The 115,343-nt window shown below is 39.5% G+C and carries 120 protein-coding genes, 8 tRNA genes, 2 pseudogenes and 1 riboswitch (1 of these 131 running past the window's edge); of the genes and pseudogenes, 84 read left to right on the forward strand and 46 right to left on the reverse strand.

Annotated elements, in window-relative coordinates:
• From MK805_RS00005 to MK805_RS00035, 7 genes are all read left to right on the forward strand, one after another.
• The coding region (locus MK805_RS00005; RefSeq protein WP_240874218.1) for an IS3 family transposase at positions 1-92 on the forward strand (92 nt) is incomplete at its 5' end.
• Between the two features lie 320 nt (positions 93-412).
• Positions 413-916: a glycerol-3-phosphate acyltransferase gene (locus MK805_RS00010; protein ID WP_240873150.1), complete on the forward strand. Its 504-nt coding sequence runs from the start codon at positions 413-415 to the stop codon at positions 914-916.
• Positions 917-984: 68 nt separating this feature from the next.
• A riboswitch (cobalamin riboswitch) is annotated at positions 985-1,191 on the forward strand.
• 77 nt (positions 1,192-1,268) lie between these two features.
• On the forward strand, positions 1,269-2,189 hold the full coding sequence (locus MK805_RS00015) for an ABC transporter substrate-binding protein (protein WP_240873151.1): 921 nt from the start codon (positions 1,269-1,271) through the stop codon (positions 2,187-2,189).
• A gap of 60 nt (positions 2,190-2,249) precedes the next feature.
• Entirely contained in the window at positions 2,250-3,200 is a 951-nt protein-coding gene (locus tag MK805_RS00020) for a FecCD family ABC transporter permease (RefSeq protein WP_240873152.1), read from the forward strand.
• Between the two features lie 5 nt (positions 3,201-3,205).
• Positions 3,206-3,991, forward strand: coding sequence for an ABC transporter ATP-binding protein (locus MK805_RS00025; RefSeq protein ID WP_240873153.1), 786 nt, complete (start codon positions 3,206-3,208; stop codon positions 3,989-3,991).
• Positions 3,988-4,542, forward strand: coding sequence for a cob(I)yrinic acid a,c-diamide adenosyltransferase (locus tag MK805_RS00030; protein WP_240873154.1), 555 nt, complete (start codon positions 3,988-3,990; stop codon positions 4,540-4,542). Before MK805_RS00025 ends, MK805_RS00030 begins: the two co-directional genes overlap by 4 nt.
• A gap of 16 nt (positions 4,543-4,558) precedes the next feature.
• Positions 4,559-4,912, forward strand: coding sequence for an arsenate reductase family protein (locus MK805_RS00035; RefSeq protein ID WP_240873155.1), 354 nt, complete (start codon positions 4,559-4,561; stop codon positions 4,910-4,912).
• A gap of 37 nt (positions 4,913-4,949) precedes the next feature.
• Here the strand turns inward: MK805_RS00035 and MK805_RS00040 are convergent, their stop codons facing one another.
• A complete protein-coding gene (locus tag MK805_RS00040) occupies positions 4,950-5,822 on the reverse strand; it encodes an LPXTG cell wall anchor domain-containing protein (RefSeq protein WP_240873156.1) in 873 nt (290 codons plus the stop codon).
• A 364-nt stretch (positions 5,823-6,186) separates the two neighbouring features.
• Positions 6,187-6,954, reverse strand: a complete 768-nt coding sequence (locus MK805_RS00045; protein ID WP_240873157.1) for an AIM24 family protein — start codon at positions 6,952-6,954, stop codon at positions 6,187-6,189.
• A gap of 420 nt (positions 6,955-7,374) precedes the next feature.
• On the opposite strand from MK805_RS00045, the gene MK805_RS00050 reads away from it, so the two are divergent.
• From MK805_RS00050 to MK805_RS00075, 6 genes are all read left to right on the forward strand, one after another.
• A complete protein-coding gene (locus MK805_RS00050; RefSeq protein WP_240873158.1) occupies positions 7,375-7,914 on the forward strand; it encodes a peroxiredoxin in 540 nt (179 codons plus the stop codon).
• A 75-nt stretch (positions 7,915-7,989) separates the two neighbouring features.
• On the forward strand, positions 7,990-8,439 hold the full coding sequence (locus tag MK805_RS00055; RefSeq protein ID WP_240874219.1) for a TlpA family protein disulfide reductase: 450 nt from the start codon (positions 7,990-7,992) through the stop codon (positions 8,437-8,439).
• Positions 8,436-8,816 (forward strand): glycine cleavage system protein GcvH, encoded by a 381-nt coding sequence (gcvH, locus tag MK805_RS00060; protein ID WP_240873159.1) that lies wholly within the window; start codon positions 8,436-8,438, stop codon positions 8,814-8,816. The genes MK805_RS00055 and gcvH overlap by 4 nt, the downstream gene beginning before the upstream one ends.
• An 18-nt stretch (positions 8,817-8,834) precedes the next feature.
• Entirely contained in the window at positions 8,835-9,059 is a 225-nt protein-coding gene (locus MK805_RS00065) for a DUF2553 family protein (protein WP_240873160.1), read from the forward strand.
• Positions 9,060-9,245: 186 nt separating this feature from the next.
• The gene (locus MK805_RS00070; protein WP_240873161.1) at positions 9,246-9,662 is read left to right on the forward strand and encodes a hypothetical protein; all 417 of its coding nucleotides are present in this window, start codon (positions 9,246-9,248) and stop codon (positions 9,660-9,662) included.
• 126 nt (positions 9,663-9,788) lie between these two features.
• Positions 9,789-10,067 (forward strand): hypothetical protein, encoded by a 279-nt coding sequence (locus tag MK805_RS00075; protein WP_240873162.1) that lies wholly within the window; start codon positions 9,789-9,791, stop codon positions 10,065-10,067.
• 153 nt (positions 10,068-10,220) lie between these two features.
• On the opposite strand, the gene pckA is transcribed toward MK805_RS00075, so the two are convergent.
• A complete protein-coding gene (pckA, locus tag MK805_RS00080; RefSeq protein WP_420833033.1) occupies positions 10,221-11,792 on the reverse strand; it encodes a phosphoenolpyruvate carboxykinase (ATP) in 1,572 nt (523 codons plus the stop codon).
• A 270-nt stretch (positions 11,793-12,062) separates the two neighbouring features.
• On the opposite strand from pckA, the gene MK805_RS00085 reads away from it, so the two are divergent.
• Positions 12,063-12,467, forward strand: a complete 405-nt coding sequence (locus MK805_RS00085) for a S1 RNA-binding domain-containing protein (RefSeq protein ID WP_160801283.1) — start codon at positions 12,063-12,065, stop codon at positions 12,465-12,467.
• Between the two features lie 169 nt (positions 12,468-12,636).
• Positions 12,637-13,725 (forward strand): MFS transporter, encoded by a 1,089-nt coding sequence (locus MK805_RS00090; protein ID WP_240873163.1) that lies wholly within the window; start codon positions 12,637-12,639, stop codon positions 13,723-13,725.
• A 193-nt stretch (positions 13,726-13,918) separates the two neighbouring features.
• Here the strand turns inward: MK805_RS00090 and mnmL are convergent, their stop codons facing one another.
• Complete coding sequence (mnmL, locus tag MK805_RS00095) at positions 13,919-14,899, reverse strand: tRNA modification radical SAM protein MnmL/YtqA (protein ID WP_240873164.1); 981 nt, start codon at positions 14,897-14,899, stop codon at positions 13,919-13,921.
• A gap of 728 nt (positions 14,900-15,627) precedes the next feature.
• Between mnmL and pdhA the strand changes: the two genes are divergently transcribed.
• The 7 genes from pdhA to MK805_RS00130 all read left to right on the forward strand — a co-directional run bounded on the left by pdhA (position 15,628) and on the right by MK805_RS00130 (position 22,607).
• Positions 15,628-16,725, forward strand: a complete 1,098-nt coding sequence (pdhA, locus tag MK805_RS00100; RefSeq protein ID WP_240873165.1) for a pyruvate dehydrogenase (acetyl-transferring) E1 component subunit alpha — start codon at positions 15,628-15,630, stop codon at positions 16,723-16,725.
• Between the two features lie 12 nt (positions 16,726-16,737).
• Entirely contained in the window at positions 16,738-17,715 is a 978-nt protein-coding gene (locus MK805_RS00105; protein ID WP_240873166.1) for an alpha-ketoacid dehydrogenase subunit beta, read from the forward strand.
• A 62-nt stretch (positions 17,716-17,777) separates the two neighbouring features.
• Positions 17,778-19,064 carry a dihydrolipoamide acetyltransferase family protein gene (locus tag MK805_RS00110; protein WP_240873167.1) on the forward strand — a complete coding sequence of 429 codons (1,287 nt, stop codon included), beginning with the start codon at positions 17,778-17,780 and terminating at the stop codon, positions 19,062-19,064.
• Complete coding sequence (gene lpdA, locus MK805_RS00115; protein WP_240873168.1) at positions 19,065-20,471, forward strand: dihydrolipoyl dehydrogenase; 1,407 nt, start codon at positions 19,065-19,067, stop codon at positions 20,469-20,471.
• 128 nt (positions 20,472-20,599) lie between these two features.
• Positions 20,600-20,800, forward strand: coding sequence for a transposase (locus MK805_RS00120; RefSeq protein ID WP_240873169.1), 201 nt, complete (start codon positions 20,600-20,602; stop codon positions 20,798-20,800).
• A gap of 47 nt (positions 20,801-20,847) precedes the next feature.
• Positions 20,848-21,294 carry a MarR family winged helix-turn-helix transcriptional regulator gene (locus tag MK805_RS00125; RefSeq protein ID WP_240873170.1) on the forward strand — a complete coding sequence of 149 codons (447 nt, stop codon included), beginning with the start codon at positions 20,848-20,850 and terminating at the stop codon, positions 21,292-21,294.
• A gap of 86 nt (positions 21,295-21,380) precedes the next feature.
• Positions 21,381-22,607 (forward strand): epoxide hydrolase family protein, encoded by a 1,227-nt coding sequence (locus MK805_RS00130; protein ID WP_240873171.1) that lies wholly within the window; start codon positions 21,381-21,383, stop codon positions 22,605-22,607.
• Positions 22,608-22,901: 294 nt separating this feature from the next.
• On the opposite strand, the gene MK805_RS00135 is transcribed toward MK805_RS00130, so the two are convergent.
• Together MK805_RS00135 and MK805_RS00140 are read right to left on the reverse strand one after the other, a co-directional pair.
• Positions 22,902-23,612 carry a creatininase family protein gene (locus tag MK805_RS00135; RefSeq protein ID WP_240873172.1) on the reverse strand — a complete coding sequence of 237 codons (711 nt, stop codon included), beginning with the start codon at positions 23,610-23,612 and terminating at the stop codon, positions 22,902-22,904.
• Positions 23,613-24,048: 436 nt separating this feature from the next.
• Complete coding sequence (locus MK805_RS00140; RefSeq protein ID WP_240873173.1) at positions 24,049-25,110, reverse strand: tetratricopeptide repeat protein; 1,062 nt, start codon at positions 25,108-25,110, stop codon at positions 24,049-24,051.
• Between MK805_RS00140 and MK805_RS00145 the strand changes: the two genes are divergently transcribed.
• Positions 25,084-25,686 carry a DNA glycosylase AlkZ-like family protein gene (locus tag MK805_RS00145; protein ID WP_338057477.1) on the forward strand — a complete coding sequence of 201 codons (603 nt, stop codon included), beginning with the start codon at positions 25,084-25,086 and terminating at the stop codon, positions 25,684-25,686. The two genes, MK805_RS00140 and MK805_RS00145, sit on opposite strands and share 27 nt — an antisense overlap.
• A 134-nt stretch (positions 25,687-25,820) precedes the next feature.
• Here MK805_RS00145 and MK805_RS00150 read toward each other — a convergent pair whose 3' ends face one another.
• Entirely contained in the window at positions 25,821-26,669 is an 849-nt protein-coding gene (locus MK805_RS00150; RefSeq protein ID WP_240873175.1) for a PIG-L family deacetylase, read from the reverse strand.
• Between the two features lie 24 nt (positions 26,670-26,693).
• The gene (gene asnB / locus MK805_RS00155) at positions 26,694-28,628 is read right to left on the reverse strand and encodes an asparagine synthase (glutamine-hydrolyzing) (protein ID WP_240873176.1); all 1,935 of its coding nucleotides are present in this window, start codon (positions 28,626-28,628) and stop codon (positions 26,694-26,696) included.
• Between the two features lie 598 nt (positions 28,629-29,226).
• On the opposite strand from asnB, the gene MK805_RS00160 reads away from it, so the two are divergent.
• A complete protein-coding gene (locus MK805_RS00160) occupies positions 29,227-30,816 on the forward strand; it encodes an ATP-binding protein (RefSeq protein ID WP_240874222.1) in 1,590 nt (529 codons plus the stop codon).
• A gap of 2 nt (positions 30,817-30,818) precedes the next feature.
• On the forward strand, positions 30,819-31,514 hold the full coding sequence (locus MK805_RS00165; protein ID WP_240873177.1) for a response regulator: 696 nt from the start codon (positions 30,819-30,821) through the stop codon (positions 31,512-31,514).
• A gap of 39 nt (positions 31,515-31,553) precedes the next feature.
• Here MK805_RS00165 and MK805_RS00170 read toward each other — a convergent pair whose 3' ends face one another.
• The 3 genes from MK805_RS00170 to MK805_RS00180 are packed head-to-tail and all read right to left on the reverse strand — an operon-like array spanning position 31,554 to position 34,327.
• Positions 31,554-32,594 (reverse strand): ABC transporter substrate-binding protein, encoded by a 1,041-nt coding sequence (locus MK805_RS00170; protein WP_240873178.1) that lies wholly within the window; start codon positions 32,592-32,594, stop codon positions 31,554-31,556.
• A 49-nt stretch (positions 32,595-32,643) separates the two neighbouring features.
• A complete protein-coding gene (locus MK805_RS00175) occupies positions 32,644-33,501 on the reverse strand; it encodes an ABC transporter permease (protein ID WP_240873179.1) in 858 nt (285 codons plus the stop codon).
• Entirely contained in the window at positions 33,479-34,327 is an 849-nt protein-coding gene (locus MK805_RS00180) for an ABC transporter ATP-binding protein (RefSeq protein WP_240873180.1), read from the reverse strand. Before MK805_RS00180 ends, MK805_RS00175 begins: the two co-directional genes overlap by 23 nt.
• Positions 34,328-34,653: 326 nt before the next feature.
• Between MK805_RS00180 and MK805_RS00185 the strand changes: the two genes are divergently transcribed.
• From MK805_RS00185 to MK805_RS00200, 4 genes are all read left to right on the forward strand, one after another.
• Positions 34,654-35,196: a DUF4309 domain-containing protein gene (locus MK805_RS00185; protein ID WP_240873181.1), complete on the forward strand. Its 543-nt coding sequence runs from the start codon at positions 34,654-34,656 to the stop codon at positions 35,194-35,196.
• A gap of 246 nt (positions 35,197-35,442) precedes the next feature.
• Positions 35,443-37,284, forward strand: coding sequence for a HEAT repeat domain-containing protein (locus MK805_RS00190; RefSeq protein ID WP_240873182.1), 1,842 nt, complete (start codon positions 35,443-35,445; stop codon positions 37,282-37,284).
• Between the two features lie 212 nt (positions 37,285-37,496).
• A complete protein-coding gene (locus tag MK805_RS00195) occupies positions 37,497-37,841 on the forward strand; it encodes a hypothetical protein (RefSeq protein ID WP_240873183.1) in 345 nt (114 codons plus the stop codon).
• Between the two features lie 370 nt (positions 37,842-38,211).
• The gene (locus MK805_RS00200; RefSeq protein WP_240873184.1) at positions 38,212-38,436 is read left to right on the forward strand and encodes a hypothetical protein; all 225 of its coding nucleotides are present in this window, start codon (positions 38,212-38,214) and stop codon (positions 38,434-38,436) included.
• A gap of 145 nt (positions 38,437-38,581) precedes the next feature.
• On the opposite strand, the gene MK805_RS00205 is transcribed toward MK805_RS00200, so the two are convergent.
• Positions 38,582-38,956, reverse strand: coding sequence for a hypothetical protein (locus MK805_RS00205; protein WP_240873185.1), 375 nt, complete (start codon positions 38,954-38,956; stop codon positions 38,582-38,584).
• Positions 38,957-39,455: 499 nt separating this feature from the next.
• On the opposite strand from MK805_RS00205, the gene MK805_RS00210 reads away from it, so the two are divergent.
• Positions 39,456-40,019, forward strand: coding sequence for a carbohydrate-binding protein (locus MK805_RS00210; RefSeq protein WP_240873186.1), 564 nt, complete (start codon positions 39,456-39,458; stop codon positions 40,017-40,019).
• Positions 40,020-40,021: 2 nt separating this feature from the next.
• On the opposite strand, the gene MK805_RS00215 is transcribed toward MK805_RS00210, so the two are convergent.
• Positions 40,022-40,294 carry a hypothetical protein gene (locus MK805_RS00215; RefSeq protein WP_240873187.1) on the reverse strand — a complete coding sequence of 91 codons (273 nt, stop codon included), beginning with the start codon at positions 40,292-40,294 and terminating at the stop codon, positions 40,022-40,024.
• A gap of 199 nt (positions 40,295-40,493) precedes the next feature.
• On the opposite strand from MK805_RS00215, the gene MK805_RS00220 reads away from it, so the two are divergent.
• Positions 40,494-40,886 (forward strand): acyl-CoA thioesterase, encoded by a 393-nt coding sequence (locus tag MK805_RS00220; RefSeq protein ID WP_240874224.1) that lies wholly within the window; start codon positions 40,494-40,496, stop codon positions 40,884-40,886.
• Here the strand turns inward: MK805_RS00220 and MK805_RS00225 are convergent.
• Entirely contained in the window at positions 40,874-41,092 is a 219-nt protein-coding gene (locus MK805_RS00225) for a DUF1128 family protein (protein WP_240873188.1), read from the reverse strand. The genes MK805_RS00220 and MK805_RS00225 overlap by 13 nt on opposite strands.
• Positions 41,093-41,125: 33 nt before the next feature.
• Between MK805_RS00225 and MK805_RS00230 the strand changes: the two genes are divergently transcribed.
• Positions 41,126-41,509 carry a DUF309 domain-containing protein gene (locus MK805_RS00230; protein WP_240873189.1) on the forward strand — a complete coding sequence of 128 codons (384 nt, stop codon included), beginning with the start codon at positions 41,126-41,128 and terminating at the stop codon, positions 41,507-41,509.
• On the opposite strand, the gene MK805_RS00235 is transcribed toward MK805_RS00230, so the two are convergent.
• Entirely contained in the window at positions 41,483-42,055 is a 573-nt protein-coding gene (locus MK805_RS00235) for a YdcF family protein (protein WP_240873190.1), read from the reverse strand. The two genes, MK805_RS00230 and MK805_RS00235, sit on opposite strands and share 27 nt — an antisense overlap.
• Positions 42,048-42,392 carry a hypothetical protein gene (locus MK805_RS00240; protein ID WP_240873191.1) on the reverse strand — a complete coding sequence of 115 codons (345 nt, stop codon included), beginning with the start codon at positions 42,390-42,392 and terminating at the stop codon, positions 42,048-42,050. The genes MK805_RS00235 and MK805_RS00240 overlap by 8 nt, the downstream gene beginning before the upstream one ends.
• Before the next feature lie 119 nt (positions 42,393-42,511).
• On the opposite strand from MK805_RS00240, the gene tpx reads away from it, so the two are divergent.
• Positions 42,512-43,039: a thiol peroxidase gene (gene tpx, locus MK805_RS00245; RefSeq protein WP_240873192.1), complete on the forward strand. Its 528-nt coding sequence runs from the start codon at positions 42,512-42,514 to the stop codon at positions 43,037-43,039.
• 325 nt (positions 43,040-43,364) lie between these two features.
• Positions 43,365-44,171, forward strand: coding sequence for an ATP-binding cassette domain-containing protein (locus tag MK805_RS00250; RefSeq protein WP_240873193.1), 807 nt, complete (start codon positions 43,365-43,367; stop codon positions 44,169-44,171).
• A gap of 337 nt (positions 44,172-44,508) precedes the next feature.
• Here MK805_RS00250 and MK805_RS00255 read toward each other — a convergent pair whose 3' ends face one another.
• A complete protein-coding gene (locus MK805_RS00255; protein WP_240873194.1) occupies positions 44,509-45,306 on the reverse strand; it encodes a CPBP family glutamic-type intramembrane protease in 798 nt (265 codons plus the stop codon).
• A gap of 219 nt (positions 45,307-45,525) precedes the next feature.
• Between MK805_RS00255 and MK805_RS00260 the strand changes: the two genes are divergently transcribed.
• Entirely contained in the window at positions 45,526-45,813 is a 288-nt protein-coding gene (locus MK805_RS00260) for a hypothetical protein (protein WP_240873195.1), read from the forward strand.
• Positions 45,814-45,940: 127 nt separating this feature from the next.
• Here the strand turns inward: MK805_RS00260 and acnA are convergent, their stop codons facing one another.
• On the reverse strand, positions 45,941-48,652 hold the full coding sequence (gene acnA, locus MK805_RS00265; protein WP_240873196.1) for an aconitate hydratase AcnA: 2,712 nt from the start codon (positions 48,650-48,652) through the stop codon (positions 45,941-45,943).
• A 194-nt stretch (positions 48,653-48,846) separates the two neighbouring features.
• Between acnA and MK805_RS00270 the strand changes: the two genes are divergently transcribed.
• The 4 genes from MK805_RS00270 to MK805_RS00285 all read left to right on the forward strand — a co-directional run bounded on the left by MK805_RS00270 (position 48,847) and on the right by MK805_RS00285 (position 51,782).
• Positions 48,847-49,398, forward strand: coding sequence for a class I SAM-dependent methyltransferase (locus tag MK805_RS00270; protein ID WP_240873197.1), 552 nt, complete (start codon positions 48,847-48,849; stop codon positions 49,396-49,398).
• 17 nt (positions 49,399-49,415) lie between these two features.
• Positions 49,416-50,027 (forward strand): DedA family protein, encoded by a 612-nt coding sequence (locus tag MK805_RS00275; RefSeq protein ID WP_240873198.1) that lies wholly within the window; start codon positions 49,416-49,418, stop codon positions 50,025-50,027.
• Between the two features lie 563 nt (positions 50,028-50,590).
• Positions 50,591-51,331 carry an IclR family transcriptional regulator gene (locus MK805_RS00280; RefSeq protein ID WP_240873199.1) on the forward strand — a complete coding sequence of 247 codons (741 nt, stop codon included), beginning with the start codon at positions 50,591-50,593 and terminating at the stop codon, positions 51,329-51,331.
• Between the two features lie 19 nt (positions 51,332-51,350).
• Positions 51,351-51,782 carry a hypothetical protein gene (locus MK805_RS00285; RefSeq protein WP_240873200.1) on the forward strand — a complete coding sequence of 144 codons (432 nt, stop codon included), beginning with the start codon at positions 51,351-51,353 and terminating at the stop codon, positions 51,780-51,782.
• A gap of 25 nt (positions 51,783-51,807) precedes the next feature.
• Here the strand turns inward: MK805_RS00285 and MK805_RS00290 are convergent, their stop codons facing one another.
• Entirely contained in the window at positions 51,808-52,587 is a 780-nt protein-coding gene (locus MK805_RS00290) for a hypothetical protein (RefSeq protein WP_240873201.1), read from the reverse strand.
• A gap of 164 nt (positions 52,588-52,751) precedes the next feature.
• The gene (locus MK805_RS00295; protein ID WP_240873202.1) at positions 52,752-54,131 is read right to left on the reverse strand and encodes a TcaA 3rd/4th domain-containing protein; all 1,380 of its coding nucleotides are present in this window, start codon (positions 54,129-54,131) and stop codon (positions 52,752-52,754) included.
• A gap of 139 nt (positions 54,132-54,270) precedes the next feature.
• On the opposite strand from MK805_RS00295, the gene MK805_RS00300 reads away from it, so the two are divergent.
• From MK805_RS00300 to MK805_RS00335, 8 genes are all read left to right on the forward strand, one after another.
• Positions 54,271-54,999, forward strand: coding sequence for a 7-carboxy-7-deazaguanine synthase QueE (locus MK805_RS00300; RefSeq protein ID WP_240873203.1), 729 nt, complete (start codon positions 54,271-54,273; stop codon positions 54,997-54,999).
• 2 nt (positions 55,000-55,001) lie between these two features.
• The gene (gene queC, locus MK805_RS00305) at positions 55,002-55,673 is read left to right on the forward strand and encodes a 7-cyano-7-deazaguanine synthase QueC (RefSeq protein ID WP_240873204.1); all 672 of its coding nucleotides are present in this window, start codon (positions 55,002-55,004) and stop codon (positions 55,671-55,673) included.
• A 47-nt stretch (positions 55,674-55,720) separates the two neighbouring features.
• Entirely contained in the window at positions 55,721-56,113 is a 393-nt protein-coding gene (locus MK805_RS00310; protein WP_240873205.1) for a 6-pyruvoyl trahydropterin synthase family protein, read from the forward strand.
• On the forward strand, positions 56,114-56,590 hold the full coding sequence (queF, locus tag MK805_RS00315; protein ID WP_240873206.1) for a preQ(1) synthase: 477 nt from the start codon (positions 56,114-56,116) through the stop codon (positions 56,588-56,590).
• 418 nt (positions 56,591-57,008) lie between these two features.
• Entirely contained in the window at positions 57,009-57,425 is a 417-nt protein-coding gene (locus MK805_RS00320) for a BrxA/BrxB family bacilliredoxin (protein WP_275092323.1), read from the forward strand.
• A 139-nt stretch (positions 57,426-57,564) separates the two neighbouring features.
• Positions 57,565-58,473, forward strand: a complete 909-nt coding sequence (locus MK805_RS00325) for a glycine-rich domain-containing protein (RefSeq protein ID WP_240873208.1) — start codon at positions 57,565-57,567, stop codon at positions 58,471-58,473.
• Positions 58,474-59,090: 617 nt separating this feature from the next.
• Positions 59,091-59,447, forward strand: a complete 357-nt coding sequence (locus MK805_RS00330; protein ID WP_240873209.1) for a YflT domain-containing protein — start codon at positions 59,091-59,093, stop codon at positions 59,445-59,447.
• A 167-nt stretch (positions 59,448-59,614) separates the two neighbouring features.
• Positions 59,615-59,749, forward strand: coding sequence for a lmo0937 family membrane protein (locus MK805_RS00335; protein WP_240873210.1), 135 nt, complete (start codon positions 59,615-59,617; stop codon positions 59,747-59,749).
• 78 nt (positions 59,750-59,827) lie between these two features.
• On the opposite strand, the gene MK805_RS00340 is transcribed toward MK805_RS00335, so the two are convergent.
• Entirely contained in the window at positions 59,828-60,547 is a 720-nt protein-coding gene (locus MK805_RS00340; RefSeq protein ID WP_240873211.1) for an alpha/beta hydrolase, read from the reverse strand.
• Positions 60,548-60,746: 199 nt separating this feature from the next.
• Here MK805_RS00340 and MK805_RS00345 point away from each other — a divergent pair, with 199 nt between their 5' ends.
• The 6 genes from MK805_RS00345 (at position 60,747) to MK805_RS00370 (ending at position 67,777) form a co-directional block, all read left to right on the forward strand.
• Positions 60,747-62,687 (forward strand): AMP-binding protein, encoded by a 1,941-nt coding sequence (locus tag MK805_RS00345; RefSeq protein ID WP_240873212.1) that lies wholly within the window; start codon positions 60,747-60,749, stop codon positions 62,685-62,687.
• 184 nt (positions 62,688-62,871) lie between these two features.
• Positions 62,872-63,132: an AbrB/MazE/SpoVT family DNA-binding domain-containing protein gene (locus MK805_RS00350; RefSeq protein ID WP_028777806.1), complete on the forward strand. Its 261-nt coding sequence runs from the start codon at positions 62,872-62,874 to the stop codon at positions 63,130-63,132.
• 183 nt (positions 63,133-63,315) lie between these two features.
• Positions 63,316-64,368, forward strand: a complete 1,053-nt coding sequence (locus MK805_RS00355) for a thiamine pyrophosphate-dependent enzyme (RefSeq protein ID WP_240873213.1) — start codon at positions 63,316-63,318, stop codon at positions 64,366-64,368.
• A complete protein-coding gene (locus MK805_RS00360; RefSeq protein ID WP_240873214.1) occupies positions 64,340-65,314 on the forward strand; it encodes an alpha-ketoacid dehydrogenase subunit beta in 975 nt (324 codons plus the stop codon). Before MK805_RS00355 ends, MK805_RS00360 begins: the two co-directional genes overlap by 29 nt.
• Before the next feature lie 86 nt (positions 65,315-65,400).
• Entirely contained in the window at positions 65,401-66,759 is a 1,359-nt protein-coding gene (locus tag MK805_RS00365; RefSeq protein ID WP_240873215.1) for a cytochrome ubiquinol oxidase subunit I, read from the forward strand.
• Positions 66,749-67,777: a cytochrome d ubiquinol oxidase subunit II gene (locus MK805_RS00370; protein ID WP_240873216.1), complete on the forward strand. Its 1,029-nt coding sequence runs from the start codon at positions 66,749-66,751 to the stop codon at positions 67,775-67,777. The genes MK805_RS00365 and MK805_RS00370 overlap by 11 nt, the downstream gene beginning before the upstream one ends.
• Before the next feature lie 104 nt (positions 67,778-67,881).
• On the opposite strand, the gene MK805_RS00375 is transcribed toward MK805_RS00370, so the two are convergent.
• Complete coding sequence (locus MK805_RS00375) at positions 67,882-68,976, reverse strand: NADH:flavin oxidoreductase (RefSeq protein WP_240873217.1); 1,095 nt, start codon at positions 68,974-68,976, stop codon at positions 67,882-67,884.
• A gap of 29 nt (positions 68,977-69,005) precedes the next feature.
• Positions 69,006-69,920: an NmrA/HSCARG family protein gene (locus tag MK805_RS00380; RefSeq protein WP_240873218.1), complete on the reverse strand. Its 915-nt coding sequence runs from the start codon at positions 69,918-69,920 to the stop codon at positions 69,006-69,008.
• A 109-nt stretch (positions 69,921-70,029) separates the two neighbouring features.
• Here MK805_RS00380 and MK805_RS00385 point away from each other — a divergent pair, with 109 nt between their 5' ends.
• Positions 70,030-70,383, forward strand: a complete 354-nt coding sequence (locus tag MK805_RS00385) for a winged helix-turn-helix transcriptional regulator (RefSeq protein WP_338057469.1) — start codon at positions 70,030-70,032, stop codon at positions 70,381-70,383.
• 63 nt (positions 70,384-70,446) lie between these two features.
• Here the strand turns inward: MK805_RS00385 and MK805_RS00390 are convergent, their stop codons facing one another.
• Entirely contained in the window at positions 70,447-70,809 is a 363-nt protein-coding gene (locus MK805_RS00390) for a winged helix-turn-helix transcriptional regulator (protein WP_240873219.1), read from the reverse strand.
• 200 nt (positions 70,810-71,009) lie between these two features.
• On the opposite strand from MK805_RS00390, the gene MK805_RS00395 reads away from it, so the two are divergent.
• From MK805_RS00395 to MK805_RS00420, 6 genes and pseudogenes are all read left to right on the forward strand, one after another.
• Positions 71,010-72,215, forward strand: coding sequence for an MFS transporter (locus MK805_RS00395; protein WP_240873220.1), 1,206 nt, complete (start codon positions 71,010-71,012; stop codon positions 72,213-72,215).
• Positions 72,208-73,050: an aldo/keto reductase gene (locus MK805_RS00400; protein WP_420833034.1), complete on the forward strand. Its 843-nt coding sequence runs from the start codon at positions 72,208-72,210 to the stop codon at positions 73,048-73,050. Before MK805_RS00395 ends, MK805_RS00400 begins: the two co-directional genes overlap by 8 nt.
• A gap of 236 nt (positions 73,051-73,286) precedes the next feature.
• Positions 73,287-73,910 (forward strand): RtcB family protein, encoded by a 624-nt coding sequence (locus tag MK805_RS00405; protein WP_338057470.1) that lies wholly within the window; start codon positions 73,287-73,289, stop codon positions 73,908-73,910.
• Between the two features lie 250 nt (positions 73,911-74,160).
• Complete coding sequence (locus MK805_RS00410) at positions 74,161-74,946, forward strand: LAGLIDADG family homing endonuclease (protein WP_240873221.1); 786 nt, start codon at positions 74,161-74,163, stop codon at positions 74,944-74,946.
• Positions 74,946-75,776: pseudogene (locus MK805_RS00415) on the forward strand (RtcB family protein); the annotation flags it as partial. The gene MK805_RS00410 and the pseudogene MK805_RS00415, both read left to right, overlap by 1 nt.
• A gap of 125 nt (positions 75,777-75,901) precedes the next feature.
• Positions 75,902-76,816, forward strand: coding sequence for a PhzF family phenazine biosynthesis protein (locus tag MK805_RS00420; protein WP_240873222.1), 915 nt, complete (start codon positions 75,902-75,904; stop codon positions 76,814-76,816).
• Positions 76,817-77,183: 367 nt separating this feature from the next.
• Here the strand turns inward: MK805_RS00420 and MK805_RS00425 are convergent, their stop codons facing one another.
• The 3 genes from MK805_RS00425 to MK805_RS00435 all read right to left on the reverse strand — a co-directional run bounded on the left by MK805_RS00425 (position 77,184) and on the right by MK805_RS00435 (position 79,799).
• Positions 77,184-77,627 carry a hypothetical protein gene (locus tag MK805_RS00425; protein WP_240873223.1) on the reverse strand — a complete coding sequence of 148 codons (444 nt, stop codon included), beginning with the start codon at positions 77,625-77,627 and terminating at the stop codon, positions 77,184-77,186.
• A 115-nt stretch (positions 77,628-77,742) separates the two neighbouring features.
• Positions 77,743-78,738, reverse strand: coding sequence for a quinone oxidoreductase family protein (locus MK805_RS00430; RefSeq protein WP_240873224.1), 996 nt, complete (start codon positions 78,736-78,738; stop codon positions 77,743-77,745).
• A gap of 50 nt (positions 78,739-78,788) precedes the next feature.
• Positions 78,789-79,799, reverse strand: a complete 1,011-nt coding sequence (locus tag MK805_RS00435; protein ID WP_240873225.1) for an alpha/beta fold hydrolase — start codon at positions 79,797-79,799, stop codon at positions 78,789-78,791.
• Positions 79,800-79,915: 116 nt separating this feature from the next.
• Between MK805_RS00435 and MK805_RS00440 the strand changes: the two genes are divergently transcribed.
• Both MK805_RS00440 and MK805_RS00445 read left to right on the forward strand, forming a co-directional pair.
• Positions 79,916-80,806 carry a LysR family transcriptional regulator gene (locus MK805_RS00440; protein WP_240873226.1) on the forward strand — a complete coding sequence of 297 codons (891 nt, stop codon included), beginning with the start codon at positions 79,916-79,918 and terminating at the stop codon, positions 80,804-80,806.
• Positions 80,803-81,102, forward strand: coding sequence for a hypothetical protein (locus MK805_RS00445; RefSeq protein WP_240873227.1), 300 nt, complete (start codon positions 80,803-80,805; stop codon positions 81,100-81,102). Before MK805_RS00440 ends, MK805_RS00445 begins: the two co-directional genes overlap by 4 nt.
• Before the next feature lie 76 nt (positions 81,103-81,178).
• Here MK805_RS00445 and MK805_RS00450 read toward each other — a convergent pair whose 3' ends face one another.
• From MK805_RS00450 to MK805_RS00465, 4 genes are all read right to left on the reverse strand, one after another.
• Entirely contained in the window at positions 81,179-81,505 is a 327-nt protein-coding gene (locus tag MK805_RS00450; RefSeq protein WP_240873228.1) for a hypothetical protein, read from the reverse strand.
• A gap of 86 nt (positions 81,506-81,591) precedes the next feature.
• Positions 81,592-83,040, reverse strand: a complete 1,449-nt coding sequence (locus MK805_RS00455) for a reverse transcriptase family protein (RefSeq protein ID WP_240873229.1) — start codon at positions 83,038-83,040, stop codon at positions 81,592-81,594.
• A 16-nt stretch (positions 83,041-83,056) separates the two neighbouring features.
• Positions 83,057-84,682, reverse strand: coding sequence for an SWIM zinc finger family protein (locus MK805_RS00460; protein WP_240873230.1), 1,626 nt, complete (start codon positions 84,680-84,682; stop codon positions 83,057-83,059).
• 11 nt (positions 84,683-84,693) lie between these two features.
• The gene (locus MK805_RS00465; protein WP_240873231.1) at positions 84,694-87,225 is read right to left on the reverse strand and encodes a hypothetical protein; all 2,532 of its coding nucleotides are present in this window, start codon (positions 87,223-87,225) and stop codon (positions 84,694-84,696) included.
• Positions 87,226-87,769: 544 nt separating this feature from the next.
• On the opposite strand from MK805_RS00465, the gene MK805_RS00470 reads away from it, so the two are divergent.
• Positions 87,770-88,909: an ATP-grasp domain-containing protein gene (locus tag MK805_RS00470; protein ID WP_240873232.1), complete on the forward strand. Its 1,140-nt coding sequence runs from the start codon at positions 87,770-87,772 to the stop codon at positions 88,907-88,909.
• The gene (locus MK805_RS00475; RefSeq protein WP_240873233.1) at positions 88,906-90,111 is read left to right on the forward strand and encodes an ATP-grasp domain-containing protein; all 1,206 of its coding nucleotides are present in this window, start codon (positions 88,906-88,908) and stop codon (positions 90,109-90,111) included. Before MK805_RS00470 ends, MK805_RS00475 begins: the two co-directional genes overlap by 4 nt.
• A 631-nt stretch (positions 90,112-90,742) precedes the next feature.
• On the opposite strand, the gene MK805_RS00480 is transcribed toward MK805_RS00475, so the two are convergent.
• Complete coding sequence (locus MK805_RS00480; RefSeq protein WP_240873234.1) at positions 90,743-91,327, reverse strand: hypothetical protein; 585 nt, start codon at positions 91,325-91,327, stop codon at positions 90,743-90,745.
• A gap of 224 nt (positions 91,328-91,551) precedes the next feature.
• Here MK805_RS00480 and MK805_RS00485 point away from each other — a divergent pair.
• The 4 genes from MK805_RS00485 (at position 91,552) to MK805_RS00500 (ending at position 91,946) form a co-directional block, all read left to right on the forward strand.
• Positions 91,552-91,643, forward strand: a tRNA-Ser gene (locus MK805_RS00485).
• A gap of 15 nt (positions 91,644-91,658) precedes the next feature.
• Positions 91,659-91,734 (forward strand) — tRNA-Phe (locus MK805_RS00490).
• 19 nt (positions 91,735-91,753) lie between these two features.
• A tRNA-Thr gene (locus tag MK805_RS00495) sits at positions 91,754-91,829 on the forward strand.
• Between the two features lie 43 nt (positions 91,830-91,872).
• A tRNA-Trp gene (locus MK805_RS00500) sits at positions 91,873-91,946 on the forward strand.
• Between the two features lie 182 nt (positions 91,947-92,128).
• Here the strand turns inward: MK805_RS00500 and MK805_RS00505 are convergent.
• Positions 92,129-92,548 carry a YugN family protein gene (locus tag MK805_RS00505; RefSeq protein ID WP_240873235.1) on the reverse strand — a complete coding sequence of 140 codons (420 nt, stop codon included), beginning with the start codon at positions 92,546-92,548 and terminating at the stop codon, positions 92,129-92,131.
• A gap of 177 nt (positions 92,549-92,725) precedes the next feature.
• Between MK805_RS00505 and MK805_RS00510 the strand changes: the two genes are divergently transcribed.
• From MK805_RS00510 to MK805_RS00525, 4 genes are all read left to right on the forward strand, one after another.
• Positions 92,726-92,799, forward strand: a tRNA-Cys gene (locus MK805_RS00510).
• Between the two features lie 33 nt (positions 92,800-92,832).
• Positions 92,833-92,921 (forward strand) — tRNA-Leu (locus tag MK805_RS00515).
• A gap of 64 nt (positions 92,922-92,985) precedes the next feature.
• A tRNA-Arg gene (locus tag MK805_RS00520) sits at positions 92,986-93,062 on the forward strand.
• A 43-nt stretch (positions 93,063-93,105) separates the two neighbouring features.
• Positions 93,106-93,182 (forward strand) — tRNA-Arg (locus tag MK805_RS00525).
• Positions 93,183-93,728: 546 nt separating this feature from the next.
• Here the strand turns inward: MK805_RS00525 and mnmA are convergent.
• Positions 93,729-94,820, reverse strand: coding sequence for a tRNA 2-thiouridine(34) synthase MnmA (mnmA, locus tag MK805_RS00530; RefSeq protein WP_240873236.1), 1,092 nt, complete (start codon positions 94,818-94,820; stop codon positions 93,729-93,731).
• 160 nt (positions 94,821-94,980) lie between these two features.
• On the opposite strand from mnmA, the gene MK805_RS00535 reads away from it, so the two are divergent.
• The 3 genes from MK805_RS00535 to pepV all read left to right on the forward strand — a co-directional run bounded on the left by MK805_RS00535 (position 94,981) and on the right by pepV (position 98,411).
• Complete coding sequence (locus tag MK805_RS00535) at positions 94,981-96,462, forward strand: VWA domain-containing protein (RefSeq protein WP_240873237.1); 1,482 nt, start codon at positions 94,981-94,983, stop codon at positions 96,460-96,462.
• 2 nt (positions 96,463-96,464) lie between these two features.
• A complete protein-coding gene (locus MK805_RS00540) occupies positions 96,465-96,785 on the forward strand; it encodes a hypothetical protein (RefSeq protein WP_240873238.1) in 321 nt (106 codons plus the stop codon).
• A gap of 219 nt (positions 96,786-97,004) precedes the next feature.
• Entirely contained in the window at positions 97,005-98,411 is a 1,407-nt protein-coding gene (pepV, locus tag MK805_RS00545; protein ID WP_420833042.1) for a dipeptidase PepV, read from the forward strand.
• Positions 98,412-98,742: 331 nt separating this feature from the next.
• Here the strand turns inward: pepV and MK805_RS00550 are convergent, their stop codons facing one another.
• Positions 98,743-99,405 carry a hypothetical protein gene (locus MK805_RS00550; protein WP_240873240.1) on the reverse strand — a complete coding sequence of 221 codons (663 nt, stop codon included), beginning with the start codon at positions 99,403-99,405 and terminating at the stop codon, positions 98,743-98,745.
• Between the two features lie 19 nt (positions 99,406-99,424).
• Positions 99,425-100,579: a cysteine desulfurase family protein gene (locus MK805_RS00555; protein ID WP_240873241.1), complete on the reverse strand. Its 1,155-nt coding sequence runs from the start codon at positions 100,577-100,579 to the stop codon at positions 99,425-99,427.
• A 160-nt stretch (positions 100,580-100,739) separates the two neighbouring features.
• On the opposite strand from MK805_RS00555, the gene nadB reads away from it, so the two are divergent.
• Genes nadB through nadA form a run of 3 tightly spaced genes read left to right on the forward strand, consistent with a single transcriptional unit; the run spans position 100,740 to position 104,218 of the window.
• A complete protein-coding gene (nadB, locus tag MK805_RS00560; protein WP_240873242.1) occupies positions 100,740-102,263 on the forward strand; it encodes an L-aspartate oxidase in 1,524 nt (507 codons plus the stop codon).
• Positions 102,264-102,267: 4 nt separating this feature from the next.
• Positions 102,268-103,122 (forward strand): carboxylating nicotinate-nucleotide diphosphorylase, encoded by an 855-nt coding sequence (nadC, locus tag MK805_RS00565; RefSeq protein ID WP_240873243.1) that lies wholly within the window; start codon positions 102,268-102,270, stop codon positions 103,120-103,122.
• Positions 103,115-104,218, forward strand: a complete 1,104-nt coding sequence (gene nadA, locus MK805_RS00570) for a quinolinate synthase NadA (protein ID WP_240873244.1) — start codon at positions 103,115-103,117, stop codon at positions 104,216-104,218. Before nadC ends, nadA begins: the two co-directional genes overlap by 8 nt.
• A 30-nt stretch (positions 104,219-104,248) precedes the next feature.
• Here the strand turns inward: nadA and MK805_RS00575 are convergent, their stop codons facing one another.
• From MK805_RS00575 to MK805_RS00585, 3 genes are all read right to left on the reverse strand, one after another.
• Positions 104,249-104,767, reverse strand: a complete 519-nt coding sequence (locus MK805_RS00575; RefSeq protein WP_240873245.1) for a hypothetical protein — start codon at positions 104,765-104,767, stop codon at positions 104,249-104,251.
• Positions 104,768-104,905: 138 nt separating this feature from the next.
• Positions 104,906-105,469 (reverse strand): hypothetical protein, encoded by a 564-nt coding sequence (locus MK805_RS00580; RefSeq protein ID WP_240873246.1) that lies wholly within the window; start codon positions 105,467-105,469, stop codon positions 104,906-104,908.
• Positions 105,470-105,713: 244 nt separating this feature from the next.
• Entirely contained in the window at positions 105,714-106,811 is a 1,098-nt protein-coding gene (locus tag MK805_RS00585) for a L,D-transpeptidase family protein (protein WP_240873247.1), read from the reverse strand.
• A gap of 228 nt (positions 106,812-107,039) precedes the next feature.
• Between MK805_RS00585 and MK805_RS00590 the strand changes: the two genes are divergently transcribed.
• The 6 genes from MK805_RS00590 to MK805_RS00615 all read left to right on the forward strand — a co-directional run bounded on the left by MK805_RS00590 (position 107,040) and on the right by MK805_RS00615 (position 111,499).
• Positions 107,040-108,161 carry an HAD family hydrolase gene (locus MK805_RS00590; RefSeq protein ID WP_240873248.1) on the forward strand — a complete coding sequence of 374 codons (1,122 nt, stop codon included), beginning with the start codon at positions 107,040-107,042 and terminating at the stop codon, positions 108,159-108,161.
• Between the two features lie 72 nt (positions 108,162-108,233).
• On the forward strand, positions 108,234-108,842 hold the full coding sequence (locus MK805_RS00595) for a superoxide dismutase (protein WP_240873249.1): 609 nt from the start codon (positions 108,234-108,236) through the stop codon (positions 108,840-108,842).
• 163 nt (positions 108,843-109,005) lie between these two features.
• Positions 109,006-109,779: a cell wall hydrolase gene (locus tag MK805_RS00600; RefSeq protein WP_240873250.1), complete on the forward strand. Its 774-nt coding sequence runs from the start codon at positions 109,006-109,008 to the stop codon at positions 109,777-109,779.
• 424 nt (positions 109,780-110,203) lie between these two features.
• Entirely contained in the window at positions 110,204-110,443 is a 240-nt protein-coding gene (locus tag MK805_RS00605) for a hypothetical protein (RefSeq protein WP_240873251.1), read from the forward strand.
• Positions 110,444-110,665: 222 nt separating this feature from the next.
• The gene (locus MK805_RS00610) at positions 110,666-111,166 is read left to right on the forward strand and encodes a DUF4309 domain-containing protein (protein ID WP_240874232.1); all 501 of its coding nucleotides are present in this window, start codon (positions 110,666-110,668) and stop codon (positions 111,164-111,166) included.
• 15 nt (positions 111,167-111,181) lie between these two features.
• Positions 111,182-111,499, forward strand: coding sequence for a hypothetical protein (locus MK805_RS00615; RefSeq protein WP_240873252.1), 318 nt, complete (start codon positions 111,182-111,184; stop codon positions 111,497-111,499).
• Between the two features lie 257 nt (positions 111,500-111,756).
• Here MK805_RS00615 and MK805_RS00620 read toward each other — a convergent pair whose 3' ends face one another.
• From MK805_RS00620 to MK805_RS00650, 7 genes and pseudogenes are all read right to left on the reverse strand, one after another.
• Positions 111,757-112,323, reverse strand: coding sequence for a YjgB family protein (locus MK805_RS00620; protein ID WP_240873253.1), 567 nt, complete (start codon positions 112,321-112,323; stop codon positions 111,757-111,759).
• A gap of 202 nt (positions 112,324-112,525) precedes the next feature.
• Positions 112,526-113,137, reverse strand: coding sequence for a DUF4309 domain-containing protein (locus tag MK805_RS00625; RefSeq protein WP_240873254.1), 612 nt, complete (start codon positions 113,135-113,137; stop codon positions 112,526-112,528).
• Between the two features lie 101 nt (positions 113,138-113,238).
• A pseudogene (locus MK805_RS00630) lies at positions 113,239-113,785 on the reverse strand (Tn3 family transposase); the annotation flags it as partial.
• Positions 113,776-113,931, reverse strand: coding sequence for a DUF4158 domain-containing protein (locus MK805_RS00635; RefSeq protein WP_240873255.1), 156 nt, complete (start codon positions 113,929-113,931; stop codon positions 113,776-113,778). The gene MK805_RS00635 and the pseudogene MK805_RS00630, both read right to left, overlap by 10 nt.
• Positions 113,916-114,053, reverse strand: coding sequence for a hypothetical protein (locus MK805_RS00640; protein ID WP_240873256.1), 138 nt, complete (start codon positions 114,051-114,053; stop codon positions 113,916-113,918). The genes MK805_RS00635 and MK805_RS00640 overlap by 16 nt, the downstream gene beginning before the upstream one ends.
• A 457-nt stretch (positions 114,054-114,510) precedes the next feature.
• Positions 114,511-114,834, reverse strand: a complete 324-nt coding sequence (locus MK805_RS00645) for a hypothetical protein (RefSeq protein ID WP_240873257.1) — start codon at positions 114,832-114,834, stop codon at positions 114,511-114,513.
• Positions 114,835-114,921: 87 nt separating this feature from the next.
• Positions 114,922-115,343 carry the 3' end of a Vgb family protein gene (locus MK805_RS00650; protein WP_240873258.1) on the reverse strand. 466 nt of this gene lie beyond the right edge of the window, so the window shows 422 of its 888 coding nt (coding positions 467-888); the start codon falls outside the window, past its right edge; the stop codon is at positions 114,922-114,924.

Below are 115,343 nucleotides of genomic sequence, written 5' to 3' on the forward strand. Positions count from 1 at the left end.
ATATTTACTATTACAACCACAAACGAATGAAAGTAAAACTAAAAGGCATGAGTCCGGTTCAATACCGAACTCATGCCCAGCAAGCTGCTTAAATTTCGTGTCTAACTTTTTGGGTTCAGATCATTTTATCTGGTCTGTTTTTTTGTTCTAAGTTCCTATTTTTCTCATAAAGTTGTAAAGGAAACTTGCCGATGTGTTGCCTTCCAAGGCGTAGACAGAGGCTTAGTTGCACTTATGCACCCAAGCTTTGGGTACAAGCACACCAAGTGTACGGGTCGTGCTACTGCGCTAAATCGCAAAGTCACGCATTAAGTCTTTCTTTGCACCTCAGACAAGGGCACAAGTCTCGCTTTGTAAATAAGATAAAATTTATAGTCTCTTATCTGCCGAAAAAGGACAGGATGTGACAGGCATGATTATTCTTACTAGTTTGCTGGCTATTGCTGTCATACTTTTGCCAGTCTCTAAATTTATTGTGTTTCATCCACGTCATTATTCTATTTCTGTTATCACTTATTGGCTATTTGATTTAGGAAAAGGGATATGTGTCACCTATTTAGCTTATTTGATTGGTGGATGGGTAGCTGCATATTTTGCGTCTATACTTGCTGTCATCACTTCTATGTTCTCACCCATATGTAATAGCCTTGCGGTTGCTTCAGGTGCTACGTTGGTTTTAAGTCCGATTTTGATTTTGCTTGGTATTATCGTTTTTGTCGTTAGTCTCCTAGTCACTAGGTATTATTTTCTATCTACTTATCTCGCTGTAGCAGCCGTTATTATTTTGGGCTTAGTATTTGCGGCGCATATCGCTATTTGGGCTACCATAGTTTGCCTTGGGATTGTCATCTGTATGGAGCATAGAAAACATTTTCGGCGATATAGGCACGGAGTGGAAAAACAGATGAAGTGGTAGATAATTTTAGCAAGTAACTCTTTCTTGTGATCTTTTGTTCACACTTTTTAACAGGTATAATGAAGTGAACGATAAGTACAAAAATAGGTATTTCAAAAAAGGGAAGCTGGTGTGAATCCAGCACGGTCCCGCCACTGTGATGGATGAGGCGACTAGTGAGAGACCACTGTCATTTATAGGCATTCATGCTTAACCATTGATAAAAATGGTGATGGGAAGGTACTAGGAGCTGTAGACCCCTGAGTCAGGATACCTGCCTATTTTTTTTGTTTCGTTCTCCTTCGGGATAAAGGAGATGCGACTACTTCGCATGTATCCTCCCAGAAAGTCATATAAGTTTGAGGAGGAAAAGATGAAAAAGTTTGCTTTAGGCCTTGTTTTATTGCTATTTGTATTTAGTCTCTTAGGTTGTCAATCTGTAAACCTATCGAATGAAGATTCTCCTGTTGATCCTGGTGATGTTCACTATCCATTAACCCTCAAGGATCAAGCAGGAAACGATGTAACGATTTCAAAAATTCCTGAACGTATTGTCTCCTTGGTTCCCAGCGATACAGAAATTTTATTTGCTATTGGTGCTGGTAAAAAGGTTGTAGGCGTAACAACGAATGATGATTATCCAAAAGAAGTAAAAAACCTGCCAAAAGTAGGAGATATGACGATAAATGCAGAGAAGGTTGTGGCACTAAAGCCCGATATCATTTTTGCATCCGCATTGAATGGAAAAGAGACAATTGATAAATTGAAAAAACTGGGATTGACGGTTTTCGTCTTAGATGCAAATTCGATCAAAGGGGTTTATCAATCGATTGATTTAGCAGGACAGATCACCAATCAATTACATCAGTCAGATCAATTAATTGGGAATATGGAAGCTGAGAAACTACAAGTATTCCGAGAAGTAGCGAAAGCGAAAAAAGACAGACCTGTAAAAGTATGGCTAGAGTCTGATCCATCCCTATATACTGCTGGAAAAGGCACATTGTTAAATGAATTAGTTACGATTGCTGGAGGAGATAATGTAGCGAAAAATTTAAATGGCTGGCCTCAAGTGTCGTCAGAACAGGTAGTGACATGGAATCCAGATGTGATTGTTTCCATGTATGGAGATACTTCAACTATTCGTAACCGGGCAGGATGGAATACCATAAATGCAGTAAAAGAGAAAAAAATTACTGCAATCGATCCGGATATCGTTTCCAGACCAGGTCCTAGAATCATTGAAGCGCTGCACCAACTTGCCAAAACGTTCTATCCAGGTCAGGTAAAATAAATGAAGAGCTTTCGCAAAATGGGGTGGGGAGGATTTTTTCTCCTCACTCTTTTTCTAACATTGAGTATTGCGTTGTCAGTAGGGAGTTCTTCTATTCCGTTAGTAGCAGTATGGAAAACCATTTTTGCTTTTGGAAACAACGATCCTGCTATTAATGCAATTATCTGGAAGATTCGGTTTCCACGGGTGTGTATTGCAGCACTAGTAGGGGGTTCTTTGGCATTGGCAGGAGTCATTTACCAATCATTATTGCGAAATCCCTTAGCTGATCCCTATATTCTGGGGGTATCCTCTGGATCAGCTGTGGGTGCTGTTATTGCTATTACAGGAGGTTTTGGTGCCACATTGCTTCAGGAGTGGCAAATCCCAATTTTTTCTTTCATAGGTGCTGTACTCGCTCTAGCTTGTGTTTTGTTATTATCAGGTTCACATGTCCAAGTTCAATCATTGCTCTTGTCAGGAGTAGTCGTAAATGCTTTCTTTGCTGCTATTCTCACATTTTTGCTTTCCATATCCCAAACAGAATTAGCTAGAATACAATTTTGGTTGATGGGCAGTTTCACCCTTCGTGACTGGGATTATGTACTCTTTGTGCTTCCGGTAAGTTGTATGGGAAGTATTGTTGTATGGCTTAAGAGCACGGAGTTGAATATTTTTTTACTAGGTACACGACCTGCTACCCATATTGGCGTATCTGTATATCGGACACGTCTTATTCTTTTGATTATTGCATCTCTGATTACATCTATTGCTGTATCCGTCTCTGGTATGATTGGTTTTGTAGGGTTGATTATTCCCCATTTTGTGAGAATTTTAATTCGTACTTCGGATCATCGTTATCTGCTGCCTTACTCATTTTTAGTTGGTGCTATATTTTTGGTCGGAAGTGATGCTTTATCTCGTGTATTATTTGAACCTCGAGAAATCCCAGTTGGGGTTGTAACAGCTTGTTTGGGAGCGCCAATTTTTGCAATCCTGTTGAAAAAAACTACAGCTTCCACATTAAGGTGATCATAATGATTATTCATGCAAAAGAGATATCGAAGATTTTTGGATCGCAAATAGTTTTAGATAGTATTGATATACTGGTAGAGTCAAATGAATGGGTTAGTATTTTGGGGCCAAATGGCAGTGGGAAAAGTACATTATTATCTTGCCTAGCAGGGAGTAGTAAAATTGACTCTGGTAAGATTGAAATAAAAGGGAAAGATATTTATCAATATGCAGGAAAAGATAAAGCAAAAATCATCGCTTTTTTAACGCAGGAAGCACTGCCGGATATGCCGAATACGGTGGAAGAGATTGTTCAAATGGGTCGTTATCCGCATCAAACATCTCGTTTACCGTGGTTACAAAAACAGGATATGCAAGTAGTAGAAGAGGCGATGGTATTCACGGAAACTATTTCTTTGCGTCACCGTCAGATGAGTCAGTTAAGTGGAGGAGAACGGCAAAGAGTTTCCATGGCATTAGCGTTAGCACAACAGCCTGAAATTTTACTGCTTGATGAACCAACGACTTATTTAGATGTGTATTATCAACTTGCATTTTTTGACCTTCTGAAGAAGTGGCAAAAAAGGAACAAAACCACCATTATTTCTGTTTTACATGATTTGAATTTAGCTAGTCTATATAGTGATCGTTGTTTATTACTACGAGACGGTAAATTAATCGATGCAGGAGAGGTAACAGAGATTCTTACTTTAGACAATGTAAAACAAACTTATGGCATTGAGCCAATTATCTTAAAACATCCATTAAAGAAAGTACCACAAATTTTACTGAAAGGAGAGTCTGAATGAAAATTTATACCCGTACAGGTGATCAAGGAGAAACAGGGTTAATAGGGGAAAGAAGACGCAAAGATAATTTACGAGTGGAAGCATATGGTACGGTCGATGAGTTAAATGCGTTCATTGGGGAAGCTATTGTGAGGTTACAAGAAGACATTTATACGGATATGAGAAAAAATTTGACGATTATACAACATCAGTTATTTGATGCTGGAGGAGATTTAGCGCAAGTTGGGAAAAATCGAACTTATCTTGTAAAGGCTAAAATGGTAGATGACTTAGAATACTTAATCGACCAGTATGACAAAGAGTGTTCTGAGCTTGCCAACTTTATTGTACCTGGGGGAACAGCTCAGTCAACTGCTTTTCATCTTTGTAGAGTTGTTGCAAGAAGAGCAGAAAGAAGAGTAGTTACGCTATGTTCAACGGAAGAAACAAATGAAGAAATTCGTCGTTATCTCAACCGTTTATCGGATTTTTTCTTTGTTTTGGCTAGAGTCGCAAATGTAAGAGCAGGACAAACCGATATTCCATATAAAAGGAACCAAGAGCTCAGATAGTGGGAGAAGATGAAGAATGTTAACTTTTTTTCAATATCCAAAATGCGGTACATGCCGAAAGGCAAAAAAGTTTTTGAATGATCAAGGGATTTCTTATGAAGAACGACATATCGTAGAAAAGCCTCCAACAGTAGAAGAATTAAGGGAATTCATCACTATTAGCGACTTACCTATCCAGAAATTTTTTAACACAAGCGGGCAAGTGTATCGTAAATTAGACTTATCAAAACGTTTGCCGAATATGACAGATGAAGAGAAATTGGAGCTGTTAGCTTCGGATGGAATGTTGGTGAAGCGGCCTATTTTAACAGATGGAAAGTCGGTGACTGTCGGATTTAAGGAAGAAGAATGGAAAGAAAAGTGGACATAAAAAAAGCTACGATATCGTAGCTTTTTTTATGTATGAACTAGTTTGTTTCACGACGACGATAAGCAAGAAGTGCTGTACCAGCTAAAGCAATTGCTGCACCAGTAGCTACAGAGTTAGCGAAGTCGTTAGCGGTTTTTGGTAGTTTACCACCATTTTTTGCACCAGCATTTTTTGCACCAGCATTAGCACCAGCATTTGTACCAGCATTTGTACCAGCATTTGTACCAGCGTTTGTACCAGCATTAGCACTACCATTACCAGCATCAGAACCGCCATTAACAGTACCAGCATTACCAGCATTACCAGCGTTACCAGCATTACCAGCGTTACCAGCATTACCAGCATTACCAGCGTTACCAGCATTACCAGCATTAGCACCGCCATTGTCAGTACCGCCGTTGTTGTGACCGCCATTGTTAGCGCCACCGTTGTTGTCACCTTTGCATGGTTCGTTGATTTTCACGCGAACGATCACTGGGATTTTGGATTGATGTTTACCGATAACTAGGTAAACTTTCAATGCATAGTTACCAGCAGGTCCGTTTGGATTAGCAGTAGGATCATAAACGATTTCGTAGAAGTCACCATTTTGCTTGGTGTTAACTTCACCAGTACCTACAACTTTACCTTTTAATGCATCTTTGTGTAGATCAAAGTATACGTCATATTTAAGAGAAACTTTTAATTTGCTTACGTCAACGATATGGTTTAGTTCTTTGGTACGAAGTTTAACATAAATTTTGTCACATTCTCCGCCCACTTTTACAAGATTTAATACATTTGCTTCACCTAAAACTTTTAGTTCAACATCCTGTTTCACCACGGTTGCATTAGTTACGGATGGAAGAACAGCAAAAGCAGATGCAGCTACAAGAGCTAGTGCAGAATAACGCTTAACAGATTTTAACATTTAAATCTTACCTCCTTGTTATGCTTATATATATTTTTTATTTACTCGAGTATCTCCTTCTCCATGTGCAAAAAAATTTGCCATTTTTGCTTAACATTAACAATTTAGACATAAAATCAAGCCAAATTGATATTTTAGTAATCGAAATATGCGTATTTCCAATAAGATTATGAATACTTTTTTTCGATTGTAGTATATTGGGTGGTAAAGTTATGGTGAAAAAGACACTCGAATAGTCTAACAAATAAAATATTATTTGGGAATATAGTTTTTGCTTTTGTCAAATATGGAAAATGTAAGGCAATGTTTATTTGAAATCGAAATAAAAACAACCAGCTGTTTGCTGGCTGTTTGGGGATGTTCCTTATGGCCTTTGAGGGACAACTGGTGGATGATAGATCGAGTAGGTAGGTGCTACCCAAACAGTTCCAGTACCAGTAAATGTTTGCAAGTAGCCCTCTCCACTTGTCATAGATCCAACGATCGATTTTGCTGAACGCTCTACTGTAAAGCTGATGTTTCCGTTACGAAGGATAGCAAAATTACCATCCACTTGGAGACGTTCGTTATTCAGTTGCAGTTTCATGATTTCATGAGCAGGAACAGGGCTTAAGAGGACAACTAGACCGTAACCTTTTAAACTTGTTTGAAACAGCCCTTCTCCACCTTTTAGCGCTGCAGAAATCGATTTTTGTGCTGCCACTCCTACAGTTACAGAGCTTTCACAAGCTACAAACATACCTTTGTCGACAATGATTTCTTCGTTATTCAATTGATATAGAAGAAAGTGATCAAAACTTGGCTCCAAGTATACTTCACCAGAACCAGTATAGCTTGGTTTAAAAGTGGATTCTTGGGTGAGTACAGAACTAGCGAGATTTTTCAATAAGCCAGCTGCACCTTTTCCACCGCCAATGGAGTTATCTGCGGTAATATGCCCTTTTGCAAAGGATAGTGCGCCAGCTTCGGTAATCACGCTACCGTTTTGAAGGGTAACGCGTACTTGATGAAGACGTGCTCCTGCTTTTTGGGCATTGTACAAGCTAGCAACTTGTAGAGGTTTGTAGCGTAAGATATCAAATCGAGCTGCTGCACCTTGGACAGACTCTACAACATCAAACATTTCTGACATATACAGTTGTTCCTCCTCGAATAAAAAAAATAAATTTCTTCTTCTATGATACATGAAAATACGACATAAAGAACGAAAAATTTTACTAGTTTTGAGGGTTTTTCCTGTTAAGAAATGCTTTTGATAAAGCAGGCCCTTTTTTGAATTTAAAGAACGCTCTCATAGATTTTGCTTTCTTTCTTGCAGCGATGTTTAATAGCTCAGCTTGAGTGATCAACTTCACATTCCTTTCATTTTAGTGAATTTTTCTCGAATTTAAACCAAATAATCCTACTACCTGAGAATATTTTTCAAATTATAGTAAGTTTTATTTAGGATTGACTATCAATAAAAAAATATGTTATCTTATTTTTGGATTCCCAAAGACCAATATGGATATATTAGGAAAAATAGCTTTTATTTTTTAGGAGGAATTAAGCAATGGCATCACGTTTAGTAGGATTACCAGCACCAGCTTTTGAATTAGAAAGTACCAAAAATCTAGAAACTTTGGATGAAAAAGTTTCCCTTGCAGATTATGAAGGTAGATGGTTGGTTTTATTTTTCTATCCACTAGACTTTACATTTGTATGTCCTACAGAGATTACTGCTTTGAGTGATCGATATGAAGAATTTACAGATTTGGATTGCGATATTCTTGGAGTAAGTACAGATAGCAAATTCTCACACCGTGCATGGATACATACATCTCGCGATGATAACGGTCTAGGTGACATCAAATATCCACTTGGAGCCGATACAACTCATAAAGTTAGCAGAGACTATGGAGTTCTTTTAGAAGATGAAGGAATTGCCCTCCGTGGACTCTTCATCATTGATCCAGAAGGTATTGTTCGTTACCAAGTTGTAACAGATAACAATATTGGGCGTAGTGTAGATGAGACATTACGTGTGCTCGAAGCATTACAAACAGGTGGGCTTTGTGGAGCTGACTGGAAACCTGGGCAAGATAACCTATAAGTTAGACTTTTGCGGCTCCTGTTGCAGGGGTCGCTAAGTCTTTATTTTAAACAAAGGAGGAAGCCGATTATGCCGATGCGTTTACGTACGGAAATGCCAGAAATTACTGGTATAACAGAATGGGTTAATGGAGAAGTTAACAAGAATGACCTTGCTTCCAAACCTGTGCTTGTTCACTTCTGGTCGATCAGTTGTGGGATGTGCAAGGAAAGTCTGCCAGCGATTAATAAGATGCGTGAAGAATATCCAGACTTGCAGATTGTTGGTATTCATATGCCACGTTCCCAAAAAGATACAGACATCGATGCTGTAAAAGAAACAATTGCAAAATATGAATTAAAACATTCCCAAGGAATCGATAATGAGCATAATGTTGTAGATGCTTTTCAAAATGAGTTTGTTCCTGCCTTTTATTTGTTCGATAGAGAAGGACTACTTCGCCATCGATCAGCTGGTGAGAAAGCACTTTCCATGCTCAAAAAACCATTAGAGAGAGTATTGCAAACAGAGGAGGCAACTACATGAATCTACCAGACGAACTTCGTTACACAGAAGAACATGAATGGGTGAGAGTAGAAGGTAATACTGCTATTATCGGGATTACTGATTTCGCCCAATCCGAACTAGGGGATATCGTATTTGTCGAATTGCCGGAAGAAGGTTCTGATATCCAAACTGGTGACGTGTTTGGTAGTGTAGAATCCGTGAAAACGGTCTCTGAACTGTATGCTCCGATTTCTGGAAAAGTAATCGCAGTAAATGGCGAGCTGGAAGATACACCAGAACATGTGAATCAAGAAGCATATAAAGCAGGCTGGATGATCAAGGTCGAAATTGCAGATGAAAGTGAATTGGCAAATTTGCTTTCTGCTGCGCAATATCAAGAAAGTATCTCTGAATAAGAGACAGGGGGTTCACCGATGAGCGATTATCGAATTAATATTACAAGAAAAATTACCGGAAAATTGGAAGACGGAAAGTTGATCTTGTATCATAATCATCAACCAATCGGTGAGTTGCCTGTACAAGATCAAGGTATGACCATGTATGATGGTTTTGAATTGGATCAGTCCCATGTTTATGCAGTAGGTACGTATGCTTTTGAAGATCAGTATGCTAAAAACTGTGACATGGGTTGGTGTTAGTAAGAAAATAACCAGAAAAAAGCAAGATTTTAATAGCTAGAGGCCAAAATTTAAGAAAATAAGGTCTTCTAGCTATTATTTTTTGGTTTGATAAACAAAATTTTGTGGTAAAATATTAGTAACAAACAAGTTCTTCAGACCTTTTTTGATCTTTCTCGATCAATGAGGGGTAAGGAGGGAATATACATGATCTACTGTTGTGGAGCTAGCATGATTGGGATGGTTGGATCACTGAAACAAAAATCAGTGAAGGTTCATCAGGTACCGTTGCTATTTTGTCCTGTATGCCACAATGTCGAGGTTCACCCAGCAGCCAAAGAGCAGTTTGATTTGGTGCTAGAGTATGCTTTAGAAGATCGTGTGAAAGAAACGTCCCTCTACGAACAAGTCGACCCCGAACTTATGGCTACTTGGAAGGAATCCTGTTTTAGCTTCCAGGAAGATGATGTAGAGGCAGTATTAAGAGAACAGATTGATTTATCTCTCGATCTTCTGCTCATCTCGAAACCCGACCAATCTTGGGCCAATGAACTGAAGAACCGCCTCCGAGTTCTGAGTAAACGGTTAGTCCAATTGGAAAAACAAAAGGAGAGCAGTTTGTAATAGCTTTTAGCCCCTCGAGGGCTTTTTTTATTTCTGTTAATTCTAAAAATGTGTAAAGGAAAACTAGAACCAACGAAATGTACGATTTATAATAATAGAGCAAGTCCCAACCGTTTTGGAGGAAAAGTGAAGCAGGCCGATGATGTCATGACCATCGAGCTCCGTAAGTTGCGTGGCAACGCACATGCGAAGATCTTCGCAATTTTCGCAGATAGGTTCAGTGGAGAGATCGTACCGCTGTCTATCCATGATCTCTGTCCCTCTGGAGACATCTTCGAGGAAGTCAAGAAATACTGCCTCGAAAAGAGCCCGATTCTGGAGAAGGACACGAGTGAATTGGTGGATCTGAGGATCAAGAATGTCTACAATGTGACACTGGCATCGTACTTCCACGCCTCCTGCTAGTACTTCCCTCCCTTCATCCATGTATGAGGGGTGAGAAGTGGATCACCAGTCCGATGAAAAAAGGATTGGTGATCCGGAGACTATAACTTATTTTCAATAGATGAATAAAAATACGACTCCTTCTCATCGAATGGAGTCGTATTTTTATAAAGTTTATAACTTCGGTCCAGCAGCAAAAATCTTCTCGTCAACATCAGAGAACTTCGTAAAGTTTTTCTGGAACCGCGCAGCTAGTGCTTTCGCTTGCTCATCATACGCTTCATGATCACTCCAAGTGTTACGCGGATTTAGCAGTTCCGCTGGAACACCAGGGCAGCGGGTTGGTACCGCGAATTGGAAAACAGGATCATGGATGTACCCTACTTTGTTGAGCTCTCCATTTAGAGCTGCTGTGACCATAGCACGGGTGTATTTAAGATTCATCCTTTTACCGACACCATAAGCACCGCCGGTCCAGCCTGTATTCACAAGGTATACTTGTGTTTGATGTTCTGCGATTTTCTTTCCTAGTAAGTCCGCATAGACATGAGCAGGTCTTGGTAAGAAAGGAGCACCGAAACAGGTGGAGAAGGTAGCTTCTGGCTCTGTTACACCTCGCTCTGTTCCAGCTAATTTACTGGTATAGCCAGATAAGAAATGGTACATCGCTTGCTCTGGTGTGAGTTTAGAAATAGGAGGAAGTACACCAAAAGCATCAGCAGTTAAAAATAAAATCACTTTTGGATGACCAGCTTCACCAGGGATTACTGCACCATCAATGAAGTCTACCGGATATGCTGCACGTGTATTTTCTGTTAGCGTATTATCGTTATATACAGGTACACGATTATCATCTAAGACTACATTTTCGAGTACAGTACCAAAACGAATAGCGTTCCATATTTGTGGTTCTTTTTCAGCGGAAAGTCCGATGCATTTCGCATAGCATCCGCCTTCAAAGTTGAATACCCCATTTTCAGACCAACCATGTTCATCGTCGCCGATTAATCCACGCTCTGGATCAGCAGAGAGTGTTGTTTTACCAGTTCCAGATAGACCAAAGAAAAGTGCCACATCTCCTGCTTTTCCTACATTTGCTGAGCAGTGCATCGGCATGACATTTTTGTCTGGTAATAAGTAATTCATTACAGTAAAGATAGATTTTTTCATTTCCCCAGCATAATGTGTACCTGCAATGATGACGACACGTTGTTCGAAGTTAACTGCAATCAGTGTTTTGGAACGTGTTCCATCGTTTTCAGGATCGATCTCAAAATGTGGTACACAAATCACAGTAAAGGAAGGAACATGTTCTGCTAGTTCTTCTTCTGTAGGACGAATAAATAATTGATGAACAAATAAATTATGCCAAGCATATTCGTTGATTACACGGATTGGTAAGCGATAGTCTTTGTCAGCACCAGCAAATCCGTCAAAAATAAATAGTTCTTTTTCTTTTAAGTATTCTTCTAAGCGTTCATAGATTTTGGCAAACTTGTCGGGTTCCATGGCTTGGTTGGTAGTGAAGTCCATTTTATCAGCCACTAGTTCGCTATTTACCGTATATTTGTCTAGTGGTGAACGCCCTGTAAACTCCCCTGTTACTGCACGTAATGCTCCGTTTTCCGTCAAAACAGCTTCTTTCCGTTTAACAGCTTGTTCTGTTAACTGGGCAACGGTAAGATTTTTGTGCAGCAATCCTTGAAGCGGGATGGTATTAGCTGCTTTCCCAAGAACCATATCCATCGAGCAACCTCATTCCTTTGTTTTTAAATATTTATCATGTATGAATGCATTCGACCTAGTATAACAAAATTCACTTCTTTGTTAAACAGGGCAAAATATAGTTAGAATATTATTGAATATTTAAATAATATTATACCTGGGTTTACATGAATATGAAAATTGGTGTTAGAATAAGAAAATCGATTGTAAAGAGTCATAAACGCCCATTGACAAGGAATAAAAATAATGATATCTTCTTACAGAACTGATTATCCTATCGGGAGTGTTATAATGAGTGAGTTAAAGGAAGGGGCCGTCGTAACGGGAGAGGTAATCTCTACAAAACCCTTTGGTGCCTTTGTTAAATTAGAGTCGGGGGAAACAGGCTTGGTGCATATTTCCCAAATCTCTAGTAAATATGTAGAAAAAGTTGAAGATGTTCTCCAAGTAGGACTAAGCGTAAAAGCAAAGGTGCTATCGATAGACCCATCCGGAAAAATCTCCCTTTCGATCAAAGCATTAAGTGACGATCGGCCAGCGCGCGACAACAAACGTGGCGGAGGAGACCGCCGTGGTGGATCCCGGAGAAACAACAACAATAATCCTACCGATTTTGAAGATATGATGAAAAAGTGGATGAAGAGTAGCGAGGAGCGCCTCAGTGCTTTAGCTGCAAAGCAGAAGAAAAACCGTTAATATCGGTTTTTTCTCTTTTTATTTTAAAAGTATCCCGACCAAATGGGATGCTTTTTTTTGTCTGTTTGTGTCTTACCATCTCCTGAATCGCAAAAAGACATTTCATTAAATTTAGAAAGGAAATTATATGCATCAAAGGGGATTTTGGAGTGCGCAAATCATCCTACTAATGTGCACCGAAACAGCAATCGTTTACAATTTGGATGCATACTCAGCATCAATGCCTGCTTGGTTTCAGAAAATGGGTTATCTTTCTGTACTTGGTCTTGTGATGGGAGTAACCATTGGGGCCACTTTGGTTGGTGGTCTTTCTTCTGGACCATTGTTAGATCGCTTTGGAATCCGTAAAGTACAAGGTGCCAGCCTTGGCATTATGCTTGTCAACGCAGTATGGACAGCTTATGCTCAGGAATGGATAGAAATGATGATTCTTCAGAGCGTCCGTGATTTCGTCTGTGCTATAGGCATTGTAGCATGTGGAATGCGGGCTCGCGCAATTCTATCCCAAAATCAAGAAGAGCAGATCAAAGGACTAGGAAAGTTAAATATATGGAGTTATGCTGCTAGTGCCACTTTTGCTTGGCTGGGTCCTATTTTAGTAACTCATAATATGGTTTTGTGGAAGTGGCTAGGTGCTATCATTACTTTTATCGGCTTGTTGGAGGTTGTACTTAATAAACAACCTGTTCAAATCAAGACTGAAAAGAAAAACATAGAAAATTTCAGTGTTTGGGACTGGGATATTTTGAAATTGGTGTTGCCAGCCATTGGAGTTTCCATCATCCAAGGAGTGGTGAATACTTTCATCATTGTGGATGCAGGAGTAAACTTGGGATCACCGGTTCGAGCTGCGATGAATATCGCGGCTGGATTAGCAGGAATCATTGTTCCTTATATGGTCAAAAAATGGGGAGACAAATTGGTCATCAGAAGTTTGATGAGTTTGGTTGTAATAGCTGTGCTTTGTTTGATATGGCCGACATGGTATATTCTGGTGTTCGTTGGGTTGAGTATTGGTCTTGCTCAGATGGGGATAAATATCATTCTTACGGTAAAAAGACCCAATACTGGCAGAAGTGCTTCTATGCATTCACTGGTTGATTATGGAGGAGCCGCTTTCTCTTCTATTTTTTGGGGGACAGTTAGACAATTGGCAGGAATTACTTCCTCCTATGCTTTGCTTTTGATTCCAGCCCTGCTGTGTTTTTTTGCGTTTGAACGTCTGTTTCGATCAAAACGATGGTTGACTCAAGAGTAAATGCAAGTGCCGATCAAGGTTGCATTTGTGGTGAGCTGGTATATTCTATATAGATCAGCTCGTGTAAGTAAGCCCTTGGCTGGAGACATAAAAACGCCCCTCCTTCGAATGAAGGTGGGCAAGGTCATCTCATGGAGGAATGATACATATTTTTTGGTTTCATTTTCCTATTTATGGATTTTACATACTAAACTCATGCTGTTCGGATGATTTCTTTTTCGTTTCTCCCTTTGGCATACTTTCCTTGCCAAGATCCCCGTCTTGCCATCTCCTTATCAATCGCATTTAATACTTCCCATTTTTTGGTGCTCCACATCGGTCCCATCATGATTTCTGGGGGTCCATCACCTGTGATCCGATGAATAATGACATCAGGCGGCAGCAGTTCTAGTGAATCACATACTAGGTTCACATACGTATCTTTATCCAAAAACTCTAAGAGCCCTGCTTCATATTGTTTGACCATAGGTGTATTGCGTAGAAGGTGCAAGAGGTGGATTTTGATCCCCTGAATATCCATATTGGCACATGCCTTCACGGTTTCCAGCATCTCATCAGGTGTTTCACCTGGTAATCCATGAATGATATGCGCACAAGTACGAATACCATGTTTTCGCAGTTTGGCAACGCCGTCTATAAAACACTGGGAATCATGTGCTCGGTTGATTAAATTGGAAGTGTGTTCATGGATCGTTTGCAGTCCCAGCTCTACCCAGAGATATGTGCGTTCGTTTAATTCAGCCAAGTATTCTACGACATCATCTGGAAGGCAGTCAGGGCGTGTAGCAATCGATAAACCGATAACATCTTCTTGTTCCAAGATGGCCTCGTACTTTTCTTTTAACTCTTCTACTGGAGCATACGTATTGCTAAATGCCTGAAAGTAACCGAGGTATTTGGCTTGCGGCCATTTTTCCTGCATCATTTTCTTTCCTGCTGCAAACTGTTTTACAAGATCATCCCGCCGATAACCTGCAAAATCACCAGAGCCACGAGCACTGCAAAACGTGCATCCCCCTACGGCTACCTCTCCATTGCGATTTGGGCATGTAAATCCGCCGTCTAAAGGAATCTTGCATATTTTCTGCCCGTGCACTTGGCGCAAATGGTAGTTCCATGTATGGTAACGTTTATCCCCCCATAGTAAGGGTGTATTTTTATTTTGAAACATCATAAATAATCATCCTTTTGACTGATGAACTTGTTTTCTATCACTAAATAGAAGGGAGAGACTTCCTGTGTAAATATGTTAAAATAAAAATGCATTTAATTTTAAAAGAGGGAGGTTTTATCGCGTTCGAAATTCAAATTTCGATCTATAGAGTGAGAACTTTTTTGTGTGTCCCAACTTTTTTATCAAATAGCTCTATTTTATCACAAGGTGCATTTGATCGGAATCATAATGGTAAATACTACCAAGATATTACTTTGTCAAAAAAATGTAAGTGCTATCCAAGCGAGTTTTTGCTTTTAAAATCAAGGATTCCCTGAAAAAGTCCTGCTTACATATGTTTCGTTCAGCCTATTGAAATACTATTCTTTTATGTATTGTTTCTTTCAGAGGAAAGCAGTAGAGTTATAGAGGGTATTCTTTTTATGTTATCTATTTTTCGAGTTTCCAGCTATTTGGAGGTATAATTGGTATAGTGACAGTTTGTTAGGCTAATGCTACTGATAAACTCATGTTTTCGTATGGGCATATGGTGCGTTACATATGTATTCTTTTTTCATGCCTTTGAAGAAGGAGCGGGCTTACGGTATGATAGACAGGAGTGAAAACAAGTAGTTCGTCAGGATACATAGCTTTGATTTATTTTAACCGTTAAACTACCGAGGAAACTCCAGATCGTTTGTTTTTGAATCATACTTATTTTGTCGATATTTTTTTCGAGGTGATCTTTCATGGCTAGAACCAAACAGAAAGCCCAGAGTTTACTGGAATCGGAAATTAAAGTTGCACCGATTACAACTTTTTCCGTGCTTTCACCTGAAGGTAAGATCGTCAATGAAGATGAAGTCCCGGGTCTCAGTGACGAACAGCTGCAAGAATTGATGAAACGCATGGTATTTACTCGTGTTTGGGATCAGCGCGCTACCGGACTTGCCCGTCAAGGTCGTCTAGGATTTTATGCACCAGTTGCTGGTCAAGAAGCTACCATGATCGGTAGCCAATATGCACTAGACAAAGAAGATTTTATCTTGCCAGGATATCGCGATATTCCTCAGCTTCATTTTCATGGATATCCTATGTATCAAGCGTTTCTCTGGTCTCGTGGACATCAGCATGGTGGACAAATCCCTGAAGGGGTAAATGTACTTTTGCCGCAAATTATTATTGGTGCACAATATGTCCAAGCCTCTGGTGTAGCGATGGCTCTCAAGAAACGAAATACCAAAAACATCGTAATTACATATACCGGTGATGGTGGTAGTTCACAAGGTGATTTTTATGAAGCAATGAACTTTGCAGGTGTTTATAAACTGCCTGTTGTCTTTGTTGTTCAAAACAATCGCTATGCGATTTCCACACCTGTAACCAAACAAACTGCTGCCGCTTCTCTTGCGCAAAAAGGAATAGCTGCTGGGATTCCTTCTATACAAGTAGATGGAATGGATGTACTAGCTGTTTATCAAGCTGTTTCGAAAGCAAAAGAACGTGCTGCAAATGGCGAAGGGCCAACTCTGATCGAAGCATTGAATTATCGAATTGGACCTCACTCCATGTCCGGAGACGATCCAACGAGATATCGTACCAAAGAAGAACCTACCGAATGGGAACAAAAAGAACCGCTAACCCGTTTCCGTGCATATCTGGAAGGCAAAAAACTTTGGACAGAAGAGATGGAAACAGGGGTCATCGAAGAAGCAAAAAATACGGTGACTGCAGAGATCAAAAAAGCAGACCAATATCCAAAAATGAAAATCGTCGATTTGATCGATAGCATGTACGAAACGACTCCTCCCCATCTGGAAGAACAAAAAGCGGAGTATGCAGACTAGGAGGATAAGAACATGGCACAATTAACAATGGTAAAAGCAATCAATGATGCGCTGCGAGTAGAATTATCCAAAGATGAAAATACCCTTATTTTTGGGGAAGATGTAGGGGTAAACGGTGGAGTATTCCGTGCTACAGAAAACTTACAAAAAGAGTTTGGGGTCGACCGTGTTTTTGATACACCACTTGCAGAATCTGGGATTGGTGGACTTGCAGTAGGACTCGGCTCACAAGGTTTCCGTCCTATTGCAGAGATTCAATTTATCGGATTTATTTTTGAAGCAATGGATTCTATTTTGGTCCAAGCTCCTCGCTTGCGTTATCGTTCTGGCGGCCGGTATAACTGCCCTGTAACATTTCGTGCACCTTTTGGTGCAGGTGTTAAATCTCCAGAGTTACATAGTGATAGTTTAGAAGGACTAATCACCCAAACTCCAGGGATCAAAGTAGTTTGTCCTTCCAATCCATATGATGCAAAAGGACTGCTGATCTCTTCTATTCGAGATAATGATCCTGTATTCTTTATGGAACATCTAAAATTGTATTTCTCTGTAAAGGGTGAGGTGCCAGAAGGAGAGTACACCGTACCGATTGGCAAAGCGAATGTAGTAAGAGAAGGTAAAGATGTCAGTATCTTTACTTATGGAGCAATGGTTCACACTTCTTTAAAAGCAGCAGAAGCAGCAGAAAAAGAAGGCGTGAGTGTAGAAGTGATCGACCTTCGTACATTAAGTCCATTGGATATGGATACAGTTGTCCAGTCCATTGAAAAGACAAACCGTGCTATTGTTGTCCAAGAAGCACCCAAGCAAGCAGGTATTGCTGGAGAGCTAATTGCTCAAATTAATGAAAAAGCTATTTTTCATCTAGAAGCTCCTGTACTTCGAGTTACCGGACCAAGTACCGTTCTTGGTTTCCCATTGATTGAAGAAGAGTGGATTCCAAGTCCGGCACGCGTGCAAAAAGCGATACAAAAAGTGATGTCTTACTAAGGTAAGGCGGTGGGATCACCACCGTCTCTTAAGAGCTTTTAAGATGATTGGAGGACTTACATATGGCAGCCTATCAATTTAAACTGCCTGATGTGGGTGAAGGTATCCACGAAGGTGAAATTGTAAAGCTATTTGTAAAACCAGGGGATAAAATCGAAGAGTTTGCCCCATTTGCTGAAATACAAACAGATAAAGCAGTTGTAGAGATTCCTTCTCCCGTAACTGGAACTGTCAAAGAAGTGAAGGTAGAAGAAGGGGAAGTCGCTCTCGTAGACTCAGTTATTGCTGTTATTGACGCTGAAGGCGAAGTTCATGATCAAGTAGAAGAGGAAGCAGCACCAGAAGAACCAGCAAAAGTAGAAGAGCCAGTAAAAGAAGAAAAACCTGCTGCAAAAGCAGAAAGCAAGCCGGTTAGTGATAAGAAACAAAAAGTATTAGCAATGCCATCAACTCGTAAGTTAGCTCGTGAACTTGGTGTGGATATCCATCAAGTAACGGCTACTGGTGAAAATGGAAGAATTACCGCCGACGATGTGCGAAAATTTGCCGAAGGTGGAGAAGCGAAAGCTGCGGAAGCAGATGAAGTGAAACTTCTGACAGAAAAAACACCAAGTTCAACTCCTACAGCTGCACCAGTAGAGACCGGTTCAGAAGAACGTCTTCCATTACGTGGAATCCGCCGGACCATTGCCAAACGTATGGTAGAAAGCAAGCATACTGCTGCACACGTAACCATTATGGATGAAGCAGATGCTACGGAATTAGTAGCCATTCGCAAATGGGCAAAACCGGTTGCACAGGAGCGCGGCACGAAACTTACCTATTTGCCATTTATCATGAAAGCTGTGATCGCTGCTCTTCGTCAATTCCCAACTTTAAATGCTTCGATTGATGATGAGAAGCAAGAAATTGTGTTGAAAAATTACTACCACATCGGTATGGCAACTGCTACCGATAATGGTTTGATGGTGCCAGTTTTAAGAGACGCAGATCGCAAATCTATCTTCGATCTCGCAGATGAGATCACCGATAAAGCAGTCCGTGGACGTGATATGAAGTTAGAAGCGTCCGAGTTAAAAGGCAGCACCTTTACCATTTCCAATATTGGCGGATATGGTTCCCAGCACTTTACACCGATTATCAATCACCCTGAGGTGGCGATACTTGGTGTAGGTACGATTAAAGAAAAGCCCGTTGTGTACGAAGGTGAAATTGTAGCTCGTCCACAGTTGTACTTGTCCCTTACAGTGGATCATCGCTTAGTTGATGGAGATGTGGCTGCTCGTTTCCTCAGCCAAGTAAAACGCCTCATTGAGAGCCCCAACCTATTGATGATGGAGATGAGATAAATGGTAGTTGGAGACTTAGCACAAGAAGTAGATGTACTCGTTATTGGAGCAGGCCCTGGTGGATACGTTGCTGCTGCGCGAGCAGCACAGCTAGGTCGTAGTGTTACTATAGTAGATAAAGATGAGCTCGGTGGAGTTTGTCTCAACCGAGGATGTATTCCAAGTAAAGCAATCATTACTGCGGCAGAGCGTTTTACCCAAATGAAAGAAGCAGAAGAGATTGGTTTGGAAGTAAAAGGTGAAGTTGCCGTCAATATGCAAAAGCTGATGGATTGGAAAAATGGTGTGGTACAAAAGCTTACAGGCGGCGTCGGCCAATTGATGAAAGGCAACAAAGTAGAAGTAGTAAAAGGCGATGTCTTTTTCAATGCTAAAGATGCTGTTCGAGTAGTGGGTGAAACTACCAGCCAAACCTATAAATTCCAAGACATCATCATCGCTACAGGTTCCCGTCCATTTGAACTAAAAATCTTGCCTTTTGATGGAAAGCGTATCCTATCTTCTACCGAAGCATTAAACCTGCAAGAAGTTCCTGAAAGATTGGTAGTGGTAGGCGGTGGATATATCGGTCTTGAACTAGGAACCGCTTATGCAAAACTAGGTGCGAAAGTTACCATCCTAGAAGGAACAAAATCCTTACTGCCTGGTACAGATGACAAACTAACCCGGATTGTCTCTCGTAAATTGAAAAAACTTGGTGTGGAAGTCATCACCGAAGCTATGGTTCAAGGTGGAGAGAACAAAGGGAAAGAAGTTGTTGTCAAAGCTCAGGTAGGTGGAGAAGAAAAAGAGTTTACCGCAGATTACTGCCTTGTAGCTGTTGGGCGTAAACCAAATACCGATGACATCGGTTTAGAAAATATCGGTGTAGAACTAGATGAGCGTGGTTTTATTAAAATAGATGATCAATGCCGCACCAGCGTGGAACATATTTATGCAATCGGTGACTGTGCAGGTGGAGCACTTCTTGCACACAAAGCAAGTTACGAAGGAAAAGTAGCAGCTGAAGTGATTGCAGGAGAAAAAAGTGTGATTGATTACCAAGCGATGCCATTTGTAATCTTTAGTGACCCAGAGATCGCATACACTGGTCTTACCGAAGCACAGGCAAAAGAAGAGGGTTATAACCCAGTTGCAACCCGTTACTCCTTTGCAACAAATGGACGCGCATTGTCCATGAACCAATCCGAAGGATTCGCACAAGTCGTAGCAGACAAAGATAGCGGACTTCTTCTAGGTGTACAAATCGTCGGCCCAGAAGCATCTTCCTTGATCGCAGAAGCTGCATTTGCTATTGAGATGGGAGCCCTTGCAGAAGATTTAAGCCTCACCATTCATGCGCATCCTACTTTGCCAGAGGTTATCATGGAAGCAGCTGATTCGTTGGTATTGCGTTTGAAAAAGTAGGGATCATTTGTATAGAGCATTGTCATGGCAGTTCCCATTATGGGATATGCTTTTGATGATGCTTTTTTCTTTTTTATTGGTTGTTGGTGTATAGAAGGTAATTTGGAGAGATTTGATGAGACTGAGGAGTGTTGAATGTATTTTCTTTGTCTCATATCATTCAAGAATATATCCAAGAAGTAAGCGAGTACCACGAAGAATTACTCGCCTATTTAAGCCCTTATGTAACTGCACATATCAATCGATTTGGTGAATATCGAATTGATACGGACCGTACATCATCCACACTTCCAATTGATCTATCTTTGGTGAAGAGAGCAGCTTCTTAATGTAAATTATATTAGTGATTTATATAAGATAGTGATATAATTTTTCTATGAAACCTAAATCTTATGTTACTGATTTCAATGTCGCTGATTTTACTATGGTAATCGAAAATCTGACAAGGATACTTATTCGGTTACCATCGATTGAAAAACTAAGCTTCACCACACTTTCCGTCCTGCACACATTGTCTCTCAAAAGCCCCATGCGACTTACGGAGTTGACAGCTACTGAGCAAGTTACGCAATCAGCAATCACACAGTTGGTGACCAGACTTGAACGAGACGGACTCGTCAAGCGTCTGGCAGATCCGAATGATGGCCGAGTGGTTCAGGTACACATTACCACGCAAGGCATTGATGTTATTGAATCGCGTCGATTAGATCGCATGGATCGGCTCTCGAAATTCATTGATGGGCTTACTTCAGAGGAAAAACACGCAATTACATCCGCATTACCGGCATTGAAACGTTTGGTCGAACTGGGAGAAGATTCGTAATTAAGTCTGATTCCATTTCGTTGTTCATTTGGGATAATAGACAAACATTCCTATTAACAAATTGAATTGTCTAAGGAGGAATTTTAGTGGCAGCAGCTTCTTTTGCTCTTGAACCTAGTCCAATCTATGTATCGGATGAGTTACTATCTGATCTCCAAAACCGCTTAAAGTATACCAGATGGCCGCTTGATACTGGTAATGACGACTGGTTTTATGGCGTTAATAGGAATTATCTAGAGAAATTAGTAGACTATTGGATGAACCAGTTTGATTGGCGGAAATCCGAAAGTGCGATCAATGCTTACGAACACTATAAAGTAAATGTAAACGGAGTTCCTGTGCACTTTATGCGTAAATCAGGCACGGGACCCAATCCTATACCATTGATACTATCTCATGGTTGGCCATGGACATTTTGGCATTGGTCCAAGGTCATTGATCCACTTGCAAACCCAGGTGCATTCGGAGGTAATCCAGCTGAAGCATTTGATGTAATCGTACCCTCCCTTCCTGGCTTCGGATTTTCTTCGCCACTTCCTAACAGCCCAGACATGAACTTTTGGAAAATCGCCGATCTCTGGCATACCCTTATGACGGATATTCTTGGCTATGATAAGTATGCAGCAGGAGGATGTGATGTAGGAGCGCTTGTAACGGGGCAATTGGGACACAAATATAGTGACTATCTCTACGCCATACACATCGGATCTGCCCTGAAATTGAATTTTTTTAATGGGGATGATGGATGGAATTTTGCTAGAGGCCGTGTTCTTCCCGACAACATTTCTCAACAAATGAAAGAAAAGATTTTGGAGCTTGATCGTAAATTTGCATCCCATCTAGCCGTACATGTTCTTGATCCCAGCACACTTGCTTATGGATTGAGTGACTCCCCAGTTGGAATGCTTGCATGGATTTTGGAAAGATGGATCAAATGGAGTAATAATAACGAAAATGTGGAGAATGTTTTTTCGAAGGACGATATCCTTACCCATGCAACTATCTTCTGGGTAAACAATACCATTGGAACGTCCATACGAACCTATGCGAATAATAATCGCTATCCATGGGCACCTGCTCATAATCGCTGGCCTGTTATTGAGGCACCCACAGGTATCACTTTTGTGGGCTATGAAAATCCGCCTGGTGTCACGACTGAAAATCGCGTACAAGATTTTCTCAACAGTGATCGTGCTCCCTGGTATAACCATGTCAACATTACAGCTCACGAACAAGGTGGACACTTTATCCCTTGGGAAATTCCAGAGAAGTGGGTTGAAGATTTACGTCGAACTTTTCGTGGACGCCGGTGAGTGCTAGTGTCAGTTTTTACTCTAATCAAAAGACACTTTAGTGAAAAAAGAAACCAGAAAACCATTGATTGTTCTAAACTACTTAATATACTTTGGTAAAAAACGAAAACTTGTCGTGTTCTCTAGCAGAATATGACGAGTTTGTTTGTTATAATTGTATATCCATCGTTTCTGGCGGCTGGTTATTTGTTTTTTTGTAACTGTTTTATGAATTAGATTTGGAACAACTCATCTGGTTCTAACTCTGAATTCATAATTTGATTTCTTAGTACCCTATATAAGTCTAACCATTTTTTACGTGTCAAGGTTAATGAACTCCTTTACTGTTAATTCGATTTGTTTTGTTAAGTGATGCAGTAAAATCTTCCCTTTTTTTGCAGCAGCTCTTGTTGGAAAGCCAATCGTTCCAGTTTTTGTATAAGGTTTCATCCCTAACGCTGTTAACAAGTCTCTCTTTGGTGATTCTATATCTATATATTTTTCTGTTTTTACTACATTTTTTTCTTTGTATAAATGCAATAAAATAGAAGTTTCCGCCTCTCCTGCATGCATATCTTCTGATGTTGTCGATGAGATTCCAGCTTCTTTATAAGCATTTTCCCAATGCTTTCTATTAGGTGTAATTAGTAGCCTGGGTCTATCCACATTCATTTCTTGGGCTATATTACCCAAAAGATAATTTCCTCCATGACCATTTACAATAATACATTTTTCAATCCCCATTCTTTCTAGTGAGTGAACCACATCTTTTACAACGGAAATAATGGTAGTAGATCTTAGAGAAATAGACCCTGGAAAACTAGCATGTTCAAACGAAGCCGAATAGGGTAGTACTGGTACCACAAAAGAATTTTCCAATGACTTTCCAAGCTCATTTGCAAGAGCTTCAGCGATAATACTATCTGTTGCGATAGGTAGATGATGTCCATGTTGTTCAAGTGATCCAATTGGTATTAGACCAACTTTTATTCCTTTTAAATCAGTCCATGTTGAGAATTTGTCCATGTTTTAGTGCTCCTTTTCAACTCACAATCTAGATATATACTGCTGACTATACTATAATTCAGAAAAAACAAAAAATATCTATTTAAATATAGACTGAATAGTATAAATCCGGATTGTTATTCAAATAGTGTAGTCCCCTATGAAAAGGATGATACAAACAACATTGGAAAAGGCAAATTTAGAGGTAAGAAAGAGGATTAGAAGTAGAATAGAGTAGATGCACGGTTTTTTGTTTGGTTATACAAACCACCTCCAATGAGACAGAAGAACCGTCCCTGTGTCTTGAGGAGGTTTTGAGACGAAAACAAAGGAGTAATCAATTAAATTGATCACTCCTCTTTTATCCTAAATTAATGTTTTGTTTCTGACAAATGGAAGTCAGCTTTAAATCTTATGCAATATCAGCAGTCAACCTTCTGGATCGCCTTCATAATAGCTAGACATTTTCTAAAAGACCTCCTTCTTCTTTCTCTTTAATCTGTTGCCTAATAAGATATGTTTTCTCAACACATGTTAAAAACTCATCTTTTTGGTCAAGTTTTTTATAACAAGTACATATGTTGTCCATTATCTCAAGTTCAAGAAAGAGAAATTTATGGTGTTTTGCAAGTTCATAGCCTTTTTCAAAAGAGGAAATAGCATCCATGTAGGCATTTTGTGAAATACTTACACGTCCTTTTGCTTGTAATGCTTTTATTTGTCCAATTGCATCTCCATTTTTTTTACTGATAAATAATGCTTTTTCTAAATATATATTTGCAGTCGTGGGATCATTCTCTCTCAAATATAGCATTCTTACATTCATATAAGTAGGTATTAATAGATATTCCCGCTTTATTTTTGATTGAATGTCTAAAGCAAGGAGAAAGTACTCCTTAGCTTTTTGAATGTTACCTTTATTGAGGAATATATTACCCATTGTATTCCAAAGTGTCAATAACCTGTCGAATTCAAGGTTTAACCAAGCGATATTAATACCTTTTTGGGCAAGCTCGTATGCTTTTTCGGTCATACCAATATTGTTCCATACATTCGCATACATTTCATAATACTGGATGATGACTGATAGTCTTACAAGCTGAAACATATCCTCTGTTTTTTCAAATGCAGAAATACTTTTTTGTAACTTTTCAAGTGATACGATGATTTTCTCTTGATTGTTCACCTTATCATTGTTCATTTTTTCAAGGTAGACGCACTTATTTAATAATAAGAAGTATTTCAGATACAACCGATCACCTTGATCAACAAAACTCTGTAATCCATTTTCGACATATTGAAGTGCTCGTTTAAAGTCACTTTGGAAAAAGGCAATCCTCGCTAGATCATTCAAGCAACCAGCTAAGATATTGGACTTCTTCAACTCATGATTTTCCTCATATTGCTCTTCTATTAGGGTAATAACATCTCGCAGGAATTTTTCTGCCTGTGACCACTTTTTCTTCTCAAAATAACATTTTCCCCATAAATAATATGCAAAAGGTGCAAAAGTTCCCATTGGGGGAAAGAAGACCGCTATTATGGCCATACTCCATCTTTTTATCCAAATTTACATTTGAATCGGATGGATATAAAAGAAGCGCAAAGAAAATTAGTCTACTACCATATTGATCGATTTGGGCCTGTTTCTATCAAAGATATTGCTTGGTGGTCAGGGTTAAGTGTAAAAGTCATCCGAGATTCGATAAAAGAATTAGCTAATGAAGTAATAATAGTGGAAGTAGAAGCAACAAATACCGAATATTTCATGACCGAGAAAGGTTTATCACATTACCAAGACTCTTCTTTTCAAAATGAGGGTTGGTTAACTCTTTTAGCATATGAAGACCCCACTTTAAAAGGATACTATGAAAGTCGATTTTTATATGTGGATCAAAAGCATTATGAACTATTGTTTAATAAGATTGGGGAATCAAGAGCCAGTATTATCATGAATGGAAAAGCAATTGGAATATGGACAATAGACAAAAGGAAAAGAAACATTCATTGGATGACATTTGAAAAGGTAGATTTAGAAGTAAAAAAGCAGATCAAAACCAAAATAGAGCAAATGCACAGCTTTTTGTTTGGCTAGTACATAAAATCTAATGCGACAGAAGAACCGTCCCCTTGTAGCATTTATGATAGGACAATAGAAAAATCCCGATTTCTCAGGATGAAAAAAGAGAGATTGGGATTTTTTATGGGGTAATTCCAATATACCCCCTGCTATTCTTTTACTAAGATGGAATACTTATGGTTAAGAAAGCTGGTGAATTGATTGTGTACGCTCAAGTAGCCACATGCATACCATCCATGTTTAGGGTCCCATCGGTCATAATCGAGAACCGCTTTATTAAATATACGTTTATCCCTAGGGTCTATAGGGACAATTCGTTTACCTGTTAGGCGGTGTTCTGCAAAGCGAGACATGTAGATGGATGCATAAATATTTTTATGCTTGATTTTACCTTCCTTATATAGTTGATCTAATACCATACCTGTAATTGCGTGGTCAGGTAGAATATCATATCGACTTAATCCATTTTGTGTAACATGAGGAAAAGTTTGTTCAAAGTAGAGCGCTATTTTACGAATCAATTCCATTTTTGCTTTCAACTGCCGAGGATCATAGATATCTTTATGATTATTATCTATTCCTAAATCTTGACTAGAACGATTAAATTCTTTCACTCGAGCCAAACCAAGCTTATAAGGTGTCAGCTTTGGCTGAACGAGATGATTCAATCTTTTAATGATGGAAGATGTTTCTCCATGTGTAAACAATACAAGATAAACAACTTTTCCAGTATGAAGATCGTTTCGGATAGGAACACCATAGGTTAAAAGTTCGTCATCAGGATGAGGAACATAGTAAACAGAGATTTGTTTGTGTTTGAGTGCCTTTGAATCAAGTCGAAGTTGTTTGATGCTAATAACCACAGAATTTGACGGCATCTTCTTAGAGGTAACTTCGGCTGATACATGTCCATTACTGATTTCTACCTTATTGTATGCAAAATAGCAAATAACAAAAACTGAAGTAAATAATATAATGCGTATCATCCATTTCCCCATCTGTTTCCCCCCTAAGTTTGCTTTTTATGACCCTACCGTTTCGAGCTGAGGCATCGATATTGTTTTTTGCTTTTCCTTGTACCAGAGTTCAAGCGTAAGTAAAGTCCATAATAAACGTGCAGCTCGTTGTTTTTGTTCTGTATGTGATGAATCAAACAGTCTCATGACTTCTTGTTCTCGATAAAAATCACGTGTATAAGCATTTGGATCTAATAAAGTGGTTAACACAAAATCTTGCCACTCATCAAATATCCATGCAGTTAAAGGGATTGGAAATCCTGCTTTTTTACGTTTGATAACTTGACTAGGCAATAATGGTGTTAGAGCTTGTTTAACGATCCATTTTCCATTATTCCAACGAAGTTTTAAATTATCTTGTGTTTGTAGTGCATATTCCACAACTTGATTGTCTACAAATGGAACACGTAACTCAACAGAATGACTCATCGAAATATTGTCCGATTTTACAAATGTATTTTCAGGCAACCAAGCAAAAATATCAAAATAAGACATCTGTTGTAAAAAGCTTTTATCCCGTACAGGATACATTATCTTCTCTACTTGGGCTTGTGAATTTTGATACTTCATTTGATTCCATATTTCCTCTTGAAATAGTTGTCTTTTTTCTTCTTGTGTAAATAATCCACCAATCCCTTGATACCATTCCGAAGGATTTGTCAGTGTTTTTTGGATGGTACCCTGTCCTGGTAAGTCTAGCTGACTAGCTAATGAGAACCCTAGTTTCCGCACAGATTTGGGAGCTAGTTGGAGTACACGTAACCAGTTGGTTTGTTTATAGACCGCATACCCATTAAATAGCTCGTCTAAGCCTTCTCCACTAAAGATTACTTTACAGTTTGCTTTGCTAGCTAAACGAGATGCAAACCATAAAGGAATCATAGTTGGATCAGCAATTGGTTCACTTAAAGATCCAATAATAGAGGGTAGAGCTTCCAATGCTTGTTGTGCTGAATAGATCTCAAAAGTATGGTTGGAATCAAATGTTTTTGCTACAAGCTCAGCATCATCAATCTCAGAGTAATGACTACGATCTGTAGGTGTATTCGGTTGTTCAAACGCAACCGTGAACGTATTTGGCTGTTCTGAATGATACTTGTGGTGTACTGCCAATAACGCTGATGAATCTAATCCTCCACTAAGGAGTATTCCTGACTTTGTTTCAGATACAAACTGATCTTTTACAGCATTGAGGATAATGCTTTGTAATGCCCGAATTTTTTCATCGATTGTTTGGTTTGTTTGTTTTTCAGAAGAAAACCTTGGTTCAGGTCTCCAATAAAACCCAGTATCAATCTGATGATTGCTCTTTATAAGCATATATTGAGCTGGACTTATCTTTTTCACGTCTTGGAATATGGTATGGCTATTGGGTATAAACCGAAATGTATGATAATCTGAAAATCCTTGCATATCTAAAGCAGGCTCTTTTTCCAATTGGCTGAATAAAGCTTTTGTTTCGGATGCAAAAATCATTTGTGTTCCTGTATCCAAAAAATATAGAGGCTTTACGCCCATGCGATCTCGAGCTACTAATAAAGTTTGTTTTTCTTTATCCCAAAGAGCAAATGCAAAGATTCCTTTCAAAAATTGCATACATTTTTCCCCATATTCTTCATATAAGTGAATGATCACTTCAACATCAGAATGAGTAGAAAAAGAATGGCCAGATCTTTGGAGTTGATCACGTAATTTTTGGTGATTATATATTTCTCCATTACATACTAAGATGATGGATGAATTCTCATTAAAGATAGGTTGACTTCCATTTTCGATACCAACAATTGATAATCGATTCATTGCTAGCCCAATCATCTTATCTCGATAAACTCCATCTGTATCGGGACCTCGATGTTTCATTGATTGGAGCATAAGGTTCAATGATTCTTCTGTTGCTGGAGTATCTTCTGATTTGGATAGTATTGCTGCAATTCCGCACATAGACCTAGTAATACCTCCAATAAATGTGATTGCTTTTAGTATTTCCATAAATTTTATAACTAGAGACAGGAATATCCACTAGATCACATTAAATTTAGATTAGAAATAATCATTGAAGCGTACTACAAGTATAACTTTAAGAATTGCGAAGCTCTTGATCCACACCCTACCCTAACTTCTGCCTCCGCTTCAATAGAGTTCTATATTTAAAAGACGGATAGAAACTGAAAAAGTTCACCTTCCATTATCTACATTCTCCGTTCAAAAATAGGGCCATTTTTTATTTTTGAGCTTGATCGGCATTCCTCGAATCTGAATTTTCAAAACCCACATGATATAAATCAATCTCGATTAGTAAATAGTTCTCATTCATTTTTTTAGTCCTATAAAAAACATCAAAATCTATCAGATCATAATTGTAACCTTTTCCATTTCTTTTTTGAGAATAAATTATATAATATTTTTTAAAGGTAGTTAAATTTTGTATGGAAACTATCACCTCAAGTTTTGTATTTCCGTGAAAAAAAGCATCTCTTTTATTTTAATATTTTGAAAGGATTATATTTATCCCCTTAACAGGAGGTGAATCGCCAAATTGATGAAACAGAATGTAAAACTTCGGACAAAAATTAATATTTTTGTCGTATTGATTATAATGTTAATCTTAATTCTCGTTATATCCGTCTTATCTTTTAGCGTTATTCAATTGCGATTTCGAGATGTTGGGAATCGGGCACTTATTCTTTCTAGAACAATTGCAGATTCTCCTCAAATACGAGAAGCTTTTCGTAAAAAAAATCCTGCTGCCGTAATACAGCCATTAACCGAAAAAATAAGGCAAGAAACCGGTGCAGAGTTTATTGTTGTAGGGAATATGGACTTGATCCGCTATAGTCACCCTAACCCTGCTTTAATCGGAAAAAAGATGGTTGGTGGTGACAATAACTCAGTTTTGCACGGGAAAGAAAGCATTACCCAAGCAGTTGGTACACTTGGACTCTCTATACGCGGTAAAGTACCGATTTTCGATGATTACCATCATCAAATTGGTGTCGTCTCAGTCGGTTTTCTGATTGAAAATATATGGAATGATATTTTTGCAACGCTTGAGAACATTGGGATGGTTGCAGGGATTGGGCTTCTGCTCGGCTTCATTGGCGCTCATTTGCTTTCTGGACATATCAAAAAACAAATTTTCAATATGGAACCATATGAAATCGCTTTGTTAGCTCAAAATCAAGTGGCAATTATGGAATCAATCCGAGAAGGGATTTTAGCAGTAGATCAGGAAGGGAAAATTACTGCGTGTAACCAAGAGGCAAAACGAATTATGGGGTTAGATCTTTCCGATGAGATTATTGGTCAGCCGATTCAAGCTATTGTACCAAACTCTAGACTTCCAGAAGTTTTGAAAGAAGGAGTCAGTCAGATGGATCAACCCATCATCATTCAAAATACATTAGTTGTCGCCAATCTAATCCCCATTTGGTTGGATGGGAATGTTATCGGAGCTGTCTCCTCCTTCCGTGATAAAATAGAATTGGATCAAATAAACCAACAGCTGCATGATGTAGGGCATTATTTAGATGATTTACGAAGTCAAAGACATGAATTCATGAACCGCCTCCATGCTATTTCTGGAATGATACAATTAAAAGAATACGACCAAGTTACAAAATTTATCAGTCAAGTAAATCAAGAACAACAGCTGCTTATGGAATTTTTCCTAGCACAAGTACATGATCCAGCAGTAGTCGGTATTATCATCGGTAAAATGCATCGAGCAAAAGAGTTAGGTATTCAATTAACCGTCGATCCAACCTCGCATGTGCTCGATCCTTGCCCGCATAGAGAGGTTGTTATCTCTATTTTAGGCAATGCAATAGAAAATTCTTTGGAAGCGCTCTCAAAATCGAGGGAGATCCATCAAAATTCAACTATTTGTATCTATATCAATGACCAAGCAGATCACCTGGAAATAAAAGTTCACGACACAGGTCCAGGCCTGGACCCAAAAATTGAACAACATATATTTGAAGATGGAATTTCTTCAAAGGGAAAGAACCGTGGTTTTGGTTTGACCATCGTTCATCGGTTAGTTTCGAACATCGGCGGGGAAATTTCCATTGCATCAACAAGTACTGGAACCGTTTTACAAGCAACATTGCCTAAGCAAAGAGGTGATTAACTTTGTCGCAAAAAAATATTCAAGTAGTTGTAGTAGATGATGATTTTATGATCGCAAGGTTACATGGTAAGCTAGTCGATTCTATCCCTTGTTACCAATTAGCCGGAACAGCAAATAATTATGAAACCGCATTACATTTAGTAAACGAATTACAGCCGGATTTATTATTATTAGATGTATATATGCCAGATCGATCAGGAATGGAGTTAGTAAGAACCATTCGAGCTAAAACTTTGCCTTGCGATGTCATCTTAATCACGGCTGCAAAAGAATTGGAAGTTATCGAAGAAGGATTTCGCTTTGGAGTTTTTGATTATTTAATCAAGCCATTTGATCTGGATCGTTTACAGAAGACGTTAAAAAAATATTTTCAGTACAAAATGTCACTAGCAAAATCAAATACACTTTCCATCGATCAGACTGTTGTCGATGATTTAAAACAGTTGCGCTCTGTCAACCAATCGGTCAACCAACTTCAGCAAAAAGGAATCGATTTGCGTACGCTAGAACGTGTTCGAAACTGTTTACTGCAGGCAAATCGTTTTTTAAGTGCAGAAGAAGTAGCTAGTATGTCAGGTGTCAGCCGCTCAACAGCTAGAAATTACCTTGTCCATTTAGTTGAATCACAGCGAGCAGAAGAACAATTATTATATGGAACAGTAGGACGTCCCCAACGATTGTATCGCTGCAAAGATTAATGAATAAGCTGCCCATTCTCAAAGGGCAGCTTGTTTGGGTTATTTATTGGATTTACTTGCTTGATCCACAAATTTTGTCGTATAGGTATCTTCTAACTTGATATTTGCTTGCTTCAATTTTGGTTTAAATGTAGACAATACATCATATACTTTTGTTGGACCGTCAGCAGGCATTTTCCCATCAGCAGTAAACATCGATATACTATGCTTCAATGCTTTAATATATAAGTCTTTGTCACCAGCATAGTACTCACTAGGCATTTTGCTAGCAATTTCTTCTGGTTTGTGTGTTTGAATATATTTTAATGTTTTTTGAAATGCATTTACTATTTTTTGAACTACTTCTGGGTGAGATTTCACATAATCTGATTGCATGTATAAACTGGATGCCGGATAGTCTCCTCCAAGTGCTTGCTTGGTTCCTTCTTCACCTGACATATCTACAAGTGGAGTAGCGAGATGTTTTGCTTCCAAAAGAGAAACCGTTGGTTCTGTCGTTACTGCTAAATCAATTCTGCCTTGTTGCATGGAAGCAATCAATGTATTACCTGATCCTACAGGGACAGGGATGTAATCTTTTGATGTATATCCACCCTTGGTAACCAGATAGTTAGCCAAAAAATTAGTCGAAGCACCTAAAGAAGTGACACCGATTTTTTTGCCTTTCAAATCTTGAATTCCTTTGACTTGACCTAATAGTTTATTGGAGACCATCAACGTTTCACCTGGTGTAGAGGCAAACTGGATCACGGATGTGAGGTTTTTGCCTTTTGCTTGCAGATCGATGGTATGATCATAAAATCCAACAACCCCATCTACTTGTCCAGCGATCAATGCTTCCTCAGCAGTTTGCCCTGATCCTTGGTTGATCAGTTGTACATCTACTCCTTCTTGTTTGAAGTAACCAAGGTTTTCTGTCAGTTTTGCTGGTAAATAGATAATTTTCTCCATTCCGCCAACCATTATTTTTACTTTGGGTGAAGAAGAATTGCTGCTGGCATTACTACTACAAGCCGTTACTAATAAAGCTATTAATCCAACGATAAATGCCCATCTTAGTTTCCTGTATTTTCCCTTCATCTTTACTTAGCTCCTTTGTGCTATATTTTGAATATTTTTATTTAGAAACTTAGTCTTGACGCACATTTCGCCATGCGATAAATCGTTTTTCTAATCGTCCAACAGCCCAGTCTGCAATTAATGCTGTGATAGATAATAAAACCATCGCTGCAAATACTCCAGTTGTATCGAAAGCTCCTTGTGCTTGCGAAATAAGAAAGCCTAGTCCTTTTGTCGCACCGATAAATTCTCCTACCACTGCACCTACTAATGCAAATCCAAAACTGGAATGCAAACTCGAAAGTATCCAAGTAAGTGCGGATGGAATAATGACATGAACAGCCAACTGCCTTTTGTTTGCACCTAGCAGACGTGCATTATTAACTAGATTACGATCCACTTCTCTCACGCCTTGAAAAGCGTTGAAAAATACTACAAAAAAGGTAAGCGTCACTCCGAGGGCCACTTTTGAAGACATCCCCAAACCAAGCCAAAGAATAAAGATAGGAGCTAATACAACACGAGGCAGAGCATTTAACATTTGTATATATGGTCCAAAAATGACAGATAACACTTCACTCATACCTAGTGCGTAACCAGCAATGATACCCAAAATAACACCAATCACAAAGGAAAGAATCGTTTCTTCAAAGGTTACGATAAAATGTGTATATAGAGGGCCCTGGCTGGTTCCATTTTGAAACCAATCTATTATTTGTAAAAAAATTGCTTTGGGACTGGAGAAAAAGAAAGGATCAATCAGTTTGTAATTAGCAAGCAGCTGCCAGGCACCCATGATGACAATAAATACACCAATTTGTAGTCCAAGATTACGCAAACGACGCTTAAGAGCCTTTGTACGCATTTCTTTCAAACGAGAAACCGGCTCAGAGGAGAGCGAATTATTAAGACTGATTGGATTGCTCATAGCTAATCATCACCTCATCTCGTAAATCATTCCAAATTTGTTCATGTAATCTCATAAAATCAGCGTCAAACCGAATTTCTGATACATTTCTCGGACGAGGAAGGTCAATTTGATAGTCACCTTTTATCGTCGCGGCAGGACCTGCCGTTAGTACAACGACACGATCACTAAGTGCGATAGCCTCTTCTAGATCATGGGTAATAAAGATAACCGATGCAGATGTCTCTTCCCAAATGGTGAGAAGTTCACTCTCCATTAAAGAGCGTGTGTGGACATCAAGTGCTGAAAAAGATTCATCCATCAGCAATATTTGTGGTTGAATGATCAAGCATTGTGCTAGCGCAACACGTTTGCGCATTCCACCCGATAATTGATGAGGATAATGTTTTTCGAATCCTTTTAAGCCAACACGCTCGATCCATATTTTTGCTTCTTTATATGCTTCTGCCTTTTCGACTCCTCGTAAAGTAAGTCCTAAAGAAACATTATCGATCACTGTTTTCCAAGGAAAAGCATTTTCTGTTTGAAATACACACGCAGCATGCTGATTCATACCTTGAAGCGTTTCTCCTTGGATTTTTATGGTTCCGTTTGTCGGTTGATCAAATCCAGCTACTAGACTGAGCGTAGTAGATTTTCCACATCCCGTAGGCCCGACGATAGAACAAAATTCTCCTTTGCCAATTTGCAAATCAATATTGCGCAAAACAGTATGAACTTCACCTGATGGTTTGACAAACTCTTTACTGACTCCTGATAACTCGATCATGACAGGATCATTTTGTTTTGGTTTATTTGCAAGGCTTATATTTGTTGTGGAGTTCAATTTCCTGCTCCTTTCTCAATCTCCTATGGTAGCGCTTACATGAAGTTTATAAAAGGTTGAAGCTTTTGCATACATTTCGTTAATTAATTACAAATAAACAATAAATGTGATTTTGACGATTTTGTTAATGCGAAAAGTAGAAAGTGATCTTTTGTATATTACGAGATGTTATTGTATTGGTTATCCTGTTTAAAAATAAAAGAATTCTATATATGAATGTTATATATATTCTGTAAAATCTCACAGACGGAAAATATTCAAATATGGTAGGATAGGGTTGGATAAAGGTTTCTCATCTCAATTTTTAGGAAAAGGCTGGCGATACTGTGAAAAAATTAGCAAAAACGTTGCTTGCTACTACCCTTTTAGCTGGAGCAATTATACCAATCACTGCATCTATTCCAAATGCGCATGCTGCTTCTAAACATTCTAATGCTAAAGTATCCATACAGAAACAACATAAACAAACGCTTGACCAAGCACGCAAATTGGCCGCCCAAGGGAAAGTGATCAACAGTGAGCATTTTGGCCTAGGTTCCAAGAAAAAAGATATTGTGCGAAAATGGGGCAAACCCGACGCTACTGATAATATGGGAGTTGGACAAGAACAAATCGACTATAAAAAACGCGGCGTTAGTTTCTTCCTTTACAAAGGTACGGTAACAAGTGTAACAACAGAGGATAAACGTATTCTTGCCCTCACGCATGATGAAGTTTTGAAAGCATGGGGTAAACCATATAAACACGATCAAGGTGCCGGGCAAGTTTATGAAACGTATAAAGCAGGCAAACATGATATTGATATTCACTGGACCAATGTAACAGAGAAGAAAGAAGGATTGGAATTAGTAGATTTTACTGTGTCTTAAAAAAGTAAAACAAACAAATTGGATTTAATTTATAAAAAGTCGTATCTAAAAAGCTACTTAGATACGGTTTTTTTTGTACTTCTTATATTGGAAGAAAGGAATGATATAGGAAATGACTTGACCTCACCTTATTATTTTCCACGAGAGCTAAGTAGGATATATTAGAAACAGTGTTTTTAGTGTACATGATTGTGGAGAAAAAGACCTTGTGCTGTATGGAGGTTGAAAATAAAGGTGGTAGTTTTATTGAAAAGCAATTTATATGCATCTATTTTGGATTTAGCAAAAGGAAAAGAAAAGTCTCGTGTAAAAGTGGCAAAAAATCTCTTGTCTGCCCCTGTTGAAGAAAGAGAAGAGGCGATCATGCATGGACTACATGCAAAGGATTTCAAGGTTCGTCGAACAATTTTTGCTTTAATTGGTGAAATGCGGGATGAGAAGTTTGCGGATCAAATCTTTAAAGGATTAAAAGACAAACATTCTGATGTGGTACAGATGGCTGTTTGGGCTATGGGTAAGCTTAGATGGAAAAAAGGTGTTCCTGCTTTATCTGAGTTGGTGAACAAAGGGTTCGGATTTAAGGTTACCAAGACAATTGTTTGGGCAATTGGTGAAATCGGAGACCCATCCGCTGTAGCTGACTTGAATAACCTGTTGCTAGGAGCGAGTGCGAGGTTAACAGAAGGAATACTGATTAGTGGCATGAAGTTAGGTCACTCTGCTTTTATCAAGCTCATTCAATCGTTGGACTGTAAACAAGAAACTGTTCAGGCTGCACTAAAAGATGCTTCAAGTTCCAGTGGGAATATAAGAGGTGCTTTTATTCGAGCGATCGTTAGAACGAAAGATAACCAAGTGTTATCTTCCTTACTTGCTGCATTACCTTATGTTACTTTTTATGATGCCGATTATAAAAGATTAGTAGATGACTCTCGTGAAAATGTTCGATTAGCGGCTTGCCGCTCGATCGCAAACTCATTGCTACCTAAAAATATCAAGTTATCTTATCTTATCAAATTGCTTCGTGATTCTAGTAATGTAGTGGTTAAAACTTCTTTAGAACATCTTTCTTCCTATATAAATGAGGAGAGAGTCAAGAATAGCATAGAGTCATTAAAATTAAATCATCCCTCTCCCAAAATAAGAAATCTCGCAGAAACAGTGATAGAAAGTGAAACCGTATTACAGCAGATTCAAGCATCAGTTCCAAAATGGGGCCGCTATATTTTGGAGACTTTACCGGGATTAGAGTCTTTTGTAGCAGAAGAGGCAGCTTTGCAAGGGATTACCCTCCATAAAGGTGCAGGTGGTGATGGTTGGATTGAAGTGGTACAAGACGAACGGGACATAGAAAAATTACGATCACTACATACTATCATGCAGGTTCATGGTATCCTAGCTTATTTCAATGAGAAAGACAAGGATACTATCATCTTCAACCCGTATGTTCAAGAATACAACATAGGACAGCTAACCAATCGTTTTCAGGAAATAAAAATACAATCAACTATATTTCAAACAGTACCTGTTATAACAGAAAAAGAAATGATAAGACCTGCGAGAAGATTACGCTCAACCTCTCTTGATTGGCGGGTTGCCAGAGCAATGGTTTTATGCTCAAAACCTTCTTCTCACGATGTATTTGTTGATCCGACTTGTGGTTCTGGAACCTTACTGTTAGATCGTGCGGCATATGGATCTTATCGGTCACTAAAAGGTGGGGATCTGAATGTGGAGGCAGTTCAAACGGCGGCCGATAACCTAAGGGAATGGGAAAATGTTGATTTGCAAATTTGGGATGCTGCATCATTGCCATTAGCTGATAGCAGTGTGTCGGTAATGGTATCGAACTTACCTTTCGGTCGACGTGTAGGTGATCATGAGTCAAATGTGGCTCTGTATCCAATATTTATAAAGGAAGTTAACAGAGTACTTAATTCGGGTGGAAGGGCAGTCCTATTAACGCAAGAAGTAAAACTATTACATCATGCAATAACGCCTTATAAGAACCAATTTACGCTGGAATTAGATCAACCTGTAGAAATGGGTGGGCTAACGCCGCATATCATTGTGTTAAAAAAGGATTAGAGTTTGGGCAGTATCTTTCAAACAGATTGAGAAAAAATGGATTATTAGCAGATGACGGAATTGTAGTGATGATACACCCACCCACAAATGTATATCTCCAATGCGACAGAAGAACCGTCCCTAATGTCGCAGATGTTTGTATTTTCTCTTTGCTTTTCATATAATCGGACTAAGAAGTGAAAGTGTTGGTTGATCTCTCCGAGGAGAATGACATGAAGGTTCGTCCCTGGCACCTGATCCCGGCGCTCATCTTGATCATCGCGGCGTTGTTCGGCGCGTTCAAGTTCGGTGAGCACCAAACTGCAAAGGAAAGTAACCGACAGGGATACACCCGTGGATTCCTGGAGGGTTTCTCCGATGGAGCAGTCAAGGCAAGCGAAAAAATCGGAGGAAAGCGGGTTCGATGCGACCTCTCCTACCCCTCTAAGGGCGTCTATGCAGACGTCAACTGCCGACTCGTGAACGGACCGTGGGCGGCAGGTTGGTTCTGGCAGACCCCCAAGTGGGTGGGGCCTGGTCCTGCCGGACCAGCTACCAGTGGACCGAACGCAGAATGAGTTAAACCGGAAGCTGATCCCGCACTCCTGCACAGTGATGTGCAGGCAATCGGCTGAGTAATATCTTCGGATAAAACTCGGTCGATTGGTGATTTTAGAGAAGGTTTTAGAATATGGACATGGTAATTCTTGTTCTGTTGTTTGTCAGCTTATTTCATCGGTAAAATATCTCTTTGCTAAATTATTATATTTAATTTGTTTTGATGGTAAAAGCATTGACTTGGATGATATTTGAAAAGGTAAATTTAAAAGTAAAATGTAAATCAAAAGTAAAATAGAACGCCCATAGTATAGTATAATGATTTTATAGAAAAATCAAAATTCATCTATTGCAACAAAAAGGAGGGATAATTTGTTTCTTTTATCCATCATGAGCTTTTTTATTTTTGCTATCAGTGGAGTTCAATTGATTTCAGGAGGATATTTGCTAGTTGGTATTCCAGCGCTGGTAGTTTCTGGGGTGGTTCCGGTTCTATCTTCGCTTTGGAGTGGCCCAAGTTTAAATAGTTATGGTAGTGACGGCAGTTGGGATGATGACGGTGGTTGCTGTGATGCTCAGGGATGTGGATGTGGACCATGCTGGTATGTGAAATAATACATTTTGGGAGCTGCTAGTAATCTAGGAGGCCTAGAACCAGCAAATGTGACACAAAATACATTTTAGCTAAATAATGATAATCACCGATTCTCAGATCAGAATCGGTTTTTTTAATTTGAGATGACCATTATATCTTCCGAGATCAGCGATATAAAATCCCTAGCTTTATCTTTTGAACATATATTTCTTTGTTATTGACTGTTTCTATCTCGGTGCCTTTGGTCTTGCCATTGTCTTCAATCATCTGCTTTGTTATTTCCTTCACTTGGTCTGGCTTGATCTCCACTGGAGAAAACACAAAAAGCAGCAGGATAAAACTGGGTGTGACTACCTTATTGAGATCAAAATAGAAGTAAAGAAACGGAATACCATAATAAGCATAGTAACCTAAATAAAAGAGATAGCAAGAAATATACCAGACAGCGATTAAACTGCCGGAACCAAGCCATATTTCCGGAGATACCGAAAAAGATTGCTTAGGTGATGGGGATACTTTTATAGATTCTTCTTCATCCACCTCTTGTCTGGTTGCTTCTTCCTCTACTTCATATGTAATGGGTAAAAATATATGTGTGTTGCCGACTTGCTTTGTTTTTATCTGTATGTCATCTTCTCCGCTGTCTATTTTCCTTTTCTGTTATATTCTTTGTATATCAGCACTATCCTCGTGACAAAAGTATAAAAATTAGATGAATGTAAATCATATTGTGCCGGAACGCGCCCGAAGGAATATGGATTCATTTAAACGGAAAAGGGATCTTTCGAGAGCTGGAAAGAAGGGAGCCCGCGTCAGATTATCAAGTGTGAATTGGATTCGAATAAAGAACGATAATAAATCTCTTCCTAAGGATTTGCTATATCGTATATTGTGGAGTTTATTAGTATTGATATAGGACCAGAAAAAAAAGCTCACAAATTCGCTTTCATTTTTCGCCTTTCCTTCTCCTAAATATTCGGTATAATGAAAATTGGAAAGTAATTGGAAAGAAGGAAAATTTGTGGTTAGAGAGAAGCAAATGCTAGAAAGTCGTTTGGAGAAATTCACCAGAAAAGCAACAGTAGAAAAGCTTGTCAAAATCAGGCGGTATCGAATGATGCTATTTTCAGTGGGATTGAGTATGATCGTATTTGTGGCTTACTCTTTTATTTTTCCTGTCACAGTCAAAGAAGGTTCGATACATGTGATGAATGACAATCAAGCCCTTCCTCTTCGATCTGAAAAGGTACACTTTGCGATTACAAAAGAAGAAAAAACAAATAAGCCAATACAAAAGAAAGATGAAAAAACAATGCCTTCTACAGCTCAGCAAAGCATGGGCAAACTAGAAGAAGTTGCACCATCACCTAGCCAAGTTGCAACAAAAAAAGCAACTGTATTTCCAGTAAAACCGAAAGAAAATCGAGCGAAAAAAATTCCTCCTCAAATTTATCCCGAGTGGAATGAAAACAAAACATATCAAGCGGGAGATCGGGTGATGTATAAGGAAAAAGTATATCAAGCCAATGAGACAAACAAGAACTCTCCGCCTGATGAAAACAATGTTTTGTTTGGGGATTCATGGGATGAAGTGGAAGAATGAGATTAACTCCATTCCACTACTAACAAAATTTGATCCATAAAAATTCTCTTTGCCAACACTCCATTTTCGATTCCAATCCATTTATCATGGAAGGAAATCTCTGTAATATATCCACTGAATTGATGATCACCAAAAGGGGTTTGAAACAAGATGAGGAGCGGTTTTTCTTTTGTAAACGCATTTTCTAGTTTGTACATGAGGTCGTTTTCCATCGTGATATAAGGAACAGCTGGTAATGAAGCAGTTTGATTGGATTCTAGCAAAGGACGATTCACAGTAAAACCTCCCGAACAAAAGTTCTGTTACTCTTATTATAACCAAATATCCGTTCGGGTCAAGAGTGACAAATCATATTTTCTTTTCTAGAATAATGGGTAACCATTATTTTTTTGTATTTCCTGTGGCTAATATTGCAGGAAAACGCTTGCAAAGCAATACAAATTGTCTAAACTAAAAATAAAGGGGGGTTATATGGTGCAAGTATGTTTACCGATTGAGGTGCGATCCACAGAGATTGATGTAATGGGGCACGTGAATAATGCCAAGTATTTGGAGTATATGGAGTGGGGTAGAGAAGAGTGGTATAACCAAGCAAAACTGCCTTTTGATGAATTTACTCAGATGGGGATAGGCACGGTAACTGTTAGTATTCATATCCAATATCGGAAAGAAGCCACACTTGGTGAAAAGCTGATGATTAAAACAAAGCCACTCCGTTGTGGGAATAGCAGTTTTGTCTTTTTCCAAGAGATTCATAATGAAAAAGGAGAAGTGGTCGCTGATGCAGAGGTAATCAGTGTGACGATCGATCTGCAAAGTCGAAAGAGCAAACCACTTCCGGAATTGCTCAGGCGTTATTTTGATTGACGAAGGGAGCGAAGTTCTTCCAAGACGCCTTCGATTTCCATCAAGGTCAGTTTTCCTTGTTTCTTATTTACATACTCATATAACTCAACGATATCATCATAATCAGCTTCCGAATAATCTTCGGGCTGGATCAAAGCAGCATTCACTATATTTAAATGACTTTTGATCTCTAGGATCAGTGTTTCTAAATTTTTCTTGGTATTCAAAAGTTCTCATCCTTTTTATTTGAGGTTATTGCTATGTATGACCGTCAGTATATCATATTTTTGTACACGTTTAACGTATTGAGAGACTATTATGAGTGTCACGATTTACTAGAAGACTTGTGGCTAGAAGAAGGACGAGAGCCTTTCTACCAAGGATTACTTCAAGTAGCAGTTTCTTGTCACCACAGGAGGAATGGGAATCGTGCAGGAGCGATCAAATTGATGCAGTCTGCTATTCCCAAGTTATCCTTATATCCAGCTAACTGGCTGGGGATAAAAGTAGATAAAGTGGTCACGGATGCAACTGCTTACTTACATGAGTTGATCGCAGATTCGGAAAAGATTCCCAAAGAGATATGGATTGAAATTTGGGACCCAAAATTGATGAAGTTAGTGGAACAAATAAAGTTTCCATAGTGCTATACATTCCCGAAGTTTATGATACGGACCAAATAATACAGTGGAGTGTGCAGGTGCAGGGGAAACCTCTAGGTCAGCTTGCCTGGCATAGATTAATGCTCGGTACATATGATAGTCATGCGTAACGAGGTAAAGGGAATGAATAGGAATACCCATCAATATAGCTTTTGTATTTTGTAAGTTTTCTTTTGTGTTATGGGATTTGTCTTCTAAAATCATCTTATCAATTGGCACATGATGCTCCAGTAAATAAGTTCTCATCGCATTTGCTTCTGATTGCTGTTCATCATCACCTAACCCACCAGATAAGATAAAATAATCTATTTTCCCTGTTCGATATAGTTTAAGAGCTGTATTTAATCGTTCTCTCAGTGCTGGCGAAGGTTTATTATGCCAGAGAGAAGCTCCTAGTACAATCGCAGCATCACGCTTCTTGTTATCAGGGTATTGGTTATCATAATAGGATACCTTTATATATTGGTAAGTGATAAAGAGACACAAAAGCAAGAGACAGCCCAATAAAATCCATAAGCTCTTAATCATCTTGATGTTCATCCACCTCTTGAGGCACCATTGGGCAATTGGTTAGCTGAGAAGGATCAGGATGATCGATGATAAACTTTCCATTTTCTCGGTTTATATCAATCGATATGCCGTGTAACCATCGTTCATCATCAGGATACCAGACAAAAGGGATATTTCGAACTTTGGTTTTTTGGTATTCCGATTTTTGTTCGATCACTTCTAAACCAAATGATGGTGTATTGCATCCGGAAGTCAGCAGCACAATGCGGATGGCAAGGGGAACATTAATCGTTTCTTGAAATAATAATAATCGTAGTTTTGTCGCAGCTAATTCTGTTAATTTAATTTCCATCATTATCACCACTGTCTATTTTAAACCTAAATGTCGCTATTGCATAGGAATGTGGTAAACTATAAATTGTAGTTTCGATATAATCGTAAGTTCATTGAGCTTAGATACATAAGTAGGAGGGCATGACTATGGCAATCGAACGCGAAGCAGCAATTACCTTTAAAGGTGCTGCTAAAACACTAGTAGGACCAGAAATCAAAGTAGGAGATCAAGCTCCTTCCTTTACTGTGCTTGCAAATGATCTATCTCCTGTAACATTAGAGGATAGCAAAGGACAAGTCCGTATTATTAGCGTAGTACCTTCATTGGACACAGGTGTATGTGACGCCCAAACCCGTCGTTTTAACGAAGAAGCCAGCAAATTAGACAATGTAAAAGTATTGACCGTCAGCGTCGATCTTCCATTTGCTCAAAAACGTTGGTGCGGGGCGGCTGGGATTGATCAAGTACAAACCGTATCTGACCATCGTGATCTTTCCTTTGGGACGGCTTATGGTGTTGTAATTAAAGACCTTCGTCTTCTTACTCGTGCTGTATTTGTGATCGATAAAAATGATAAAGTAGTGTATGTGGAGTATTGCTCAGAAGCTACCAATCATCCAAACTATGAAGCGCCGGTGGAAGCTGCAAAAAAAGCAAGTCAAGCTTAATAACGTTAACAAAACGACTTCAATAATTTTCTATGGAGTCGTTTTTTTTATCAATATTTCGGGCCGTTTGAAATTATTTTTCGCAAAATTATCAGAATAAACATAATAAAACTATTAGTTGGTAATAGAAGGGTGAACATATAAAATTTACAGATATGTGTTTTTTAGTAATTTCACCTTTTATTTTCCATTCTATATGATAAGATATTTCCAGATAGAATTATTTACCATCTTGATATAATTTTTAAAAGAGTAAAAAAGTTGTTTTTAATCGGCTCAACAGTGAATATAACAAGACTTGTATTGGAAAGGATGGGAATTTTCTTTGTGGATTGAATGGTCTCATATTACCAAAAAGTATAATGCAAATAACGATAGAAACCAAGCAGGAGAACAAAAAAGTACGATCGGTTTATTAGATTTTTCTGCGACAGTACGTGCAGGTGTCACAGTAATATTAGGTCCAGAAGGTGCTGGGAAGTCTACTCTACTTCGGCTTACAGCAGCTACGATGTTACCAGATGATGGGAGAATTACGTTTGGTTCAAAAGAAGGAGATCGTTTTATTTGGTCACGCGGTAGTGTAGTAGCAAGTGATTCTACTAGTTTAAGTGATTGGCGGGATAAGATAGCTTATCTGCCGTCCGTACCTGCGCTTCGCTATGATGAAACAGTAGAAGAAACTTTGCTCTATTTTGCTCAGGTTCGTCGCGTAGCTTCTCCGAAAAAGGTTGCAGCAGAATGTATTGCTAAGTGGGGTTTAGCAGGCTGGAGAAAAACAAGTGTTTCCAAATTGATTGGACCGGTTCTTAAGCGTTATTATTTGTCTGAGTGTTTCGTAAAATCCCCTACCATTTTATTGTTAGATGAACCGACAAAAGGATTGGACCCAATAGGAAAACATATCTTATGGCAAGAAATTACCAATCAGCCGAAAGATCGGATCATTTTGATCAGCACGAGCAATTTAGCGTTTGCAGAGTGTGCGGATGACTTGATTTTATTGGAAAAAGGTTCATGTCGGAGATTAGGAAGGAAGAAATACTTGACAGCAAGTGTCAAAAAGGGAACCGTCGAAGATTGGTACAGAGCCATGCAAACGTTTTCTGATTTGAAAATACAAGAACAGTGAAAGTATTCCTTTATGAGAGATAAAAATGCATCGCCCCCCTTGGATGATTGTAACACGTATCCAAGGGGGACTTTTTTTGTGTTTGCTGGAGCTCCATCTAGGTAGAGTTTTCGATCTGTCTCTGAAAGGTTTTTGTCCTGAAGATTCCTTAGTGTCTCTGACAACATTTCCCAGTGCATGGAATCGGCTGCTCTAAACATCCAAAAAGCAATCCGCAGGACAAACAAAAAGCGAATAGGGCTCAAAGCATAACCGTATCTCATGACACGTTCACCTGTTTGGTGGATGACAAATAGCGCTGCCAAGCCAAACATGGCTACCTTGTCCAACATCTGAATCATGCTGAACAGCTGGGAGATGAGCAGGCTCTTCCAGAAAAGTCGGGCGATGGCAGATGAGAGAGTACTGCTCCGCCAAGCCAAACTAGGTGGTACAGGCAAAGGAGTTTGTACTTTTTCCACCAAAAAGATGTCTTGCAATATACAGAGAAGAGAACCATGTCGTAGATGATATGTGTCATCACGGACACGAAGATCCCATGAGACACATATACCATCGTAAAGAAAAGACCACCGAGGTAAAACACCGGTAGTACGGCAGGCCACTTCTTGATATTTGCCCTGAGCAGCAGCAGATGGAGGACAGCCCAGATCGTGATCCCTGTGAAATTGAGCACAAAGAAGGCGAGATTACTGTCTAGGCTCAGAGCCTTTCGCAGTTTATCGAGAAGAAAGCGAAAAATGAACTCTTCCCCGAATAGAACCAGCATGTGTACGGCAAACTGTCGGCTGGCATGTTTGGTTCTGTTTGTATCACGATGATGAGATGTACCAAGAACCTTTGAGAGCAGGGGAATGGTAGTAATCATCGTGGGCACCATCACTGCTACTATTGCCACGATAGCAGGAGCGGATGCTGTTTTTTCGCCGTATGTTCGAACTTCTGCGAGATTTCCAGCTAGAAACTTGCTAGTGATGTGAAAAAACAGCACCATTCCATCTGAAGTCCAAGCAAAAATGGCGAGTACTAGCCATGTCCCAGCCAAGGTCCACCATGCAAGCTTTTGTTTTTCATGTTTTGGTGCTATCAAGGACATGAGTAGAAAGCTGGCATAGTTGGTTGAGCGGTGATGCATGTGGTTCTCCTTAGAGTGGAAGCCGCTGATTCTTTTATTTTATCATCTTATGTATATGATGTAATGTTTCTTGATGTATGAAAGCTTATACGAAATCCTACAGTTAAAGGACAGGTTTATACAAACTGTCCTTTTCCAATTTTCTAACTATGTAAGTTGTTTTCTGCAGTAGAAATTTTAATGGGAATATAGAAATAATTTCATTTATAATAATATTTGATGTCTTGGAAAGGGGTTTATAACATCATGAAAAAGCAATTGGACATGGAAAGATTGATCCAAGAGGTAATGGGTTTTCAGTCAGATAAGACCAATCTAAATATAGATCAGACTGCAATGGAGTTACTGGATGCGAAGCAATATCAGATTGATCTAATTAGAAAGCATCTTCGTGGAGATTTAGCGAGGGAATTTGCCGAGCCAAAACTGCAAGAAATACAAGAAGAAATCCAACGATTAGAAGCAGAGTTACAAAGAAAATCTTATTGGTGGTTAAGGGATTTCTAGGATTTCTATAAAAAAGAAAAAAGCGGCCAGATTTGGCCGCTGTATTTTTTAAGACTAGGGTCGTAGAAGAAGATAAAACTGTGGGTCGTATCTTCTATCTTTCATTTTCGATAAGCTAAGGTCAAGATTAAACCGTAACACCTTGATCATCTAAAATTTGACGAAGAACGGTTTGCAGGATACCACCATTGCGGTAGTATTCTACATCTACTACACTATCCAGACGTACGATTGCTTGGAAGGAAGTAGTGGTGCCATCTTCTTTTACCGCTTTTACGGTTAGGATATCTCCTGGTTTTACTTGGTCATTCAAATCAGCGATGTGGAATACTTCTTCACCAGTTAAACCAAGCGAACTTGCAGATTCACCCTCTTTAAACTGAAGAGGAAGTACTCCCATTCCAACTAAGTTACTGCGGTGAATTCGTTCAAAGCTTTCTGCGATAACGGCTTTAACACCAAGTAAATTTGTACCTTTCGCTGCCCAGTCACGGGAGCTGCCAGTACCATATTCTTTTCCAGCTAGGACAACAAGCGGAGTGTCTTCTTGTTGATAACGCATTGCAGCATCATAGATAGAAAGAACCTCACCTGTTGGAAGATGTTTGGTCACACCGCCTTCTGAACCAGGAACCATTTTGTTGCGGATACGGATATTAGCAAAGGTACCTCTTGTCATGACACGGTCATTACCACGACGGGAACCGTAAGAGTTAAAGTCTTTTATCGCAACATGGTTATCTTGCAAGTATCGCCCTGCTGGACTGGATGGCGCAATACTGCCTGCTGGGGAAATATGGTCCGTAGTTACCGAATCACCTAAGACGGCAAGTGCTCGTGCGCCGCGAATTGCTTCGATATTTCCCGAATTGGAATCTAGATTGACAAAGAAAGGCGGTTCTTGAATATAGGTGGATTTTTCATCCCACTCATATAGCACACCTTTTGGTGTAGGCAAGGCATTCCATGCTTCATTTGCATCAAATACTTTGCTGTATTGCGTACGGAATTGTTCGCTATCGATTGCTTTTTCCATTACTTGGCTGATTTCAAATGAACTTGGCCAGATATCACGAAGATAAACCGGTTGTCCGTTTGGATCTTTACCAATTGGGTCTGTTTCAAAATCGATATTGACTGTTCCAGCAAGAGCATAGGCGACAACAAGTGGAGGGGAAGCCAAGTAGTTTGCTTTTACCAATGGGTGAATCCGGCCTTCAAAGTTGCGGTTTCCACTGAGTACAGAAGCAACAGTCAGGTCATTATCAGTGATTGCATTGCTTACATCATCAGCAAGTGGTCCACTGTTTCCGATACAAGTTGCACAGCCATAACCTACGACATTAAAACCTAGCTTTTCTAACGAAGGAAGCAAGTTAGCTTTTTCTAAGTATCTAGTTACGACTTGCGAACCTGGAGTGAGACTGCTTTTTACATAAGCTGGAACCTCTAACCCTTTTTCTACTGCTTTCTTGGCGATAAGCCCAGCACCAATCATGACAGAAGGGTTGGAAGTATTGGTACAGCTAGTAATTGCAGCAATGGCAACAGCTCCGTGGGGCAGCTCATAGGTTTTTCCATCTCTTGTTATGCTGCCAGTTGCGTCTAATTGGTCTTCTGTAAGACCAAAACCACGTTCGTCGATCGGTTTTACTAGTGTATTTTGCCACACTTTTTTCATATCGCTGAGGTTTACACGGTCCTGTGGACGCTTAGGACCTGCTAAACTTGGTTTTACATCATTTAAATCCAATTCTACCGTATCACGGAAGAATGGATCTGGTGTGTCATCGGTACGGAATAATCCTTGTTTGATGCAGTATTCACGGATCAAATCGATATGATCTTGATCTCGTCCTGTCTGAGCAAGGTAATGAAGAGCCTCTTCATCGACTGGGAAAAATCCAACAGTGGCTCCATACTCAGGGGCCATATTAGCAACAGTAGCACGATCAGCTAGGCTGAGATTGCTAAGTCCAGCTCCATAAAACTCAACAAATTTCCCAACTACTCCTTTTTTACGGAGAAGTTCGGTAACAGTAAGTGCAAGGTCAGTAGCCGTCGCACCTTCTGGTAATTTTCCGGTAAGTTTAAATCCAACTACTTCTGGAGTTACAAAATATAATGGTTGACCAAGCATTCCTGCTTCCGCTTCGATACCACCAACACCCCATCCGACAACCCCAAGACCGTTTACCATAGTAGTATGGGAATCCGTTCCGACAAGGGAGTCAGGATAGAGAATAGTTTCTCCTGCTTCTTCTTTCGATGCAACGACGCTTGCGAGAAATTCCAAGTTAACTTGGTGCACGATCCCGGTAGCTGGTGGAACTGCACGGAAGTTGGAGAAAGCTTCTTTTGCCCAGCGAAGCAAACGATAACGCTCTGCATTGCGCTCAAATTCCAATTTCATGTTCGTAGTAAGCGCAGTAGCTGTTCCTGCTTCGTCTACCATGACAGAGTGGTCAATGACTAGATCGACTGGAATGAGAGGATTGATTCGTTTGGGATCACCACCGACACGTGCCATAGCAGAACGAAGGGCTGCCAGGTCGACAACAGCAGGAACTCCTGTAAAGTCTTGCAGCACAATACGTGCAGGTTTGAATGCGATTTCTTTATCGCTTTTGTTTTTCGTCCATTTTAAGAGTTGATCAATATGCTCAGTGGTTACAGATTTTCCATCAAATCCGCGGACAGCTGCTTCTAGAATTACTTTGATGGAAAAGGGAAGTTTAGAAACATCTCCTAATCCTTGTTTTTCCAATTGATTGATATCATACATCACATAAGAACGGTCTTTGATTTTCAAGGGAACTCGTACTTTGGATAAATCCATAGAAGAGGACCTCCTTCATTGGTTGTTTCACTAGGTGGAATCCGGTTTCTTTTTCGTACTCATTATAACGTGATTTCGTATTTCTGTAAATCGACTTATAACTATTTTTTCTTCAGGGAATCTTAAGAATACCTTATTTTACTTTTCTTTTCATTTTGCCTTGTTAAGCTGTAATCGCAAAGAGAGGAAGTGGCATGATGCAATTTCAGTTGCTTGAACGTTTTCTAACTTCACCAAGGAGTATTGGTAGTATTGTACCCAGTTCGAAGTTTTTGGTACATGCTTTGGTCAATCCAATTCCTTGGGACAGGATAAAAACAGTAGTAGAGCTTGGGGGTGGCACAGGTGTAGTCACCAAGGAAATTCAAAAGCGGATTGCACCAGGTGCAAAAGCCATTATATTTGAAAACGACCCCATCCTTAGCAAACAACTAAGAGAGCGATTTCCGCATTTTCAGCATGCAGAAGATGCGGAACAAATGCGATATACATTCCAGAAAAATGGCATTCAAAAAGTGGATGCAATTATATCGTGTTTGCCATTTGCCAACTTTCCCAGCTTTTTAACGACAAGAATTTTACAGGAATCAAGTCGTGCTCTACATGACGATGGAGTTTTTGTTCAATTTCAATATTCCTTACAAATGCGCAAACACCTCTTGGCACATTTTTCACAAGTAAGTGTTCGCTTTATACCTATAAATATACCACCAAGTTTTGTTTATATTTGCAAGCCGAGTGGGTGAAGGGAGGTAGTTCTAATATGGGAATGGAACAGTTGATGCATTGGATCAGTGAATATGGTTACTTCGCCTTATTTTTCTGCCTCTGGCTGGGGATTGTAGGTATGCCAATACCAGATGAAGTAATTGTGATGACAGGTGGTTTTGTTTCTTCTCTTGGGGTGTTGCAGTTAGTACCTTCCTTTATCGTAACTTATCTTGGAGTAGTATCAGGTCTATCGATTGGCTACACATTGGGGAGGCATTATGGAGTAGGTTTGACGAAGAAATTTCAAGAAAAAGAAAAATGGCGGCCATATCTTGCAAAATCAGAGAAATTGGTAGATAAGTATGGGAAGTTTGCCCTAATTTTGAGTTATTTCTTGCCAGTTGTCCGCCATGTAATTCCATATGTAGTAGGCAGCCATAAAATGAAATTTAGACATTATGCTTTATACTCCTATTCCATAGGACTGATCTGGACAGCAGCATTCTTTTTAGTTGGATATCAGTTTGGAACAGCAATTCCAGCCATTGCTTCGGCAAGCCGTAACTGGGGATATGTTGCATTAGGGGTGATTGTTGTAAGTATAGTTATCTATCAAGTGATCCGTGTTTATCGGCAAAAAAAATTTATGAAGATGAGCAGTTAAAATATGAGGAGCAGTTATGTTGCCAATCCATACAAGGGAAGAATAAGGTTTGAGATGACGGTTCTCCTTGTGAAAACAGAAATAACAAAGGCTAGCGTTAATAATACGCTAGCCTTTCTATATGAAGATGCTAATTTTCGCTGGCGGTGCAACTGCTTTTGACAATGTACCACCTTGGATCAGTCGAGGATGCTAGGAAGTGACCTAGTTACCCTTGCTCCGGAGTGCCTCCATCGCTCGATGCTCGTCGGCGTAGTACTCCTCCCAGAGCTCATCCATGGGATGCGCAGAGACGGTGGAAGTCTGCTCAGGCTGAGGGTTGACCGGCTGGCTCATATTCACCTCTTGTGATCACTTACTCGACAGAATTTCTGTGGGTTATACAACTATTTTAGTATACATAAGCTTTTATTGTAAACATGATAGATGAATGCTTTTGAACTACTTATTCCATTGATGATGTAAAAGTAGTTTCTGCTGTTCTATAAAATACAAATCCTCCATAAAAGTGTTTTTGTTATATAATGGACAAAAGACTTTGCGGGGAGGTCTTAAAATAAGTTATGGATGAAAAGAAAAATACAGTACGGGCAGCAGAACGTGCTTTGGATATATTATTATGTTTTACTAATCAGGCAGAACTGGGATTAACTGATATAGCAAAAAAGACAGGTTTAAATAAAAGTACTGTGTTCCGACTCCTTGCGACGCTTGAAGGAAAAGGGTTTATCAAACGAGATTTGCGTTCCGATAAGTATCAACTTGGGATAAGGATATGGGAATTAGCAGGTCAAATCTATCAATCTAGTGACCCTGCCATGTTATTTTTACCTGAAATGGAACAACTGCGAGATACCTTAGATGAAACAGTGAGCCTTTACATACGAGACGGAGCAGAGCGTATCCGTGTTCAAGCGGTGGAATCCAATCAAGCGATAAGGCGGGTAGCCCCAATCGGTGTTCGCATGCCGATTCTTGTTGGTGCTTCTGGCAAAGTATTTATGGCTTTTTTGCAGAAACATGATCGTAATCAGTTATTAACGGAGTCTGGTATGTCAGAGGAAGAGAAACAAGAGTATGAAAAACAGTTGCAAGAAATAAGACAAAACGGTTTCGCTCTGAGTGTGGAGGAGCGAGAAACAGGTACAGCAGCAATATCGGTACCTGTTTTCCATCGAGATGGACATTTGTTAGCTGCACTTGCAGTTTCTGGACCAGTATCGAGGATGAGTATTGATCAAATGTCTGCTTTTGCCAGCAGTTTGAAACATGCAGCAGAACATTGCCGGCAGATCGCCAAATAATATTGGGAGGAAATGAGGAATGGGAGAAAGAAAAGTCCCGTTATATCAATTTTTTCCTGCCCATACAGAGCCAGAAAAAATGGTTCGTTGGTTACAGCAACAGCTGGGCACAGGACTTCAAGTGGTTGATTTTATGGAAGTTGGAGTGCATCGTTCCAGCGGCTGGTTGTTTCATCTTGATGAAAATTGGATAGCGGGTGTGGAACAGCAGGTCACCTATATACCTGTTGGACAAGAGGAGAAAATGACAAAGAAGTTAGAGGGGAACTATTTAGATCGAATTTTGGATGTAAAGACTGGCTACTTACTGATATGGAGCGAGCAAAGTGCCTCGATGGTTGGCACAGAGGAGGGCTTTTTTGAGGTTTTGTTCGGCCGATGGATACCCAACTTGTGGCCAGTGTGGTTTCTCGCAACGATTGCATCCATTTACTTCTGGCTAAAAGGATAAAAACTAGGGCGAATGCCCTAGTTTTTTAAGTTGAAGGAGTGGTTGATTGTGTTTGATTTTGAGCTGGAGCTTGCGTAGCACTTTGTACCACTTCACTAGGTATAACAATGGGGGAAGTATATGTGCTTAAGTCCAGTTCAACGGAGCGTAAACTACCCGCTTTTGATTCATAATTAAAGGTGTATTTTTTTGGTTCAAATGTGTTGGCATCTATGGTTAGTTCTGTTTTACGCTTGATGGTTTCAGCCTTAGCTTGTGCATATTCAGCATCAGTCATTGTTGGGTCTTTAAAAATCAAATAGTCAATCGAAACTACATATTCATCTCCATTTTTCGTGACAGTGACTCCTGGAACTTCCTCTTTTGTACCAAGATTTTTGATAAGAAAGTCTATATTATTTGTGAATAAGACACTAACTAAAACTTTCCCATCTGTATTAGTTTGTCTGGTCCATTGTCCATCTTTTTTCATGTAAATGTTTTGTTTGTCATAATAGTATTCTGTATTTCGGGAATTGGTAAAGTGAGCAACTTCTGGATTGAGTTGTTCTACTCCTGTTTCTATGTTGTTATAAGTTTGACCATTTCCTTTTTCTAAAGTACTGCGAGTAAACTTATAAGCTTTGATGGTTGGTAAAACTTTTTCGGTTTCTTTTATCACTTGAAGTGGAGTTTTCTTTTCTTCGACAACAACAGGTTTGTCGTTCTTTTTAAGGTCATCATTTGTTTTTTTGGTGGAAGTACAACCTGTAGCAAGCAAAAAAATTAGTGCTAAAAAGGAAGCGATAAATCCAAGTTTTTTCATAAATATCACCATGTCCTTAGTAATAAATATCCAATAACAATATTTTATTATAAAACGAATCAAAAATAAAATAATTTTTTATTATTTTAATATAAACTCCTAAATTGTAATTTGATGTAAATAAATAAAAAACTCCTCTAAAAAAGAGGAGTTTTCAGGTGTAATTATTTGAATTCACTTTTAACGGTATTTTTGCCATCAAAGTATCCATCATTGGCAAAATACTGATCACTTGTCGATGTAACCAACCACTTCTTCGCTTTTTCATTGTACGACAGAACGATATCGTAATAGTCCATTTTGTCTTCCAGTGGCTCATCTCCATTGTCAAAGGAATGGTATTGTCGGTATTTAGCATGGACTTCAACAGGGACAGTTACTTGATATACTTTTGTTTCTTCATTTTGAGAAAGGGTAACATGGTCAAAGTCGATTCGGGTTCCAAGGGCATTTCCTTTCCAATAATTTTGTAACTGCACATCATTATTAATCTCTTCGATGTACTTAGCTTTAAAGTTATCGTCAACGGTAGTCAATACATTTGCATTTTTTTGGACATAGGCTTGAATGTCCTGTTTAGCATAAAGATTGATGAGATCAACAATCGGTTTGCGGGTAGCTTCTGTGGCAAATGGGACTGGAGTGATGTCCACACTGCTTGTATTTTCTTCCACTGTTACATCTGGACTTTTTTCCAGCCCCCAAGGAAATTGCTGTTCTCCATGAATCCGGATGGTTCCATTAAACGAAATCGGACCAATTTCAGGCAGGTCTTTCACTGTTTTGCCGATTGCTTTTCCATTTACAAAAATATTGGTGTTTTCAAAGTTGCTTTCTAAATTTAAATTGCTACCATTTAAATCTAGGTCAGACTCGGAGGTTGCTGTTTTTTCATCAAATGCACTGACAGTATCCTCTTGGCTGAGCAGAGCATATTGATACTTCTTTTCTGCATACGTTTTATAATTTCCGGGCATAAGGGGCCCCATGGTATAAGTCTTTTCTTTATCAGTAGTTTTAAAGACCTGTTTACCGTCTACTTTAATAGTTGCGCCAGGCTCATTGGTAGAAATCTCAAGAAAATAAGGGCGGATTTGAATCGTGTACAAGCTGTAGAAAAGAGGGATATTGGTGCGTTTGAGATAATAATCATGATCTGCCCCAATGTTTGTGATACCATTTTCCTCATCATTAATCTGCGTCATCATACTGGATACCAGCTCAGGTAAATAATCTTCATTTTCTTTGCTGTATGCGATGAGATCTCTGATATGTTTGTCATCAATTTCCAGCTTGCTGTCTGGTGAATGAATCAAACTTGAAAGTGTATTTACATCTCCATCTCGTACCGCTTGTTCAAAGCTGGCAACTTTGTCTCTAGGGTCCATCAAATATGCCCCTGCAATATACGCACAGATGATAATACAAATAACTCCAATAAGGATGAAGCTAAGTTTTTTATTCCTTTGGAAAAAAGGCACTACTTTACTTGTAGCTTGCTTCATCGTATTTTGAAAATCAGTAAGTTGTTGTTTTGGTTCCAATGAAAATTCCTCCATTGCGTATCAGACTATTACGTATTTTAACAGATTTAAATAACGATGTCTTTCGATAAAAGCGATCTTAAAACAAAATGTAGAAGAAAAAGGAATTCAATATTTGCACTATTTTATTTATGCTATAATGAATCGTTATATTTCGGGCATCTGGAAATGGAGTGATCACATGAAACTGCCAATGGTAGAAATTTTTGAAACGGTGGAGGGAGAAGGTTTACGAGCTGGATTTCCTACTACGTTCGTACGAGTATTTAATTGTAATTTACGGTGTACGTGGTGTGATACCACATACAGTTATGCACCATCGAAAGCGGAGTTTTATGCGACCGTAGAGGAAATTGTCCAAAAAGTAACGGAGCTGGGAAATGTAAATGTGTGTTTAACAGGCGGAGAACCTTTGATGCATGGAGAGAAGTCATTAAAGCTAATTGAGGAATTGGCAAATCTATCATTTATTGAAGATATTCATATTGAAACAAATGGAGCGATAGCTCTAGATCCATTTGTAGAATTACGCAAAAGTAATGAAAATGTAGGGAACAAAATGCGGTTTATCATGGACTATAAACTGCCAGCGAGCGGCGAGATAGATAAAATGATAGAAGAAAATTTTAATCTGCTCGATCACCAAGATGAGATTAAGTTTGTCGTTCAAGATCGAAATGATTATGACGTCGCTGTTCACACTTACAAAAACCTTCATCGTAAAGGAACAGGGTTGTTTAGCCCAGTTTGGGGAAAACTCGCACCTGATACCTTGGTAAATTGGATTTTAGCTGATAAACTTACCAAGGTGAAATTAAACCTGCAAACACATAAATATATTTGGGATCCAGATTTAAGGGGAGTTTAAGGATGAAAGCAGTGATCGTTCTCAGTGGGGGATTAGATAGTAGCACTTGTATGGGAATTGCGAAAGATGCAGGATATGAACTGTATCCCATTACTTTTCACTATGAACAAAGACATGAACGAGAAGTAGAGTGTGCTAAGCAGATAGCAGCTTATTATGGTGTCAGTAAACATCATCGTATTGTAAACCTTTCCTTTTTCCAACAATTGGGCGGGAGCTCATTGACGGATAAAACGGAAATGGTACAGACTGATGGAATAACTGATCAAATTCCAAACACTTATGTACCAGCACGCAATATGATTTTCTTATCTTTGGCGACTGCCTATGCAGAAGTGATTGGGGCAAAAAAAATATATACCGGAGTTAGTTCTGTAGATTACAGTGGATATCCTGATTGTCGTCCTGAGTTTATTGAATCGATGAATCAAACAATAAACTTAGCTACCAAAGTAGGGGTGACGAGCGAAGAAAAATTATCGATTGAAACCCCGATTATTCAATTGAGTAAGGCAGAGACAATAAAATTAGGTGCAAAATTACAAGTTCCTTATCATTTAACAACCTCTTGTTATATAGGTGCAGAAGCTGCCTGTGGAGTTTGTGACAGCTGTAGACTTCGATTAAAAGGCTTTGAAGAAGCTGGTATCAGGGACCCAATTGATTACCAATAAGATGGTGTGAATAAGAAGCAAAATGGTTAATAAAGGATGTCGTTTACGTGAGAGGCAATTATCGTTTAGTAAAACATTTTTGGATCGCCTGTGCACATCAAGTTTATGGGGCAGGTAAATGCGAAAGAATTCATGGTCATAACTATAAAGTCACGTTTTGTATTGAAGGTACTCAGCTAGACGAGAAGCATATGCTGATCGATTATCGTGATATTAAACATGCCATCGCAAAAAAGTATGATCACCACTTGTTAAATGAGTTCCCTGAGTTTAATCCGGAAATGGGTGGATTTTCTCCCACGACAGAGCGGGTAGCTGAAGTTTTTTTTCATGAAGTGGATCGCTTATGTAGAGAAAAAGACAATCAACCAGCAGTGATGTGGGTAGAAGTACAAGAGACAGATGAAGCTACAGTTCGTTTCGAAAGGATGTTGACATAAATGGAAGAGCATACTTTGCAGCATTTAGGAAAGGAGACGGTTTACTCCTTTACCTATGATCCTGATGTACTTGAAGTATTTCCTAACCGTCATACAGATACCGATTATTTTGTGAAATTTAATTGCCCGGAGTTTACAAGTTTATGTCCCATCACGAACCAACCCGACTTTGCTACCATTTACATCAGCTATGTGCCAGATGAGAAAATCGTGGAGAGTAAATCGTTAAAACTATATTTATTTAGTTACCGAAATCATGGTGATTTTCATGAAAATTGCATCGTGACGATCATGAAAGACTTAAGGGAGATTATGGACCCAAAATATATCGAAGTTTGGGGTAAGTTTTTACCCCGAGGAGGACTTAGTATCGATCCTTATGCTAACTATGGTAAAAAAGGGACAAGATGGGAAGAAGTTGCGAATCAGCGACTGTTTCAGCATGATATGAATCCTGAAGTAATTACAAATCGATAGGAATTCTCCCCCCATTTACTCTTGCATGATAGTTGGTTACAATAGCGGAAAGAGGCTTGATAATCATTACCAATCACATCTCATGTCGGTAAAAGTCTCTTCCGTTTTGAGCTGTTTTCATATTGCTAGATGTTATTTTTTAGAAGGAGGTGAAACCGTTACGAATAAATAAAGAGTTTGTTGCATTATTTAACGGAAAAGCGCAGATGTGCACCTCAGACAAGGGCACAAGTCTCGCTATGTCGCTTGCTCCTAGCCTCGTTTTGACTGGATGGAGCGTCCTTTGTGTTTTGGGGCAACAGACGCGGAAAACACACACATCAAGCGACTTCATTCAACTTTCAAATATATTTATGCAACAACCTCATAGAGTTTAGCCTCGTAACGGGAATCGATGCAAAATTTCTATTTGGATCAAATGCGTATGATGACGCAACATATGCGTGACGAACTTACGCAATTAGGGATAAAAGAATTACGTACTCCAGAAGAAGTGGATGAGGCTTTAACTGGGGAGGCCGCAAAAGGTACTGCACTTGTTGTGGTGAACTCAGTTTGTGGCTGTGCTGCTGGGCTCGCTCGTCCTGCAGTAGGTCTTTCCTTACAAAATGAAATAAAGCCTGATCATCTGTATACCGTATTTGCAGGTCAAGATCGTGAGGCGACAGAACGAGCTCGTACTTATTTTGGGCAAGAACCACCTTCGTCGCCATCTTTTGCGATCATGAAAGATGGTAAATTGGTTCATATGATTCACCGTCATGAAATTGAAAATGTCCCAGTAGAAAATATTACAGCTAATCTCACAGAAGCTTACAATAAACACTGTAAATAATAGACCCGCCCAACACTCTCTTTTTTGAGTGTTTGGGGTGTCTTTTTTTTAGCAATTTGTACCTTTCGCATCATTTGGACAAGTTATTTCTAACATAGGAGAAAGGAGAATCTTTTTGGAGCTTTTTGCCGCGTTTTTGTTGTTTATTTTGATCGGTATGATGATCATGGGTATGGTCTTTTATCGACAAGCAAAGAAAGTTAATACAGAGAAAAGCTATGTAATGCCAAACCTCGGTACGGTAAACCATGGGGAAGAATACCAAGTAGCAATGAAACATATGTTGCAACATTTAGAAGAATCTTATCCTAAAAACTACCCAGCTTGGATTCAAGAAAGAGTAATTCGAGAACATTATATTAATATGGTTGAATTTGAAAATAGATGGTTTGAGTGGCAGCGATTTTTAATTATGGCGGCACTGCTGAAATCAGTTCCTATGTACAGTGAGGAAGTAGACGCTGTTTGGCATGAGATGTTAATGTTTACACGGGAGTATGAAGAATTCTCCAATCGATATATTAAGACAACGCTGCATCATGCACCGAATGTTCCTAGACCTCCAGAAGGAAAAGCAGACAATGTTGAAAAATCAAAACCAGCGGAAACACCCGGGGAGCAGCGAGCTTGGTTTGATTTCATCTATTTGCTTCTGTTTGAACCAACACCATATAGTATTACGGCTTTAGGACCATTTTTGCGCCATGCACTCTCTCAAGATGTTATCCATGATTTTCAAACTTTAGCACCTGATGAACTCGAGAAAAAATATTTCCATACAAACGTTGTCATGAATTTTGCTTTTATGCAGGAGATTGTCCATACATTAATTGAAAAAATACAATCCATGTTTGAGTTATTAGCAACCCATGTAGATGTTCATGGTACAGATGTGAAAAGATTCCGTCTAAATGCGACTGTCCAGCCTAAAAATGAACATCCGCTGCAAAATCATCTTGTAGGTACCCTGTTTCTTGCGATGTATCACCGTGAAGATTTTCATGAGCAAAATAAAAGGTGGTACAAAGAAGTAAGGATAGGAGCTTAGGTTTGGATATTTATAAATGAAATTCATTCCATGAAAAACTCACCGGTTACAATCAGTGAGTTTTTTCATATTAAAATCTATATAAAGTATTTATTTGCGGTGTATAGATCAGGGTGAATCTTTATCTATCACAAATCCGGTTTTTGATAAAATTTTTAAATTGAAAAAAAAGTATATATAATAGGATTCCATATTTATAAAAACTACATAAATTTTCTGAATTTTTCTCTTTGCCTTTACTATTTCCAGCAAGCATGTTAGTATAATGGAAACCGAAAAACAAATCTTCTAAATCAATTGACAATTAACTTGAAAATTACTTCTCATCTGAAGTAGTTTTCAAAAAAGAATGAAGCAACTTGTTGCAGCAATCTTCCTACAAAAATAAAATTCGATAGGAGGGATTAATATGGATACTTGCCTTTTGAAGAAAAGGACAAGCCATTCAGGAAAATACCAAATTCGAATGGAAGATAGTAGGAAAGAAGTCCGTTCAATAGAAGCGCAGCGGAGAAGGCATTTCCGTCCCAGTTAGGATGAAGCATAGAAAAACTCAAAGAGTATAGGAGTAACTTCCGTTTACAGAACATTCCGATAATCTAAAGGAGGAGTTTGTAATGGATTTACGACCAGTATTTCGAGAGTTTGATAATGATGACTACTTAGTGGCAGAGGCACAACGTCTAAAAGATCAAGGAACGAGATCAGATGAGATGTATGTGCTGGCTCATGATACAGATCGAACCAAACGAGTTGCCAATGAAGCGGGCTTAAATACCCTTGGTGTGACCGAAATTGGTATACGAGCTACCTTGCAAAACTTGTTTATGAAAAAAGGAGACGAGCTGCGCAACGACCTGCAGGAAATTGGTCTTACTTGGTCAGAAGCAGAAGAATTAGAAGAACGTCTCGATGATGGTAAAATATTTCTCATTGTAGAGACAAGACCTGAGCATGATTCTTATCTCTACTAGTGAATAGATAATAGATGTAAAGATGCTTGGTTAGAGCTTAAAATAAATACTCATGGTTTTGGTTGCAACATATAAGAGATCATTATTTCGACCCTTTAGGTAGCGATTCTTTCTATTTGAGACGCTACCTATCTTTTTTAATCAAAGAGAATGGGAGAGGATCATTTATGTTATGGACAATCATAAGTATCATATTTATCGTTTGGCTCGTTGGGCTGTTGACGAAGTACACATTTGGTGGACTTATCCACTTGCTACTGGCGGTTGTTCTCTTCTTAACCATCTACAACCTTGTTACCTAAATAGGATTGATCCAAAAACCCATTGTTGATTAAGAAGGACTGGATATCTAAAAAAAGAGAATCCAGTCCTTTTTTGTCCTATTTTGCAAAGAAAAATTGTAGGGCGACAGGCAATTCTTTTTGCCAAGTACCCCACGTATGATCTCCCTCTTGTTCCACGTAATGAACATTGGCTCCAGCCGCTTGAAAAATAGCATGTACCTCTCGGTTTCGTTTTACTAAGTCGACATTTCCTACATGTGTTGGTACACTTGTTTCTTCCAGGCCAATTGATTGGTAAATGGAAAGCCAGTTGAGTTTTTTATCAGAAAGGAGAGAAGAGGTCTGCGGTAGAAAAGCACCAGACTGAGATAACACCTTATTCCACAAGGCAGGGTCCTGAAGAGCCATATATAAGGAAACAGTTCCGCCGAGAGAAGAGCCTCCTACAACTAATTTTTCATTATCGATGGGATAACGTTCTTGTATGTAAGGAAGCAGTTCGTTTGTCATAAAATCAATGTGTGCTTGCTGGCGATCTCCGATAGGAGAGTATTCACGCGTTCTGAGTTTTTTTTCTACAGGTACAGCAATCATGATAAGAGGTTCTATTTTCTGCTCATCGATGAGCTTATTTGCTTGGGTAGCGATTCTGCCCAATGAAAAGTAATCGTCTCCATCATGTAGAAATAAAGCAGGATATTTGTGATTTGTATCAAAGTTTGGTGGAAGATATACCAATGCTTTCTTCTCTGTTTCTAGATATTTACTCTGTAGACTCTCTCTTTTTATAGTTCGTTTCAAATATTTCTGCTCCATTTTTACTTCTCCTTCGTAGTCAAGGTAGTACAGTTCCTATTATTATTCCACCATATCGTATCAATCCCTGTCGTTTTTGTCAGCAAGTATAACGCGGATTAGGTAAAATGCAAAGAGTTTGATAGAGTAGTTATTATTATTTCTTTTTTATTTTCGCAATTTTAATTTATGTACTTTTTTCAAGGAGTGTATTTTTAAGATGAAACAATCTGTCTGGATTCCGAAACAAGAACAGATAGAACAAAGCAGGCTCTTCTCATTTATGCAAAAATTAGGCTTTGATAACTGGGATGATTTTTATCAATATTCTATTGATGATGTGGGTAATTTTTGGGATGCTGTTCAAAAAGATATGGAGATTGTTTGGCATGAAAACTATCAACAAGTACTCGATTTAAACCAAGGAAAAGCTTTTCCTCACTGGTTTGTAGGTGGAAAGATTAATATTACCATCAATTGTTTAGATCGATACGTGGATGATCCGAAGATGAGAAACCAATTGGCTCTTATTTGGGAAGGAGAAGATGGAAAAACGATCAAGTACTCCTATCGAGATCTTTTGTATGAAGTAAATCGGTTTGCAAAGCTTCTCCTTCAATTAGGTGTTGGTTCATCTGACCGAGTTCTCATCTATTTACCTATGATTGCGGAAAATGTGATTGCGCTGTTGGCAATTGCTAGGATTGGTGCAATTGCTGTTCCCTGTTTTTCTGGATATAAATCTGTTGCACTTCAATATCGAATCAAAGACTGTGAAGCAAAAGTAGTCATCACAGCAGATGGATTTTGGAGACGCGGAAAATTAATACATATGAAAGATGAAGTGGATAAAGCGATTGAACATACTACCATTGAAAAAGTGGTAGTGATAAAAAAATTAGGATGTTTTATTGAAACAAATGAGGCTAGAGATGTTCTATGGGATACTCCTGTGGATCAGTTGCCGCCAGCTGTTCCTTTTATAACTCAGGCAGATGATCCTTTTATGATTTTATATACTTCTGGAAATACAAGTAAGCCAAAAGGAACAGTACATACACATGCTGGTTTTCCGATCAAATCAGGGTTTGATGCAGGTTATGGGATGGATGTGGGGACTGGAGATATCTTGTTTTGGTCAACAGATATGGGCTGGATGATGGGACCTTGGATGGTATTTGGAGCACTTATGAATGGCAGTACCATGCTACTTTACGAGGGAACTCCTGACTATCCTACAGCCGATCAACTTTGGTCCATTGTGGAGAAACATGGAGTAACACATTTAGGAATTTCTCCTACTATTATTCGTAGGCTTATGAAGCATGGTCAATCTTGGCTTACCACACATGACATCAGTTCATTACGCGTTTTTGGTTCAACTGGGGAACCATGGACGGAAGATTCTTGGTATTGGTTATTTGAGCAAGTTGGTAAAAAACAAGTACCCATTTTTAATTATGCAGGAGGAACAGAAGTATCTGGAGGAATACTCAGCAATGTTTTAATAAAACCGCATGTGCCATGTGGCTTTAACAGTGTCTTGCCTGGGATGGATGCAGATATAGTAGATCCATCTGGTGCTTCCATCACTCAAACAATTGGGGAGTTAGTGATACGACAGCCTTGGGTAGGCATGACGAAAGGAATTTGGAATAACAAAGCCAGATACCTGCAAGGTTACTGGGGAAAATGGAAAGATGTCTGGGAGCATGGTGATTGGGTCAGTAAAGTAGATGGTCATTGGTTTACTCATGGACGATCGGATGATACGATCAAAATAGGTGGTGCAAGACTTGGTCCGGCTGAACTGGAATCTATTTTAATGAGGCATCATGCTGTTTTAGAAGCTTGTGCCATCGGCGTTCCACACAAGGAAAAAGGCGAGTCTGTGATTTGTTTTGTCATTTTACATCATATTTCGGAAATCGAAGATACCAGTGGTATAGAATCAGAGTTAATGAACTTTGTAGCAGACAAAATGGGAAAAGTTTTTCGACCAAAACGTGTGTACATTGTTCCTGATCTTCCTAAAACAAAAAATGGGAAAATCTTGCGTTCTGTAGTAAAGGCTTCTTATTTAGGAGAGCAGCTAGAAGACTATGCTACATTAGAAAAATCAAAGGCTGTAGAAGCTATCAAACAATGTCGAAAATCCTGATGAAGTCTCTTTTTGAAAAGAAGAAAAAATAGACGTTAAACATATCAAAAAAGCCATTTGATGAAGAAAATCGATGGCTTTTTTGATTTGTCCCCAGATTGTCTCATTTCTAACTTCGCAAAATTTGGTATGATAGAACGGATGGCAATGTTTGCATAATTAAATAAGGCAAAGGGGATGAAACATGAACGGCATTGGCATCATACGAAAAGTAGATCATTTAGGTAGAATAGTATTGCCAAAAGAATTAAGAGAAAAATTAAATATCCAACCTCAAGATGGGGTAGAGATATTTGTTGATGAAACTCATATTGTGCTAAAACGCTATAATCCTAGCTGTGTGATCTGTGGAAGTATTGAACAACTTTTTTATTTTCGTGAAAAAATAATCTGCGAAGATTGCGTAAATGAAACATCAAAATATGCAACATCACCTACAGAATAGCCGGTCAAACCGGCTATTTTTTATAGATAACTTGTATAAATAATCTTAAATTTATGTAATTCCATATATGAAAATATTGTCTGTTTTGCGAAAGGGCAGGTTAAATAAGGAGTTTGCGTTTCCACGAACGCCTAACTCTTTGATGAATAGACTAATTTAACAAAAAGATGACGGGGTGGCTCAATGTTAATTAACCATTTATTGCCATGTGGTGCTTTGACAGATGATGGAGCCTCTTTTTGGTTGACACTCAGGGAGCAAGAGAAATTAGATCTCTTACGTTTACTCCGTTCAGTAAGGCTTTTTGATCGAAGAATGGTCTTATGGCAACGACAGGGGAAAATTGGTACTTATGCTCCAATTGAAGGCCAAGAGGCTGCACAAGTAGGAAGTGCTTATGCATTAGATAAAACGGATTGGATTTTTCCAAGTTATCGGGAACAAGGGGTAGCTTACACAGTAGGTATCCCAATGACCTCCGTCATTCAATATTGGTCCGGGCAAATTGAAGGGTGCAAACCTCCCGCTGGATATCGTTACGTACCGCCAACCGTACCAATAGCAACCCAGCTTCCTCAAGCAGTAGGGGCAGCATGGGCTATGAAAAAAAGAGGAGAGACAGGGATTGCAATTGCCTACTTTGGAGATGGAGCTACTTCAGAGGGTGATTTTCATGAGGCGTTAAATTTTGCTAGTGTATATGACTTGCCTGTTTTATTTTTTTGTCAAAATAATGGATATGCGATCAGTGTGCCATTTTCAGAGCAATCTGCCAGCAAAACGGTCGCAGAAAGAGCGGCTGCTTATGATATGGATGCTTATCAAGTAGATGGGAACGATGTATTAGCGGTATACGATGTCGTAAAGACAGCTAGAGGGAAACAAAGACCTGTATTGATCGAAGCGATTACTTATCGGACGGGAGCTCATACTACCGCTGATGATGCAAGTCGATATCGCTCAGAAGAAGAAGTGCGTATTTGGCTAAATCGTGATCCTCTCTACCGCTATGAGCAACTTTGTCTAAGTGAAGGATTACTAGACGAAGATGAGCTGATCCAAGAAGATGGGCAGGTGACAAAACAGTTAGATCGAGCAATTCGAGAAGTCGAAAAATACCAGCCTAACTTGCCAATGGGTTTATTTCAACATGTTTATCACCAAATACCAGAATGTTTGAAAAAGCAGCAAGAGGAGGTAGCATCATATGCTGACAATGGTTCAATCCATTGCTGATGCACAACGTGTTGCCTTAGAAGCAGATGAAAGTGTTTTGCTTTTGGGGGAAGACATCGGGAAAAATGGCGGTGTTTTTCGTGCTACAGAAGGGCTTTGGAAGCAATTTGGAAGTGAACGGGTGATAGATACCCCTTTGTCAGAAGCAGGAATTGTTGGTTCAGCCCTAGGACTGGCTATGGGTGGTTTTAAACCAATAGTAGAGATACAATTTCTCAGTTTTATCACACCAGCATTTGAGCAAATTGTGTCACATGTAGCCAGAATGCGTCTGCGTTCACAAGGTACATTTTCTAACTCTATGGTTATTCGCGCTCCTTATGGCGGAGGTATTGGCGCTCCTGAGTTGCATTCTGATTCAACGGAAGCGTATTTTGTTCATACTCCGGGTCTGAGGGTTGTTGTTCCTTCTTCCCCTTTTACTGCAAAAGGATTGCTGCTCGGTGCGGTTGAATGTCCTGATCCGGTATTGTTTTTAGAGCCTCTGCGCTTATATCGTACCCAAAAAGAAGAGGTGCCAGCTGATCATTACATTCTTCCCATTGATAGAGCGAAGGTGATCAAACAAGGAGAAGATGTGACGCTAATTGGATGGGGCGCGATGATTTCGTTATTGAAAGAAGCAGATCAACTGCTGCTGGAACAAGATATCTCAGCAGAAATAATCGATGTACAATCGCTCTCTCCGATTGATGAAGTTACGATTTTTGAATCCGTTAAAAAGACAGGCCGAGCAGTCATTGTTCATGAAGCACCTCGTACATGCGGAGTAGGAGCAGAAATTGCAGCCCGCCTTTCCGAAGAAGTGATTGATTCATTAGAAGCACCTATTAAACGTGTTGCGGGCTATGATGTTCCCTATCCGTTATTTGCTTTGGAACATGCTTATTTGCCGAGTACAGATAAAATTGTGCGGGCAGTAATGGAACTTGTCTACTTTCAGTAAATCAAAACTATTTTCCATAATTTCTCATAAAAATGCGCCGGGTAGGAAAGAATGAAGCCAAATACGTTTTCGAAAGGGCTCGAAAAATGGATCAAACGACAATCACAAGAGCCTTCTTTGGCACTTCTTTAGCTTTTCATATCATTTTTGCCACCTTAGCAGTGGGTATCTCGTTTATGATTTTGGTAAGTGAGATTATTTATCAACGAACAAAAGATAAAGATTATGAGCTGATGGCAAAACGGTGGACAAAAGCATTTGCTATTTTATTAGGTGTAGGTATACCGAGTGGAACGATTGTCGGCGTTCAGCTTACTTTGCTCTGGCCTGGATTTATGAAAATCGTTGGGCAAGTGATTTCGATTCCGTTTCAAATCGAGATTTTTGCCTTTTTTTTAGAAGCTTTATTTATGTCTATTTATGTTTATGCTGCAGATCGCTTATCCGGAAAAATGAGAGTCTTATCCGTCTTTTTTGTAAGTGTAGGAGCTACTGCATCTGCGACGCTTATCACTTCTGCAAATACATGGATGAACACTCCAGCAGGTTTTGATATGTATGCAGATGGAACCATTAAAAATGTGAATACTTGGGCTGCATTTTTCAATCCGAGTTATGGCTGGGCAGCTTTTCATGTAGCTATTAGCGCGTTTATGGCAGGTGCCTTTGCTATTGCTTCTGTATCTGCTTATCGTTATCTCAAAACGCCGACACAAGAGAGGAAAGTACTCGCTTTTCATCGCAAAAGTTTATTTGTTTCTTTGGTTGTGGGATTTGTGATGAGTGCCATTACAGCATTATCTGGTCACGGCTCTGCTCAAGGTTTGTATGAACACTCACCAGAAAAATTGGCTGCTGCCGAGGGGTTATTTAAAACCCAACGTTATGCTCCCTTGTCTATCGGTGGGTATACCGACCCAACTACCCATGAAGTGAAATATGATATTGAGATTCCCTATGCACTCAGCATTTTGGCTGGAAACTGGCCGAGTACAGAGGTAAAAGGTTTATATGAGTTTCCAGAAGAAACATGGCCGCCATTTTATGTTCATACATTGTTCAACATTATGGTTGGGATCGGAATGCTGTTATTGGCTTTATCTTTTATTGCTCTTGCTTATTGGTGGTTTTTTCATCATAAAAAGCAGCGTGCTTTCCCCAATTGGTTAGTTTGGATTCTTGTGGCTTCTGGCCCTTTAGCGATGTTGGGAATTGAGTTTGGCTGGATATTTAGTTGCAGCGGTCGCCAACCTTGGACGATTTATGGATTTCAACGAACTTCAGAAGCTGCGACCAAAGCTGCTCATGTAGGAAATTTATTTGTTTTGTTTGGTTTTCTCTATCTTTTGCTCAGTGTATTGGTCGTAGCGGTAATGCGAATCTATTTTAAACGAAATCCACTGGCTAAAGAATTGGCGAAGCGGGGTGATGGACATGTTACCTGAGGTAATTGCTAGTTTTATCGTTGGAGTGTTTTTATTTGTGTATGCGATTTTAGGAGCGATCGATTTTGGATCTAGCTTTTGGTCGATGTATTATTTGCGCAGGCATACAGAGGCAGGAGTCATTGCAAATCGATTTTTATCTCCTACTTGGGAAGTGACCAATACTTTTTTGGTATTGTTGGTCGTTTCCTTTGTGAGTTTTTTTCCAAAAGCTGCTTTCACTTTAGGAACCGTCCTGCTGGTGCCTGTCAGCATTGTGCTCATTCTCATCAGTTTGCGAAGTGCATTCATGGTGTTTGCATATTCTGTTCAAAGTTATCAACAAACTTTGCGCATTATCTCTGGAATTGCTGGATTTTTTATACCGATTCTCTTGATAAGTGCATTACCAGTTACCCAAGGACCGTTTATTGGGATAAAAAATGGTGTGGAAACACTTTTAACTACAAAATGGTTGACGAGTGCCTCCACCTACTACTATATGTTATTTGGGCTGACATCAGAGCTGTTTCTATCTTCTCTTTTTCTGGCAGATTACGCGAAAGAAGCCGGAAAAGAGGAGACCTATCGAGTTTATCGAAAAAAAGCAATCATCGTAGGCCCTGTGACATTGGTTTCGGCAATACTCACCTTACTCGTTTTAGAACCAGAAGCCAAATGGTTACTAGATAACTTATTCGATCAAGTGGAATGGTTTGTATTATCCATCTTGTTTTATTTGATCGGCTACAGCTCCCTCTGGTGGCCAGATGCTAGAAGTGACAGCACTGGTAAACCTCGCGTAGCAGTGCTTTTGATCGTAGTGCAGTATATGATCGCCAGTTACGCTTATGCTTCTGCGCATATGCCATATATCGTCTATCCTTATATGACGATCACAACAGGATTTACTGGAGAAGTAACTTTCCGCGCACTATTCTGGGTGTATGTAGTTGGTCTGGCAGTGCTTGTTCCTGGATTTTACTTATTCTGGAGGTTATTTTTAAAAGATCGCAGGTATTTACGGCAAGAAGAGTAGTTTTTAGATATTAGGGGGAAACCTAAGTTCTTTTGTTATGTTCTAGGATTGAGAGGTTAGTCTAAAATAAAAAAGACGGAAATATCCCGTCTCTTCGCTTTATTTTAAGATAATGTTTTGAGTGCTTCCGGCGTATACGGAATCATTTTCTCTGTTTTCCCCGCATGCAACTTGCTCGCCCAAGCAGGATCAACTAGTAAAGCTCTCCCAATTGCGACAAGATCAAATTCATGTTTTTGGAGTCGATCGATTAAAGCATCAATAGGAGCATTTTTGGCTGTTATTCCAGGTGCAAACACATCATCCAAACCGACAGAGCCCACTGTGATCGTAGGTTTGCCTGTTAACTTCTTGGTCCATCCAGCTAAATTTAATTCAGAATCAGTAAATTCCGGCTCCCAGAACCGACGAGTGGAAGCATGAAAAATATCTACCCCAGCTTCGGATAACGGTGAGAGAAATTGTTCGAGTTCTGCTGGAGTCTTTGCTAGTTTCTCCGTATATGCACCAATTTTCCATTGGGAAAAACGAAATACAATCGGAAAATCAGGACCAACTGCTTCCCGGCACGCCTCAATAACTTCAACTGCAAAGCGAGTTCTTCCTACTAAATCTCCTCCATATTGATCGGTTCGTTTGTTGGTTGCTTCCCAGAAAAATTGATCAATTAGATATCCATGGGCACCATGCAGCTCAATTCCATCAAAGCCGATACGTTTAGCATTTGCAGCAGCTTCCGCATATGCTTCGACAATGTCTTTTATTTCTTCTACTGTCAAAGGTTCTGCTACTTTTTCTCCTGTAGAAGTGATACCAGAGGGACTGATAGGTTTTACATCTGGAAAAGGGTGACTTCCGACAGGCCGCTGAATCCCCACATGCCAGAGTTGAGGGATAATTTTCCCTCCAACCTCATGAACTGCTTCTACTACTTTTGCCCATCCTTGTAAGGCTTCTTTCCCATAGAAAAAAGGAACATTGGAGTCGCTTGAAGCAGCAGGATGGTTAATAACTGTACCTTCTGTAATAATTAATCCAACTTCGTTAGCAGCTCGTCTTTTGTAGTAAGCGGCAACCTCTTCAGTAGGTATACCATTTGGTGAAAATGCACGAGTCATCGGTGCCATAACAATCCGATTGGGAAGTTGCAGTTTATTGAATGTAAATGGTTGAAATAACGATTCTAATGCTTTCGTCATTCTCTGTACCTCCAATTTTTCATTATCTACTAATCTCCTTTGTTTTCTCGGAAAAAGGATTCGAACTTTATTTTACCCTTTTTATCTAGCCATTTGTCAAAGGTTGTTAAGTTAGGATGGAGTTTTCGCAAATAGGCTAAATCTACTCTACTTTTGCCTTGATTAATCCAGTCATAGACTTTAGCTATTTCCTCATCTTGTTTGCGTAAAGCTTCCATCGGAATTTGTTTATAGGTAATTGTTGTTCCAGATACCCGAGAAATAGCAGCTGCGATATTGGGTGGTGTTACTGCATCACTTGCCAATGAGATAGTTTTTCCTACATATTCATTAGGATGGTCAAATGCTAGAGAAACAAATACACCAATATCTTCAATCGCAATAAGATTAACAGGGATATTCGGCTGTGTAGCATCAGCATAAACACCATTTTGTAGTCCATAGTGAGTAAACGTAAGAAAATTCTCCATAAACATGGGCAATCTGAAAATAGTTGCTGGTAACCCAATGGACTGGATATGTTTTTCGATTTCCCATTTTGCTAAATCTCGAAACTTCGCTTGTTCTTCTGCACCTTCAAAGGAAGTATAGATGAAGTGTTCTACTCCGGCTTTTTTCGCTGCATCAGCAACATTTATACCCATTTGTACTTCTTTTTCTATATCGATAGGCTCAAAGGGTTGTACACTGAAAACACCATAAACCCCTTGCATTGCAAGATTGAGTGCAGGCAGATTTTCTATATCTGCTTCTACTATTTCGATATTTTTTTGGACAAGTGACTTTGCTTTTTTGCTGTTCTTGTCACGAGTAAGGGCTCTAACTCTCCATCCTGCTTTTACTAAATGATTTAAAACAGCTCCTCCTTGTTGCCCTGTAGCACCTAAGACCAAAATAAGTTTATCTGTATGCATGATTCTCCTTCTTTCTTGAGTCGATTCCATTACGTTCTTTTTGATGATAAATCAGATGATATACTTAAGTAAGAACGCACTTTTTTTTGGTATAAACTCGGAGAATAGAGCTACTGATAAATAGTAAGTAGGTGGGGAATTGAAGAGAAAAGATATGCAACCATGTGCAATTCCGATTCAGCAAGCTTTAGAAGTGATCAATGGAAAATGGTCCTATTTTGTCATTGCTCAATTATGTGTGAGATCGCAGCGATTTAATCAATTACGCAGAAGTATTGGAGATATTAGTATTAAATCTTTAACAGATACGCTTCGTCATTTGGAAAGGATAGATGTGGTGCATCGGGAAGTATATCCCACTGTTCCCGTAAGTGTAGAATATTCACTCACCCAAAAAGGGAGAGAGTACGGGGCGATTTTAGTTCAAATGCGGAATTGGGGAGAAAAATGGGGCGTTGCGGGCTTTGATCAAGACGAACTAGGTATTAGATGAGGGTTATTATTTACTTTCTGTATTGTAAAATAGCCAAGAGTGAGGCCTATGCTTCACTCTTTTTCACTTATTTAAAATGCTTTCCTCTAACATGCTTTCTTTATCACCATAAACACGAATAATGTGCTGTTCTCCCCAAGCACATAATGAATTCAAGATTGCTTCTAAACTATGACCATATTCACTTAGTTCATACTCTACTTTTGGAGGGACTTGCTGATAAACAATTCGATTGATGACTTCATCTTCCTCTAACTCTCTGAGCTGTTGGATGAGCATTTTTTGAGTGATAGCAGGCATCAACTTTTTGAGTTCACTGGTTCGTTTTTTTCCACGCATTAAATGACAGAGAATGACACACTTCCATTTTCCCCCGATCACCTCTAAGGCGGCTTCAACCGAGACATTGTATTTCTTTTTTAGCATCTGTTTCGCTCTCCTTTTCTGCTACTTGAAAGTTACTACATTACTTTCTGGTGACTATATCACAATAAAGTGCGTACTTCCCGATTGTTCTTTTATCCCTCATAATAGCATCTTGTGATGGGCAAAGAAAATACAATCTTGTTGTATGATTTCCGTTCATCTATCAGACCATACAACTAGGATGTTAGGAGGGAATAGTGATGCAAGGAAAAAGAAGTACATTTGCATTGCTTGCGTTAGCTATAAGTGCATTTGCGATCGGAACCACGGAAATTATCAGTGTAGGGCTATTACCACTTATTTCATCTGATTTAAATATACCGGTCACCACAGCTGGTTTGACCGTTTCCTTATATGCTTTAGGTGTTACGATTGGAGCGCCTGTTCTTACATCATTGACTTCACGAATGTCGCGGAAATCGCTGCTACTATGGATCATGATAGTATTTATCATCGGAAATAGTATTGCAGCAGCAGCAACCAATATCGGTATATTATTACTTGCTCGTGTAGTGTCTGCTTTTGCCCATGGTGTTTTTATGTCCATTGGTTCCACGATTGCGGCTGATTTGGTACCGGAAGATCGAAGGGCAAGCGCGATCTCTATGATGTTTACAGGATTAACAGTAGCTACTGTGACAGGTGTACCATTTGGAACTTTTCTTGGTCAGCAACTAGGCTGGAGAACAGCCTTTGTAGCCATTGTAATCGTAGGGATTGTAGCATGGATTGCTACGATATTTCTTATTCCCTCTGATTTACGCAAAGGCAAGCCAACGAATTGGAGAGATCAGACAAAATTAATTACCAATGGTCGACTTCTATTGATTTTTATCATTACTGCTTTAGGTTATGGAGGTACATTTGTTGTATTTACGTATCTGACTCCATTACTTCAAGAGATATCCGGCTTTAAAGCATCTACGGTTGCGATTATATTGCTTGTTTATGGTATCGCCATTGCGATTGGAAACACGGTCGGTGGGAAAATGGCAAATAAAAAACCTATTCAAGCATTATTTTTTATGTTTTTGGTGCAAGCTATTGTATTATTTGTGTTTACTTTCACTGCACCATTCCCAATTGCATCACTTATAACGGTATTCTTTTTGGGTTTGTTTGCTTTCATGAATGTTCCCGGACTGCAAGTGTATGTAGTTATGCTTGCAGAGCGTTTTGTGCCAAGTGCAGTGGATGTAGCATCGGCTATTAACATTGCAGCCTTTAACGCTGGTATTGCCTTGGGATCGTATATGGGGGGATGGATTACGGACCAAATGGGATTGATTCATACTCCATGGGTCGGTGGTCTTATGGTAGTAGCAGCAATAGTTTTAACAGCTTGGAGTTGGAGCTTGGAAAAAGACGATTCATCCTATAGAGAAGGAGTTAAGAAAAGTGCCTGATCACTTGCAAGATACAACAATATTAAACAATGGGGTAAAAATGCCTTGGCTGGGACTTGGTGTATTCCAAGTAGAAGAAGGTCCTGAGTTGGTACATGCAGTAAAGACTGCAATTGCTCATGGTTATCGCAGTATTGATACCGCTGCAATTTATGCGAACGAAGATGGCGTCGGACAAGGAATAAAAGAAGGATTGGAAGCAGCAAATATCTCTCGTGAAGATTTATTTGTGACGTCTAAAGTTTGGAATGCCGATCTTGGGTATGAAGAGACACTAGCTGCTTTTGAAACTAGTTTAAAGAAGTTGAGCCTAGATTACTTGGATCTCTATTTGATTCATTGGCCGGTAGAAGGCAAGTATCAAGAGGCTTGGAGAGCAATGGAGAAGTTATATCACCAAAGAAAAATTCGAGCGATTGGTGTGAGTAATTTTCAAGTCCATCACTTAGAAAACTTGATGGAAAAAGCGGAGGTAAAACCAGTTATCAACCAAGTGGAGTTTCATCCTCGACTTACACAAAAAGAGTTACGAGCATACTGCAAAGAACATGATATTCAAGTAGAAGCATGGTCTCCCTTGATGCAAGGACAACTTTTGAACAATGAAACAATCCAAGAAATAGGTAAAAAATACAACAAATCCGCTGCACAAGTCATCATCCGATGGGACCTGCAAAATAAAGTAGTGACCATACCAAAATCTACAAAAGAACAGCGGATTGTTGAAAATGCTTCGGTTTTTGATTTTGAGTTGACAGAAGATGAGATGGAACGAATCAGTGGACTGAACCAAGATTTACGCGTAGGTCCAGACCCGGATAACTTTGATTTCTAATGTTTTAAGCAAAGTACTCCTTATCAATAGAAAGGGTACTTTTTTGTTGTGTTAACCTTCATAAAATCTTTTGTGTCCAAATGGTTAATTTCGGAAACAGATCTTCGAGAATCGATTATTCTCTTTAAAAATCAGATTTTAATTATAAAGAAAAAGGGATAAATTATGGCTTTATATGTGAAAAAATAGTAAAATATGAAATGTTAGTTCTTTTCCTGAAAAGGAGATTATACAAAATGTTAAAAAATCATGGCAAAAATCACAGAGAAGTAGAATTATCTCATGGAAAGCTTCATATCTTTGCCAATGATGAAGTTTTCGCATCGCTAGAAGACAAAGTGTATCATATGGCGGACAATAATTTGCAAATACCGCGAAATGTACACATGAGTTACACTCCTGATGCCCATGTGGGAATCGGAACATGTATCGGAACAACAGCCGTGTGGAATATGCGAGATGGATTTGTCTCACCATCCATTGTGGGCTCGGATATCGGTTGTGGAATGCGTGTTCATTTGACCCCATTGAAAAAAGAAGATATTCAAGATAAAAAACTACGAAGAGAGCTAATAAAATCGATTGAAAAATTTGTGCCAGCCAATGAACGGGCGGCATCTCATTATAAAAATATTCGGGTTGAAAAAATTGTTTCCGAAGGTTTACATGGTCTGCCACCTGAGTATATTCCAGACCGCTACACCCCCAAACAACGCAAGTCATTGACTCATGTCGAACATGCTAAGTTTGAATTTAATACCGATTTCTTAGAACATATCCCAGATAAAATGTGGAGCCGTGCTTGGCAGCAAGTGGGAACACTTGGTGGAGGTAAAAGGATTGCCTCCCTAGTACAGTAATGTATTAGTCAAAAACTCGTCCAAAACGGGAAACCCTGAGATGGGAATTCCGTGGGAAGCGATAATACGCCCCGTAGAGAGCAGAGGGACTTGGGCATCCTACTAGCTTATGCTAGGGATGAAGGTGTGCTCCGAACTACAGGAAAAAGAACCTGTAGAGGTTGACAGAAATGATCAACCCGTTACGAAATACTTGATTTCTTCGGAAAAATTAATATAATCATTTCAACAAACCCGAGGGGAAATGATTGTGAATATTGATTTGAGAAATCCTTCATATTCTTATTTTTTTGGTTTTATCCAAGCCGACGGTTCTATGTCATGTGAAAGTAGAGGGAGAGGAAGACTTACTATCGAAGTGAATTCAGATGATCAGGAAATTTTGGAATACATCCAGAAGATAATTCCATGTACTTCTACAATATATACTCGTATTCGTGATACAAATTATAAAAAAGAATATAAGTCGTCAATTTTACGGGTATATGACAATAAATTTCGTGATCAGCTTATTAAACTAGGTATGTTCTATGGAAAGAAATCATCTTTAATTTTTCCACCTAAATACTCCTATTCAGAGATAGATTATTTTAGAGGGTATATTGATGGTGATGGTTCTTTAGGACTCACTTCAAGTGGAATTCCTTTTCTTTCCATTGTAACTTCTAGTGAAGAATTTGCTAATGCATACCTAAATTTTATTTATAAGATTACTGGGAAAGTAAAAACCAGTTCGCCAAATAAACGTGATAAAGTCCATAATATAGCTGTGTTTAAAGAGGATGCTCAATCTATTGCAAAGGTACTTTATTATGAAGGATGCTTAGCAATTCCAAGGAAAATGGAAAAAGCAAAAGAAATTCTTAATTGGAAAAGACCAAAAACGATGAGGAAAATAAGAAACCGTAAAAGATGGACACATGAAGAAGATCAGTATATCATCTCCAATAGTATTGAGGATTCAGTCAAATTCCTCAATCGAACAAAACAAAGTGTTTCTATGAGGATATGGAGAATTCGTAATAGTAACAAATGAATCATTTTATTGAAATCCAAGCGATCCACATTCGGGAAGAAAATCGAGAAATTGCGGAAAAATGGGGACTGGAAGATGGACAAGTTGTCATCATGATCCACTCTGGTTCGAGAGCTTGGGGAGGAATGATGGGACCCAAGTACTCCAAAGATTTTAAAGAAGCGATGAGCAGATGGGGAGTTGGAACACCAGACCCTAATCTTGTTTATGCCCCAATTGATTCCGATCAAGGACAACAATATATCAATCTGATGTATTCCGCCTTAAATTTCGCAGTTGTGAACCGTCATATGTTAGCTTACGGTGTGCGAGAAGGCTTTAAGGAAGTGTTTGGCTCAGACTTTGAAGCTCCTGTGTTGTATGATCTGATGCATAATTATGCGTTGAAAGAGTTTCACCGCAATCAGCCAATGCTTGTTCACCGTAAAGGGACAACGAGAGCGCTGCCTGCTGGTCACTTCTTAAATACAGAAGCTTATAAAGAGACTGGGCACCCAGCACTCATCCCTGGATCGATGGGTACATCATCGTACATCATGGTAGGATCAAAAGACGGAGAGAAAAACTTCTATTCTATCTGTCATGGTGCTGGCCGCGTTCGTTCCAGACGTGCTACCAAAGAGCTGATCACGATTGACGAATTTGCTGAGTCGATGAAAGTAGGTACAGATGAAGAAGTATTAGTCAACCAGCGGACATTGCAGAGTATTCTCGATGAATGCCCACAAGCGTACAAAGATGTGGATCAAATCATTGATTCCATCGAAGGAGCAGGGCTGGCGTCTGTTGTTGCGGAATGCAAACCATTAGCAGTTATCAAAGGTGTTTAGTAGGGGGGAGTCCCCTTCATTGTTCGATACAATGAAGGGGACTTTACCAAATTGGGAAGTCCCTCACTTCTAAGCATAAGCGAAGATGGAGAGAGGCTCATCAGCGAGAAAGGGATGAAGAAACGATGAGAAATATTTCTGTTTATCATGTGGATGCTTTTACCAATGTTTCTTTTGGAGGAAATCCAGCAGGAGTTGTACCCCAAGCAGATGGTTTGACAGAAAAAGAGATGAAAAACATAGCAAAAGAGCTTAACCTGTCGGAGACAGCAATTCTTTTTTCCTCCGACCAACCTGGGATCGACTTCCGCGTTCGTTACTTTACTCCTACAGATGAAATTGATTTTTGTGGTCATGCTACGGTTGGTCTTTCCTGGCTGCTAGCCACAAAGTATGGATGGAAAGATAAAGCAGACAAAATTGTATTGGAAACCAATATAGGTACAATTCCTGTAGAGTTTTCAAAAGAAAAGGAAGAACTTACTGCTGTGACAATGACACAAGTTACCCCTAAAATTCAGAATGTCCAAATGGATTCGGATGAGATAGCCCGAGTGGTTGGGATATCAACAGAGGCTTTGGATCAGAGATATCCAATAAAACTAGCATATACAGGCAATTGGCATCTTATCGTTCCTGTTAAGTCTCAAAGCGATATTGAAACTGCTCAACCACTGCTCGATGAACTCAAAAAATTAAACCAGTCACAAAAGGCTAGCACAACACATTTGTTTACTTTTGATACAGTGGAACAAGGTTATGATTTGTACACCCGTGATTTTGCTCCGGCGGTTGGTATTCCGGAAGATCCTGTTACTGGCGCTGCAAATGGAGCACTTGCTGGATATCTTTTGTTAGAAGGAATACTCTCGTATGATCAAATGCAAAATCTCAGAATTGCCCAAGGTCATGCAATTGGGCGGCCTGGAACTCTGTTTGTATCCGTTAAGAAAGGAACATCTGACTTGGAACCTGTGATTCAAGTGGGTGGAACAGCAACTATCACAATAGAAGGAACTTTAATGCTTCCCGAGAAATGAAAACTAAGTGATTCTTTTTAATTTATAGATTTGCGAGTGGGAAAACCCATAGTTTGAATCATGGGATGATAACGAGCGTTGGATTAGAGAGGGTTTATTCCTCTTATTTATCATTTTTTTAGTTTTGGGTAAATATAATTCTTCTATTTCATAGTGTGATGTCTACAGAATGTTGGCATACCCAAGTAGAATAAAAAAACACATGATCTCTAAGTGCATAGAGGTCATGTGTTTTCTATCGCTATTTATCTGATACGGAGATTTTTTCATTCACTTCATTTTCACATCTAACTGGCTTTTTTCAAGAGAAAACAAAACTGCACTATCACTGTAAAACCCTATTGCCAATATTATCTTTTCTCTAGACTTAATCTTTTGATTGAAGTTTTTCAGCTGTAAATTGTTTTTCTTTTGATATTTTTATCGGGGTATTGTCCGTTTTCCCACTAAACTGAACAATCAATTTATACTGTTGACCTATTTTTAGTTTATCGCTACTAAAGTAAGCAAAACAAGATTTGAGATCTGGATTACAATCCTTTGAAGAGGCATTGCCCATCCCTTCAATTTGAAAATTCCAATTACCACTTACCTTTGCATTCGGTTTTATATTTATTAACTCCGCACTAGATGAATAAGCAGAATCCATTTCAGTTGGTTCAACAACACCTATTTTTATTTCTGGAATACTAGCAACATTTGAGCTTGTTTGTTCAGAACTTGATTTGGAAACAGAATCACCATTTGAATTTGTACAACCAACCAACGGCACACATAAAAAAATGGAAAAAATAATAATGAGTTTTTTCATAATCTATCCTCCCGATGAATATGAGAAGATTTTAACTTTTTTAATTAATGTAGTCAACAAGTGTCAAAAAGAGACTTGAATTGTTACATTTCATTCAAGTCATTTTTACACATGTTTAATGGGGGAATTTAAAAAACCGTTTCCCATATTCAGGTCGATATAGACTTTCATAAATCGCAGTTTTGAAGTCCTCCAAAGGGTGCATCCTACCGATTGAAACCTGAAAGTCTATGCTTTTTGTAACATCGATAATCGCTTGAAGCATCTGTTGATCTTTTTGTTCCGGTGGGGTCAGGAAGTATCGATAGAGATAGGCATGAATCCCGATGTTATTCATCAAAATATGATAGTTGTGAAGTTCAAATTTTTCTGAGCTAAAATTACCATAAATTACAACTTGTCCGCCGAATGACAGAGATTGAATTAGATCTCCTGTAACTGGTCCTCCAACTGCGTCAATAACACCATTTAACCCCTTATTTTGTGTGATTTCTAAGATGAAATCCTTTATGTTTTTATCAGCTTTAGATAAATCGTATACATGAGAGGCTCCGAGTTCTTTTAAATCCAAATGTTCATGTGTTTTTCTGACGATGGAAATGACATTTATACCTCTGTGCTTTGCTAGTTGTGATACCATTGTTGCAACATTTGAATTTCCTGCGGTAAGCGCAAGCCATTGACCCGATTGAACTTTAGACTGCTTAAGAAGATCCCAAGCTGTAATCAAGTTAAAGAATTGAGCAGCTTTTTCTATGGGATAATCGGATGGTAATGGAATTACCCATTCTGCGGGCACAGCAGCATATTCGGACCAAGTATTAAAATACCCAAAGGTCACGAGTGTTCCAGGTCTATAAGAGACTTCTTTGCCGGCTTTTGTAATAATCCCCGCACCATAATTTCCAGCGATTTGCCTCGGGAAGACAGGTTTCTTAGGTTCAGGATATAAATTTTGGATAAATAGAAAGTCCCCTGGGTTGATCGAAGCTGCTACCATCTTGACCAAAACCTCATTATCTTTTATTTCTGGAATCGAAAATTCACCTAGCTGTAAAGCAGCAAAATCATCTTTAGAAGAACCAAATTCATTAAAATAAATAGCTTTCATTATGCCAACACCTCGAAGTTAACTTTTATAGTACTGTATCTTATTTCTTATCAAGAAAGAGCGAGTAAATTTTGAAGTTGATTATTGATAAATTTTGTATCCTCATTATGGATGCCACGACCTGCAAAATGTCCCCATATCGAATCAATTGGCTGGAAGGTAGCATTGGGTATCTGTTCCGTTTCATATTTACTATCTTCAGGAGTAAAATATAAATCTGTTGTTCCAGGCATCACGACAGCTTTTGCCCGAATACTTTGGAGTGCTTTTTTGAAATCACCTTTATACAGGTAATTCGCACTAATGTCAGCATATTGTCCTGTCCATAGCATGGACAATAAATTATTGGCATCGATGCCTAGGAAGTTATTTTCCCAAAAGCCGCTTAGAAATTGTTCTAGGCTGTCATGCCCTAACGGTTGATAAGATTGTTCTCGATAGAAAGCTTGAGAAAAGCCCCATCCAGCATAGACCCGGCCTATTGCTCGCATACTAACGATTGGTTGAGTCTCATATTCTCCATTTGCCCATTCGGTACTGGAAATCAAAGGAGCCTTCACTCCTTCTAAAAATACATAGGTGTGCGGCCAAGTCTTTGCCGTTCCGCAAAAAGGAGCAATTCGTTCCACCATATCAGGATAACTCGCTGCCCACTGAAATGTTTGAATTGCACCGAGTGACCAGCCGGTTACAAGTGCGATTTTTTCTATTCCAAATTGCTCTGTAATCAGACGATGTTGGAAAGATACATTATCAAAAATGGTGACCTTCGGAAATCTCCCTCTGTCATAAGGGGCAGGTGTGTTGCTTGGTGAAGAAGATAGTCCATTTCCAAATAAATTAGGGACAATAATAAAATATTTTTCTGGGTCAAGTGCCATACCAGGACCAATCAGCCATTCATTTTGGTAATGTTGATCTCCAAAAGCTGTTGGATAGACGATGGCATTACTCTTGTCCGCATTCAGTGTCCCATATGTTTGATAAGCGAGAAAGGCATTTGGAAGTACTTCCCCTGATTGTAAGGTAACATCTCCCAGTGGAAAGATTTTATAATCCATAGGTAAACACCTCTTATTCATCTTTATAGCGTTAGTGTATACTGAGGTTATTATCAAGTAAATGAAATACATTTGACTTTTAGATTCAAAAATATTGACAATAAGGATGAAAGAACATGGAACTCCGCCAACTGATAACTTTCCAAACAGTTGCAAGTACGCTTAATTTTAGCAGGGCTGCTGCTGCGCTTAATTATGTTCCGTCTAATGTAACGATGCAAATCCAAGCATTAGAAAAAGAACTCAAAGTCCGCCTGTTTGATCGCCTTGGGAAGCAGCTCCTAATCACAGATGCAGGAAAAAATTTTCTTCTTTATGTCAATCAAGCGTTAAATACATTGGAGGAAGCAAAAGAAGCAGTTTGCAAACAAGAGCAGATAACGGGAACAGTGACCATCAGTGCGAATGAAGTATTATGTGCTTATCGACTGCCTTCGACGTTTCTCCAATTTCGCAAGGAATACCCAGCTGTTCGGCTTATATTTCAACCAGTTCCCTATGATTATCTCAAGCAGAGCTTATGTGATGGGAAAGCAGATATCGTTTTTTTATTAGACGAACCGATTCAATCGACTTCTATTGCAAGTCAATCCTTAGTACATGAACAATTTTTTTTAGTTGCATCTGCTGATCACCCGATACTTCAAAATGAGAAGTTGTCACCAGAGCATTTTCGTGAAGAATTGTTTCTAATCAACGAAAAAGGATGTACGTATCGGACATTATTTGATCAATTTCTCAAGCAAAAAGGAATAATAAGTAGCAATTTTTTAGAGTTTAGCAGTGCAGAAGCACTCAAACAATGTGCGATGGCTGGCATCGGGATTGCTTTTCTTCCAGAAGTCATCATACGGGCTGAGTTGGATCGCGGTGAACTTGCTGTCCTCCCGATGGATTTGCCAAATTTTCCGATTTACACGCAAATGTTATGGCACAAAGAAAAGTGGCTGTCGCCAGCCATCGAAGCATTTATGAAATTGGCGCAGAAAAATCTGTCATCCAAATGACATTGAAATATTTTAAAGTTCATCTGTACTGCCGTCCAACGGAGACAATGAATCCACTGTTTGAAAGGGCGGTACAGGAAGAGTTGTATGGCATATTGCTCAACTGGTTGGAGCAGGTTCCATCTCCTGAAAATGGATGGAAAATTCCAGTGAAAACAATGGTTTGGATGATGAGCTGGACCATATTTGGAGTAGCAGCGGATTGGAGTAAAGGAAATGAAACGTCTTCCGAAGAAGAAATGGCAGGTTATATTTTAAAAATGGTGACAGAAGGAGTAGAAGTTCCCATACAATAAGGCTATTAATGCAGAGCTCCCCCCGCGGACGTCAGATGAAGTCCACAGGGGGAGACGAGACTAGCGAACGGTTCCGCTAGTTCATGAGACCCTCACTCACGAGAGCCGCCCGAATCAGTCCAACTTCCTTGCGGGACGCGCTGGTCAGCAGGTGCTGGATGATGCTTTCCAGCGGGTGCTCGCCGCGAAGCACAGGACGCTTGTCCTTGGTAGAGCCGCTGGGAGGTTCCATCCCCAAGTTGGGGTTGGAGTACTTCTTCTCGATGAAGTCGATGACCTTCTTTCTCTCATCGACTTCACCCTCCGTCGGCAGATCTTTGATCAAGTTGGGATTGGCCACGAAGTAGGCAACCCTCCCTTTGATCGTTCTCTTGCGCAGGAGTGCTGGAACATGTTCGGACACTTGTCCTCCATTCGGGGGTGAGCAGTGCTTTTTTATTATAGATGAAATTAAGAATTTTAGCTATAGATAATAAAAAACTAGGATTTTTATCCTAGTTTTTCTATATAAACACGTATAGGTAAACCATATTTATCCGCTATTCTTTGTACTTGTATAGCAAACTTTTTTCCGATGTCTGGTCGAACCATCTGTACATAGCTCACATAGCCATTGATATATTCCCAAAAGTGAGGGTGGTTCCGATGGTTTTCTTGTTCTAAACCATGATGCTCTACATTATGTAATAAGGCACGAAAACTTCGGATGTCTTTGCGAGTAAGGTTTGGTTTTTCATTGACAACGATTCCTGTGACACGTTGTCTTCTGCCATTTCGAAGAACTCGTGTTTTTGCTTCATTAATAATAAATCCTTCAAAGTCTACAACACTGCGTACACTCCCCATTAATGAGCCTATTTGTTTTAAAGCTTCTTCATTTCCAGAAAAGGTGAGGTCGTCTGCATAACGGGTGTAGGTAAATCCTTTTTCCTTCGCTAGATGTGTAAGTTTCTCATCTAATCGCCTGCATAATAAGTTGGTGAGAGTGGGACTCGTACAAGCTCCTTGTGGTAATTGTCGTTCGTTTATAGCTACATAATACATTTTTCCATTGAATTCCACTTCTTGACGTGGGGGCTCTGTACAAATCAAAGCAAATAAAGTGCTGATTGCCCGGCTGTATCCAAGGGACTCAAACAAACCACGTACCCGTACAAATGAGATAGAAGGAAAGAAGTCTTTTAAATCAAATTTGACCACTGCATCTTTGCCAATATGATGTTTGGCATTGTCCACTGTACTTTTTCCAGTTACAAATCCATATGCGGCATCATGAACAGCTAACTTATCCAAGATGTTTGCTTTTATCCAAGATTGTGCAGAACGCAGTTTTGATTTTGGAGCTGAAATTTCCCGTTTTCCTCCGCTTTTTTTGGGAATAGTAAAGTGTTGATAGTGATTGATAGTCGCAGTGTTTCGATGATAGGTCAGCCATTTTAATTCGGATAAAGTGATGTTCATATCATGTGCTAGTTGCAAGGCAGAGCGGATAAGAGGCAATTGGTGCTGCATCAGTTTTTGTTCATTTGTTTCAGTGGAAGCAAGCCCTGCAGATACTCCATCGCCAACATGGATCACATGATTCTGACGATATTTTCTCCATTTCTCTTTCGCTTCCGCTTGTGCTTTTTTCCGGACAGCTTTGCGCTCGGCTCGTCGTTTTTTGCTTTCTTCCATCCGGCGCTTTCTTGCTTCTTTTAGCAAGAAGTCAATATCTTTTAGTTGCTTTGATTTTTTTTGTAATTCTTGTAATTCTTTTCGTACTTCTTTATATTCTTCATCTTCTTTCGCTTGTTGTTCGCGCTCTTCCTCGCTTAAATTTGGTGCTTCCCAGAAGCCAAGGCGAATCATTTCACTGCGTATCGTTTCTGCTTTACCTTCAGAACGAATTTTGTTAATCCATTCTTCTCTTGTTAATACTTTATTTTCTTCTGACATACGGCTTCCTCCTTTCCTAAACGTTTTGATGGATATGCAGCAAAGCCAGCATATGCTCACACGGCCCCTGCATCAGCCGGTTTTGTTTGTAGAAATAACAGGAGCATTGCGCTGTAGAAACGCGGCTATCTTTATCAAGCTGCACCTGTGTTTTATGTTTTTCGCTAGTACCTTCTAAATTCCAACCAATTGTCTGTTCCATGCGTTTTTTAAGTACTACTTTGTTTTGCTTTACCAGTTCTTGAGCCAATTCTTCTCTGGGATTGGTGTAAGATAGTTGATCCATCGGCAAGGGATCACGTGTAAGTTCACGAAGACGGTATTTACCGATTTCCAAATCAAACATGACTCTACCTGCACTACAGAGCTGTCTTAAAGCTGCTTGTACAACTTCAATCGGCAAATGAGTCCAACCTGCTAACTCCGTATCTGTTGCGGTCTTCTTTAATTTCAGTCCTGAAAAAACAAGAGAAGATTGACTAGGTGCTGCTTTTCCTCCTGTTCCGACTAACAGATCAAAGTTTCCAGCGCTGGCCCAGTCGTTGCGAGTCCAACCAGATAAACCTAATGTAAAACTTAAATTTCCCATATCTACGACATAGAAGCTAGGCATTCCTGTACCTAATAAGTGAACCGTAATTCGATCTGCGAGCGGCAGGAGTCTTTCCAAAAGAAACAGTCTTCTACGACCCCATGTGCGAATTTCTTGAGCTGTTTCCCCGAGATAAACGGAGCCAGCAAAGGTGATAGACTCATTCCAAGGCTCAATAACTAACTCTACAGGTTCTCCAGGTTTGAGTTTGTATCTTAAAGAACGCGGGCTGTCTTTTTCTTTGTGCTTACGAAGGAAGTTACAAATGTTATAGAGATCAATCGGTTTTAGTTCAAATGAACTAGTAGGCATACTCATAGCTGACTGCACTTGCAAAAAGCCTCGTATCCAACTAGTCGGGACGTCAATTTTTTTCTCTTTGTATACTTCTCGGCCTTCGATAGCAACTTCAAATCCAGCGGGATCGACTTGAAATTCCGTTGGGCGGTAGGTCCGAATTCGTTTTAATTCTGCTAATAAATTATCCGAAAAATCGATATTGGTGGTTCCGTATTGAAAGTCTTTTACATCTGTAAAAAGTTCTTCATGCACAGCTAATCTTCCATAAGAAGATTCATCTAGAGAGAAAGCTTCAAAGAAAACTTGATCAGGGGCAACAGTGATAACAGGGTCTAATACAAACCAGGCATCTTTATCGTTTTGATACAGCCAACTAAAGTATTCACGTTGGGATTTGTAGTAATCTCCCATTCTAGCTGTTCGGAGTTTGTTTAGCTCACTCAACCGCTTTTGCAGTTGATGGATGCGAATAGATAAGTCTGCTTTTTCACCTAAAATACCAGCGATATCCAATAAATATTGCTGCTTTACCCATTCTTGATAAGCGGTATTATCTTTTGGTTTATAGTTCAAATCAGAGACGACAACATCACGCAAGGCAATCATGGCATCACGATAACGGATGGGATCTGCGATCTTTCCACGAAAAAAAGTAGGTTCTCTTCCTAAATCAGGTGAAAAATTGACCAATGTGCTTCCTCCAGCATGACGGACACCGCTAGATGAAGCATAGGTTTGCTGAAATAACATGCAATTCCTCCTTATCTGAGTTGTACAGGGGACTCTATTTCAGGATAGAGATTTTTTATTTGAGTAAGGGTAAATAAAATTTGTTCGAAATCTCGTTTTCCGCCTACGTGAGCTATGTCTGACAAAAGAGGTACAACTTTCTTGGCCATGTCACGGTTTTTCTTTCCTAATTTGAATAATAAATCCAAAGTCATTTGCTTGGCTTTTCTAGCTTGATGGACTTTAAATAAAATCGTTCGGAAGAACAGCTCCAGTTTTGTAATTTTATCTATGTTCCATTCGATTTTTTCTGCGAGCGACAATGCATATTCCTGCACGAATAAATCGGTACTCTCACTAGCACGAAGTAATAATTCGGCTATGTCCAAGTCGGCAAAATGGATCTCTACCATTTCCATTCCAAATGCTTGTACATCTTGGCGAGCACTATCGATTAATCCGTAGACTAAAGTCGGGGTAAATTGTTCGACAGAGAGCGTTCGAATATAAGCAAATCCCCAATTTCTTGTATCATCCCAATGGGTTTCTACAAGATTGATCAGCCATTCATCTGTAATCTGTTCTTTTACTTGAATGATCATATTTCGAGCTTCATTTCTGCAAAGTGCGATTTGATTGTGTGCCAATTGTAACAATTGATCGAGACTGAATTGATCTACTGCGGGCTTTTTAGCGGCAAATATTCTCGCACCTAACTCTTGGTAACTCGTATCGGAATGATCGAGTAATGCTAATACTTGATCCAATGGTGTATCCGTAAGTTCAGTTAAAAATAGCGTTCCGAGTAGATCATTTAAAATATAGTTTCTGCTGATTTCAGGAAGTTCGTTTTGCATCATTTCTGCCCACAGTGTATCAAGAAACTTAGGGAGAATGGGAATGAGCCAGTGCATTCGGTCGACGAAAAACGGAGTGAGAAATACTTGATTATCCTCATAAGGAATGGTGCACCACTTCACCAAAAATGCTGGTGTACAAGAGAGCAGCATGTAATCGTTATGTAAAATAGTTCTTGCAGTCGTGCGGATGGATTCTACTTCATTTTCCAAGAAAGGAAGTAAGTCATCTGCTGTATAAGCATTTTTATCTCTACGGACTAGGGGAAGAAGCAAGGAAACAAATTGCTGGATGGTGGCTTGCCCTGCATGTTCCAATAAAGAAGCAACCATTGGTAAGGTTATCTTTTCAGCGAGTACATCATGTAAGTTATTCTCAAATAAGCTCAGCCATTCGCTCACATAAGGTTCATTTGGTGATTTTATGATTTTTCCTAAACATATGTTTATGAGTTTTGTTTTTATCTCATCAGACCATGCAGCTGAATATTGCTGTAAAAACTCGTTTGCCAAGGTGCGGATTTTGCGGTTTGGATGGGTAGATAAAGCCAACCAGCGTTTTAAATCTGGACTATGTTTGTCCAAACGGTTCAATACCTCTCGAACGGCAAATTCTTGGCGATAGGAGACAGTGGATTGCAGCAATTGATCGATAACTGCATCCGATAACTGAGCAACAAAAGCAGGGTTGCCAAGGCGCAAAGCCCTGCCTGCAAAGTGAATGACAGGAGGTGCTTCTGCCATTATTAACAGCATAAGTAACTCATATGGATGTTGATCCCAAAGCTTGGGAAATGCTTCTTCGCGTTCCTCTGGTTCTTCGAAGTAGGCATTCGGCGTTGCTTGCCAAGTAGAACTGCTATAGGTAAACCGTGTACTGTGATGATAAAGAAGATGATTTAGAACCCAGTTTTCTTTATATGATTGCACGTAATTGGTGTGGTTAGTTTCTGGGTTTACAACACGAATCCGCTTTGCATCTTTAGCAGAGTATTGAAATAATAGTGTGGTGGCAAAATTAATATATTTTTTATTGTTTTGTTTACCTAAGACTCGTAGAGACCGCCATGTTCTTTTTGCTAAATATCTTCTTGTTTCTGGAGAAAAAGCGAGTGTATGCAATGATCTCGATGTTGATTTATCAGGTGACGATATGCGCGCATAGTAATTTCGATCTGTTTCAAACCGGTAGGCCAAATGAGATAAAATCTCGGTGTCCTGCTTTTTTTCTGCCAGCTTAAAGATGCCTTTTAGGTAGCGAAAGTAATTTTTATTGATAGCACTGTACAAATAATTTCCATTTCGAAATTGATAACTATTATATGTTCCTGTATCTTGCGTGTACCTGTTGAATTCTTGGTAATCACAGTATTTGAGAAGCTGTTTCAAACCTTCTCTTCCTAGTGGGTGATCGGTTAAATAGAGGGTCCAAATCCATGACCTATCTCGTTGTAAAACTTGTTGTGGATTGGTGTAATCATAACGCTTTGTTTTTTTGTTCCATACACTATAGCTCTCTGTTAGGATAGTAAATTTAATCAGTTGCTCTACAAAAGACGAGTCATTTTTGATCAATAACAATTGTAAGTCCACTGGAAGAGGGGCGAGAGGTTGTTCGGCTTCCCACCAAGCTACGTGATTTTGAAATTGATCCCATTCTTGTTTATGTACAGCATCATCTTTTTTTCGGATCTGGTCTTTCAGCACAAGCCACGCTCCTTTCTATCCTAGATAAGGATAGGTGTTTTTTCGCTTTCTACTCATTTAAATGGGAACAGATAAAATGAAAACCTGACCCATTGAAAGGTCAGGTCATATAACAATGGTTTCGATTCTGAAACATATGCTAAAAACAATGATTATAAATAAATATATATGATTTAAGAGAATTTCGTCAAGAAAGAACCGAAAATATATTCGCAATAGAGTGAAGTAGATCTAAATAGACAAAATAATGAAAGAAAATGGCATATGGAAGATGATACCATCCCTTTTCTCTGTGTATGTGTCAGTGGAGTGGTTGATGAATTTTATTATATCTTTTGTTATATAAATCTATTGTTAATAGTGATAAATATCAATATATTAGAGTATGTAGTATGTTAATAATATATATAATTAACTTTATATAAGAAAGGGGTAGTCTAAATTGAGTGTTCTTATTTTAAACAGGTTTCCGTATATTTGGAATACTTATAATAGTTTTAATAGAATTTCAAATGAAGTTGTTTTTATTAGTGATCAAAAAGTAATGGAACCATATTTTGCAGATTCATTTGCACATTATGAAGAGTTTGCTAGTTTCCATAACAATGATGCTGTTTCTTTGCGTGCAGTTGATCTGCATACAACCTATCAATTTGAACGTATTGTTGCTGTATCAGAGTATGATTTGGTTCGAGCAGCTGAATTAAGAGAACATCTCGGAATTGATGGTCAAAAGGTACACAGTGCAATACAATTTCGCAACAAAATTAAGATGAAAGAAGCCCTGAGAGGGAAATGTCAAAAAATACGTATTCCAAAATTTAAACAAGTGGAAGATATCTTTGATCTCCTTCATTTCATTGATGAAGTTGGCTATCCCATTATTTTGAAACCGATCGATGGTGCAGGAGCTGCAGGAATTACTGTACTGCATGAGGAGACGGATCTTTGGGAATTTGCAAAAGGCGGTCTTCATCGAAAAATGGACGCAGAACAATTTTTTGAAGGGGAAGAATATCATATTGATGGTGTTATTGAGGATAATGAGTTGAAGTTGATATGTGCTTCAAAATATTTAGAGCCAATGTTTCATTATCATGATCAGTCATTTATTTCTGGCAGTTATCTGCTGCACTCAGATAATCCATACAAAAATCAAATAGAAGAAGCGATGGAAGAAGTTATTCGAATATTGGATTTTCCTGCTCATGCAGTGTTTCATGGAGAATGCTTGGTAACACCTTCAGAGGAAATTATTTTTATTGAAATTGCATGCCGGCCCGGCGGCGGACGCATATCAAAAACAATGGAAGTGGCTTATGGAAAAGATTTACTGCTTGTATCTGCAGAGTTGCAAGCTGGTATAGCTTTTGGGCAAAATTTGATAGGACAAGCTCCCGAGAGACTTAGCGGATCCGTGCAGGCGATGTCAAAAGAGGGGACATTGGTATCTTTCCCCAAGTGTGAACCGCCAGATTGGGTTTATGAATATTTACAAGATGTAACTGAAGGCACATCCTTCGGTGATCCCAAAAATAGTTGTGATTCGGTAGCTTCTTTTGTAGTAGTAGGAGAAACAGAAGAAGAAGTAAAGGAACGTTTACAACACGTTCTGGAGTGGTTTGAAATAAATACAGTATGGGTGACAGCAGACAGTCGATCAGAAGGAGAAACGAACGAATGACCATACTAATCCTTGAAAATCTACCTTATACCGCTTGTCCCTTAAAACAAGTATTTTCCGCCACAACAGAAGAATTAGTCGTTTTGGCCTCTGATCATGTTAAGCATACGTTTGACAGAAAGGATTATCGCTATATTGAGTTTTTTCCAAATTTTATTTCAAATGACCAAGTGATGCTTCGTGCCATTGAATTGCATCAGACCTATCATTTTACTTCTGTTATCGCTTTACAAGAATATGATCTGGTAAGAGCAGCGAAACTGAGAGAATATTTAGGTATTCAAGGACAAAGCGTCGCGAGTGTGACGGAGTTTCGCAACAAATGGATCATGAAGCAAAAATTACGCCAGAATGATATCCCAGTTGCAGAGATGACCCTAGCACAAACTGGGTTAGATATTTTCCGATTTGCTGATCAGTATGATTATCCGATCGTAGTTAAACCCATTGACGGTCTTGGTTCAGTTTTTACTTATGTTTTGCATCATCGGGAAGAACTAGAAAATTTTTTAGCGAAAGAACAATTTTCAGAAATATTAGTCGAAAAATATATTGAAGGAGATTACTTTCATGTTGATGGTTGGGTGGAAGATGGGGTCATTCAATTAATTACTGTGTCCAAATATTACAATGCACCACTGGCTTCGAGTTCGATGACATATCTAGGAAGTACGATGTTACATCCTCAAAATCCTTTGAGCCAGCGGCTTGCCGCGGGAACCAAAAAAGTATTGGAAATTTTAGATACTCCAGCCAATACCACATTTCATGCGGAATGGTTTCATACTCCGGATGATCGAATTATTTTTGGAGAGATTGGCAGCAGGACAGGCGGTGCAAAAGTATCAGACGCACATAAACTTGCATTTGATGTGTCATTGTTTGATATTCATGCCAAAATTTCTGCTGGACTTCCAGGGCCGGTATTGAAGGGAGAAATGAAAATGAATCCCTCCCATCTAGCTGGCTGGTTATTGGTGAATACCAAACATGGATTATTACATGTGAACTCTGTCCTGTTTCCAGAATGGGTGAAGGTTGCACAAATTACTGGGGAAGATGGAAAGTCATATGATCAAGCGCAGTTAAGTGTCGATTCCATCGCTCAATTTGCTTTTGTAGGGAAGAACGAAGAAGAATTGTCGCGGCGGTTGGATCAGCTTATTTCTATTGTTGATGAGACATTTCAATGGGAGAACTAACCATGCACAAAATCCCTGCTAGGGAGGCTGCTTAAAAAAATAAAATCTTGAATCATAGTATCTCGTTGCATTTTTAACATCGAGATAATCTGTTCAGGTGATCAGTCCCTTCTTTATATCGTACAGAACCAAAAAACCTAGCTAAATTGCATTAGCTAGGTTTTAAAAAGTTATCTACGAAAACACCATGATCTGGTAACGCCACTGAGCTAGCCCCCGTGGTGGGGGGTCGATTGTGGTAGCGGCTACGCCTCTTTAGGCGGCCACAATCACCCCCCACCACGGTAGGGCTAGTATAGTAACGCGGGACCGGATGAAGTATGTGAATCTTACACGCAGATACGGCGTAACACCGTACACAAGAAAGCTAGATAACTTTTAGGTTATGTATACTGTTTGAAATACTGAAAAAATAGTAACATAGAATGTATGTTTTTGCAAATGAAAATTTTATGTGAATAAATGTAAGTAGTAGGTCGGAAGAGCAGGAAGAAGGTGCAAAGAAATACTAAAAACAGTTGTGCCCCCCGATTCGTTTGACGAAAAGCGCGGGCTGTCCCGTAAAGCATTCTGCACCCGAGTTCGAGTCGGATACATAGCTATTCGGTACAGTTGCTCTTACCGCAAAGGGTTAGAGCCCGAACATCTCTTCCAGAAGCGGCTCCAGGTTCTCCCAACGCTGAGAAAACTCTTCCAGAAGCTTCTTGGCTCGTAGCTGCCGTTCTCCCGCCGCCCGAGGTAGGCAACGTAGTAGGAGGAGATGTCCGCTGGATTGTCTGCATCCAGGTTCATCTCTTGCTTCAGCTCTACCTTGCAGTTGGAGATAAGGGGAGGATTCGACTTGTCTGTTGTAGCCGTCAAGCATGCCACCGACGGCGACGATCTTTCCAGCGTGGTGTGTCTGTGCGCCGCTTTTCGCAAAGACAAGACTGTCTTCGCACTGGATGATCGTGACGACATTGACCACGGCTCCGGGCTTCCCGTTCTTCCGAAGCCACTTGAAGGCTTTGTAGGTCGTACGGTAGACACGGTAGTGACGACCAACCTCAGACACCTCGACGATAATGTGCACCGGATCGTCTGTCAGAGTGGGGTTCTCTTCCAGCCAATTTTTCTCGCTCTCCGCCTGGTCTTCGAGGGAGAGAGGCAGGTCACTGATCGCCACCACGGTGAATTCATCGAGCTTCGTTCCAGCAGGCAGGGGCGTCACACTCATGGGGGTTCCTTCTGTCAGAGAGTTCATTTGTTGTATATATTATATAATAGGAAAGACAAGATATTTGTGTATAATTTTAAGAAGAGATGTGTACCATTAGGAAAAGTTGTTTTTCAGGAATTTCTTCCTTTCCTTGTATGCAAAAATAAAATTAAAAAAGTAGTTGACAACAGACCTCATTACAGGTTAAGATAGATCTCGTTCCTGACAAAAACAAAGTGTTTGGAGAGATGTCCGAGCTGGCCGAAGGAGCACGATTGGAAATCGTGTATACGTCACAAGCGTATCGAGGGTTCGAATCCCTCTCTCTCCGCCATCTTTATACATAGATGGCTCGATAGCTCAGTCGGTAGAGCAGAGGACTGAAAATCCTCGTGTCGGCGGTTCGATTCCGTCTCGAGCCACCATTTGAACGCTTTTGAATATGCTGAAATAGCTCAGCTGGTAGAGCAACTGACTTGTAATCAGTAGGTCGCGGGTTCGAATCCTGCTTTCAGCACCACATGTAATCATAGCCACCAATCTATTGTTGGTGGCTATGTTATAGGGGCGTAGTTTAATGGTAGAACAGAGGTCTCCAAAACCTCCAGTGTGGGTTCGATTCCTACCGCCCCTGCCAGTAAAAAAAGCCACTCTGCTTCCTTGATGACAGAGTGGCTTTTTTTAATATGAAAACAGCTTTGTTATAAGCAAAAGTCTTTTGTTCGAATATCTAAAGATGTTGCTTTTAGAGAAAATGGTTTGTACATTTTTCATAGTTAAAAGTGTTTTCAACTTACCGGATATCCTACATATAATATTTTATAACGGCAACTCTTCTACTCGGTGTACAATCTCTTTTGCTCTGTCTATCCATTTTTGATCAATCGGATGATCTTCTGCTGGTATAGGAGTGGTAAACTGATTCATCATTCCGCTAAAAACGCCGGAATCCCCGGCAGGATCTCTTGATTCATCAGTACGGAATTCATGTTTGATTACAAATGGTTTTCCGATTCGAACGAGTGTATCTGGGTCTCCGATATCACCTTGTACCCCAAATACAGGAATGCGAAGAAAATACCGGTTTCCGTGTTCTTCTTCCCAGTCCAATGGTTTGTCGAAATAACCATGATCATATGTATAGCCGCCGCCTAAGTGGAAATCTTCTTGTTCCAACTGATCAGATAGACTGGCGAATTGCGTTTGTTTGTCTTCGATGGTGGATTCTATTGGTATCATTGCTGGACATCCTTTTTTGTTATAGTGTTTGAGAATTTAGGTTATCTCATTCACCAAAAGTTGAAAGAAACGAATGATAAAAGTTTAAACAGAGCTTTGAATGGATTTCAAAATTTTATTATTGACTTTTGGTGAGATTATGTTAGAATATTCAAGTGTCACAAGAATGAGTGTTATGGCGGCATAGCCAAGTGGTAAGGCAGAGGTCTGCAAAACCTTTATCCCCGGTTCAAATCCGGGTGCCGCCTCCATTAAAAACTTTTTGTATAATTCCGCTTGCGTATGCGGGTGTGGCGGAATTTGGCAGACGCGCAAGATTCAGGTTCTTGTGGTCGTAATGACCGTGGAGGTTCAAGTCCTCTCATCCGCACCAAAAAAGTACTTGACTTTTATGTGTGAAAGAGTTATGATGGATTTCGTTGTTGCAAAATGAATATGGGCCCTTAGCTCAACTGGATAGAGTGTCTGACTACGGATCAGAAGGTTAGGGGTTCGACTCCTCTAGGGCCCGCCATTTTTTCAACAATGAGTTATATATCGTTTTATCAAATGAATATGGGCTCTTAGCTCAACTGGATAGAGTGTCTGACTACGGATCAGAAGGTTAGGGGTTCGACTCCTCTAGGGCCCGCCATATCAAAACAAGAATGCAAGTAGAGTTTAATCGCTTGCATTCTTGTTTTTTATTTCTTTTCAGTAGTATTAGAGTATGACTATCTTCCATAGAAAAAAGCGTGAAGCGTCTCAGCCCCTGAAGGTGCAGGATACTCATTTTGCAGTCGCCCACTCCAGAGGGGGAACCCCGACGTCTCTGGAATATCTGACTGGGTTCCAGGATGATGAAAAGGGATGTAGCATGCTCCTTCAGATCAACGGCAGCGGCTACATCATCGCATCATGGAGTCACCGTCACGCAGCGGACTGTGTAGTAGCCGATTGCCGTGTCGCGAAGTTCAAGTCGAAGCAGGAGTCGCCTGTGGAGACTGCGGCGCCCAAGCGCTGGTGGCAGTGGCGTCGATCATAATGAAGTACTAGATCGACGCCGCTAGGTAGTCGATGATTCTGCCTTAGGGCAGGTCTCTGGGCATCTTCATGTCCAGACTCGAAATTAATAGTACGAAATAGATGGTAATAATAAAGCCGTACCTACTAAAATTTTTTGTAGGTACGGCTTTATATTTTAAAATGTTTTCTCGATAATCCCGCCGCCAAGACATTTCTCTTTGTCATAAAATACAACAGATTGTCCAGGTGTCACAGCCCGCTCTTTTTCTGCATAGTGTACGGTGACAGTGCCATCACTGTTTGGGGTGACGGTCACAGGGACATCTACTTGGCGGTAGCGAAACTTCGCTGTGCATGAGAAGGGTTTTTGTGGTTGTTCTGCTTGCAGCCAGTTGAGATGGCTGGCAGTAAGCCCTTCGGAAAACAGTGCTGCATTATTGTGTCCTTGGGCAACATATAAAATGTTGTTTTTGACGTCTTTTTTTGCTACAAACCACGGTTCCCCTGTACCGGTTTCTGATCCTCCGATACGAAGTCCTTGACGCTGTCCGAGTGTATAGTACATCAATCCATCGTGTTCTCCAATTCGTTTGCCATCCAAAGTGTGGATTTCCCCAGGTTTTGCTGGCAAGTACTGGCTGAGGAATTGTCGGAAGTTCTTTTCGCCGATAAAACAAATGCCTGTGCTATCTTTTTTCTTAGCAGTTGCTAATCCGGCCTCTTCCGCTATTTTTCGTACTTCTGCTTTTTGTAAGTGCCCGATTGGGAAAAGAACTTGATCGAGTTGTGCATGATGAACCGCATATAAAAAATACGATTGATCTTTTGTTGGATCTATTCCTCTCAGCAAAGTAGAACCTTGTTCACTATGTTCTACTCTTGCGTAGTGTCCAGTTGCGATGTAATCTGCGCCTAGCTGCTTTGCTTTTTCTTGAAAATCCCCAAATTTGATTTCTCGATTACACATCACATCTGGGTTAGGTGTTCTACCTGCTTTATATTCATCGAGAAAATATTGGAATACTTTATCTGCGTATTCTTTCTCGAAATTAACCGAGTAATAAGGGATGCCGATTTGAGTAGCCACTCTGCGTACATCTTCGAAATCCTCTGTAGCAGTACAGTGTCCAAACTCGTCTGTGTCATCCCAGTTTTTCATAAACAAACCGACAACATCATATCCTTGTTGTTTGAGCAGGTATGCTGTCACAGAAGAATCTACCCCTCCTGACATTCCTACTACAACACGTATTTTGCTTTTATCCATTGCTCATCACACATTCTATTTGTTAGTTTTTCTCATTATAAGACATGTTGCTCTTTCGCGCAAAAATGTGACCATAACAGGTAATCACGTTTGGAATGGTTGTCAAAGCGCAAGTGATCCAGTAAGCTTATAGAAGCACGGTAGGGCGGTAGGAGGTATTATGCGATTTGTTAAACTTTTCCTTTTAGCTTGTTTTTTATTAGTGACCACAACAGGATGCTCATTGGTTATTGAAAAAATCCAACAAGTTACAGGTAATGAAGTAGAAAATGTAAGTGAAAAAAAGACAGATACACGTGACAATGTTAACGAAGAAAAACAGATATATGAGCAAGAGTTTGTTCCTCCAACTCCTTCACCAATCTTGCGGAATATTTTAGAGGATGAAGGCAAAGGCAGATATGCAACAGAACCATACAAAGCAGGTAGTGTGGCTCAGGCCCTGCAAGTGATGCCGGAAGGTTTAGCGGAAGATGCTGTATATGCTTACTTGCTTGGTTTGGTAGGTCAAAATTACAAATATGACTTAGAGAGTTTGTCGAGTATGTTAGCTCCCAACTATCAAGCAAAGATGAGAGTACTGTCCTATGGTGAACCTGCGACGAATTCCAAGACAACAGCAAAACCGTTAAAACCGACCAATATAGCTGTTTTAGTAGATGCTAGCTCCACTATGGCAAATGATTATAAAGGAAAGTCACGTTATGAATGGACGAAGCAATTTACTACTACTTTTATGAAGCAGTTGCCTGCAAACGCTAATTTTATGGTTCGTTTTTTTGGTCACAAAGGTGGTCCAAGAAAGAAAGATAAAGAGGTTTCGTGTTCCAAAACAGAATTAGTTTACAAAGGATATCCTACTCAACCAGCCAAATTGAATAAAAGTTTCGCAAAAGAGAAACCGACAGGTTGGAGTCCGTTAATAGAGGCGCTACATAACACGATGAGTGATCTGGTGAAAAATCAAAAAGCCAATAATGAAAACATCATCTATGTCATTGCAGATAGTTCCGATACTTGTGGAGCTGATTTGTCTCAACAAATTGAGGCTATTCGTTCGTCTAAGATGGGTGTAATGGTCAATGTAATTGGTATTGATGTTCCGACGAAAGATGAAAATGAACTAACCCAATTAGCAGAGTCCACAGGTGGAGAGTACCAACCAATTGAAAATATGACTGATTTAGAGCAGATAGCCCGTGTACATGCAAATGAAGTAAAACAAGTCAATGAACCTTGGCAAGTGAGATCGATTCAAAAAATGGTTAAGGGATATCAGGTTACCCAGCAGCGTCTAAATCGGAAATACCAATTAATCGTTACGAACTTGAATAATGAACACAAACGGCTAACAGATGCGAATATACAAATCAAAAACGAAAAGAAAATCAACCCTACAGAATACAACAAGATAAAAGGTTGGATTGATAGTCGTTACGAAGGTGTGCTAGGTTTTACAGAACAAAAAATGCATGCCAAAGAAGCAGAATTAAAGCAATCATTTTCAGACGCAATGATAGACATGGATAAAAAATGGAAACAAAATGAAGCACAATTGAAACCGTACGAAGGAAAGAAAAAAGGATTGCTAAAACAAGCGGAAAAAGTTATTCAAGATATTCCGGACAATCCTGAGGAGTAGACATGATGAAGTATACATTGCAGCAGGATGAGCGTCTTGGGCTTTCAAAACCAGTTCTTTTCGTGGAATACGAGCAATTGAGTGATACGGAACAAGCTGACTTTGAATTATTATGTCAAACCGTTTGTGCCAAAATACCGGAAGCTATCAAAACGTTTGAACGACGATATATGGAGTATTTTGATCAATTGGATCGGGTAGATGAGACAGGATTTTATGAGCTGATGGGAGAGATGAATGAAATCTCGAGCTGTATCTGTGATCTAAACCTGCTGTACCTTTGGATAGAAGGTAACTTTCTATCGAATAGCGTACACAGTTGATGTGAAAGCTACCTATAGGTAGCTTTATTTTTTCGTTTTATTGGAATGGTTTTGGGTAAATAGGGTATACTTAATTTTTAAGTTTTTATTTGTTTATCCATTTTATTTTGACTTTTTCGTGGTGAACTTTGAAAGAGTCAAAAGCAGCCTATTTTTGTGTGACAACGTTAAAAAGCGTTACTTGATACATATGGTGTAGTATGACAGGAGGAGTTCATGATGAATTGGATATTAGAGGCAGAATCAAAAAGGGATGTTTTTTTAGATAAATTAATAGAGTTTTTGAAAATTCCAAGTGTTCTAGATGAATCAACAGCAACAGAAGGAGCTCCATTTGGAAAATCGATTAATGATGCATTGCAATTTATGTTGAACTTTGGTAAATCAGATGGTTTTACGGTCAAAAACTTATCCGGTTACGCTGGGCATATTGAATATGGAAATGGAGAAGAGATTGTAGGAATTCTCTCTCATATCGATGTAGTACCAGCTACAGAAGGCTGGACAACTCCACCGTTTTCTCCGGATATCCGCAGTGGAAAACTTTATGCCAGAGGAGCTACAGATGATAAAGGGCCAACGATGGCAGCTTATTTTGCTTTGAAGATCATCAAAGAACTAAAGTTACCTGTTTCGAAACGGATTCGGTTAATCATGGGGACGGATGAAGAAACACAGTGGAGATGTATGGAGCATTATTTATCTCATGAAGAAATGCCTTCTGTAGGATTTACTCCAGATGCCGAATTTCCTATCATCACAGCAGAAAAAGGGTTTTTAGATGTACAGTTTGCAAAAGATTGGTCCACTGATTCCGTGGAGGACAGCCAGTGGATTTTAGAATCTTTCCAGTCGGGAAAACGTGTGAATATGGTTCCCGAATATGCCACAGCTATTATCAGTGGGGCTGGAGACGTATTTGAGTTGAAAGAAGCTTACCAAGAATTTTTGATGACGAAACGCTTAGAAGGGTATGCGGAGGAAGCCGATGATCATGTCAAGTTAGTGTTGCATGGTCGGGCGCATCATGGCTCCGAACCAGAAAAAGGATTGAGTGCAGCTCTGGAATTGACGAGATTCTTGATCACTCTTCCCCTTGATTCCCATGGTCATCAATATGTTCAAATGATCAATGAGTGTTTTGTCGATAGTATTTTTGGTGAGAAATTAGATATGGTGACAGAAGATGATATCGTTGGGAAGCTCACTGTCAATGTTGGTGTTTACCGCTACGAGCGTCAAAAAGAACAGTTCGTTCGTGTCAATATCCGCTACCCGATCCACGCTGATGGAAATCAACTGGGTGAAAAGTTAGATGAAAAATTAGCTGTCTATGGTTTTAAACCTTTGTATACGGACAACAAACCAGGACATTCTTTTGATAACGATCATCCATTGGTAAAAACATTAGCGAGAGTTTATGAGGAGCAGACTGGATTGCCTTCTCGATCTTTGGCAGTAGCTGGTGCAACGTACGCCAGAGCATTGAAAAACTGTGTTGCATATGGTCCTATTTTCCCTGGAAAAGTAGAAACAGCGCATCAAACGGATGAGTACATCGAAGTGGATGATCTGATTCGGGCCATTGGGATTTATGCGCAAGCGATATATGAATTAGCAAAGTAATACAGCATAGAAAAGGACTTGATCCCCAAGGTTCAAGTCCTATTTTTATGTATTGGTGCGGCGGCATGAACCCGATGTACGAGTTCATGCCGTCGCTATGGAGGGTGGTCACCCTCCTCATCCTTCCTGTCCATTACCTCCACCAGTACGCTTTTTGGTCTGGATGGTGTAGTCGGGGTCGGCCATGGCCTTCTCCCTTCACTCCGATGGGTTCAAATAGTGCCTTCCTTGTTGGAGGGGAGCAGTTACATTCCTATTTTATTTAATTTTTCGACAATAATCAAGAGTTTAATTGTGATCGCTTTCATTTTTATGTGAAAAAACCTACTGTCTATGGAGAAGTAGGCTTTTGGGTGAATAATTGGTACAAATAGGACTTTGAATCTTTAAATTCTTTAGGTAAAGGTTTCTTAATTTTGATTGGGATATCGTTTTTCTTTAAGACTGCGATGAGCTTTAAAAATTGATCTTTTCGATAGAGTGGAGAGTTGTAGTTATTTAAATCAATCGATGTACCATCATCAAAATGAAGAATAAATAATAGACGTAAATCGTCTTGAGTGTATGTTTTTTTAGGTTCATTAATTATGTAGTCTAGTTCTAATTGATTGATTTCATGCCATTCTCTCACTTTAGCATCTTCAATATTAAAAAATGTATTATACTGGATGCCATTTTGAGTAAGCAGTAGATAATTATCAAATCCGAGCACAGTCAAAGGTCCCATGATGAGATAGAAGATGGAAAATAAAATGAATCGAAGACGCAGTTTTTTTGCATGAAACCGATTATGGATAAAGGACAAAACAAACAAAATCAAAACAAAGAAAAACACAAATGACAACCCATAAGATAAGTTAGTACCGATGAGATAAACTTGCTCTGGTTTTTGGTAATTCCACTGTTGGGTCAAGATGTAAAGTACCCACAAAACAGCAGAAATGATAGTGGTGATGAACAGATTACGTGATAACTTTGAGATATTGTTCCACATTTGTCAGATGGAAACCCTCCTAAATAATGGATTTCAAATAGTGCGTAATTTTTTTAAGCTCCGATAAGACATAGTCGATATTTTCCTTGGTGGTATCTTTTCCGATCGTAAATCGCAAACTTTGGTAAGCATTATCCAGATCATTTCCCATAGCCATCAATACATGAGAAGGTAAATGCTTTCCAGCACTGCATGCGGAGCCGCTGGATACAAAAATTTGTTTTCGGTTAAGTTCAAGTAAAATGGCTTGTCCTTCTAATCGTTCAAAGCTCACATTTATGTTATTGGGCAATCGATCAGTTGGATGACCATTGAGCACAACATCTCCTAATTGCTGCAATCCTCTCCAAAAATAGTCACGGATTTCTTCCTGTCTTGTCTTTTCTGCTGCTAATTCCCCTGCGATTAATGAAGCTGCTTTTCCAAAACCAACTATCGCTGGGGTATTGAGTGTACTTGGCCGCCAATTTCTCTCTTGGCCGCCACCATGCAGAAGAGGAGTAAGTCTTACTCCTTTTCGGACATAAAGGGAACCAATACCTTTTGGTCCATATATTTTATGACTGCCTATGGACAAGAGGTCTACTCCTAATTCTTCGACATCGCAAGGTAATTTTCCAAAAAATTGCACCGCATCTGTATGGAAAAGTATCTCTTTGTCTTTTATCAGTTGAGTGATTTGTTTAATAGGTTGAATCGTACCTACTTCATTATTAGCAGCCATCACACTTATCAAAATCGTTTTGGGAGTAATCGCTTGTTCCACATCCAAGACACTGATTTGCCCAAATCGATCTACAGGAAGATAAGTGACTTCAAAACCTAATTGTTCTAAATAACGACAAGCTTCTAAAACAGAAGGATGTTCGATGGAAGAGGTAATAATATGGTTACCTCGTTTTTGATGATAGAGTGCTGTGCCGATTATTGCTAAATTATTCGCCTCCGTACCACTGCTAGTGAAAAGAATTTCCCTTGGCGAAGATGCTCCTATCGCATGAGCAATTTGTTCTCTTCCTGCTTGAATATGAGAATGAGCTTGTCGACCCATATCGTGTATACTGCCCGGATTTCCAAATATTTCGGAGAAAAAAGGCAGCATGCTGTCTAGTACTTCTTTGCGTACAGGGCTTGTGGCACCATAATCGAGATAAAGAGCCATCCTTTTCACCATCCAATCTTTTGTGACGAAGACTTTTCCTTCATGCTTATCATTATAACGAAAACAAACGTCAGCGGAGATGTGAAATTTTTGTTGACATTATCGCAGATCCTGCGAAAATAAAAGTGATAGATATGTGAACAAATGTATCTTATGTGAAAGGATGCACGATATGACAACAAGAGAAACAGATTTCCTAGTTATTGGCAGTGGAATTGCTGGTTTAACTACTGCGTTATCGCTTGCACATCATGGGAATGTGATAATTATCACAAAATCCAGTGAAGAAGCATGCAATTCCTATCGAGCCCAAGGAGGGATTGCGGCAGCAATTGGAGAGGGGGATTCTGCTAGGCTGCATTTGGAGGATACACTGCGCACAGGTGTTGGCCATGCAGATGGAGATTCTGTTGAAATGCTTGTTCAGATGGGACCAGAGATTATTTCGCTATTAGCAGATTGGGGAACACCGTTTGATCGCAATGAGACGGGATATGCTTTGGCGAAAGAAGGTTCACATAGTAAACCACGCGTTTTACATGTGACAGGAGATGCAACAGGTAAGGGCATCATTGATTCTCTCTTGCTCAAAGCAAATCAGCATCCATCGATTTCGTTTGTTTCTCATACTATGGTAGTAGACCTCATGATGGAAGATGGCGAATGTATTGGTGTCTACGCTGCTGACCCTGATCACGGTACAACACAGTATGTTGCGCACTATGGTGTCGTTTTAGCTACTGGTGGATGCGGTCAAGTCTATCAGTACACTACCAACGATTTGGTCTCTACAGGAGATGGGCTGGCTATGGCTTATCGTGCTGGGGCAGCTCTCACCGATATGGAATTCGTGCAGTTTCATCCTACTGCACTTCACCTTGATCAAAATCCGATGTTTTTGATTTCGGAAGCAGTTCGTGGAGAAGGAGCTGTGTTAGTAACTGAAGATGAAGTACCCTTTATGAAAAAGTATTCCGATTGGGGAGATTTAGCTCCAAGGGATATTGTTTCAAGAGCAATCAATCAGGAAACAACGCATGGCCATCGTGTGTATTTGGATGCAAGACAACAAAAAGATAGCTTTGCCAGTCGTTTTCCAACCATATTCGCTACTTGTATGGAAGCTGGTATTGATCCGAGAGTAGACCTGATTCCAGTGACAACTGCTGCACATTTTCTGATGGGTGGCGTCAAGACAGATCGAACGGGACGGACCACCATTCCCAGACTTTACGCCTGTGGAGAAGTAGCATGTACTGGCGTACATGGTGCAAATCGATTAGGGAGTAATTCATTATTAGAAGGAGCAGTATTTGCTAGAAAGGTAGCTCAAAGTCTATCTTCCTTATCTAGAAAGACATTTACAACTTTACAAGGTGCTGATGAATCGTTAAGATTGTGCAATAATAAACAAAATGAAGATCAGTGGAAACAACAAATTCAGCAATTAATGTGGAAATATGCGGGAATAACACGTACGAAAGACGGGATGGAACAAGGGTTAAAAGAATTAAAATCCATTTCTTTACAATTGCCATCCTCCTGTTTAGAATCCCAAAATATGTTACAAGTTGCACAAGTGATTTTAGAGTCAGCACTTTGGAGAGAAGAGAGTCGAGGAGGACATTTTCGATCTGATTACCCCGAAACCATCGAAATTTGGGCTTCCCGACAGTATACAGTGGAGGAGAAATAACTGCATGCATCCCATTCAATTGCGTCAATCCATTCGTGAGATGTTGAACGAAGATATTGGAGCAGGAGATATTACAACCGAATCACTAGTGGAAGCAAATCACCGAAGTTCAGCTGTATTATTAGCTAAGCAGTCTGGTGTTATTGCTGGTTTGCCTATTGTAGCTCTTGTCTTTCAGGAGTTAGATCCACATTTAGAGTTCCAAGCTCAAGTAGCAGAAGGTCAGAAAGTCGAAGCCTATCAGACAATTGCGGTCTTATCGGGATCTACAAGAGCAATATTGACAGCAGAACGAGTAGCTCTGAATTTATTACAGCGTATGTCTGGAATTGCAACGCTCACACGGCAGTTAGTAGATCAATTAGAAGGACTAGACTGCCGAGTCTTGGATACTCGCAAAACGACACCAGGTCTTAGACAGTTTGAAAAATATGCCGTACGTACAGGTGGTGGGACCAATCACCGCTTTGGACTCAGTCATGGTGTGATGTTGAAAGACAATCATATTGCTTTTGCTGGCAGTTTGGAAAATGCAGTAAAAAAGGTTCACAAGCGTGTAGGTCATATGGTGCAAATTGAGGTAGAAGCAGATACTTTGGAACAAGTTCAAGAAGCTTTGTCGCTGCCTATTCATGCTTTGCTGTTAGACAATATGGACGTCGAAACATTGCGCAAAGCAGTAAAGATGATCGATGGAAAAGTATGGACAGAAGCATCAGGCGGGATTACTCCAGATACCATTCGCAGTATTGCAGAAACTGGTGTAAATGCTGTTTCCGTTGGATATCTCACCCATTCAGCAACTGCATTAGATATTAGCTTGGACTTTGTGGAAGAAGGGATAGAGAATCATGCTTAATGTTCACACCGATTTGCAACTGCCAGAAGTGTATCGCCAGCTTTCTGATGGAGAACTGGATGAGAGAATAAAAAGAGCTAAAGCAACTCTCGGAAGTGATTTGGTGATTCTAGGTCACCACTACCAGCGTGATGATGTGATCCAATATGCAGACTTTCGGGGAGATTCCTTGAAATTATCACAGATTGGTGCAAGAGAGCGGGATGCCAAAGTTATTATTTTCTGTGGTGTTCATTTTATGGCGGAGACTGCTGATACACTTGCTGCAGATGAACAAATTATTGTTCTTCCTGATCTACAAGCAGGATGTTCGATGGCAGACATGGCAGATATAGAAGACGTAGAAGAAGCTTGGGAGCTATTAGTCGAGCAGTTTGGAGATACGATTATCCCTGTAACTTATGTAAATTCAACCGCTGCAATCAAAGCATTTGTAGGAAAACACGGGGGAACTACTTGTACTTCTTCCAATGCAAAAGAAGTTCTCACATGGGCGTATTCTCAAAAGAAACGGATCTTGTTTTTACCTGATCAACATTTGGGGAGAAATACAGCTTATGGTCAGCTAAACATTCCTCTGGAGCAAATGGTGATCTGGAATCCACATACTGCTGGGTTAGAAGCAGTTGCTGGAGAATTAGAAGAGGTACGGATGATTTTATGGAAAGGACATTGCAGCGTTCATCAAAAGTTTACGACAGCACATATCGAACAAGTGCGTAAGCGGGACGCCGAAATCAAAGTATTGGTCCATCCAGAATGTTCCTTTGAAGTTGTTCAGCAGTCTGATTTTAATGGTTCCACTGATTACATCATCAAAATGATAGAAGCAGCCCCTTCGGGAAGTAAATGGGCCATCGGCACGGAAGTAAACTTAGTTGGGCGTCTTGCCAAGGAACACCCGGATAAACATATCGAGTTGCTAAGTACCACGATGTGTCCATGTTTAACAATGAATCGTATTGACCGGCCTCATTTGTTGTGGGCATTAGAAAGTGTTGTGGAGGGAAATCCAGTCAATCAAATTGAGGTAGCACCAGAGATCATCCATTGGTCTAAAATTGCTTTAAATCGTATGTTCCAAGCAGGTAAATAAAAAAGTTGGAGGAATATTCCTCCAACTTTTTTATTCTAAGTAATCAGTAGGGCTAACTTCTTTCCATTCTATATTGCCTTGTGGAGTATCGTCATCTAAATGTTTGAAATCTAAAATTTTCCAATCATCGCCTTCTTTGATAAGGATCATATTTACATATGTGTCTTTATCCGTATTAAACTCATCAACTGCAATTGCATCTTTTGGGATTCGGATGATGACGGAACGGCGGGTATCAGATTGGGGATCATTAAGGTTATCTGCAATATAATAAGGTTTATTTAATCCTTTTATCATTGCTTCTTGAATAATTTTGATGATATCGTCCCTGTGTTCTGAAGGATTTTCATCAGCATTGGTAGAGATAGTGGAAACTATCTTTTGATATCTTTCCTCAGCAGTTGGAGAATCAGATTTTGCATATAGTGCATTTATATAGGTAGCAGCGATTTCTTGCGCATCATCTAGCCCCCCAAAGCAACCTGTTGTAAAACTAAAAATTACAAATAAGGAAATAAAAACAAGTCCGTAATGCAATCGTTTTTTCAATTCATACACCTCACGTACGTAATTTTGTCACTTTTTTATTATATAAAAATAGTTACCAAAAGAATAGTTAGTATTTCTATAGGTACGAAATTAATGATATATCGAAACGACAAAGAGCTGGAGTGTCTCCAGCTCTTGTTAATCTAAATAATCAGTCGGTTTTACTTCTATCCATTCGAGTTTATTTTTTTGAATCTTTTCTTTGACTATATCTATGTTTTCTAAATCGATGATTTTCCAGCTATCTGATTCTTTATTTAAGGTTAAGATCGCATAGGCCTCCGAATCTGCCTTATTGTACTTTCCATTGATTCCAATAACAGCATTTGCCTCTGTAAATGTTCCTTTCGGAAAACGAGCTATGATGGAGCGCCGTGTTTCTGTTTGGGGATCATTTGGATTATCAGCTATAAAATATGGTTTGCTTACTCCATTTGTCATAAATTTTTGGATAAACTTCAGCATGTTTTTTTTATATTCGGGTTGCAAAAGGTTATTTTCAAACTTATTGGAAACCAGAGAGGACATTGTTTGGTATCGCTCTTCAGCGGACGGGTCTGTTGATTTGGCGAAATACGAATTTAAAAAGGTCACACTTGTTGTTTGTGCATCATCCAATCCGCTAAATAAAGAACAGCCAGTAGGAAGACTAGTGATCACAAATAAGGAAAGGAACAATAGGCCATATCTAAGTTTCTTCAAGCGCCCCACCTCAAGATGTTAGAGTTAATAGTATCGCTTTTTAGTATAATTCAATGAATCCTAGTAATCCAAGTAGTCGGTTGGATTTATTTCTATCCAACTTATTTCTTCATTTTCCATTGAATAGGGGGATTCACGCTCTGTATCAACGATTTTCCAATCATCGCCCTCTTTCATCACTTACTGTATTAAAATCTTACTTAGAAACAAAAACGACGCTGTTCTAAACAGCGTCGTTCACATCTTATTTTGCAACAGTCTTATGAATATAAGCGATAGTTCCATTTGATAGTCGGATCTTATGGAAGTCTCCTGACATTCCTAACTTCGTTAGTTCCGTACCTTTGGATACTTTTGCAACCACTGGAGCATTCATGGAAGCGGCAGAACGAACGTTAGCGCTGTTTGCTGTTACGGTTACTACCCATTTTTTTGCGACTAAGTGACTGATATAAGCAACTTTTCCGCTTGCGGTTTTCACTTGGTACCATTCTCCATTGTCAGCAAGCAACAAGTAGTGAGCACCTTTTTTGGCTTTTTCGACTACAGGGGATGACAGGTCAGGTGATTTTCGTACATTTGAATTATCTACCGTTACTTCTGCATACCCTGATTCCGGTTTAAAGGTAAGGCCTGTATTAAGGTCGCCATTGTAAATAAATCCTTTACGGCCATTGGATAGTTTTACTTGTGTGTAGTTTCCAGAAGTTCCTGTACGAGTCAGCGTAGTATTTTTCGCTACAGTCGTAATTTTGAAGGAACCAGTGGAAGGTCCTGTCCATGCAGTAGTATCTTTTGTTGTTTTTACATAACCCGTAGATGGTTTTAGACCGACACTCATATCTCCACGCCAAACGCCATTGCTTGTTCCAGTGTGAATCCAAACAGGCACACCTTCGTAAATGCGGTTATACAGATCAATTACTTGCTCGTTTAACATGCGAATACAGCCATGAGATGCATGTGTACCGATGGAACTAGGTTGATTGGTACCATGGATGCCAAAAGATCTTCCATTATCCCCATTGACACTAAACCCGTTCCAGCGAGGACCTAATGGGTTATTTGGACCAGGTGGAACGTCTTTCCAACTCGGACCAGTGATTTTTACCACGATTGGGAAAGTTCCCTCTGGCGTTAATTCTTTGGTCTTTCCTGTAGCAACGCGATATGTCTTTACTACTTTTCCGTTTTCATATAGATATAGATAGTTGGTAGTTTTGTTTACTTCGATTTTTTTCGTTATTACCGACTCAGCAGCAAAAGATGCTTTTGGTATGCTTATCAAGGGCAAAACTAACGCGAAAGCCACCAAGATACCAATGAAACGAAACTTCCTCAAATTATCTCCCTCCAAATTCAGCTCACGCTCTTCCAATAGAAGAGATATTTCTATCATATCGAATTGTCTATCTATTTGGAGAGAGAAATTGTTAAAAGTGTACTAACTTTTTTGTTCTTTTCATGATTTTGTCTCTTTGCGAAAAGATGGCAGCGAACTTTGCTTTACTCCACAGAGAGACTCATTTAAGATAAAGAAATTAGGGCTTTTAAAAGGAGAGGGAATTTGATGTATCAAATGATTTTATTTGATGTAGATGGGGTTTTATTGAGTGAGGAGCGCTGCTTTGATGCATCCGCTTTAGCTGTGTGGGAATTGTTATATGGATCCCATTTTCTAGAGCTGAAAGAAGGGAAATTTACGACGGCTCCTGCTGAAGAGCAGATCAGATATATTCGAAAAGAAGTTTTCCAGGAAGATAAGATATTAGATTGGATGAAAGATCGGGGAATAAACGCCAATTGGGATATGGTATACCTCGTCTTTAGCACGCAATTGATGCTGCTGCTGGAAAAAATCGATCCAACTTTTGTGAGGGACTGGATTGCGAAACCTATTACGGAAGAATCTTTATTAGCATTAAAAAAACATACCCATGGAATTAGCCCTGATTTTACATTTTTCTCTACTTTATTTGATGAATCCAAGGGAAAACTAAATCGGGATGAGTTACTGGTCTACTTTAATCAATATGTACAAAAACAATTTGGTGTCGATGTCGATTATTTCTCCCGAATGAGCACCCTCTGGGAACTTGGTCGTTCCGTTTATCAGGAGTGGTACTTTGGAGAAGCATTGTTCCAAAAAGAAGAAGGATATGCTAGAACAAAAGGGAAACAAGGGTTTCTATATCAGGAAAGTCCATTAGCACCAATTGAGGAACTACAGCAATTGTTTGCCGATTTGTCCAGACAAGGTATCACACTTGGTATTGGAACAGGTCGACCTTATTTGGAAATGGAAGTGCCCCTGCGAGAAATGGGACTGTTGACGAATTTTGACTCCAATCGCATCGTGACCGCATCTGATGTTGTGTCAGCAGAAGGAAAGTATCCAGATGAAGCACCGCTTGGAAAACCTCATCCCTTTACTTATTTGTTAGGCTATCTAGGGGAAGAAGCAACAGATCAAAAGGCACTGGAGCTGTCTCTTCCAATTAAAGATGGGGAAAAGCTGTTAGTAGTTGGAGATTCCGTCGCAGATTTTCTCGCTGCACAGTCTATCGGCTGTCACTTTGCAGCGACGCTGACTGGCCTTACAGGACAAGCTGCACGAGAAAAATTCGAAGAATTGGGTGCGGATTACATTTTAGATGATGTAAGGCAGCTGAGAACGATCATAACAGCTTGACTAAAAGAAGATTTTTTTCGCATAATAGAAGAGAAAAATAAACAGCAACTTACTTTTTGGAGGGATTTTAGTATGCCTAAATATGAATTGCCAGCACTTCCATACGCTTTTAATGCTTTGGAACCACATATTGATGCACGGACCATGGAAATCCACCATGACCGTCACCATGCTACATACGTAAATAACTTGAATGCAGCTTTGGAAGGGCAAGATGTTGCAGATCAATCCATTGAAGAATTAGTTGCTAACTTAGATAAATTACCAGAAGGTATCCGCACTGCTGTTCGTAACAATGGCGGCGGACATGCGAACCACAGCTTCTTCTGGCAAATCCTCAGTCCTAATGGCGGTGGAGCACCGACTGGTGAAATCGCAAAGGCAATTGATGACACCTTTGGCAGCTTTGATGAATTGAAAGCAAAATTTGCAGATGCAGCTGTTAAACGTTTTGGCAGCGGCTGGGCTTGGCTTGTGGTGAAAGATGGTAAATTGGAAGTTACCTCTACTGCAAACCAAGACAGCCCGCTTACAGACGGTGCAACTCCAGTACTTGGTTTGGATGTTTGGGAGCATGCATACTACCTCAACTATCAAAACAAACGCCCTGACTACATCAGTGCATTTTGGAATGTAGTGAACTGGGACGAAGTAAACAAACGCTATCAAGCAGCAAAATAAAAGCTTCTAAAAAGCAGCCATTTCATTGGCTGTTTTTTTGTTTGTCAAATCCAATTGCTGGATGGAAGGCTTTGCCGGTAGTTTGTGCATGGTGATGTCCGTATAATGGGACAAGTGTTCCGAATCCCATTGTCCCAAACAAGAAAGAGGAGGACATCATTTTATGCTTACCAAATATGTATTAGTTTTATCATCGTTATTTAGTTTTATTTTCGTGCATGAGCAAACCCCGCGCTTGGCGTCTTCTACGATTCATCAGAAAGCAGAGCAAAGTATAAAAATGAAAGATGCACAACAACGCTTAAAAAAATTAGGATTGTATCAAAAGCCTGTCAGCAGTCGATATGATGCATATACACGTAATACTTTTGCACAATTTCAAGCGGATTATGATTTACCGATCAATGGGACATTGGATCAAAAGACGAGTGAGAAACTTCACCAATTAACTACTGTGAAACCAGCCCCAGTGAAAGTAATTGCAGAGCCTGCAAAACCAAAAGTTATCAAAGTAAAAGCGGAAGCGAAAAAACCGAAAAAATCTTATGTAAAAAAATATCCTGCTGTCCATGCGACAGAGGAAGAAGTACGACTATTGGCAAAAGCTGTTCATAGTGAAGCTCGTGGAGAAAACTTCAAAGGAAAAGTAGCAGTGGCAGCAGTTATTTTGAACCGTACAGAAGAAAAAGGATTCCCACACAGCATTAGGGGAGTTATTTTCCAGCCAAGAGCATTTACTGCTGTCAGTGATGGTCAATTCAACCTAAGACCAAGTAAAGAAGCTTATCGAGCAGCTCGTGAGGCGCTTGATGGGTATGATCCAACTCACGGGGCAATTTTCTACTATAACCCTCAAATTGCAACTTCCAGCTGGATGATAGAGGAAGCGAAGAAGCATGATAGGGTAAGAATTGGACAACATGTGTTTTTTAAATAGATGAGCAGATTCCTTTGGATCTGCTTTTTTTGGTTCACTTTTTTATGTATAGAGTTTGTTGCATAAATAGGAGCTGAATCCAAAGGGTTACCGATTCCATGGTGCTTTTCCAGTGTTTAAACCATTTCTTTTCAAGGATTCTTTCAATTTGGGAGAAAAGCCTCTGAATAAGTCTAAAATTCCCTCCTGTAATTCGAATAAGGGGGACCGGGGAGATACGTGTAAAAATAGGACATAGTCTAGGAATATTTATCAATACAATCACAGAGCTGATACATCATATGAAGTAGTACATAACAGGACGCATGTGAATTTGTTTTCTGAATAAAAAGAGGATAATGAATAAGGATTCAACTAATTGATAGCAATCAATATTCATGTTACGATCCAAATAAGGACAGCTAGAGAATAGGAGTTCCTCTCCATGGAAAAGGTTGAGAAGGACGGCAAGGTCGTTGAGGTCATCTTTACCAATGAAGACCTTGATGCTTGGACTGATGATCCTTGGGGTCCCAAGTGGAAAGAAATGCAGACACCGATTGATACTCTTGAAGAAGGGCTCACGCTTCGTTTCGACTTTCGTATTCGTAGTGGAACGCACAGTATCTGTGTACAACGAATTAAAAACGGAAAGCGTATCCTTCCTATCAGTTGGTTCTTATAGGGACCAGTCTGCACAAACCTTTAAAAATTAAATCCATGGAGGTTCATTAACAAATCCCACATTGGTGATGAAGTCCATCCTAACACAAATGGATCACATGAGAGATCGTTTGTGAAAGTTTAACAATGAAGCTTAACAAATGGAGAGAGGATAAGAAAAATGTTACTATTCCGGAAAAACCTTAAAAATGGAATTTGGATTACTGCATTGGTCTTATTATTGATGCTAGCAGGATGCCAAAATAATACAAAATTAGTAGATCAAACGAAATCATCACCATCCGATACGAAAAACCCAAATGATGTAGAAACTCAAAACGAAAAGATTCTACAAGATATTAAGGAAAAGTTGTTGGAAGGAAAAGTAATCAATAGTGATTTTCGCTTAGGTGATGAAATAAATGAGGAGAAAATCGCTCAAATAAAGGATGAACAAGGAGATGCTCCCAAAGATTATTACTATGATTTTAAACATATCGGCATCGGGTACGATTACAAAACAAATAAAATTGATTATCTAATGAGTGAACCTGATGATATTCATAAAATCACACGAGATGATGTGTTGAGATACTTTGGAGAGCCTACTAATATACATACCTCTATGAATGGTATGGACGAAGGGTTATACTCAGTTGATTATAATGAGAAATACAGGTTACATTTTATTTTCAAGAAAGATACAAATTTAGTTGTTAGATATTCGATAGAGATAATTGATTGATAATTGCAGCTTTTTTTGATAAAAGGATGGAATAAGGACGCCGACAATGACTACGGATTGGTTATCCTCCAAGAGGAAGCAACAAAAGAGTTCTTTGAACTCGCTACCTTCCCTATCAGAAAGACTCTCCAGCTACAAATGGTTGGATTCTCTGCTGACAAGCTAGGGCAGGGACTCTTTAGTCAAACGATCCTTGTAGAAGAGTCCAGTACGGGAAAAGCCATCAGTTTCGCTTACAGCCATCCTGGCATGTCAGGCACCCCTGTTTTTTCGAAAACAGGGTTTATTGTTTGGTGCGTAGAGCAGAAGGGGATGTCATCGGTAACACCCTGATGGTCAAACAAACGATCATGACACAGGTTACCCCTTCCATGCTTGAGTGGATTGGCGAAAGGAGAAGTCATTAACGTTCTAGGGGCGAATTGATTTCCGACTCACCCCAGACGGGCTGCATCTCTACATGTGTAGAAGATAGCAGTCCGTCGCAATTTTATACTGAATGAAAATTATTGACTTATTATATGAGTGCTCAAAAAAAGATAATTCTTGCCGTCCGTTATATGGTTCCATTACCCCAGTCTGGTTCTACCCTAATTTGTAGTGTCAGGTGAATAGACTGAAATGTGATCAATGGTAGGATCATCTTTTGTTAAGAGGAAGATCAGCTTAAACTCATAGCCATTCACATGATAAACATAGATGGATTGCCCTTTTAGTTTTCGGATGTCGCTAGGTTTTCCTAAGACTTTATCTACTTCTGAACGAGTTATGGTGTGTAAATATGGATCGTAAGAACGGATATCAACAATCTCCTCCCCTCTTCCCGTCACGCCAAAGACAAGATTGCGACTTTTATAGCTTTCATAACCAATGTCGTTAGAGACATCTTCTGATTCTGGTTGTCCATATTCAGCTATCATGTTTTCTATATTGTCATTTTTATTTGCAACCAATTTACATCCTGGTACTTTCCCTTGACTAGCCAAATCATATGAATTTTGTAAGTAGTTTCGATGTTCTGTATTCACTGAGGTATCAAGGCTTGTATCGGACTGAGAACTTGTCGAATTCGATTTAGGAGAAGTAAAATGAACGGTACAACCATTTAATATCAAAAGTCCTAATATCGTGATGATAGTAATTTTTATCGATTTCAAAAGCAATATCCCCTTATAGATTATGATCAATCTCGCATCCCTTGCGAGATCTCCATGATGATATCAGATAAACGATCATATAAGCGCACTCACTTTACACTTTTTCAGAGACGAAATGGTAGTTTAGTCGCTGTATGGCTTAGGAGCAACAAATGATTTTGTTTCTTTTAAATATGCTTGGGTTCCATCCACTCTTATCACCTCAACTGAAATCAGAAGAAATAAAAATTTCAATATCGCTACCAAAAGTGAATGTAATACTATTATCACCAGCTTTGTAAATAAGCTCATCTCCATCTTCATATTGCCTTAATTGATCAGGTTTTCCTAATGCATTTTGTACCTCTTGTTTGGTGATATTTTGAAGTCTTTCATCTGCACTGTAGAGTTCGACTACCTTGTCATTTTTTAATACGAAATATGCTTTTCGGCTTTCATAATACATTTGATCGACATCTTCTTTATCTTCAGCTCCCCATTTTTTGTTGATTTCATCACGGGAGGAACCAAGGCCAAATCCGTCACTATTGATAGTTTTACCTTCAATAGCTAGTTGTTTTACTTGTTGAATAAGTTGTTGTGTGCCATCTGGTTTATTTGCTGGTGTAGAATCTTGATTCGAATTGGATGCATTCTGGTTCGGATCTGTTTGGTTTGAATCCTGTTTCTCACTTGGAGTTTCTTGTGGAGCTGTATTACTCCTATTTTTATCCTGCGTTTCGGAGGTGTTCGTTTTTACTGGTACATTTATCGTACATCCCGTCAAACCCAAGATCGTTATCACTAGGATCATACCAATCATCTTTCTCTTCATCAGTCAATCTCCTTAAATATTGTTTTATTTTTTTATAGTATAGAGAACGAAATATTAGCTAAAAAGTGCAAAAAAGAAAAAATTATTTCCTCTTTTCCTACTTATGACACCATAACAGGAACATCGAAATGAAGTTCAGGAGGCTTTCGATTCGGATCTAAGTGATACTTTCCAAATCGATTCACATGAGCCGTAATATAAGGGCTCAAATCCCCTAACAGTTCTTCATCATGATCATTTCCTTCCTGCTGATACTCATGTAGGATATGAGTCAAAGAAAAAACGTTATAAAAGATTAAGCAGTTAGCGACTAAATGATTAAATTTAATTATTTTTCGTTGTTTCTCCCGGTCATTCTCTGCAATGATACCTTCTCCACCGAAGAATAACCATTTGATAAAACCATTAAATGCTTCGTTTTTATTGGTAGCGGCTTGAATGGTGCTTCTTAATTCTTCATCTGCCATATATTGCAGTAAAAACATCGTCCGAATAACTCATCCTAACATTTGAAAGGCTTGGTACAGTTTGTTTCTTTTGCTGTAGGTTCCTAGTTTATTTAAGATCGTAGAAGGAAATATCTTTCCTGCTTCAATGGACATCGAAACACGCAGCATATCTGGATTAATGGGTTTCGATCAAATCCCAATCCATTCTTTGTCGGAAGGAAGTAATACCTGTGCTTGCTTCGCAATATGTTGAATGATACCATTTGGAATCTCGAAAACGGTAGTGAAAAAACCTTGCTTTTGAACGGTCTTTAGTATTACAAGCAATCCTAGTTTCTGAACCATTCCCTTCGATCTTTTTCCGCCCAATCTACTTCATGGGATTGTGGTGTATATACTTCTTCTAATTCCTCGTTTGTTAGATTACTTTTAAACCTAGGATAAGTTGTATCCTGTATACTCGGCAAACCCTTTCCTCTTTTCCTTTTATAATCTGCTTACATTTTTGATCATAAAAAAAGCCTATTGGAACAAAGATAGACTCCTTTCTGAAATGTATTTTATTCCCAGAGTGGCCCCTCATTTCTCGAATCGGTTCCGTACCCCTTTTTTAGATCAAAGTGATAAGCAATAGAAAAAGAGCAGACCTTATATAATCTGCTCTTTTTATGTGAAGGTGATTATTATCAGGCGGCCTCTCATCCTTGGGGGGATAGAGGCCAGTCTGTCCGAATTGTTCCCACTCAGTGGGAGTAGAGGGTGCTGAGCCAGATCAGTTCAATGACCAGAATCATGCCGACGACCCAGACATTCAACTGCTCTTCTTTTGCACTCCATTTTTATAGGAATGTGAATATTTTTTCGGGCCAGTCTTCCTCTCTGTACTTCGGAGAGAGGAGACTGGTTCGCCCGAACTCCTGAGGGTCATCCCATCCACACGTAGCTGGCGACAAACACGGCCAACCCGCTGAACAGGAGCCAGCGGGTCCCCTTGTGGAACCAGCCGGAGCTCTTGTTTTTCTTCTTGTTCGCCTTCTTGGTTGCCCTCATGTCGAGCTCGAAGAGGGCGAGAAACGAGGCGACCACGATGGTCTTTTTGGCGATCTCGACGCCGGACGCTCCTCCCATGAAGAGGATGAGGTCCAGCAGACCGAGGAGGAACACAGCGCCGTTCAGTCGAACGATGAAGTATTCCTTCCAGGACTGCTTGACAGCGGAGTACGCAGAGCGGGTGTTGGAGGTGGACAAACCTACTCCCTAGTGAATGAGTTCGGTCTACAATTGCTTATTTTATTATTTTATATCATATATCTTCATGTGGAAATATGATTTTATTTAATAGATAGAGATTTGTCCAATCTGATCACACTCCTCAGCAAACCAAACACTTCCATCCTGCGCAACTGTAATTCCATGCGGTTCTGCATTTGAGGTAGGAATAGGGTATTCGCTTATTTTCCCATCCAAAGTAATCCGTCCAATTTTATTGCTGCCCCACTCGGTAAACCACAAATCATCTTGTAATCCAGCAGCGATAGCATGAGGTCGTGCATTTGCTGTAGGGAGAGGAAACTCTGTTATTTCACCATCTACTGTAATTTTCCCGATTTTATTCCCGTTAATCTCCACAAACCAAAGCGCCCCACCGGCTCCTGATGTAATGCCAACAGGACCAGCTTGAGCAGTTGGCAGAGGAAATTCCGCTATTTTTCCATTTGGGGTAATCCGCCCAATCTTGTTCCCTGCATTTTCGGTGA

The sequence above is a fragment of the Shimazuella soli genome, from assembly GCF_022511585.1.
GTDB classification, from domain to species: domain Bacteria; phylum Bacillota; class Bacilli; order Thermoactinomycetales; family Thermoactinomycetaceae; genus Shimazuella; species Shimazuella soli.

What these genes read in the sequence shown, in the direction of transcription:
- MK805_RS00010 (WP_240873150.1), top strand. Translation starts at nt 413, where the DNA reads ATGATTATTCTTACTAGTTTGCTGGCTATTGCTGTCATACTTTTGCCA.
- MK805_RS00015 (WP_240873151.1), top strand. Translation starts at nt 1,269, where the DNA reads ATGAAAAAGTTTGCTTTAGGCCTTGTTTTATTGCTATTTGTATTTAGT.
- MK805_RS00025 (WP_240873153.1), top strand. Translation starts at nt 3,206, where the DNA reads ATGATTATTCATGCAAAAGAGATATCGAAGATTTTTGGATCGCAAATA.
- MK805_RS00030 (WP_240873154.1), top strand. Translation starts at nt 3,988, where the DNA reads ATGAAAATTTATACCCGTACAGGTGATCAAGGAGAAACAGGGTTAATA.
- MK805_RS00035 (WP_240873155.1), top strand. Translation starts at nt 4,559, where the DNA reads ATGTTAACTTTTTTTCAATATCCAAAATGCGGTACATGCCGAAAGGCA.
- MK805_RS00040 (WP_240873156.1), bottom strand. Translation starts at nt 5,822, where the DNA reads ATGTTAAAATCTGTTAAGCGTTATTCTGCACTAGCTCTTGTAGCTGCA.
- MK805_RS00045 (WP_240873157.1), bottom strand. Translation starts at nt 6,954, where the DNA reads ATGTCAGAAATGTTTGATGTTGTAGAGTCTGTCCAAGGTGCAGCAGCT.
- MK805_RS00050 (WP_240873158.1), top strand. Translation starts at nt 7,375, where the DNA reads ATGGCATCACGTTTAGTAGGATTACCAGCACCAGCTTTTGAATTAGAA.
- MK805_RS00055 (WP_240874219.1), top strand. Translation starts at nt 7,990, where the DNA reads ATGCGTTTACGTACGGAAATGCCAGAAATTACTGGTATAACAGAATGG.
- gcvH (WP_240873159.1), top strand. Translation starts at nt 8,436, where the DNA reads ATGAATCTACCAGACGAACTTCGTTACACAGAAGAACATGAATGGGTG.
- MK805_RS00065 (WP_240873160.1), top strand. Translation starts at nt 8,835, where the DNA reads ATGAGCGATTATCGAATTAATATTACAAGAAAAATTACCGGAAAATTG.
- MK805_RS00070 (WP_240873161.1), top strand. Translation starts at nt 9,246, where the DNA reads ATGATCTACTGTTGTGGAGCTAGCATGATTGGGATGGTTGGATCACTG.
- pckA (WP_420833033.1), bottom strand. Translation starts at nt 11,792, where the DNA reads ATGGATATGGTTCTTGGGAAAGCAGCTAATACCATCCCGCTTCAAGGA.
- MK805_RS00085 (WP_160801283.1), top strand. Translation starts at nt 12,063, where the DNA reads ATGAGTGAGTTAAAGGAAGGGGCCGTCGTAACGGGAGAGGTAATCTCT.
- MK805_RS00090 (WP_240873163.1), top strand. Translation starts at nt 12,637, where the DNA reads ATGTGCACCGAAACAGCAATCGTTTACAATTTGGATGCATACTCAGCA.
- mnmL (WP_240873164.1), bottom strand. Translation starts at nt 14,899, where the DNA reads ATGATGTTTCAAAATAAAAATACACCCTTACTATGGGGGGATAAACGT.
- pdhA (WP_240873165.1), top strand. Translation starts at nt 15,628, where the DNA reads ATGGCTAGAACCAAACAGAAAGCCCAGAGTTTACTGGAATCGGAAATT.
- MK805_RS00105 (WP_240873166.1), top strand. Translation starts at nt 16,738, where the DNA reads ATGGCACAATTAACAATGGTAAAAGCAATCAATGATGCGCTGCGAGTA.
- MK805_RS00110 (WP_240873167.1), top strand. Translation starts at nt 17,778, where the DNA reads ATGGCAGCCTATCAATTTAAACTGCCTGATGTGGGTGAAGGTATCCAC.
- lpdA (WP_240873168.1), top strand. Translation starts at nt 19,065, where the DNA reads ATGGTAGTTGGAGACTTAGCACAAGAAGTAGATGTACTCGTTATTGGA.
- MK805_RS00125 (WP_240873170.1), top strand. Translation starts at nt 20,848, where the DNA reads ATGAAACCTAAATCTTATGTTACTGATTTCAATGTCGCTGATTTTACT.
- MK805_RS00135 (WP_240873172.1), bottom strand. Translation starts at nt 23,612, where the DNA reads ATGGACAAATTCTCAACATGGACTGATTTAAAAGGAATAAAAGTTGGT.
- MK805_RS00140 (WP_240873173.1), bottom strand. Translation starts at nt 25,110, where the DNA reads ATGGGAACTTTTGCACCTTTTGCATATTATTTATGGGGAAAATGTTAT.
- MK805_RS00150 (WP_240873175.1), bottom strand. Translation starts at nt 26,669, where the DNA reads ATGGGGAAATGGATGATACGCATTATATTATTTACTTCAGTTTTTGTT.
- asnB (WP_240873176.1), bottom strand. Translation starts at nt 28,628, where the DNA reads ATGTGCGGAATTGCAGCAATACTATCCAAATCAGAAGATACTCCAGCA.
- MK805_RS00160 (WP_240874222.1), top strand. Translation starts at nt 29,227, where the DNA reads ATGAAACAGAATGTAAAACTTCGGACAAAAATTAATATTTTTGTCGTA.
- MK805_RS00170 (WP_240873178.1), bottom strand. Translation starts at nt 32,594, where the DNA reads ATGAAGGGAAAATACAGGAAACTAAGATGGGCATTTATCGTTGGATTA.
- MK805_RS00175 (WP_240873179.1), bottom strand. Translation starts at nt 33,501, where the DNA reads ATGAGCAATCCAATCAGTCTTAATAATTCGCTCTCCTCTGAGCCGGTT.
- MK805_RS00195 (WP_240873183.1), top strand. Translation starts at nt 37,497, where the DNA reads ATGAAGGTTCGTCCCTGGCACCTGATCCCGGCGCTCATCTTGATCATC.
- MK805_RS00200 (WP_240873184.1), top strand. Translation starts at nt 38,212, where the DNA reads ATGAGCTTTTTTATTTTTGCTATCAGTGGAGTTCAATTGATTTCAGGA.
- MK805_RS00210 (WP_240873186.1), top strand. Translation starts at nt 39,456, where the DNA reads ATGCTAGAAAGTCGTTTGGAGAAATTCACCAGAAAAGCAACAGTAGAA.
- MK805_RS00230 (WP_240873189.1), top strand. Translation starts at nt 41,126, where the DNA reads ATGTATGACCGTCAGTATATCATATTTTTGTACACGTTTAACGTATTG.
- MK805_RS00235 (WP_240873190.1), bottom strand. Translation starts at nt 42,055, where the DNA reads ATGATTAAGAGCTTATGGATTTTATTGGGCTGTCTCTTGCTTTTGTGT.
- MK805_RS00240 (WP_240873191.1), bottom strand. Translation starts at nt 42,392, where the DNA reads ATGATGGAAATTAAATTAACAGAATTAGCTGCGACAAAACTACGATTA.
- tpx (WP_240873192.1), top strand. Translation starts at nt 42,512, where the DNA reads ATGACTATGGCAATCGAACGCGAAGCAGCAATTACCTTTAAAGGTGCT.
- MK805_RS00255 (WP_240873194.1), bottom strand. Translation starts at nt 45,306, where the DNA reads ATGCATCACCGCTCAACCAACTATGCCAGCTTTCTACTCATGTCCTTG.
- MK805_RS00260 (WP_240873195.1), top strand. Translation starts at nt 45,526, where the DNA reads ATGTCTTGGAAAGGGGTTTATAACATCATGAAAAAGCAATTGGACATG.
- acnA (WP_240873196.1), bottom strand. Translation starts at nt 48,652, where the DNA reads ATGGATTTATCCAAAGTACGAGTTCCCTTGAAAATCAAAGACCGTTCT.
- MK805_RS00270 (WP_240873197.1), top strand. Translation starts at nt 48,847, where the DNA reads ATGATGCAATTTCAGTTGCTTGAACGTTTTCTAACTTCACCAAGGAGT.
- MK805_RS00275 (WP_240873198.1), top strand. Translation starts at nt 49,416, where the DNA reads ATGGGAATGGAACAGTTGATGCATTGGATCAGTGAATATGGTTACTTC.
- MK805_RS00280 (WP_240873199.1), top strand. Translation starts at nt 50,591, where the DNA reads ATGGATGAAAAGAAAAATACAGTACGGGCAGCAGAACGTGCTTTGGAT.
- MK805_RS00285 (WP_240873200.1), top strand. Translation starts at nt 51,351, where the DNA reads ATGGGAGAAAGAAAAGTCCCGTTATATCAATTTTTTCCTGCCCATACA.
- MK805_RS00290 (WP_240873201.1), bottom strand. Translation starts at nt 52,587, where the DNA reads ATGAAAAAACTTGGATTTATCGCTTCCTTTTTAGCACTAATTTTTTTG.
- MK805_RS00300 (WP_240873203.1), top strand. Translation starts at nt 54,271, where the DNA reads ATGAATCGTTATATTTCGGGCATCTGGAAATGGAGTGATCACATGAAA.
- queC (WP_240873204.1), top strand. Translation starts at nt 55,002, where the DNA reads ATGAAAGCAGTGATCGTTCTCAGTGGGGGATTAGATAGTAGCACTTGT.
- queF (WP_240873206.1), top strand. Translation starts at nt 56,114, where the DNA reads ATGGAAGAGCATACTTTGCAGCATTTAGGAAAGGAGACGGTTTACTCC.
- MK805_RS00320 (WP_275092323.1), top strand. Translation starts at nt 57,009, where the DNA reads ATGCGTATGATGACGCAACATATGCGTGACGAACTTACGCAATTAGGG.
- MK805_RS00330 (WP_240873209.1), top strand. Translation starts at nt 59,091, where the DNA reads ATGGATTTACGACCAGTATTTCGAGAGTTTGATAATGATGACTACTTA.
- MK805_RS00335 (WP_240873210.1), top strand. Translation starts at nt 59,615, where the DNA reads ATGTTATGGACAATCATAAGTATCATATTTATCGTTTGGCTCGTTGGG.
- MK805_RS00340 (WP_240873211.1), bottom strand. Translation starts at nt 60,547, where the DNA reads ATGGAGCAGAAATATTTGAAACGAACTATAAAAAGAGAGAGTCTACAG.
- MK805_RS00345 (WP_240873212.1), top strand. Translation starts at nt 60,747, where the DNA reads ATGAAACAATCTGTCTGGATTCCGAAACAAGAACAGATAGAACAAAGC.
- MK805_RS00350 (WP_028777806.1), top strand. Translation starts at nt 62,872, where the DNA reads ATGAACGGCATTGGCATCATACGAAAAGTAGATCATTTAGGTAGAATA.
- MK805_RS00355 (WP_240873213.1), top strand. Translation starts at nt 63,316, where the DNA reads ATGTTAATTAACCATTTATTGCCATGTGGTGCTTTGACAGATGATGGA.
- MK805_RS00360 (WP_240873214.1), top strand. Translation starts at nt 64,340, where the DNA reads ATGCTGACAATGGTTCAATCCATTGCTGATGCACAACGTGTTGCCTTA.
- MK805_RS00365 (WP_240873215.1), top strand. Translation starts at nt 65,401, where the DNA reads ATGGATCAAACGACAATCACAAGAGCCTTCTTTGGCACTTCTTTAGCT.
- MK805_RS00370 (WP_240873216.1), top strand. Translation starts at nt 66,749, where the DNA reads ATGTTACCTGAGGTAATTGCTAGTTTTATCGTTGGAGTGTTTTTATTT.
- MK805_RS00375 (WP_240873217.1), bottom strand. Translation starts at nt 68,976, where the DNA reads ATGACGAAAGCATTAGAATCGTTATTTCAACCATTTACATTCAATAAA.
- MK805_RS00380 (WP_240873218.1), bottom strand. Translation starts at nt 69,920, where the DNA reads ATGGAATCGACTCAAGAAAGAAGGAGAATCATGCATACAGATAAACTT.
- MK805_RS00390 (WP_240873219.1), bottom strand. Translation starts at nt 70,809, where the DNA reads ATGCTAAAAAAGAAATACAATGTCTCGGTTGAAGCCGCCTTAGAGGTG.
- MK805_RS00395 (WP_240873220.1), top strand. Translation starts at nt 71,010, where the DNA reads ATGCAAGGAAAAAGAAGTACATTTGCATTGCTTGCGTTAGCTATAAGT.
- MK805_RS00405 (WP_338057470.1), top strand. Translation starts at nt 73,287, where the DNA reads ATGTTAAAAAATCATGGCAAAAATCACAGAGAAGTAGAATTATCTCAT.
- MK805_RS00420 (WP_240873222.1), top strand. Translation starts at nt 75,902, where the DNA reads ATGAGAAATATTTCTGTTTATCATGTGGATGCTTTTACCAATGTTTCT.
- MK805_RS00425 (WP_240873223.1), bottom strand. Translation starts at nt 77,627, where the DNA reads ATGAAAAAACTCATTATTATTTTTTCCATTTTTTTATGTGTGCCGTTG.
- MK805_RS00430 (WP_240873224.1), bottom strand. Translation starts at nt 78,738, where the DNA reads ATGAAAGCTATTTATTTTAATGAATTTGGTTCTTCTAAAGATGATTTT.
- MK805_RS00435 (WP_240873225.1), bottom strand. Translation starts at nt 79,799, where the DNA reads ATGGATTATAAAATCTTTCCACTGGGAGATGTTACCTTACAATCAGGG.
- MK805_RS00440 (WP_240873226.1), top strand. Translation starts at nt 79,916, where the DNA reads ATGGAACTCCGCCAACTGATAACTTTCCAAACAGTTGCAAGTACGCTT.
- MK805_RS00445 (WP_240873227.1), top strand. Translation starts at nt 80,803, where the DNA reads ATGACATTGAAATATTTTAAAGTTCATCTGTACTGCCGTCCAACGGAG.
- MK805_RS00455 (WP_240873229.1), bottom strand. Translation starts at nt 83,040, where the DNA reads ATGTCAGAAGAAAATAAAGTATTAACAAGAGAAGAATGGATTAACAAA.
- MK805_RS00460 (WP_240873230.1), bottom strand. Translation starts at nt 84,682, where the DNA reads ATGTTATTTCAGCAAACCTATGCTTCATCTAGCGGTGTCCGTCATGCT.
- MK805_RS00470 (WP_240873232.1), top strand. Translation starts at nt 87,770, where the DNA reads ATGGAACCATATTTTGCAGATTCATTTGCACATTATGAAGAGTTTGCT.
- MK805_RS00475 (WP_240873233.1), top strand. Translation starts at nt 88,906, where the DNA reads ATGACCATACTAATCCTTGAAAATCTACCTTATACCGCTTGTCCCTTA.
- MK805_RS00480 (WP_240873234.1), bottom strand. Translation starts at nt 91,327, where the DNA reads ATGAGTGTGACGCCCCTGCCTGCTGGAACGAAGCTCGATGAATTCACC.
- MK805_RS00505 (WP_240873235.1), bottom strand. Translation starts at nt 92,548, where the DNA reads ATGATACCAATAGAATCCACCATCGAAGACAAACAAACGCAATTCGCC.
- mnmA (WP_240873236.1), bottom strand. Translation starts at nt 94,820, where the DNA reads ATGGATAAAAGCAAAATACGTGTTGTAGTAGGAATGTCAGGAGGGGTA.
- MK805_RS00535 (WP_240873237.1), top strand. Translation starts at nt 94,981, where the DNA reads ATGCGATTTGTTAAACTTTTCCTTTTAGCTTGTTTTTTATTAGTGACC.
- MK805_RS00540 (WP_240873238.1), top strand. Translation starts at nt 96,465, where the DNA reads ATGATGAAGTATACATTGCAGCAGGATGAGCGTCTTGGGCTTTCAAAA.
- pepV (WP_420833042.1), top strand. Translation starts at nt 97,005, where the DNA reads ATGAATTGGATATTAGAGGCAGAATCAAAAAGGGATGTTTTTTTAGAT.
- MK805_RS00550 (WP_240873240.1), bottom strand. Translation starts at nt 99,405, where the DNA reads ATGTGGAACAATATCTCAAAGTTATCACGTAATCTGTTCATCACCACT.
- MK805_RS00555 (WP_240873241.1), bottom strand. Translation starts at nt 100,579, where the DNA reads ATGGTGAAAAGGATGGCTCTTTATCTCGATTATGGTGCCACAAGCCCT.
- nadB (WP_240873242.1), top strand. Translation starts at nt 100,740, where the DNA reads ATGACAACAAGAGAAACAGATTTCCTAGTTATTGGCAGTGGAATTGCT.
- nadC (WP_240873243.1), top strand. Translation starts at nt 102,268, where the DNA reads ATGCATCCCATTCAATTGCGTCAATCCATTCGTGAGATGTTGAACGAA.
- nadA (WP_240873244.1), top strand. Translation starts at nt 103,115, where the DNA reads ATGCTTAATGTTCACACCGATTTGCAACTGCCAGAAGTGTATCGCCAG.
- MK805_RS00590 (WP_240873248.1), top strand. Translation starts at nt 107,040, where the DNA reads ATGTATCAAATGATTTTATTTGATGTAGATGGGGTTTTATTGAGTGAG.
- MK805_RS00595 (WP_240873249.1), top strand. Translation starts at nt 108,234, where the DNA reads ATGCCTAAATATGAATTGCCAGCACTTCCATACGCTTTTAATGCTTTG.
- MK805_RS00600 (WP_240873250.1), top strand. Translation starts at nt 109,006, where the DNA reads ATGCTTACCAAATATGTATTAGTTTTATCATCGTTATTTAGTTTTATT.
- MK805_RS00605 (WP_240873251.1), top strand. Translation starts at nt 110,204, where the DNA reads ATGGAAAAGGTTGAGAAGGACGGCAAGGTCGTTGAGGTCATCTTTACC.
- MK805_RS00610 (WP_240874232.1), top strand. Translation starts at nt 110,666, where the DNA reads ATGCTAGCAGGATGCCAAAATAATACAAAATTAGTAGATCAAACGAAA.
- MK805_RS00625 (WP_240873254.1), bottom strand. Translation starts at nt 113,137, where the DNA reads ATGAAGAGAAAGATGATTGGTATGATCCTAGTGATAACGATCTTGGGT.
- MK805_RS00635 (WP_240873255.1), bottom strand. Translation starts at nt 113,931, where the DNA reads ATGGTTCAGAAACTAGGATTGCTTGTAATACTAAAGACCGTTCAAAAG.